The sequence below is a fragment of the Caulobacter sp. BE254 genome, assembly GCF_031457295.1.
Lineage (GTDB): Bacteria > Pseudomonadota > Alphaproteobacteria > Caulobacterales > Caulobacteraceae > Caulobacter.
The window spans coordinates 115343-226741 of sequence record NZ_JAVDWJ010000002.1; the positions used below are offsets into that span (position 1 = coordinate 115343).

Annotated in this window: 107 protein-coding genes, 2 tRNA genes and 1 pseudogene (2 of these 110 only partly in view); 48 read left to right on the forward strand and 62 right to left on the reverse strand. The window is 68.5% G+C overall.

The genetic code is table 11. The features are described from left to right. Nucleotides 1-1329, forward strand: the 3' portion of a protein-coding gene (locus J2X41_RS04625; RefSeq protein ID WP_310079980.1) for a lysine--tRNA ligase. It extends 327 nt beyond the left edge of the window; only the last 1329 of its 1656 coding nucleotides appear in the window; its start codon lies beyond the left edge, outside the window; it ends in the stop codon at nt 1327-1329. 159 nt (nt 1330-1488) lie between these two features. On the opposite strand, the gene J2X41_RS04630 is transcribed toward J2X41_RS04625, so the two are convergent. Then, the gene (locus J2X41_RS04630) at nt 1489-2862 is read right to left on the reverse strand and encodes a right-handed parallel beta-helix repeat-containing protein (RefSeq protein WP_310079981.1); all 1374 of its coding nucleotides are present in this window, start codon (nt 2860-2862) and stop codon (nt 1489-1491) included. A 274-nt stretch (nt 2863-3136) separates the two neighbouring features. Between J2X41_RS04630 and J2X41_RS04635 the strand changes: the two genes are divergently transcribed. Next, entirely contained in the window at nt 3137-4516 is a 1380-nt protein-coding gene (locus J2X41_RS04635) for an O-antigen ligase family protein (RefSeq protein ID WP_310079983.1), read from the forward strand. A 145-nt stretch (nt 4517-4661) separates the two neighbouring features. Here the strand turns inward: J2X41_RS04635 and J2X41_RS04640 are convergent, their stop codons facing one another. The 9 genes from J2X41_RS04640 to rfbC all read right to left on the reverse strand — a co-directional run bounded on the left by J2X41_RS04640 (nt 4662) and on the right by rfbC (nt 13999). After that, a complete protein-coding gene (locus tag J2X41_RS04640; protein ID WP_310079984.1) occupies nt 4662-5900 on the reverse strand; it encodes a polysaccharide pyruvyl transferase family protein in 1239 nt (412 codons plus the stop codon). Between the two features lie 95 nt (nt 5901-5995). Then, nucleotides 5996-7237: an oligosaccharide flippase family protein gene (locus J2X41_RS04645; protein WP_310079986.1), complete on the reverse strand. Its 1242-nt coding sequence runs from the start codon at nt 7235-7237 to the stop codon at nt 5996-5998. Nucleotides 7238-7247: 10 nt separating this feature from the next. Next, nucleotides 7248-8399 carry a glycosyltransferase family 4 protein gene (locus J2X41_RS04650; protein ID WP_310079987.1) on the reverse strand — a complete coding sequence of 384 codons (1152 nt, stop codon included), beginning with the start codon at nt 8397-8399 and terminating at the stop codon, nt 7248-7250. Between the two features lies 1 nt (nt 8400). Further along, nucleotides 8401-9444, reverse strand: a complete 1044-nt coding sequence (locus J2X41_RS04655; RefSeq protein WP_310079989.1) for a glycosyltransferase family 2 protein — start codon at nt 9442-9444, stop codon at nt 8401-8403. Nucleotides 9445-9448: 4 nt separating this feature from the next. Further along, complete coding sequence (locus J2X41_RS04660) at nt 9449-10573, reverse strand: DUF1972 domain-containing protein (protein WP_310079991.1); 1125 nt, start codon at nt 10571-10573, stop codon at nt 9449-9451. After that, entirely contained in the window at nt 10573-11454 is an 882-nt protein-coding gene (gene rfbA, locus J2X41_RS04665) for a glucose-1-phosphate thymidylyltransferase RfbA (RefSeq protein ID WP_310079992.1), read from the reverse strand. Before rfbA ends, J2X41_RS04660 begins: the two co-directional genes overlap by 1 nt. Continuing rightward, entirely contained in the window at nt 11451-12353 is a 903-nt protein-coding gene (rfbD, locus tag J2X41_RS04670; RefSeq protein WP_310079994.1) for a dTDP-4-dehydrorhamnose reductase, read from the reverse strand. The genes rfbA and rfbD overlap by 4 nt, the downstream gene beginning before the upstream one ends. Next, on the reverse strand, nt 12346-13398 hold the full coding sequence (rfbB, locus tag J2X41_RS04675; RefSeq protein WP_310079996.1) for a dTDP-glucose 4,6-dehydratase: 1053 nt from the start codon (nt 13396-13398) through the stop codon (nt 12346-12348). The genes rfbD and rfbB overlap by 8 nt, the downstream gene beginning before the upstream one ends. 31 nt (nt 13399-13429) lie before the next feature. Next, nucleotides 13430-13999: a dTDP-4-dehydrorhamnose 3,5-epimerase gene (rfbC, locus tag J2X41_RS04680; RefSeq protein ID WP_310079998.1), complete on the reverse strand. Its 570-nt coding sequence runs from the start codon at nt 13997-13999 to the stop codon at nt 13430-13432. A 365-nt stretch (nt 14000-14364) separates the two neighbouring features. Here rfbC and galE point away from each other — a divergent pair, with 365 nt between their 5' ends. From galE to J2X41_RS04695, 3 genes are all read left to right on the forward strand, one after another. After that, nucleotides 14365-15354, forward strand: a complete 990-nt coding sequence (gene galE / locus J2X41_RS04685) for a UDP-glucose 4-epimerase GalE (RefSeq protein WP_310080000.1) — start codon at nt 14365-14367, stop codon at nt 15352-15354. A 141-nt stretch (nt 15355-15495) separates the two neighbouring features. Continuing rightward, nucleotides 15496-17133 carry a phosphoglucomutase (alpha-D-glucose-1,6-bisphosphate-dependent) gene (pgm, locus tag J2X41_RS04690; RefSeq protein WP_310080001.1) on the forward strand — a complete coding sequence of 546 codons (1638 nt, stop codon included), beginning with the start codon at nt 15496-15498 and terminating at the stop codon, nt 17131-17133. A gap of 112 nt (nt 17134-17245) precedes the next feature. After that, complete coding sequence (locus J2X41_RS04695) at nt 17246-17455, forward strand: hypothetical protein (protein ID WP_028038955.1); 210 nt, start codon at nt 17246-17248, stop codon at nt 17453-17455. A gap of 11 nt (nt 17456-17466) precedes the next feature. Here J2X41_RS04695 and J2X41_RS04700 read toward each other — a convergent pair whose 3' ends face one another. After that, nucleotides 17467-18102 carry a helix-turn-helix transcriptional regulator gene (locus tag J2X41_RS04700; protein WP_310080003.1) on the reverse strand — a complete coding sequence of 212 codons (636 nt, stop codon included), beginning with the start codon at nt 18100-18102 and terminating at the stop codon, nt 17467-17469. Between the two features lie 188 nt (nt 18103-18290). Between J2X41_RS04700 and J2X41_RS04705 the strand changes: the two genes are divergently transcribed. The 5 genes from J2X41_RS04705 to J2X41_RS04725 all read left to right on the forward strand — a co-directional run bounded on the left by J2X41_RS04705 (nt 18291) and on the right by J2X41_RS04725 (nt 22565). Further along, nucleotides 18291-18770 carry a MerR family DNA-binding transcriptional regulator gene (locus tag J2X41_RS04705; RefSeq protein WP_310080718.1) on the forward strand — a complete coding sequence of 160 codons (480 nt, stop codon included), beginning with the start codon at nt 18291-18293 and terminating at the stop codon, nt 18768-18770. A gap of 90 nt (nt 18771-18860) precedes the next feature. Further along, nucleotides 18861-20651: an acyl-CoA dehydrogenase C-terminal domain-containing protein gene (locus J2X41_RS04710; RefSeq protein ID WP_310080005.1), complete on the forward strand. Its 1791-nt coding sequence runs from the start codon at nt 18861-18863 to the stop codon at nt 20649-20651. 2 nt (nt 20652-20653) lie between these two features. Further along, nucleotides 20654-21817: an acyl-CoA dehydrogenase family protein gene (locus tag J2X41_RS04715; protein WP_310080007.1), complete on the forward strand. Its 1164-nt coding sequence runs from the start codon at nt 20654-20656 to the stop codon at nt 21815-21817. A gap of 2 nt (nt 21818-21819) precedes the next feature. Beyond that, nucleotides 21820-22203: a hypothetical protein gene (locus J2X41_RS04720; RefSeq protein ID WP_310080009.1), complete on the forward strand. Its 384-nt coding sequence runs from the start codon at nt 21820-21822 to the stop codon at nt 22201-22203. Next, entirely contained in the window at nt 22203-22565 is a 363-nt protein-coding gene (locus tag J2X41_RS04725) for a hypothetical protein (RefSeq protein ID WP_310080011.1), read from the forward strand. The genes J2X41_RS04720 and J2X41_RS04725 overlap by 1 nt, the downstream gene beginning before the upstream one ends. Nucleotides 22566-22573: 8 nt before the next feature. On the opposite strand, the gene J2X41_RS04730 is transcribed toward J2X41_RS04725, so the two are convergent. After that, nucleotides 22574-23521 (reverse strand): phytanoyl-CoA dioxygenase family protein, encoded by a 948-nt coding sequence (locus J2X41_RS04730; RefSeq protein ID WP_310080014.1) that lies wholly within the window; start codon nt 23519-23521, stop codon nt 22574-22576. Nucleotides 23522-23602: 81 nt separating this feature from the next. On the opposite strand from J2X41_RS04730, the gene J2X41_RS04735 reads away from it, so the two are divergent. The 5 genes from J2X41_RS04735 (at nt 23603) to J2X41_RS04755 (ending at nt 31803) form a co-directional block, all read left to right on the forward strand. Next, entirely contained in the window at nt 23603-24808 is a 1206-nt protein-coding gene (locus tag J2X41_RS04735) for an acetyl-CoA C-acetyltransferase (RefSeq protein WP_310080016.1), read from the forward strand. A 19-nt stretch (nt 24809-24827) separates the two neighbouring features. After that, nucleotides 24828-27014: a 3-hydroxyacyl-CoA dehydrogenase NAD-binding domain-containing protein gene (locus J2X41_RS04740; protein WP_310080018.1), complete on the forward strand. Its 2187-nt coding sequence runs from the start codon at nt 24828-24830 to the stop codon at nt 27012-27014. A 726-nt stretch (nt 27015-27740) separates the two neighbouring features. Further along, on the forward strand, nt 27741-30206 hold the full coding sequence (locus J2X41_RS04745; RefSeq protein ID WP_310080020.1) for a GH12 family glycosyl hydrolase domain-containing protein: 2466 nt from the start codon (nt 27741-27743) through the stop codon (nt 30204-30206). Between the two features lie 288 nt (nt 30207-30494). Then, nucleotides 30495-30638 carry a hypothetical protein gene (locus tag J2X41_RS04750; protein WP_310080022.1) on the forward strand — a complete coding sequence of 48 codons (144 nt, stop codon included), beginning with the start codon at nt 30495-30497 and terminating at the stop codon, nt 30636-30638. Nucleotides 30639-31143: 505 nt separating this feature from the next. Next, complete coding sequence (locus J2X41_RS04755) at nt 31144-31803, forward strand: hypothetical protein (RefSeq protein ID WP_310080024.1); 660 nt, start codon at nt 31144-31146, stop codon at nt 31801-31803. A gap of 48 nt (nt 31804-31851) precedes the next feature. Here the strand turns inward: J2X41_RS04755 and J2X41_RS04760 are convergent. The 5 genes from J2X41_RS04760 to hemC form a co-directional block, all read right to left on the reverse strand. Continuing rightward, a tRNA-Thr gene (locus J2X41_RS04760) sits at nt 31852-31927 on the reverse strand. 87 nt (nt 31928-32014) lie between these two features. Next, nucleotides 32015-33562 (reverse strand): heme biosynthesis HemY N-terminal domain-containing protein, encoded by a 1548-nt coding sequence (locus J2X41_RS04765; protein ID WP_310080026.1) that lies wholly within the window; start codon nt 33560-33562, stop codon nt 32015-32017. After that, nucleotides 33559-34491 carry a hypothetical protein gene (locus J2X41_RS04770; protein ID WP_310080028.1) on the reverse strand — a complete coding sequence of 311 codons (933 nt, stop codon included), beginning with the start codon at nt 34489-34491 and terminating at the stop codon, nt 33559-33561. The genes J2X41_RS04765 and J2X41_RS04770 overlap by 4 nt, the downstream gene beginning before the upstream one ends. Nucleotides 34492-34533: 42 nt before the next feature. Further along, entirely contained in the window at nt 34534-35241 is a 708-nt protein-coding gene (locus J2X41_RS04775) for a uroporphyrinogen-III synthase (protein WP_310080030.1), read from the reverse strand. A 3-nt stretch (nt 35242-35244) separates the two neighbouring features. Continuing rightward, nucleotides 35245-36201, reverse strand: coding sequence for a hydroxymethylbilane synthase (hemC, locus tag J2X41_RS04780; RefSeq protein WP_310080032.1), 957 nt, complete (start codon nt 36199-36201; stop codon nt 35245-35247). Nucleotides 36202-36272: 71 nt separating this feature from the next. On the opposite strand from hemC, the gene tsaD reads away from it, so the two are divergent. From tsaD to J2X41_RS04805, 5 genes are read left to right on the forward strand one after another with little or no spacing between them, the layout of a single operon-like run. Next, entirely contained in the window at nt 36273-37376 is a 1104-nt protein-coding gene (gene tsaD, locus J2X41_RS04785) for a tRNA (adenosine(37)-N6)-threonylcarbamoyltransferase complex transferase subunit TsaD (RefSeq protein WP_310080034.1), read from the forward strand. Then, on the forward strand, nt 37373-38368 hold the full coding sequence (locus J2X41_RS04790; RefSeq protein WP_310080036.1) for an NAD(P)H-dependent glycerol-3-phosphate dehydrogenase: 996 nt from the start codon (nt 37373-37375) through the stop codon (nt 38366-38368). Before tsaD ends, J2X41_RS04790 begins: the two co-directional genes overlap by 4 nt. 59 nt (nt 38369-38427) lie before the next feature. Further along, nucleotides 38428-38709 carry a YciI family protein gene (locus tag J2X41_RS04795; RefSeq protein WP_310080038.1) on the forward strand — a complete coding sequence of 94 codons (282 nt, stop codon included), beginning with the start codon at nt 38428-38430 and terminating at the stop codon, nt 38707-38709. Nucleotides 38710-38748: 39 nt separating this feature from the next. Next, the gene (locus J2X41_RS04800; RefSeq protein WP_310080040.1) at nt 38749-39117 is read left to right on the forward strand and encodes a Rieske (2Fe-2S) protein; all 369 of its coding nucleotides are present in this window, start codon (nt 38749-38751) and stop codon (nt 39115-39117) included. Nucleotides 39118-39177: 60 nt separating this feature from the next. After that, the gene (locus tag J2X41_RS04805) at nt 39178-39960 is read left to right on the forward strand and encodes a class I SAM-dependent methyltransferase (protein ID WP_310080042.1); all 783 of its coding nucleotides are present in this window, start codon (nt 39178-39180) and stop codon (nt 39958-39960) included. A gap of 3 nt (nt 39961-39963) precedes the next feature. Here the strand turns inward: J2X41_RS04805 and J2X41_RS04810 are convergent, their stop codons facing one another. Together J2X41_RS04810 and J2X41_RS04815 are read right to left on the reverse strand one after the other, a co-directional pair. Next, on the reverse strand, nt 39964-40596 hold the full coding sequence (locus J2X41_RS04810; RefSeq protein WP_310080044.1) for a hypothetical protein: 633 nt from the start codon (nt 40594-40596) through the stop codon (nt 39964-39966). A gap of 91 nt (nt 40597-40687) precedes the next feature. Continuing rightward, a complete protein-coding gene (locus tag J2X41_RS04815) occupies nt 40688-41437 on the reverse strand; it encodes a creatininase family protein (protein WP_310080046.1) in 750 nt (249 codons plus the stop codon). Between the two features lie 123 nt (nt 41438-41560). On the opposite strand from J2X41_RS04815, the gene J2X41_RS04820 reads away from it, so the two are divergent. The 9 genes from J2X41_RS04820 (at nt 41561) to J2X41_RS04860 (ending at nt 52889) form a co-directional block, all read left to right on the forward strand. Next, on the forward strand, nt 41561-42193 hold the full coding sequence (locus tag J2X41_RS04820) for a peroxiredoxin (RefSeq protein WP_310080048.1): 633 nt from the start codon (nt 41561-41563) through the stop codon (nt 42191-42193). Nucleotides 42194-42263: 70 nt separating this feature from the next. After that, nucleotides 42264-43049, forward strand: coding sequence for a hypothetical protein (locus J2X41_RS04825; RefSeq protein WP_310080049.1), 786 nt, complete (start codon nt 42264-42266; stop codon nt 43047-43049). Nucleotides 43050-43130: 81 nt separating this feature from the next. Further along, nucleotides 43131-45086 (forward strand): acetate--CoA ligase, encoded by a 1956-nt coding sequence (gene acs / locus J2X41_RS04830; protein ID WP_310080051.1) that lies wholly within the window; start codon nt 43131-43133, stop codon nt 45084-45086. Between the two features lie 35 nt (nt 45087-45121). After that, on the forward strand, nt 45122-45712 hold the full coding sequence (locus tag J2X41_RS04835; RefSeq protein ID WP_310080053.1) for an SRPBCC family protein: 591 nt from the start codon (nt 45122-45124) through the stop codon (nt 45710-45712). Further along, nucleotides 45709-46143, forward strand: coding sequence for a DCC1-like thiol-disulfide oxidoreductase family protein (locus J2X41_RS04840; protein WP_310080054.1), 435 nt, complete (start codon nt 45709-45711; stop codon nt 46141-46143). The genes J2X41_RS04835 and J2X41_RS04840 overlap by 4 nt, the downstream gene beginning before the upstream one ends. After that, the gene (locus J2X41_RS04845; RefSeq protein ID WP_310080056.1) at nt 46140-47807 is read left to right on the forward strand and encodes a DUF4166 domain-containing protein; all 1668 of its coding nucleotides are present in this window, start codon (nt 46140-46142) and stop codon (nt 47805-47807) included. The genes J2X41_RS04840 and J2X41_RS04845 overlap by 4 nt, the downstream gene beginning before the upstream one ends. 72 nt (nt 47808-47879) lie before the next feature. Next, entirely contained in the window at nt 47880-50744 is a 2865-nt protein-coding gene (locus J2X41_RS04850) for a pitrilysin family protein (protein ID WP_310080058.1), read from the forward strand. An 83-nt stretch (nt 50745-50827) separates the two neighbouring features. Further along, nucleotides 50828-51646 (forward strand): TIGR00730 family Rossman fold protein, encoded by an 819-nt coding sequence (locus J2X41_RS04855; protein ID WP_310080060.1) that lies wholly within the window; start codon nt 50828-50830, stop codon nt 51644-51646. A gap of 10 nt (nt 51647-51656) precedes the next feature. Further along, nucleotides 51657-52889 (forward strand): NAD(P)/FAD-dependent oxidoreductase, encoded by a 1233-nt coding sequence (locus J2X41_RS04860; RefSeq protein ID WP_310080062.1) that lies wholly within the window; start codon nt 51657-51659, stop codon nt 52887-52889. A gap of 159 nt (nt 52890-53048) precedes the next feature. Here the strand turns inward: J2X41_RS04860 and mscL are convergent. From mscL to aroA, 6 genes and pseudogenes are all read right to left on the reverse strand, one after another. Continuing rightward, nucleotides 53049-53450 (reverse strand): annotated as a pseudogene (gene mscL, locus J2X41_RS04865) (large-conductance mechanosensitive channel protein MscL); the annotation flags it as partial. 68 nt (nt 53451-53518) lie between these two features. Further along, nucleotides 53519-53803, reverse strand: a complete 285-nt coding sequence (locus J2X41_RS04870) for an integration host factor subunit beta (RefSeq protein WP_007676040.1) — start codon at nt 53801-53803, stop codon at nt 53519-53521. Nucleotides 53804-53947: 144 nt separating this feature from the next. Next, nucleotides 53948-55918, reverse strand: coding sequence for a DUF3857 domain-containing protein (locus J2X41_RS04875; RefSeq protein WP_310080065.1), 1971 nt, complete (start codon nt 55916-55918; stop codon nt 53948-53950). A gap of 137 nt (nt 55919-56055) precedes the next feature. Further along, on the reverse strand, nt 56056-57765 hold the full coding sequence (gene rpsA / locus J2X41_RS04880) for a 30S ribosomal protein S1 (RefSeq protein WP_310080067.1): 1710 nt from the start codon (nt 57763-57765) through the stop codon (nt 56056-56058). A 132-nt stretch (nt 57766-57897) separates the two neighbouring features. Beyond that, nucleotides 57898-58548, reverse strand: coding sequence for a (d)CMP kinase (gene cmk, locus J2X41_RS04885; protein WP_310080069.1), 651 nt, complete (start codon nt 58546-58548; stop codon nt 57898-57900). A gap of 2 nt (nt 58549-58550) precedes the next feature. Continuing rightward, nucleotides 58551-59873 carry a 3-phosphoshikimate 1-carboxyvinyltransferase gene (aroA, locus tag J2X41_RS04890; RefSeq protein WP_310080071.1) on the reverse strand — a complete coding sequence of 441 codons (1323 nt, stop codon included), beginning with the start codon at nt 59871-59873 and terminating at the stop codon, nt 58551-58553. Between the two features lie 115 nt (nt 59874-59988). On the opposite strand from aroA, the gene J2X41_RS04895 reads away from it, so the two are divergent. Together J2X41_RS04895 and J2X41_RS04900 are read left to right on the forward strand one after the other, a co-directional pair. Continuing rightward, nucleotides 59989-60456 (forward strand): TIGR02300 family protein, encoded by a 468-nt coding sequence (locus J2X41_RS04895; RefSeq protein WP_310080073.1) that lies wholly within the window; start codon nt 59989-59991, stop codon nt 60454-60456. 203 nt (nt 60457-60659) lie between these two features. After that, a tRNA-Ala gene (locus J2X41_RS04900) sits at nt 60660-60735 on the forward strand. A 70-nt stretch (nt 60736-60805) separates the two neighbouring features. Here J2X41_RS04900 and J2X41_RS04905 read toward each other — a convergent pair. Further along, complete coding sequence (locus J2X41_RS04905) at nt 60806-61777, reverse strand: alpha/beta hydrolase (protein ID WP_310080075.1); 972 nt, start codon at nt 61775-61777, stop codon at nt 60806-60808. A gap of 120 nt (nt 61778-61897) precedes the next feature. Here J2X41_RS04905 and J2X41_RS04910 point away from each other — a divergent pair, with 120 nt between their 5' ends. Continuing rightward, a complete protein-coding gene (locus tag J2X41_RS04910; protein ID WP_310080077.1) occupies nt 61898-62728 on the forward strand; it encodes a helix-turn-helix transcriptional regulator in 831 nt (276 codons plus the stop codon). Nucleotides 62729-62774: 46 nt separating this feature from the next. Next, entirely contained in the window at nt 62775-63713 is a 939-nt protein-coding gene (locus J2X41_RS04915; RefSeq protein WP_310080081.1) for an EF-hand domain-containing protein, read from the forward strand. Here the strand turns inward: J2X41_RS04915 and cysQ are convergent. Both cysQ and J2X41_RS04925 read right to left on the reverse strand, forming a co-directional pair. Further along, nucleotides 63710-64486, reverse strand: coding sequence for a 3'(2'),5'-bisphosphate nucleotidase CysQ (gene cysQ, locus J2X41_RS04920; protein WP_310080083.1), 777 nt, complete (start codon nt 64484-64486; stop codon nt 63710-63712). The two genes, J2X41_RS04915 and cysQ, sit on opposite strands and share 4 nt — an antisense overlap. Then, nucleotides 64487-64672 (reverse strand): DUF3553 domain-containing protein, encoded by a 186-nt coding sequence (locus J2X41_RS04925; RefSeq protein ID WP_310080085.1) that lies wholly within the window; start codon nt 64670-64672, stop codon nt 64487-64489. It lies immediately after the preceding gene. A gap of 65 nt (nt 64673-64737) precedes the next feature. Between J2X41_RS04925 and chpT the strand changes: the two genes are divergently transcribed. The 3 genes from chpT to J2X41_RS04940 all read left to right on the forward strand — a co-directional run bounded on the left by chpT (nt 64738) and on the right by J2X41_RS04940 (nt 66699). After that, a complete protein-coding gene (gene chpT / locus J2X41_RS04930) occupies nt 64738-65430 on the forward strand; it encodes a histidine phosphotransferase ChpT (RefSeq protein WP_310080086.1) in 693 nt (230 codons plus the stop codon). An 82-nt stretch (nt 65431-65512) separates the two neighbouring features. Next, a complete protein-coding gene (locus tag J2X41_RS04935) occupies nt 65513-65890 on the forward strand; it encodes a response regulator (protein ID WP_165916747.1) in 378 nt (125 codons plus the stop codon). Next, nucleotides 65887-66699, forward strand: a complete 813-nt coding sequence (locus tag J2X41_RS04940; RefSeq protein ID WP_310080089.1) for a protein-glutamate O-methyltransferase CheR — start codon at nt 65887-65889, stop codon at nt 66697-66699. The genes J2X41_RS04935 and J2X41_RS04940 overlap by 4 nt, the downstream gene beginning before the upstream one ends. Nucleotides 66700-66714: 15 nt before the next feature. Here J2X41_RS04940 and J2X41_RS04945 read toward each other — a convergent pair whose 3' ends face one another. From J2X41_RS04945 to J2X41_RS04965, 5 genes are all read right to left on the reverse strand, one after another. Further along, a complete protein-coding gene (locus tag J2X41_RS04945; RefSeq protein WP_310080090.1) occupies nt 66715-67776 on the reverse strand; it encodes a hypothetical protein in 1062 nt (353 codons plus the stop codon). Nucleotides 67777-68065: 289 nt separating this feature from the next. Then, nucleotides 68066-68200 (reverse strand): entericidin A/B family lipoprotein, encoded by a 135-nt coding sequence (locus J2X41_RS04950; RefSeq protein ID WP_056757999.1) that lies wholly within the window; start codon nt 68198-68200, stop codon nt 68066-68068. Nucleotides 68201-68268: 68 nt separating this feature from the next. After that, nucleotides 68269-69981, reverse strand: coding sequence for a sensor histidine kinase (locus tag J2X41_RS04955; protein WP_310080092.1), 1713 nt, complete (start codon nt 69979-69981; stop codon nt 68269-68271). Next, nucleotides 69978-70583, reverse strand: a complete 606-nt coding sequence (locus J2X41_RS04960; RefSeq protein WP_310080094.1) for a sigma-70 family RNA polymerase sigma factor — start codon at nt 70581-70583, stop codon at nt 69978-69980. The genes J2X41_RS04955 and J2X41_RS04960 overlap by 4 nt, the downstream gene beginning before the upstream one ends. 2 nt (nt 70584-70585) lie before the next feature. After that, entirely contained in the window at nt 70586-70771 is a 186-nt protein-coding gene (locus J2X41_RS04965; RefSeq protein WP_310080096.1) for a NepR family anti-sigma factor, read from the reverse strand. A 245-nt stretch (nt 70772-71016) separates the two neighbouring features. Here J2X41_RS04965 and J2X41_RS04970 point away from each other — a divergent pair, with 245 nt between their 5' ends. Continuing rightward, nucleotides 71017-71817 carry a response regulator gene (locus tag J2X41_RS04970; RefSeq protein ID WP_310080098.1) on the forward strand — a complete coding sequence of 267 codons (801 nt, stop codon included), beginning with the start codon at nt 71017-71019 and terminating at the stop codon, nt 71815-71817. A 110-nt stretch (nt 71818-71927) separates the two neighbouring features. Here J2X41_RS04970 and J2X41_RS04975 read toward each other — a convergent pair whose 3' ends face one another. The 4 genes from J2X41_RS04975 to J2X41_RS04990 all read right to left on the reverse strand — a co-directional run bounded on the left by J2X41_RS04975 (nt 71928) and on the right by J2X41_RS04990 (nt 73594). Then, nucleotides 71928-72179, reverse strand: a complete 252-nt coding sequence (locus tag J2X41_RS04975; RefSeq protein WP_310080100.1) for a hypothetical protein — start codon at nt 72177-72179, stop codon at nt 71928-71930. An 11-nt stretch (nt 72180-72190) separates the two neighbouring features. Next, the gene (locus tag J2X41_RS04980) at nt 72191-72400 is read right to left on the reverse strand and encodes a hypothetical protein (protein WP_310080102.1); all 210 of its coding nucleotides are present in this window, start codon (nt 72398-72400) and stop codon (nt 72191-72193) included. Nucleotides 72401-72706: 306 nt separating this feature from the next. After that, on the reverse strand, nt 72707-73171 hold the full coding sequence (locus tag J2X41_RS04985) for an OmpA family protein (RefSeq protein WP_310080104.1): 465 nt from the start codon (nt 73169-73171) through the stop codon (nt 72707-72709). Nucleotides 73172-73252: 81 nt separating this feature from the next. Beyond that, the gene (locus J2X41_RS04990) at nt 73253-73594 is read right to left on the reverse strand and encodes a glycine zipper domain-containing protein (protein WP_028040099.1); all 342 of its coding nucleotides are present in this window, start codon (nt 73592-73594) and stop codon (nt 73253-73255) included. A gap of 151 nt (nt 73595-73745) precedes the next feature. Here J2X41_RS04990 and J2X41_RS04995 point away from each other — a divergent pair, with 151 nt between their 5' ends. Continuing rightward, on the forward strand, nt 73746-74594 hold the full coding sequence (locus tag J2X41_RS04995) for a diacylglycerol kinase family protein (protein ID WP_310080106.1): 849 nt from the start codon (nt 73746-73748) through the stop codon (nt 74592-74594). After that, a complete protein-coding gene (locus J2X41_RS05000) occupies nt 74591-75442 on the forward strand; it encodes a metallophosphoesterase (protein ID WP_310080107.1) in 852 nt (283 codons plus the stop codon). The genes J2X41_RS04995 and J2X41_RS05000 overlap by 4 nt, the downstream gene beginning before the upstream one ends. Nucleotides 75443-75456: 14 nt before the next feature. Here the strand turns inward: J2X41_RS05000 and J2X41_RS05005 are convergent, their stop codons facing one another. From J2X41_RS05005 to J2X41_RS05015, 3 genes are all read right to left on the reverse strand, one after another. Then, nucleotides 75457-76074, reverse strand: a complete 618-nt coding sequence (locus J2X41_RS05005; RefSeq protein WP_310080109.1) for a superoxide dismutase — start codon at nt 76072-76074, stop codon at nt 75457-75459. A gap of 191 nt (nt 76075-76265) precedes the next feature. Continuing rightward, nucleotides 76266-76661, reverse strand: coding sequence for a hypothetical protein (locus J2X41_RS05010; RefSeq protein ID WP_028040095.1), 396 nt, complete (start codon nt 76659-76661; stop codon nt 76266-76268). Beyond that, a complete protein-coding gene (locus tag J2X41_RS05015; RefSeq protein ID WP_310080112.1) occupies nt 76658-77044 on the reverse strand; it encodes a hypothetical protein in 387 nt (128 codons plus the stop codon). Before J2X41_RS05015 ends, J2X41_RS05010 begins: the two co-directional genes overlap by 4 nt. A 197-nt stretch (nt 77045-77241) precedes the next feature. Here J2X41_RS05015 and J2X41_RS05020 point away from each other — a divergent pair, with 197 nt between their 5' ends. Then, the gene (locus J2X41_RS05020; RefSeq protein WP_310080114.1) at nt 77242-79155 is read left to right on the forward strand and encodes an HWE histidine kinase domain-containing protein; all 1914 of its coding nucleotides are present in this window, start codon (nt 77242-77244) and stop codon (nt 79153-79155) included. A gap of 749 nt (nt 79156-79904) precedes the next feature. Here J2X41_RS05020 and J2X41_RS05025 read toward each other — a convergent pair. Continuing rightward, on the reverse strand, nt 79905-80315 hold the full coding sequence (locus tag J2X41_RS05025) for a GFA family protein (RefSeq protein ID WP_310080116.1): 411 nt from the start codon (nt 80313-80315) through the stop codon (nt 79905-79907). Further along, on the reverse strand, nt 80315-81511 hold the full coding sequence (locus J2X41_RS05030; protein WP_310080117.1) for a CaiB/BaiF CoA-transferase family protein: 1197 nt from the start codon (nt 81509-81511) through the stop codon (nt 80315-80317). Before J2X41_RS05030 ends, J2X41_RS05025 begins: the two co-directional genes overlap by 1 nt. Nucleotides 81512-81634: 123 nt before the next feature. Here J2X41_RS05030 and J2X41_RS05035 point away from each other — a divergent pair, with 123 nt between their 5' ends. Continuing rightward, nucleotides 81635-82234 (forward strand): DUF4142 domain-containing protein, encoded by a 600-nt coding sequence (locus J2X41_RS05035; RefSeq protein WP_310080118.1) that lies wholly within the window; start codon nt 81635-81637, stop codon nt 82232-82234. Between the two features lie 42 nt (nt 82235-82276). On the opposite strand, the gene J2X41_RS05040 is transcribed toward J2X41_RS05035, so the two are convergent. From J2X41_RS05040 to J2X41_RS05050, 3 genes are read right to left on the reverse strand one after another with little or no spacing between them, the layout of a single operon-like run. After that, a complete protein-coding gene (locus J2X41_RS05040) occupies nt 82277-82711 on the reverse strand; it encodes a PaaI family thioesterase (RefSeq protein WP_056758043.1) in 435 nt (144 codons plus the stop codon). Beyond that, nucleotides 82708-86325, reverse strand: a complete 3618-nt coding sequence (locus J2X41_RS05045) for a M1 family aminopeptidase (protein WP_310080121.1) — start codon at nt 86323-86325, stop codon at nt 82708-82710. Before J2X41_RS05045 ends, J2X41_RS05040 begins: the two co-directional genes overlap by 4 nt. Nucleotides 86326-86351: 26 nt before the next feature. Beyond that, nucleotides 86352-87230 carry an ABC transporter ATP-binding protein gene (locus tag J2X41_RS05050; RefSeq protein ID WP_310080123.1) on the reverse strand — a complete coding sequence of 293 codons (879 nt, stop codon included), beginning with the start codon at nt 87228-87230 and terminating at the stop codon, nt 86352-86354. Between the two features lie 190 nt (nt 87231-87420). Here J2X41_RS05050 and J2X41_RS05055 point away from each other — a divergent pair, with 190 nt between their 5' ends. From J2X41_RS05055 to J2X41_RS05070, 4 genes are read left to right on the forward strand one after another with little or no spacing between them, the layout of a single operon-like run. Continuing rightward, nucleotides 87421-88098: a fumarylacetoacetate hydrolase family protein gene (locus J2X41_RS05055; RefSeq protein ID WP_310080125.1), complete on the forward strand. Its 678-nt coding sequence runs from the start codon at nt 87421-87423 to the stop codon at nt 88096-88098. Nucleotides 88099-88106: 8 nt separating this feature from the next. Next, a complete protein-coding gene (maiA, locus tag J2X41_RS05060; protein WP_310080127.1) occupies nt 88107-88748 on the forward strand; it encodes a maleylacetoacetate isomerase in 642 nt (213 codons plus the stop codon). Beyond that, nucleotides 88741-89367, forward strand: a complete 627-nt coding sequence (locus J2X41_RS05065; RefSeq protein WP_028040084.1) for a carbonic anhydrase — start codon at nt 88741-88743, stop codon at nt 89365-89367. The genes maiA and J2X41_RS05065 overlap by 8 nt, the downstream gene beginning before the upstream one ends. A gap of 4 nt (nt 89368-89371) precedes the next feature. Next, complete coding sequence (locus tag J2X41_RS05070; protein WP_310080130.1) at nt 89372-89782, forward strand: hypothetical protein; 411 nt, start codon at nt 89372-89374, stop codon at nt 89780-89782. A 30-nt stretch (nt 89783-89812) separates the two neighbouring features. Here J2X41_RS05070 and J2X41_RS05075 read toward each other — a convergent pair whose 3' ends face one another. The 8 genes from J2X41_RS05075 to J2X41_RS05110 all read right to left on the reverse strand — a co-directional run bounded on the left by J2X41_RS05075 (nt 89813) and on the right by J2X41_RS05110 (nt 100594). Further along, nucleotides 89813-90322 (reverse strand): hypothetical protein, encoded by a 510-nt coding sequence (locus J2X41_RS05075; RefSeq protein WP_310080132.1) that lies wholly within the window; start codon nt 90320-90322, stop codon nt 89813-89815. A 31-nt stretch (nt 90323-90353) separates the two neighbouring features. Beyond that, the gene (locus J2X41_RS05080; protein ID WP_310080134.1) at nt 90354-91112 is read right to left on the reverse strand and encodes an RES family NAD+ phosphorylase; all 759 of its coding nucleotides are present in this window, start codon (nt 91110-91112) and stop codon (nt 90354-90356) included. After that, complete coding sequence (locus J2X41_RS05085; RefSeq protein WP_310080137.1) at nt 91109-91522, reverse strand: MbcA/ParS/Xre antitoxin family protein; 414 nt, start codon at nt 91520-91522, stop codon at nt 91109-91111. Before J2X41_RS05085 ends, J2X41_RS05080 begins: the two co-directional genes overlap by 4 nt. Nucleotides 91523-91591: 69 nt before the next feature. Further along, nucleotides 91592-91831, reverse strand: coding sequence for a hypothetical protein (locus J2X41_RS05090; RefSeq protein WP_310080138.1), 240 nt, complete (start codon nt 91829-91831; stop codon nt 91592-91594). A 4-nt stretch (nt 91832-91835) separates the two neighbouring features. Beyond that, nucleotides 91836-93899, reverse strand: a complete 2064-nt coding sequence (pbpC, locus tag J2X41_RS05095; protein ID WP_310080720.1) for a penicillin-binding protein 1C — start codon at nt 93897-93899, stop codon at nt 91836-91838. Between the two features lie 139 nt (nt 93900-94038). After that, a complete protein-coding gene (locus J2X41_RS05100) occupies nt 94039-99072 on the reverse strand; it encodes an alpha-2-macroglobulin (protein ID WP_310080140.1) in 5034 nt (1677 codons plus the stop codon). Nucleotides 99073-99208: 136 nt separating this feature from the next. Further along, nucleotides 99209-100039, reverse strand: coding sequence for a carbonic anhydrase (locus tag J2X41_RS05105; protein ID WP_310080142.1), 831 nt, complete (start codon nt 100037-100039; stop codon nt 99209-99211). 81 nt (nt 100040-100120) lie between these two features. Next, complete coding sequence (locus tag J2X41_RS05110; protein WP_056758081.1) at nt 100121-100594, reverse strand: Lrp/AsnC family transcriptional regulator; 474 nt, start codon at nt 100592-100594, stop codon at nt 100121-100123. A gap of 120 nt (nt 100595-100714) precedes the next feature. Between J2X41_RS05110 and ald the strand changes: the two genes are divergently transcribed. Next, nucleotides 100715-101827, forward strand: a complete 1113-nt coding sequence (gene ald, locus J2X41_RS05115; protein ID WP_310080146.1) for an alanine dehydrogenase — start codon at nt 100715-100717, stop codon at nt 101825-101827. Nucleotides 101828-101980: 153 nt separating this feature from the next. Here ald and J2X41_RS05120 read toward each other — a convergent pair whose 3' ends face one another. Together J2X41_RS05120 and J2X41_RS05125 are read right to left on the reverse strand one after the other, a co-directional pair. Beyond that, nucleotides 101981-102685 carry a glycosyltransferase family protein gene (locus J2X41_RS05120; RefSeq protein ID WP_310080148.1) on the reverse strand — a complete coding sequence of 235 codons (705 nt, stop codon included), beginning with the start codon at nt 102683-102685 and terminating at the stop codon, nt 101981-101983. Nucleotides 102686-102751: 66 nt separating this feature from the next. Continuing rightward, complete coding sequence (locus tag J2X41_RS05125; protein ID WP_057186028.1) at nt 102752-103627, reverse strand: bifunctional regulator KidO; 876 nt, start codon at nt 103625-103627, stop codon at nt 102752-102754. Nucleotides 103628-103727: 100 nt separating this feature from the next. On the opposite strand from J2X41_RS05125, the gene J2X41_RS05130 reads away from it, so the two are divergent. Further along, nucleotides 103728-104780, forward strand: a complete 1053-nt coding sequence (locus J2X41_RS05130) for an XdhC family protein (protein ID WP_310080152.1) — start codon at nt 103728-103730, stop codon at nt 104778-104780. A gap of 1516 nt (nt 104781-106296) precedes the next feature. On the opposite strand, the gene J2X41_RS05140 is transcribed toward J2X41_RS05130, so the two are convergent. The 6 genes from J2X41_RS05140 to moaA form a co-directional block, all read right to left on the reverse strand. Then, nucleotides 106297-107742 carry a hypothetical protein gene (locus tag J2X41_RS05140; protein ID WP_310080155.1) on the reverse strand — a complete coding sequence of 482 codons (1446 nt, stop codon included), beginning with the start codon at nt 107740-107742 and terminating at the stop codon, nt 106297-106299. 171 nt (nt 107743-107913) lie between these two features. Next, nucleotides 107914-108384, reverse strand: coding sequence for a cyclic pyranopterin monophosphate synthase MoaC (moaC, locus tag J2X41_RS05145; protein WP_089929622.1), 471 nt, complete (start codon nt 108382-108384; stop codon nt 107914-107916). A gap of 13 nt (nt 108385-108397) precedes the next feature. Beyond that, the gene (gene moaB, locus J2X41_RS05150; RefSeq protein ID WP_310080157.1) at nt 108398-108949 is read right to left on the reverse strand and encodes a molybdenum cofactor biosynthesis protein B; all 552 of its coding nucleotides are present in this window, start codon (nt 108947-108949) and stop codon (nt 108398-108400) included. A gap of 11 nt (nt 108950-108960) precedes the next feature. Beyond that, on the reverse strand, nt 108961-109416 hold the full coding sequence (locus J2X41_RS05155) for a molybdenum cofactor biosynthesis protein MoaE (protein ID WP_310080159.1): 456 nt from the start codon (nt 109414-109416) through the stop codon (nt 108961-108963). After that, entirely contained in the window at nt 109413-109652 is a 240-nt protein-coding gene (locus tag J2X41_RS05160) for a MoaD/ThiS family protein (RefSeq protein WP_310080161.1), read from the reverse strand. Before J2X41_RS05160 ends, J2X41_RS05155 begins: the two co-directional genes overlap by 4 nt. A gap of 1 nt (nt 109653) precedes the next feature. Next, on the reverse strand, nt 109654-110700 hold the full coding sequence (gene moaA / locus J2X41_RS05165; RefSeq protein ID WP_310080162.1) for a GTP 3',8-cyclase MoaA: 1047 nt from the start codon (nt 110698-110700) through the stop codon (nt 109654-109656). A 29-nt stretch (nt 110701-110729) separates the two neighbouring features. Between moaA and J2X41_RS05170 the strand changes: the two genes are divergently transcribed. After that, a complete protein-coding gene (locus J2X41_RS05170) occupies nt 110730-111335 on the forward strand; it encodes a nucleotidyltransferase family protein (RefSeq protein ID WP_310080164.1) in 606 nt (201 codons plus the stop codon). Nucleotides 111336-111356: 21 nt separating this feature from the next. Here J2X41_RS05170 and J2X41_RS05175 read toward each other — a convergent pair whose 3' ends face one another. Continuing rightward, nucleotides 111357-111399, reverse strand: partial view of a hypothetical protein gene (locus tag J2X41_RS05175; RefSeq protein ID WP_310080165.1) — the 3' portion only. Its footprint extends 374 nt past the window's final position; only the last 43 of its 417 coding nucleotides appear in the window; its start codon lies off the right edge, out of view — the gene reads right to left on this strand; it ends in the stop codon at nt 111357-111359.

Genomic DNA, 111399 nt, shown 5'->3' on the forward strand with positions numbered 1-111399 from the left:
GACGACATGGACGGCCTGCGCAAGGTTCCCGACAACATCGAGAACAAGCAGCCGCTGATCGAGGACCTGGGCAAGCCGCTGACCGTGGTCCGCGACCCGTTCGGCACCCACGACAGCTTCGGGGCCCACAACAACGCCCGCCTGCGCGCCTTCCTGGACGGCTTTGGCTTCGACTATGAGTTCGTCTCGTCGACCGAATGCTACAAGGGCGGCAAGTTCGACGAAACCCTGCTGACCGCCCTGGCCCGATTCGACGCCATTCAGAAGGTCATGCTGCCGACCCTGGGCGAGGAGCGCCGCGCGTCGTACTCGCCGTTCCTGCCGATCAGCCCCTCGACCGGTAAGGTGCTGCAGGTCCCGACCCTGGAACGCAACGTCGAGAAGGGCACGATCGTCTTCCAGGACGAAGACGGCAAGAGCGTCGAGGTCCCGGTGACCGGCGGCCATGTGAAGATGCAGTGGAAGCCCGACTGGGCCATGCGCTGGACGGCCCTGGGCGTCGATTACGAGATGAGCGGCAAGGACCTGATCGACTCGGTCAAGGCCTCGGCCCAGATCTGCAAGGCGCTGGGCGGCGTTCCGCCCGAGGGCTTCAACTACGAGCTGTTCCTCGACGAGAACTCGCAGAAGATCTCCAAGTCTAAAGGCAACGGCCTGTCGATGGAGGACTGGCTGCGCTACGGCGCGCCGGAGAGCCTGTCGTATTATATGTTCCAGAGCCCGAAGTCGGCCAAGAAGCTGTATTTCGACGTCATTCCCAAGGCGACCGACGAGTACCTGCAGCAGCTGGACGCCTATCCGCGGCAGGAACCAACCAAGCAGCTCGACAATCCCGTCTGGCACGTCCATTCGGGCCGCCCGCCGCAATACGGCTCGCCGGTGTCGTTCAGCCTGATGCTGAACCTGGTCTCGGCCGCCAACGCCTCGGACAAGGCGATCCTGTGGGGCTTCCTGTCCCGCTACATCCCCGGCGCGACGCCGGAGAGCCAGCCGCTGCTGGACCGCCTGGCCGGCTATGCGATCAACTACTACGACGACTTCGTGAAGCCGACGAAGGCGTTCCGCGCCCCCGACGACAAGGAGCGCGCGGCGATCCTCGACCTGCTGGCGCGGCTCAAGGCCCTGCCGTCGGACTGCCAGGACGCCGAACTGATCCAGAACGAGGTGTTCGCGGTCGGCAAGGACCACGGCTTCGACCCGCTGCGCGCCTGGTTCCAGGCGCTGTACGAAGTGCTGCTGGGCCAGAGCCAGGGCCCACGCTTCGGCTCGTTCGCGGCGATCTTCGGCCTGGACAGGACGACGGCGCTGATCGCGGAGAAGCTGGGCTGACTTGTCGCGCCCGTGGAACGCCGCTAGCGCGATCGGTAATGCCGCCGCCAAGGCGCGCTAGAGCAAACTGCGCGATATGGGAATCGCCGGCTTGCCCTAGATTTTTGTTTTCGCATTGCTTTTGCGGAAAACCGGCATCCACTTTTTCCGCACGACGCCCTAGGTGGCCTGGGCCTGCAAAGCCAGCCATGCAGACCCCGACCACCAAACCCAATAGGGTCCGCCTGAGCGCTTCCCCAGCGGGTCCCATGTGACCCGGTCGGCCAGCACGGTCAGGCCCGTCCAGCGCTCGGCAGGTTGCACGGCCTGCGGCGGTGAGCCGAAGCCCGCCGCGAACTCCTGGCGCGCGCCATAATGCTTGGCCGAACGCTGCACGATCTCGCCGTAGCTCGTGGAGCCGCGATAGCTCAGGAAGCCGCTTTGAGCCGAGCGTCCATAGCTGGAGTTCCCTATGATGGTGTGGCGCCCCTCGGTAACATTCGTGGGCAGGAACATGCAGTAGGTCGCGGTGCTGGTCGCATCGCCGTTGTCGCCAAAGACGTTGCCAATGATCGAACCGTTGTCGCCACCATAGTAGACGACTGGCTCGCCCTTGCTCTTCAGAACGTTAGCGTGGAACTGGTTGCCTATGATGTTGACGCCCTGGGGCGGGCTGCTTGGGTTGTCGAGTATGAAGATCGCGGCGTTGCGAGACCGGTCGATCTTGTTGCCGATGATGTTGATGTAACGGGCTCCGGATACGACCCAGATATTGTTGTCGTTGTCCCAGATGTCACAACTGAGAATGGTGGTGGTCCAGTTGTTGATATTGACGCCGCGTCCGCCATTTCCGCCGATCATGCAGCCCATGACGTTGTTGTCGGAACCGAAAAGCGACAGTCCGTGTGCATCGTTGCCGAAGATCCGCGTATTGTCGAACCGGCAACCGCGTCGGGCGGGCGACTGATGGATTCCATCGCCCTTGCAGTAGACGATTCTTGCCTTGTCGAAGTCCCAGCCGGTCTCGACCGACTCTCCGCGTGTCGATGGTTCGAAGAAGACGCCATGGTTCTGGGCCGTCTGAGCCTCCTTGTTGCCGTGAAGCACCATGTTGGTGACGCCGCCCGCCGTCGCGCCCAAGCCGATGGTGAGCAGAGGTTTCGTGGCGCCGGGCGTCTGCTTGAGACCCAATCCCTCGCCATCGAACAGCCGGCCGGCCTGAGGCCCCACGATCTGTACGTCGGGCGCGTCGATCCGGACGCCTGAGACGTTGTACAGCTTCTGAAGCCACACCATTCCACCCGATCCGCTGGCGGCGTCGATCGCCAGCTGCACCGCGGCGGTGTCGTCGGCGTGACTCGAACGCGCATAGCGATCCGGTCGGAAGACCGGCAGGTTGGCGCTGTCGGGATTCCCGCTTTCAGCGGCGGCGGCGGCGGCGGCCTTCTGGGCGCGGGACGCCCCGGACGCCGGATCGTCTCGCGCCTCGGCGCGAGCGGCGATCGGCGCAAGTCCCAGTGAAAGCCCGGCGATAGCTCCGCGACGCGTCGGCATGGGTCAATCCTAATCTGTCCTGCGCTACGCTCGACCTTGAACACCAAGCCGACGAAGGACCTGGCGTCGAACGCGAGCTTCGCACCCGTTCCGCCTGGCTCCAACGCCGTCATCTCAAGCTCGTTGCCAGGATGCGGCCAAAGCATGGAAGGCAAGCGCGGCGCGAACAAGGCATGGGCAGCTGGCGCTAAACTAAAGAAACTCCGCCGGCGACTTGGCGTCTCGTCCCCGAGTGCGGTAGGTCTGGCCGCCACGATTGCAAAGCGGATCTGACATGACACTCGACCAACGAACCCCCGTTCAAGGCCGTGCGCAGACCCCGCAATCGCCCATGTCGAAATTCATGATTCTATGGGGCGTGGCTCTGATCGCGCTGTCGATCATCTGGCCGCGATATGGGTTTTTCGGGTTTGGCCCTCTCAAAGCGACACCGTTCACGTTGTTCGCCACGGCGAGCTGGCTGGTTCTACCGTTCGTCACGATGTTCGATACCCAGCTCAGAAGCCAGCTATTCCGCGAAATATTGCGGCGGCGATTTGTCATCATCGCCATGATCGTTTGGTATCTGTGGCGTGTATTCACCGCATTTGTCGGCGAAGACGTCGTCGGATCTCTGACCTTTCTCTTGCGGCAGATCGTCTACTTGTTGCCCGTCCTATTTGTAGGCCTGGTCGTTTTCACAGGAACAAAGGGGCGAGATCGGGCAATCGTCACTATCGTCATATCGACGGCCATCGTCGTCGCAGTCGGCGCCGTTGAACTCGCGACCAGCAAGACGTTCGCGCAGCTGACCGGATTAAAATTCGCTGGCGATGCTCAATTGCTGAGCCTTCTCAGCGCTTCGACGACGCGCGGAGGTTCCATCCGACTGCAGTCCGTCTTTTACCACCCCATCGTCTTTGCGCAGTGCCTGGCCTGGGCCTCGCCCTTTCTCGTCTATGCGATGACAACACGTCGAAACGTAATGATCCGAGCGATAGCCGCCGTCACGCTTCTCGTTATTCCCTATTTCGTTCTCAAGACTGACGCCCGATCTGGCTTGATCGCGCTCGCCATGACTTTGGCGATGTACGCCGGTCTACTGGTGGTGCGGCGGACCGGCCTATTCTCTCTACAAACTGTCCTGGCCGGTTTGGTGGCGCTCGCCTTGGCGCTCGCCGCAGCCCAATCCGGCCAAGCCATGATGAGCGACCTTATCGGCGGCCGAACCGCTGTCGAGGCCGAGAGCACCAAGTCTCGCTCAGCCATGTTCGATCGGGGTTTTGACGAAATCAAAGCCAGCCCGATCGTGGGTTACGGTGACAATAGATCACCGGAGCATGGTGGCCTTCGCAGCCCCAGAGGAATTCTGACAATTGATTCTGCCTATCTTTCCTCCCTCCTTGATAGCGGTTGGGTGGGCTTGTTTCTGATGGCGGTCGCTTGGTTCTCTGCGCTTATCGGCGCCTTGCGGATCGCGATCCTGCGCGATGCAAGCCGATTGGACGTTGCTGCGGCGGCGAGCCTAGCTGCTGTTCTCACGGTGTTCAGCATCCTGTCCATCATGGACAACATATCGCTGATCTTCATCTCGATCGTGCTGTCCGCGGGCACTTGGCCGCCCACTCTGGGAAGTCACGCCGTCGCTCGACGGGAGCCTCCGGGGAAACTCTGAGCGATCGAAATCCCAATCCGTTGGCGGGCGTCGCACGTAAAAAAGGGCGACGCCCCCGGACGTCGCCCCTTCCTCATCGAACTCTGTCGCCTTGGCCGAAGCGGCCGGACGGTGCGGTCGCCGTCGGGCCGTCTTTCCGGCGAGACTAGGCTCGCTTCGCCAATGCATCCTTGACTGACGCGAAGTTCAGCTTCGCCTTATCGACCAGCGCCGGCATCGACTTTTGAACCGTCGCAGCCGCCATTTCCATCCGACCAAACAGGTCGTTCGCGCGCTCCAGGAAGCTGTCCTTCGAGAAGTCGTCGATCTTGAGGACGTATTCCGACAACCCGATGCTTTCCATATAGTCATTCAGCTTGAAGCTGTACGACAACGCCATCGATGGGCGCCCGGCGGTGGCGGCGATGATGACCGGGTGCATGTTGGTGCTGATCATCATGTCTACGCCCTGGCACTCCGAGATGAATTCATCGTTCAGCAGCGTCCGTGGCGGCGTCATCTCTATCCCGCCGATCTCCGTCAGCGCTTCATAGACCTTCAGGCAGTTTTTCAGGTCCCAGGACGTGCTCGCGATGAACCGCAGGCTGACGGCCTTATCCTTTGCGAACTCGGCCAAGCCGGTGACAACGGCGGAGAGATAGTCAGCCTCGCTCTTGATCTGGCCGGACGCCGATCGTCCATGGGGCCCGTCATGGCCGCGGAACATTTGGATCATGACGCCGACGATCTGCTTTTGTCCCGCCGCGACCGGACGCGGCTCGGGCTTTGGCAGGAGGTTGACGACGTCAGCGGTCTTGACAGCCAAATCGGGCCTGTCGGACAGGGAACGGACGAGACTGAACGAACCATCGTCTCGGCACCCGGCGCCGGTCACCTTCTTCAGAGCTTCGCGCAGTAGCTGTTGGGGCTCACCGGCAGAGAACGGGCCTATGGTTTGACCGCAAATGAACACCGGCTTGTTCAACCGATGCGCCATTTCGATCGTCTGGAACTGCGCCCTCATCATCCCGGTCCAGGCCGAATTAAAGTATCCGCCTCCCGAAAGAACGACGACATCGGCGGACGAAATCAGTTGAAGGTGCTTCTTCATCGCCGGCAGAAATGCGACGTTCAGCCTCTTCCATAGCTTGTAGTCCAGAATATTTGGAATATTCCAGAAGCGACGCCGAATTCGCGAGAAGGTGCGCACGCTGAATTGGCTATGAATGGAATCTTCAGCCTCTAGCCGGTGATGAACTCGAAGCTCACCCTTGTCGTAAGACGTCACAATGATCTCATCTGGACTTGCAATCGTCAGAAGTTGATCATAAGTGCACTTGAGAATGGCGTTGTCACCAATGTTGCCATAGCCCCAACCGCCAGACAGATAGATTTTTTTGGGCATGTCTTTTCCGATTTCCGCATCACGGTCGATTAAGGTTTACTTCATACTTGATACAAGCGGCCGACGAGGATCCGACGAGCCTCGTGACGCGGCGCTCATATTTTATCGTCCATCGCGACGGCCATATTGGTCGGCTTTCCCAGCAGACCGCGGGCCACGAGGATGCGGGACGTCATGTTCGCGATCAGCGTTGTCACGGCGCCGGCGCACATGAGCCAGGGCAACGCCTCAAGGCCGGCCTTGGGCAGGAACGCCAAGTAGCCAAGCCCCAGCACCACCAGCGCCGCGATCTGGCCTCCAACGCGAGACAGGGCCATGCCCCGAGCGGAGAGCGCCGCACCGATCGAGGCGGCCGCATACCGGATCGCGACAAAGACCGCCAAACCCGGCCAAAGCACATTCACTTCCTTATAGGCGGGGCCGAGCAGGAACTTCGTGATCAAGCCGCCGCCAAGCCAAAAGCCGAGCCCCATCACGACGCCAACCCCGGTGAACTCGAGCATCATACGTCTCTCGTTTACCGTCAGATGTCGCGAGATGCTGGCCTCTCTCGCCATTCTCGGGATGTGGATCGAGGCGAGAATGGTGACGAGCCCAAGCGCTGCCTGAATGAACCGCGCGCCAGATTGATAGATGCCAGCAGCTTGCAGGCCAAATGCCGAGGCGACGATCAAGCCATCGATTTGGCCCGTCAGGTAACCGAGCCCGCTATCAGCGGCCCAGCCGAAGGCGCCCCGTATCGAAACCCAGACCGTTCCAATCGGCTGGAGCCGCAGGCGACAGCCCGTAAATAGCCGTTCCGCACCGATGATCGCCAGAGCCGTATAGATTGTACGCGATAGTACAAAGGCGATCGCCAGGGCAAGCAGCCCCCAGTGCGCCAGTGAAATCCATCCGACCAGGACGAGGTGGAAAGTGGACGTCCAGACCGTAAGCCAGGTTTCACCCGAATAGCGACCGATGGCCCGGTAGGCCATCAAGGCCAGATCGCCGATGGCTCCCACCAGAATCGCGAGGCCCAAAAGTCCAGCCGACAGCCGCGTGACATTGTCGCCAGGTAAAAAGAAGATCGCTACGGCGCCTCCGGCCGCAACGGCGATCGTAAGATACAGTTTCACGCTAAGGCTGGCGTTCAACACATTCCCGCCGTTCGCGGGATCTGCCCCGATATCGCGCAAGGTTTTCGAGACGAAACCGAAATCGGTCAGCAAAGAGCCGAGGGTGGCGTAGGCGAATATGGTGGTCACAAGGCCGAAGGCTGCCGGCCCCAGGCCCCGCGCCATGAGCACGAACACCAACAGCGCAACCCCCATGCGGATCAGCACGGAGGCGGCCATGAACAATCTATCACGCACGCGGCGACCTCGGTCTCAGCACGGCTTGGTAAGCGACGACGGTCTGCTGTGCGATCAGGGGCCAGCCGCGCGTCTCTTCCACGCGAGCCTTGCCGACCTGACCCAACCGGTCGGCGGTCGACGGGTCGGCGAGAGCCTCCCGTAGGCGGGCGGCCAGGTCGGCGGAGTCCTCGGACCTGAACGACAGGCCCGCTTCGCCGACCGAAGCCGTCAAGGGAGGCAGGTCGCTGTAAACGACGCCGCGAGCAAAGCTCATGGCCATGATCGCCACGCCGCTCTCGTAGATGCGGCGATAGGGAATGACGATCAGGTCGGCGGCGCGGTAGTAGCGCTCGGCGTCGGCGTCGGAAACATGACCGGCGTCCACGCGGAGCCGCCCAGCCAAGGCCCCGCCTTCCATCGCACGCAGCTCTTGCAGTTGCTCGTCCCGCACCTTGCCGGCGGCGACCACGAACAGGCGCGGATCGTCGATCTCACGGAGAGCCTCGAGCAGGAGGTCCAGGCCTTTTTCCGTACGCGGATTGCCGAAGAACAGAGCGATGAGTTTGTCGCTCGGCAGCTTCAGGTCGGTCCGCGCGGCCTCGCGGCTGGGCTGGTCGGGGTAGTTCTCGATATAGTGGCCGTGGGCGACGACCGCCGACACCTTGCCCGCCGCCAGTTCGCCCGACGCCTTCAATGCTTCGAAAGAGAAGGCGTTGTGCACGATGACGCCGTCGGCGAGCCGCAGGATCAGGCGGCGCCCGCGACGGCCATGGCTTTTTCCAAAGCTGTCGATGTCATGCAACGTGACCACCAGGCGAAAGCCGAACACCTTGACCGCTGCCGCCGCCATCACCTCGCGTATGTCGTAGTGGAAGCAATGGATGTGCACGACCTGCACGCGATGCGCGCGTGCATCCTTGAGCGACGAAAGGAGACCGCGCACGTAACGAAGACCGCGGCGCCAGGCCGGGTCCCCGCCGTACAGCCCGGCATAGGCGTTGACCGATCGGAAGGCGGCGCCTTCGATCTCCGCAACCTCGAAGCCATAGACGGTGGCGTCCACACCGGCGCGCGCCAGTCCCTCCGCCAAGCCCTCGGTATAGTAGTGGAACCCAGCGTGGTGGCCGAGCGGATCCAGAATCCCGATCTTCAGTCGCTCCATGTCAGGCCGCTTTCCTGGCTAGTGTGTCTGGCCCGATGGGCCCCTGACGCCGCCGCCCCGAGAGCCAATCGGAGAAGGCCAAGCGGATCAGCGCCGCGCCGCGCGCATCCTTCTGCCGGACGGCCCGCAACGAGCGCGCGCCCAACCGGAGCATGGCCGCCGCCAACGATGCGGGACGACGCCGCGCAGAAAACCGCAGCAAGTTGACGGCCAGATAGTAGATCGCCGTGTCGCTTGGCCGTGCATCCGCGTTGGTGCCGATACTGCCGCCTTCCTTGTGATAGACGACTGACGCCGGGGCCCAGGCGAGGCGATGAACGCCCCGGGCCCTCACCGCCCAGTCAAGCTCTTCAAAATACAGGAAATAACTCTCCTCCATCGGACCGACCGTCTCGAAGAAAGCTCGGCTGACCAGCATCGAGGCGCCCACGACATAGGTCATGCGCTGCTCCACCTGCGACCGCTCGGGCAGGGCATAGGCCGACCCGCCGCGATGGATCTCGACCCCGCGATGGCTGTTCAGGTCGTAGTGGACGCCCAAGGCCTGAACCTGGTCGGGCCGATAGTAGAAACACAAGGTCGAGCCCACCAGGCCAGGCTGATCCGTCTCGCTTGCTCGAGCCAGCAATTCAGACAGGGAGTCTGGCGCGGCGATCGTATCGCTGTTGAGCAGCCAAGCGAATTCAGCGCCATCATCTTCGAACGCGAAACGTAGGCCGTGGTTGTTGGCGGCCGCGAACCCGGCGTTGCGCCCCAGCGGGAGCCAATAGATCGCGTGCCGTTCGCGCGGCGCGGCCGTACCGGCGTCCAGAATCAGCCGGGGCTGGCGCAGCCGGGGACCTGGAACCTGTCGCCATGCCTCGGTCGAAACGTCCACGTCCAATCGGCCAGCAGCCCATTCGGACAGTTTGTCCAGAGAGCTGTCGCTCGAACCGTTGTCACAGACCAGAACGCAATGATTGTCGTCTTTCAGGCGAAGAATAGACTCCAGACACTCAAGTAGATCGCGCGCGCCATTCCAGTTGACGAGGATGATATAATTCACCCGGTCACCCCTTCCCGGTCGATACGCTCGAGGTTTCGCACAGACGCTGATAATCTTGCAGAATGGGCGGCCATTGAAGAGCGTCCATGAAGCGCGCGTTGGCTCTAGCCTTCGCCTTAGCAAGAGCTTCGCCCTTCTGTGCGACCTGATCGAAGATCACGCTGCATTCCCGGGCGTCTTTGAAATAGAATTGCCCTTCGCCCGCTACCCAACGATTATAGACGTTATCGTGGGCGATGATCGCGTTGCCCGCGCCCAAAGCTTCGACCAGCGATGGATTGGTGCCGCCGACACTGTGGCCATGGCAATAGGCGGCGGCGTGGAACCGCAGGGCTTGAACGATCTGTGGATCGTAGATCGCCCCCGGGAAGATCACCCGATCGCCCCCGGCCGCCAGGACCTGGTCGTGATAGGCGTTTTTGCCGGGCTCCAGCTTGCCCAGACAGATGAACGCCAGGTCGCGCGGCTTTTCGGCGAAGGCCTGGATCATCGGCAGGATATTGTTCTCGGGTTCGATACGTCCGATCGAGATGACGTAGTTCCCCGGCGTCAGGCCGCGCGCGACGACCGGCTCGGTCGGGGCTTCGGTGACGGCGTCGGCTCCGTAGGGGATCATGACGATATCCCGCTCGGAGCGGCGGCGCTTGAGGTGCCGCGCGATCTCCGGGTGGTCGGCGATCAGCTTGGTCGAGGTCAGGGCGCCGACCCACTCGTTCAGATACAGCCACAGCCGGCCGTGCCAGGGCCACTTGGCGCGCTTCCACTCGATGCCGTCCATGTTGGTCAGGACGGGGTTGCCCGTCAGTCGCAGGAAGGCGCTGAAGACGGCCGTGTTGTAGCCGAGCACCAGCATCACGCCGCGCTCGTTCATCGCGTGGCGCACGCAGGCCCAGTCGAACTTCATCGTCCCGACGGCGCCCGAATTGGCCGCCATCGTGACGCGACGGACGCCCTGCCACTCGTCGATGACCGGCTCGGAGGGGCCTTCGTCGACCTGACAATAGACGGTCACCCGCCAGCCTTGATCGCGCATATGAAGCGCGAAGCGTTGAGCAAACGTCTCGAAGCCGCCATGAGCCGCCGGGACGCCGCGCGTTCCCAGGATATAGAGTGACCGTTCGTTGTTCATCATTTTCCGCCAAGGCGGTTCAGCACCACGGTCCGCAGATAGACGCCATAGGCGCTCTTACCCAAGGCGGTCGCCAGCTTCTCGAGCTGGTTGGCGTCGATGAAGCCGCCTTGGTAGGCGATTTCCTCGGGGCAGGCGATCTTGAAGCCTTGCCGCTTTTCCAGGACGCGCACGAATTCCGCCGCTTCGATCAGGCTGTCGGGGGTGCCGGTGTCAAGCCAGGCGTAGCCGCGGCCCATGATTTCGACCGACAGCTTGCCGCGCTCGAGATAAACGCGGTTGACGTCGGTGATCTCCAATTCGCCGCGCGGCGAGGGCTTCAGATCGGCCGCGATGTCCACCACGTCCGAATCGTAGAAGTAGAGCCCCGTCACCGCCCAGTTCGACTTGGCTTGGGGGGGCTTTTCCTCGATCGAAAGGGCCTTCATCGTCTCGTCGAACTCGACCACGCCGTAACGCTCGGGATCGTTGACGTGATAGGCGAACACCGTCGCGCCGGTCGGACGATTGATGGCGCTGACGAACAGGTCGGTGATGCCATGCCCGTAATAGATGTTGTCGCCCAGGATCAGGGCCGACGGTGAACTGCCGACGAAGTCCGCGCCGATGATATAGGCCTGCGCCAGGCCGTCCGGCGACGGCTGCACGGCGTACTCGATCGACATGCCCCATTGCGAGCCGTCGCCGAGCAGAGCCTGGAAGCTGGGGATGTCCCGCGGGGTCGAGATGATCAGCACCTCGCGGATGCCGGCCAGCATCAGCGTCGACAACGGATAGTAGATCATCGGCTTGTCGTAGACCGGCATCAGCTGCTTGGACGTCACCAACGTCATGGGATGCAGGCGCGTGCCCGACCCGCCTGCGAGGATTATGCCTTTCATGGCGCGGTGTTCCTGTTCGAAAGCTCGTCGATGATCTCGGCCACGGCGTCGCGCCAGGGACGAGGCGCGATGTCGTAGTCGGCGGTGATTTTGGCGGTCGAAAGGCGCGAATTGGCCGGACGGCGCGCCGGAGTGGGGTATTCGGCCGTCGTGATCGGCGTCACCTCCGCGAAATCCCCTCCGCGATCGCGGCTGATCGCGAAGATCTCCTCGGCCAGGCCCGCCCAGCTGGTGTCGCCGGCGTTGACGAAGTGGTAGACGCCGGTCGGCGCCTGCGGATCGGCGATCAGGCGCAGGGTGATGGTCGCCAGCGCCTGGGCGATGTCGCGCGCCGAGGTCGGGCAGCCGAACTGGTCGGCCACAACGGAGACCCGGTCGCGGTCGCCCGCCAGGCGCAGCATGGTCTTGAGGAAGTTGGCGCGATGCGGGCTCAGGACCCACGCCGTGCGAACGACCACCGAGCGCGGATTGCCCGAACGCACGGCCAGTTCGCCCGCCAGCTTGCTGGCCCCATAGACGCCGAGCGGCGCCAAGGTCCCGTCCTCGGCATAGGAACCTGGGCCTGAGCCGTCGAACACGTAGTCCGTCGACACGTGGACCAATGGCGCGCCCGCGGCCTTGCTGGCCTCGGCCAGCAAGGCCGGCGCCAGGGCGTTGGCGGCGAACGCGGCGCCGACCTCGGTTTCCGCACGGTCGACGGCGGTATAGGCGGCGGGGTTGATCACCGCCGCCACCTTGTGGGCGGCGAACCAGGCCGAGACGCTGGCCCCGTCGGTCAGGTCCAGCTCGGCCCGGCTGGGCGCCAGGATCGTCACGCCCGACGGCCAGGCGTGCGCGATCAGCTCGGCGCCGACCTGGCCGGCGCCGCCGGTGACCAGGATCGTGATCGGATCAGCCATGGCCGCGCCGGGCCGTGGCGTCGCGCTTGTCCAGGATCGCCTGCCACCAGGGCTGGTTGGTCAGATACCAGTTCACCGTCCGCTCGATGCCCTGCTCGAAAGTCACCGACGGGGTCCAGCCCAGCTCGGTGCGGATCTTCGTCGCGTCGATGGCGTAGCGCTGGTCGTGGCCAGGGCGATCTTTCACGAACGTGATCTGGTCGGCGTAGGACTTGCCGTCGGCGCGCGGCGACAGACGATCGAGCGTGCTGGTGATGGCCTTGACCACGTCCAGGTTCTTACGCTCGGAATTGCCGCCGATGTTGTAGGTTTCCAGCGGCACGCCGCGCTCGAAGACGGCCTGCAACGCGCTGGCGTGATCCTCGACGAACAGCCAGTCGCGGACATTGGAGCCGTCGCCGTAGACTGGCAGCGGCTGGCCCGAAAGGGCCTTGAGGATCACCAGCGGGATCAGCTTTTCCGGGAAGTGATACGGCCCGTAATTGTTCGAACAGTTGGTCACCAGGACCGGCAGGCCATAGGTGTGCCCCCAGGCGCGCACGAGGTGGTCGGACGCGGCCTTCGACGCCGAATAGGGCGACCGCGGATCATAGGGCGTGGTCTCGGTGAAGTAGCCGTCCTCGCCGAGCGAGCCGAACACTTCGTCGGTGGAAATGTGGTGGAAGCGGAACGCCGCCTTCTCGTCGGCTTCCAGTCCGCTCCAGTAGGCCAACGTCTGATGCAGCAGGTTGAAGGTGCCGACGATGTTGGTCTGGATGAACTCGCCGGGACCATCGATCGAGCGGTCCACGTGGCTCTCGGCGGCCAGGTGAGCGATGATCTGCGGCTTGAAGGTGCGCAGCGCCTCGGCGACGGCCTGCGGGTCGGCGATGTCAGCCTCGACGAAGCTATAACGCGGGCTGTCGGCGACAGGGCTCAGGGAGGCCAGGACACCAGCATAGGTCAGCTTGTCGTAGACCAGAACTTCGTGATCACTCTCGGCGATCAGACGTCGAACCAAGGCGGAACCGATGAAACCGGCGCCGCCGGTGATCAGAATGCGCAATTACCAATCTCCACTTCGAACCCAGACCGAACTAGGCTTCGATCAATTGCAGGGGGTTGCCATCATATTCAAAAGGACTGTCGAACTCCGCTAACAGCGGCAGCGCCTGGTCCTTGGCCGACAGCACCGCGCCGCCGGCCGGCAGAGGCCAGTCGATACCGAGCGTCGGATCACTCCAGAGAATCCCGCCGTCGGACTGGGGCGAGTAGACGTCGGAAACCTTGTACGCAACCTCGACGCCCTCACCGAGCGTCACGAAGGCGTGGCCGAAGCCCACGGGCACGAACAACTGATGGCCGTTTTCCGCGCTCAGTTCCGCAGAAACGTGATGACCATAGGTGGGCGATCCTCGACGCAGATCTATGGCATAGTCTACAATCCGACCCTTGACGCAACGGACGAGCTTTGCTTGGGCGTGAGGCGGCCTTTGAAAATGGATGCCACGTATAGTTCCGGCGTATCTGGAATACGATTGATTATCCTGGACGAACGTACAATCGATACCCAATGAAATCATTTTCGGGGCGTTGTAAGTTTCTGAAAACCACCCTCGATCATCTTCGAACCGACGGGTTTTAACTAAACACACGCCAAGCGTCATAATTTCGTCCTAGATCTTAACGGTGCCGCCGCCGTTCGCCGCACTGCATTGCAACATCGGCGTAATTGGGTCAAGCCGCCGCATGGACGAGTGGATTTCTAAGACTTGAATTGTCTAATCGCGCCTCAGAATCAGTGACAGAACCGCGAAACTTGCGGCATTTGGGGTTATTTTCCTGAAGCTGCGGCTTGTCCGTGGAAATATACGGCGAAACAGGCTGCGGTCGACGTGCTCAGCCTAAGCTTCACCGGGCGCATCGAGGCGCCTCAGGTGGTTATTGCTTTTGATATTTCGCTTAGACGAACGTTGCCCTAGGAGGTTGGCATCCATCGCCCAGGAACCGGGGGCCGACGCGGAGCGCGATCTTGAAGGCATCTATCCTTGTTGCGGGCGGCGCGGGCTACATCGGGTCCCACACCTGTCTTCGACTCGCGCAGGCCGGATACACGCCGGTAGTCTACGACAACCTGTCGAACGGTTGGGAATCGTTCGTCCAGTGGGGTCCACTCGAAATTGGCGACATCCGAGACGCGGCGCGGCTCGACGCCGTCTTCGCCAAGCACAAGCCTGTCGCCGTCATCCATTTCGCCGCCTTCATCGAGGTCGGGTTCTCAATGGCCGAGCCGGGGGCGTTCTACGAGAACAATGTCGGCGGAACCCTGACCCTGGTCGAGGCGGCGCGCCGGGCCGGCGTCGACAAGCTGGTGTTCTCCTCGACGTGCGCGACCTATGGCGCGCCCGTCTATGTGCCGATGGACGAGAAGCATCCGCAGGCCCCGCTGAACCCCTACGGCCGCAGCAAGCTGATGGTCGAGCAGATCCTCGAGGACCTGGCCCGTTACAAAGGCTTCCGCTCGGTGGCGCTGCGCTATTTCAACGCCGCCGGCGCCGACCCGGAGGGCCGGATCGGCGAGCGCCATGAGCCAGAGACCCACGCCATCCCGCTGGCCATCGCCACCGCGCGGGGCGAGCGCGACAAGTTCATGCTGTTCGGCGGCGACTACGAGACCCGCGACGGCACCTGCGTGCGCGACTACATCCACGTTCTGGACCTAGCCGACGCCCACGTGCTGGCGCTGAAGTGGCTGCTGGACGGCAAGCCCAGCGACGTCTTCAATCTCGGCACCGGCACGGGCACCACCGTGCGCGAGCTGGTCGGCGCCATCGAGCGGCGGTCCAACCGGCCGTTCCCGCTGGAGTTGGCCGAGCGCCGAGCCGGCGACGCGCCCAGCCTGGTGGCCGACAACCGCAAGGCGCGCGAGCAGTTGGGCTGGACGCCGCGCCATGATCTGGACGCGATCATCGAGCACGCCTGGGCCTGGCACGCCAACGGCGCGCTGGACCTGAGGCGCTGATCGTTCCCGAGGCAGATGCTTGGTTTCGACGTCGCCGACCATATCAACACTGACGCATTTGGCGGCTACACACCGCCTCCGCGGGTCCATCCCGCGGGGCGACATCGTCGCCGCACCGGGCGAGCAATAAGGGTTTTCGTCATGCATAACCGCGCCGGCCAACAGGCCCGTCCCGAAGATCTGGTCGACCTGACTGCCCTGCTCAAGGCCTATGACGAGATCCGCCCGGACGTCTCCCGGGTGGACCAGCGGGTGGCGTTCGGCACCTCGGGCCACCGCGGCTCCAGCCTGGACGGCGCCTTCAACGAAGCCCACATCCTGGCCATCAGCCAGGCCATCGCCGAGCATCGCGCCAGCGCCGGGATCACCGGCCCGCTGTTCCTCGGTCGCGACACCCACGGCCTATCCGAACCGGCCTGGCGCACGGCGCTGGAGGTGCTGGTCGCCAACGGCGTCACGGTGATGGTCGATTCCCGCGACGGCTTCACGCCGACCCCGGCGGTATCCCACGCCATTCTCAAGCACAACCGCCTGGCGCCCGGATCGGCCGACGGCGTGCTGATCACCCCCTCGCACAACCCCCCGCGCGACGGCGGGTTCAAATACAATCCCCCCTCCGGCGGCCCCGCCGGTTCAGACGCCACCACGCCGATCGCGGCGCGAGCCAACCAGTTGCTGCGGGACGGCCTGACCGAGGTGCGGCGGATCCCGTTCGAACGCGCCCGGGCGGCGGCGGGCGAGTACGATTTCCTCGGCCACTATATCGACGACCTCCCCAGCGTCGTGGACCTGGCGGCGGTGCGGCGGGCCGGCGTGCGGATCGCGGCCGACCCGCTGGGCGGCGCCGCCGTCGCCTATTGGGGCGAGATCGCCGACCGGCACGGGCTGGACCTGACCGTTGTCAACGACAAGGTCGATCCGCGCTGGGCCTTCATGCCGCTCGACACCGACGGCAAGATCCGCATGGACTGCTCGTCGGCCTCGGCCATGGCCAACTTGATCCATATGGTCGACGGCGCGGCCGAGTTCGACGTGGCGATCGGCAACGACGCCGACGCCGACCGTCACGGGATCGTCACGCCCGACGGCGGCCTGATGAACCCCAACCACTACCTGGCCGTGGCCATAGCCTACCTGTTCAGCCACCGGCCGCGATGGGGCGCGGACGTCGCCGTCGGCAAGACCCTGGTCTCCTCCTCGATGATCGACCGGGTGGTCGCCAAGCTGGGTCGCCGCTTGCTCGAGGTGCCGGTCGGCTTCAAGCACTTCGTGCCAGGCCTGGTGGACGGCAGCGTCGGCTTCGGCGGCGAGGAATCGGCCGGCGCGGCCTTCCTGCGCCAGGATGGAACCGTCTGGACCACCGACAAGGACGGTCTGCTGCTGGGCCTGCTGGCCGCCGAGATCCAAGGGGTGACCGGGGCCAGCCCCAGCCAGCTCTATGCCGACCTGACCGTCGAACACGGGGCGCCGGCTTACGCCCGCATCGACGCCCCCGCCTCGCGCGAGGAGAAGGCGCGCTTGGGATCGCTGAGTCCCAGCGATGTCACGGCGAACGAACTGGCCGGCGAATCGATCGAACAGACCCTGACGACGGCGCCCGGCAACGGCGAAGCGATCGGCGGCCTCAAGGTGGTGACCAAGAACGCCTGGTTCGCCGCCCGCCCTTCAGGCACCGAGGATGTCTACAAGATCTACGCGGAATCCTTCCTCGGCCCCGACCACCTGAAGGCGGTCCAGGACGAGGCCAGGAAGGTGGTCGCCGGCGCGCTGGCCGGCTGACCACCGCCTGCGACACCGTGACCCAACAGATGAACGAAGTCTGAACTGCCGGTTAAGGGTCTGTCCGCACTTTGGAGTCTAGTCTGGTTTCATCGGAACCAAGGTTAGTCTCATGGCTTGCTTCACCCTTCGTCCTTCGGACCGCTCGGAATTCGACTCTCTGCTCGGCGAACTGGCCACCCAGTTTCCCGCCGCGCACGTCGAGGCCGCCCACAATGACAACTGGGCGTCCTACCGGGTCGACATCTCGTGCGACGCCCCGTGGGAAGGCGACCTGACCGCCTGGCTGCAAAGCAAGCACGGCAGTTGCCCGCGCACCTGACCTGACGGGATCTACTGGCTGGCCCACAGGATGCGGGCGATCCAGACCACCTCGGTCAGGTCCAGAGTCCGGTCGCGGCCGTCGCGGTTCAGCGAGGCCAGTTCGACGCTGCGGGCCGTGACCCGCGCCAGTTCCTTGACCAGCAGTTCGCCGCCCGTGGTCCGCACCACGACCCGGTCGCCCCGGCGCGGCTCGACCGATGGCGAGACCAGGACGCGATCGCCGTCGCGAAAGACCGGCGCCAAGTCGTCGCCGGCGATTTCCAGGGCGTAGACGCCTTCGTCCTCCACGCCGGGAAGCGCGATCTCGTCCCAGCTCGAGCCGATCGGCGCGCCCGTCTCGTCAAACATGCCTTCAGCCGCGGCCTGGGCGAAGCCGATCAGCGGCGCCGCGCGCGGGTTGGGCCTGGGCGACCGCTCGGTCAGGGCCGCGAACTCCGAAAAGCCCACCCCCGTCGCCTCCAGCACCTTGGCCAGGCTCTCGGTCGATGGCCAGCGCGGACGTGAATCGCCGTCGCCCCGCTTGGAGCGGTTGAAGCTGGTGGGGTCCAGGCCCGCCATCTTGGCCATGGCCGACGGACTCATGTCGAATCGCTTGGCCAGGGCGTCGATCGCGGTCCAGATTTCGGTGTGCGACAGGGACGACATGGCGGGCTGTATCCTGGCCTTGGACCCCGGAAAATATGCCTCGACCCTAGGAAAGTAAACCTAACGCTCCGCGGATAAGTTGACGTTTACGTAAACGTTGACGATCGATCGTCGCGGGCATATGGTGATCGGCGATAACCAACCGGCTCGGCCGCAGAAGTCGGGCCTGCCCAGGGAGGGTTCGAATGTTGGCCGACCTGCGACGCCCAGAGCGCACCTTTACAATTCGCCAGTTGTGCAACGAGTTCAAAGCCACGCCGCGCGCGCTGCGCTTTTATGAGGACAAGGGCCTGCTGACGCCGGCCCGCGAAGGCCTCAACCGCGTCTATTCCCACAAGGACCGCGTCCGCCTGCAGCTGATCCTGCGCGGCAAGCGCGTGGGCCTGTCGCTGTCGGAAATCCGCGAGCTGCTTGATCTCTATGACGAGAACGACGACGGCGCGGCCCAGATGGCCCGATCGCTGAAGAAGTTCCGCGAGAGAGCGACCGCACTGGAACAGCAGCGCGAGGACATCGACGGCGCCCTGATCGAATTGCGCGACGCCTGCGCCCGCCTCGAAAAGCGCCTGGCCGAGATCCGCCCCGACCTGCTGCCCCGCGCCGCCGACTACGACCAGGTGCTGCGCGCCCGGCTGGACGGCCACCAGGACGCGGCCCTGGGCAAGTAGACCCCAGCGCCGCGCATTTCGTTCAAGACCCGAGCGCCGCGCGGTGGACACACCTCCCTCCTCCCCGATCCGACTGACCAGGACCGCTTCATGACCTACCAGCCGCCCGTTCGCGAACACGCCTTCATCCTGCGCGACGTGCTCGACATCGATCAGCACGGCGCCCTGCCGGGCTTCGCCGACGCGCCGTTCGAGACCGTCGAGCAGATTCTCGAGGCCGCCGCCCAGTTCACCGGCGAGGTCCTGGCCCCCCTGAACCCGATCGGCGACAAGCAGGGCTGCGTCTGGAACAAGGACTTCACGGTCAAGACGCCGGACGGCTTCAAGGAAGCCTACAAGCAACTGTGCGAAGGCGGCTGGACGGGCCTGGGCTCGGACCCGACCTATGGCGGCCAGGGCCTGCCCCATGTCGTCAACCTGGCCTTTAGCGAGATGTCGAGCTCGGCCAACATGGCCTTCTCGATGTATCCGGGCCTGGCTCACGGCGCCTATTCGGCCATCCACACCGGCGGCAGCGACGACCAGAAGCAGACCTATCTGCCCAAGATGATCTCGGGCGAATGGACCGGCACCATGAACCTGACCGAGCCGCACTGCGGCACGGACCTGGGCCTGCTGCGCACCAAGGCGGTTCCGGAAGCCGACGGCAGCTATCGCATCACGGGCCAGAAGATCTGGATCAGCGCCGGCGAGCACGACATGGCCGACAACATCGTCCACCTGGTCCTGGCCCGCATCGAGGGCGCCCCCGCCGGCGTGAAGGGCATCAGCCTGTTCATCGTGCCGAAGTTCTTGCCCAAGCCCGACGGCTCGATCGGCGAACGCAACGAGGGCGTCAAGTGCGTCGGTCTCGAAGAGAAGATGGGCATCCACGGCAACGCCACCTGCGTGATGCAGTACGAGGACGCCAAGGGCTGGCTGATCGGCGAGGAGAACAGCGGCCTGAAGCTGATGTTCGTGATGATGAATGAGGCGCGGTTGGGCGTCGGCCTGCAGGGCATCGCCCAGGCCGAGGCCGCCTACCAAGCCGCCGTCGCCTTCGCCAAGGACCGCCTGCAAGGCCGTTCGCTGACCGGCCCGAAGAACCCCGACGGCCCGGCCGATCCGATCATCGTCCATCCGGACGTGCGTCGCATGCTGCTGGAGAGCAAGGCCCTGATCGAAGGCGGTCGCGCCTTCCTGTTCTGGACCGCCCTGCACGGCGACCTGGCCCATCATCACCCGGACGAAGCCGTGCGCGCCAAGGCCGAGGACTATATGGGCCTGATGACGCCGGTGTTGAAAGGCTACCTGACCGACAAGGGCTTCAAGATCTGCTCGGACGCCATGCAGGTGCACGGCGGCAGCGGCTTCACCGAGCACTTCCCGGCCAGCCAGTACCTGCGCGACGTCCGCATCGCCCTGATCTACGAAGGCACCAACGGCATCCAGGCCCTGGACCTGGTCGGCCGCAAGTTGGCCTCCAAGGGCGGCCGCGGCGTGATGACCTTCTTCCAGGAGATCGACCAGTTCGTCGGCGAGAACGACGGCGACGCCGAGCTGAAGCCGTTCGTCGACGCCCTGGCCGGGGTGAAGGCCCAGCTTCAGGACGGCACCATGTGGCTGATGCAGAACGGCCTGCAGAACCCCGACAACGCCGGCGCGGCCTCGACCGACTACATGCACCTGTTCGGCCTGACGGGGCTGGCCTACATGTGGGCGCTGATGGTCAAGGCGGCCAACGCCAAGATCGCCGCCGGTTCGACCGATCCCTTCTTCACCACCAAGATCGTCACGGCGAAGTACTTCATCGAGCGCATCCTGCCTGACGCCGGGGCCCATCTGGCCAAGCTGAAGACGGGCTCGGAAACGCTGATGGCCCTGCCCGCGGAGGCCTTCTGACCATGGGCGTGCTCGACGTCGAAAAGCCGGTCTTCATGGCCGAGGAAGAGATCGCGATCTTCGAGGACGCGGTCGGCAAGTTCTTCGACGAGCACGCCCCCGAAGCCGTGGTGGCGACCTGGCGCAAGAACCACGTCGTCGACCGCGAGATGTGGAACACCGCGGGCCGGGCCGGCCTACTGGGCCTGTCGACCCCCGAGGCGTACGGCGGGGCCGGCGGCGATTACCGCCATGAAGTCGTGCTGATGGAGCAACTGGGGCGCAAGGGCGTCGACGGCTTCGGTATCAGCCTGCACAACGCCATCGTCATGCCCTACGTCCTCGAATACGGGACCGAGGAGCAGAAGCGGCGCTGGCTGCCGCGCCTGTGCACCGGCGAACTGGTCGGCGCCATCGCCATGACCGAGCCGGGCGCGGGATCGGACCTGCAAGGGGTGAAGACCACCGCCAAACAGGTCGGCAACCAGTATGTGATCAATGGCTCCAAGACCTTCATCACCAACGGCCAGACCGCCAACCTGATCATCGTCGTGGCCAAGACCGACCCGAGCGCCGGCGCGCGCGGCACGTCGCTGCTGGTGGTCGAGACCGACGGCGCGGACGGCTTCGAGCGCGGCCGCAACCTCGACAAGCTGGGTCACGAGGCCCAGGACACCTCCGAGCTGTTCTTCAACGACGTCAAGATTCCCACCGAGAATCTGCTCGGCTCGGACGAGGGTCAGGGCTTCTTCCAGCTGATGGGCCAGTTGCCCCAGGAGCGGCTGAACATCGCCGTCCAGGGCATGGCCACCATCGAGCGGGCCCTGGAGCTGACCATCGCCTACGTCAAGGACCGCAAGGCGTTCGGCAAGGCGATCATCGACTTCCAGAACACCCAGTTCGTGCTGGCCGAGTGCAAGACCGAGGCGACGGTCGCCAAGGTGTTCGTCAACCACTGCATCGAGCGACACCTGGCCGGCAAGCTGGACGCCGCCACCGCCTCGATGGCCAAGTACTGGGTGACCGACCTGGAGAACAAGATCGTCGACCGCTGCCTGCAACTGTTCGGCGGCTACGGCTTTATGAACGAGTATCCGATCGCTCGCATGTATCGCGACAGCCGCGTTCAGCGGATCTACGGCGGCACCAACGAGATCATGAAGCTGCTGATCGCGAGGACGCTCTAGCCATGCTGCTGGAAGCTGCCGTCGTCCTGTGCCTGACCAACGCGACCGATACGGCCGCGTTCGGCCTGGTGCGTGACGGTCGCTTCAAGACCACCTCGGCCAAGCTGTCGGGAACCAGCCTCACCTATCGCGAACCCTTGGCCCAGACGCCATTTCCGACCGTGGCGGCCGGCCAGACCGGCTGCGCCGACATCGACGCCCTCGCCCTGGCCAAGCCGCAGATGGTGGTCTGGTCGGGACAACCCGCCGCGGCCGGCGACCTGCCGACCGACCACCACGGCGACGCCCTCTGCCGGCCGATCGCGCCGCCCGTCGCCGGACAGCGCCTGACCTTCGTCTATCGCAAGAGCCTGTTTGGCCGGCTGACCTGCAAGGAGACCCGCTGATGCCGATCCCCGTCGCGCCGCCCCCCGCCCAAGTCGCTTCGGACAGCCGCTCGGCCGTCGTCTGCGTCCTCGCCGCCGGTCCGCGCCCGCTGTTCTTCACTGGCAAGCTGGTGTCCAAGCGTCCGGGTTCCAAGCCGCCGGGCGATTTCGAGCTGCCGCTGAAGGCCAATGTCGACCAGTGCAACAACCTGCTGCGCTCGAAGGTGGCCGACTGGAGCCTGTCGGTGACGACCCCGGGCTTCAAGGCCTGCTATCTGCCGGCGCCGGAGTTCGGCTATCGCGTCACCTACAGCGCCAAGGCCACGGCCCGGGGCCTGGCCTGCGCTCCGATCGCCAAGGCGCCGATCGGAAGCTGGAAGTGATTCAGCCCCTAGGCCTTGTTGACGCTGTTGGCCTTGATCTGGGCCGCGCCGCGCGCGTCCAGGTCCTTGCGCGTGGCCTCAAGGCTCAGCGGACCCAGCAGGGTGGCGTTGACCGCGTCCATGCCCGGCGCCGCGACGCCCGACTTGCGCGCGATCAGGTAGCGCAGGGAGAGACGCTCGTTGTCGGCGGCGTCGGGCTGGGTGCCGTGCAGGGTGCAGGCGTGCCACATGGCCGCGTAGCCGGTCTTGCCGGTCAGCAGGTGCTGCCGGGTCTGGACTTCGTGGCCGCGACCGTCGCGGTACAGCCAACCGGTCTCCCCTTCGCTTGTGGGGTTCTTGGTCAGGTCGTGCGGGAACAGCGTCCCGCCCAGCTTGTGGCTGTCCTCCAGCAGAAACAGCGGGGCGTCGTGCGCCCCCACGTCGTGCAGGTAGACGTACAGGGTGATGAAGTCGGCTTCCCGGTCCTTGTAGTCGATCAGGTCCTGGTGGAAGTCGATGCCGTAGAAATAGGTGATATCGCGGTACGGGGCCTTCACGTAGGCGCCCAGGTTGTTGACCGGATTGCCGGCGATGCGGGCCTTCAGCCAGCCCGGCACGACGCTGGCCGGCACGCCGCAGATCAGCTTCTTGAGCAGGATCTCGTAGCCGTCGCCCAGCAGGGCGGAGACTGCCGCGACAATCGCCGGATCCTGCTCGACGAAAGCCAGGTCGGCCTCGAACCGCTCCAGCAGGTTGCGGCCGGGCGCGGGGTTCACCCCGATATATTGCGGGTCGGCGTCGAACTCGGCTTCCGACAGGAAAAGGTCCGCGTCGAACGTCCGCAGCGCGCGGATCTTGGCCAGCAGGGCGCTCGCCGCCGCCGCGTCCACGCCCCCGCCGAACACATGATAGCCGCGCGCGATGAAGTCGCTCACCACCGGGTGGGCCACGTCCGTCGAGCGCTCCGCTGCCGTCATCGTCCTGATCTCCAAATCCCCGGAATCAGACGCCTCTTTGGTTAACGAACCATCCAAGCCTACGCAGGAAGGAGCCATCAAATGGCCGACGCTTACATCTTCGACGCCGTGCGCACGCCGCGCGGCAAGGGCAAGAAGGACGGGTCTCTGCACGAGATCACCGCCCTGTCCCTGGCCACCCAAGTCCTGGAAAGCCTGCGTGACCGCAATGGCCTGGACACCTCTTATGTCGACGACGTCGTCCTGGGCTGCGTGGCCCCGGTCGGCGAACAGGGCGCCGACATCGCCCGCACCGCCGTGTTGACCGCCGACTACGCCGAGAGCGTGGCCGGCGTGCAGATCAACCGCTTCTGCGCCTCGGGCCTGGAAGCGGTGAACATGGCCGCGGCCAAGGTCGCCTCGGGCGAGGCCCAACTGGCCATCGGCGGCGGCGTCGAGAGCATGAGCCGCGTGCCCATGGGCAGCGACGGCGGCGCCTGGCCCACCGATCCGTCCTCCGCCTTCAAGACCTATTTCGCCCCGCAGGGCGTCAGCGCCGACCTGATCGCCTCGCTGTACGGCTTCAGCCGCGACGACGTCGACGCCTACGCGGTCGAGAGCCAAAAGCGCGCCGCCGCCTCGTGGGCCGACGGCCGCTTCAAGAAGTCGGTGATCGCCGTGAAGGACCAGCTGGGCCTGACGATCCTGGACCATGACGAGACCGTGCGTGGCAACACCACCATGCAGACCCTGGCCTCGCTGAACCCCTCGTTCCAGGGCATGGGCGACATGGCCTTCGACGCCGTGGTCACCCAGCGCTATCCGCAGGTGGAGAAGGTCAACCACGTCCACCACGCCGGCAACAGCTCGGGCATCGTCGACGGCGCGGCCGGCGTGCTGATCGGCACCAAGGAGATGGGCGAGGCCCTGGGCCTGAAAGCTCGCGCCCGCATCAAGGGCGCGGCCTCGATCGGCAGCGAGCCGTCGATCATGCTGACCGGCCCGTCCCTGGTCACCGAGAAGCTGCTCAAGAAGCTGAAGATGGAGGTCAAGGACATCGACCTCTACGAGCTGAACGAAGCCTTCGCCGCCGTCGTCCTGCGCATGATGCAGGCGCTGGACATCCCGCACGATAAGATGAACGTCAATGGCGGCGCCATCGCCATGGGCCACCCGCTGGGCGCCACCGGCGCGATGATCCTGGGGACCATGGTCGACGAGCTGGAGCGCTCGGACAAGGAAACCGCCCTGATCACCCTGTGCGTCGGCGCCGGCATGGGCACCGCCACCGTCATCGAACGCGTCTAAGATCCAAGGACCAACGACAATGGAAAACTTCAAGATCGAGGTCGACGGCGACGGCATCGCCCTGGTCACCTTCGACGTGCCCGGCCGCTCGATGAACACCCTGACCGCCTCGGTGATCCGCGAGATCGGCGAAGTGGTCGAGACCCTCAAGTCCGACGCCGCCATCAAGGGCGCGGTGATCACCTCGGGCAAGACCACCGGCTTCTGCGCCGGCGCCGACCTGGGCGAACTGGGCGGGGCCGAGGGCGGCTTCGGTTCGGACGACCTGAAGGCGGCCTTCGACGCCGGCTTCGCCCTGAACAAGGCCTTCCGCGCGCTCGAAACCGGCGGCAAGCCGGTCGCCGCGGCGATCAACGGCCTGGCGATGGGCGGCGGCCTGGAAATGACCCTGGCCTGCCACTACCGCGTGGTCGCCGACAACCCGAAGATCCAGCTGTCCCTGCCGGAGGCCAAGGTCGGCCTGCTGCCGGGCGGCGGCGGGACCCAGCGCCTGACCCGCCTGATGGGCGTGATGGCCGCCGCGCCCTTCTTGCTGGAAGGCAAGTCGATGAAGCCGGCCGAGGCCCTGGGCTTCAAGGTCGTGCACGAGGTGGTCCCCGCCGGCCAGGAGGTCGAGGCCGCCAAGACCGGGGTCAAGACCAAGGGCGACCCGGTCGCGCCCTGGGACAAGAAGGACTTCAAGATTCCCGGCGGCGGCCCCTACACGGCCAGCGGCAGCCAGGTGTTCATCATGGGCAACGCCATGCTGCGCAAGCAGACCTACGGCAACTATCCCGCCCAGCTGAACATCATGAAGGCCGTCTATGAAGGCCTGCAGGTGCCGTTCGACGCGGCCATCCGCATCGAGACCCGCTACTTCCTCAAGACGCTGATGTCGCCCCAGGCCAAGGGCATGATCCGCACCCTGTTCCTGTCTCTGCAGGAGCTGGGCAAGGGCTCGGGCCGCCCGGCCGACGTGCCGCATTACGACGTCAAGAAGGTGTCCGTGCTAGGCGCCGGCATGATGGGCGCGGGCATCGCCTACGTCCAGGCCATGGCCGGTATCGAGACGGTGCTGATCGATCAGACCCAGGAAGCCGCCGATAAGGGCAAGGGCTACGCCGAGGGTCTGGTCAAGAAGGCGGTCTCGCGTGGGAAGATGACGGCCGAGAAGGGCGAGGCCGTCCTGGCCCTGATCCACCCGACCGCCGACTATGCCAACGTCAAGGGCAGCGACCTGGTGGTCGAGGCCGTGTTCGAGAACCGCGACGTCAAGGCCTCGGTCACCAAGCTGGCGGAAGCCCAGCTGGCCGACACCGCGATCTTCGGCTCCAACACCTCGACCCTGCCGATCACCGGCCTGGCCAAGGCCTCGGTCCGCCCGGCCTCGTTCATCGGCATCCACTTCTTCTCGCCGGTCGACAAGATGGGCTTGGTCGAGCTGATCATGGGCGAGGAGACCAGCCAGGAGGCGCTGGCCAAGTCGATCGACTACGTCCTGAAGATCAAGAAGACCCCGATCGTCGTCAACGACAGCCGCGGCTTCTACACGTCGCGCTGCTTCGGCACCTTCGTACAGGAGGGCATGGAGCTGCTGTCCGACGGCTACGCCCCGGCCATCATCGACAACGTCGGCCGGGCCACCGGCATGCCGCGCGGTCCGCTGGAGATGCACGACGACGTCGCGCTGGACCTCTCCTACAAGATCGCCCAGCAGACCAAGAAGGACCTCGGCGACAAGTACGAGGAGCGCCCCTTCACCGCGATCATCGAGAAGATGGTCGAGGGCGAAGGCCGCTATGGCCGCAAGAACGGCAAGGGCTTCTACGACTATCCGGAGAACGGCCCCAAGACCCTGTGGCCGGGCCTCGCCGACTTGGCGCCGGTCAGGATCGCCGAGGTCGACAAGGTTGGCATCGAGCAAATCCGCACCCGGCTGCTCTACCGCCAGGCCGTGGAAGCCGCCCGTTGCTTCGAGGAAGGCGTGATCACCGATCCGCGCGAGGCTGACGTCGGCGCCATCTTGGGCTGGGGCTTCGCACCTTGGACTGGCGGGCCGGTCAGCCTGATCGACGGTGTGGGCGCGGCCAAATTTGTCGAGGCCTGCGACGCTTTGGCGCAACAGTACGGCGCGCGTTTCTCGCCGCCACAATTGCTGCGCGACATGGCCGCCAAAGGCGAGACCTTCTACAGTCGTTTTGGCGTCAAGGCGCAGGTCGCGGCCTAATCTTCCGACTGATCTCGCCACCACGGAAAGGGCTCGCCTGAGTAAGGCGGGCCCTTTTTCTCAGGAATACATGAAAATCTCTATACTTTTCCGCCCGTTGTCAGTTGTATATAGTTGTATTCTTGATGTATTTTACAAAACAGCTTGTTGGATATATTCACTTTGTGTCATTTTTTAACAATTGAGAATTCACAAAGCCAAGGCGGGTGGCCTTCTAGTCCACGCGATGCTGACGCACTAATTCGTCGCCAGGAAAATCCTTGAGGCGGAGCCCGGCCCGCCTTCTCGCGCCCCGCATCGCGTCTCGAAATCGGCTAGGCGCCGCTGATTCCTCGGTTCAGCCACACCGAGCATAGTCATCGCCAGTGGCCGCCATCGCTCCCCGTTTCGCACCTGCGAGAAAAATGACTGTTTTAGTCTGCGATCGGCCCCAACTCAGTATCGGCTGACGGCGTCTTGACTGAGCTTCTCTGAGCTGGTCGCGCTCAAGAGACAACAAATGATGAGAATAAAAGCATACCAACACCCCAATACTTCGCCAACATAATAGCAACTGTTGATTGTATCACTAAGTAATATGAGGCGTTTTGTCGCATCACATATAGATAAATCGACGTTATCGCAAAATGCCTGTTTTTTATACTTGAAGATACATTAGCTATATAGCTTCACGGTACCTCTCGTTAACTGGCGAATGCTGATCTCTCCCGGTCACGGAGAGGGCATATGACTCGCTACTTTACCGCCAAGGGCGTTGAACTTTTCCTGTCGGCCGCGCCGAACAGCTGGCCGGCCCACAGCTCGGCCAAGGAAACCCAGACGGGAACCGCCAACAACGATGTCTTCCAAGGCTCCGGCGGCGATACGCTGATCGGCGGCGCGGGCGACGACACCTACTATCTGTGGGACAAGAACTCGGTCGCCGTCGAATACGCCAACCAGGGCGTCGACACCGTCGATGCGCGGTTCTGGGGTCCGGTGACCCTGTCGGCCAATGTCGAGAACCTGCTGCTCAACTCCGCGGGATCGACCGCGGGCACGGGCAACGCCCTGAACAACATCATCGTGGCGGGGACCGTCGGCGCGACGCTGAACGGCCTGGCCGGCGACGACGTGCTCGTCGGCGGCGCCCAGGGAGACCTGTTTAAGGTCGCCGCCGGCAACGGCTCCGACGCCATCATGAATTTCAAGCCTAGCAGCGACGTCATCCAGCTGAGCGGCTACGGCGTCACCAGCTTCTCCCAGCTCCTGACCCTGGCGACCCAGAGCGGAACCGACGTCAAGCTCAGCTTCTCGAACGGCGAGAGCCTGGTCATCCGCGACACGGCGCTCTCCAGCCTGACCGCCTACGACTTCGGCCTGAAGCCCGACGCCGCCGCCATTCCCGCCGGTTATTCCCAACTGGTGGGACCCGATAAGGCCTGGACCGGCAACGGCTGGTACGTGCTCAACAACGTCTGGAACCCCGGCAGCCTGGTCTACGGCACCGACTTTACGATCGACAGCGCCTACAGCCGCGCCGACCTGACCTCCAAGACGACCTTCAACTGGTCGTTCCCGGTGACCACGGATTCGGCGCACACCATCCGTGCCTATCCCGAAGTGATCTTTGGGCCGGCCCCGATGAGCGGCGGCCACAAGTCCACGGACATCACCACCGTCCTACCCGCCCAGGTCAGCAGCCTGACCGCGCTGACGGCCGATTACGACGTCAGCTACAAGGGCAACACCGGCGGCTTCAACGTCTCGTTCGACATCTGGCTGACGGACGTGCCCAACGGCGGCGCCTCTAGCGTCACCACCGAGGTCATGGTCTGGGTGCACAAGGGCGACTTCGACGCCTTCGGCACGCAGGTGGGGACCTATTCCAACGGCTCGGTCACTGGCAAGATCTACGCCTCGACGACCGGCGACTGGACCTACACCGCCGTCGTCCTCGACCAGGACACCCCGAAGGGCCAGCTCGACATCGCCGGGATCCTGACCACGCTCAAGGGCCTGAATCTCGTCTCCTCGAGCGACTATGTCGCCTCGGTGGAGCTGGGATCCGAAGTCGTGTCCGGCGCTGGTTCGCTGACCATCAACAACCTCGACCTGAACGTCCAGACCAAGGCCGCCGATGGCATGCTGACCACCATGCACGTCGAAGGGTCCGGTGTGACGACCACCACCTCGCAGCCGGCTACGGAGCAACCCGCGGAGCAACCCGCGGAACAACCCGCGCCGCTGCCCGACACCTCGGGCGATGACAGCGTCGTCTATGACGGGACGGCCTCGACGGTCCAAGGCGGCGACGGCCACGACACGCTGGTGCTGCACGTCGCAGCCACGGTCGATCTGTCCGCCACGGCCGACCAGATGGTCGGCGGCGCGGTCGTCACGGGCTTCGAGGATGTCGACGCCTCGGCCGCGACCGGTGCCGTCTCGCTCACCGGTGCCGCCGATGACAACAGCCTGACCGGCGGCGCCTATGCCGACACCCTGTTCGGCGGCGACGGCGCTGATACGCTGAGCGGCCGTTCGGGCAACGACACTCTCGACGGCGGCAATGGCAACGACATCCTCGACGGCGGCGCGGGCGTGGACAAGATCTACGGCCAGGCCGGCGACGACACGATCGTCTATGACGCCGCCGACTCGGTCATCAATGGCGGCTCGGGACGCGACACGCTGATCCTCAAGGTCGGCGCGACGGTCGACCTCAGCACCTTCACGACCAGCCAGGTCGCCGGGGGTTCGGCCTATGTTTCCGGTTTCGAGAACGTCGACGCCTCGGGGGCCAGCGCGGGGATCGTGGCGACCGGTTCGGAGTTCGCCAACACCCTGGTCGGGAGCGCCTTCGCCGACAAGCTGGCTGGGGGAGCCGCCTCGGACATCCTGACCGGCGGCGCGGGCGCCGACCTGTTCGTCTTCGGTCCCTATAAGGCCGGCGACGCCGACAGGATCACCGATTTCTCGACGAGCCAGGGCGATCACATCGACCTGTCCGCCATCGACGCGGTGGTCGGCGGCGTGGACGACCCGTTCGCCTTCATCGGCCAGGAAGCCTTCCACCACGTCGCCGGCGAGCTCCGCTACGGGGCGGCCACGGGGGGCGTGGTCGTCCAGGCCGACGTCAACGGCGACGGCCTCACGGACTTTTCCATCCTGCTCTCGGTGACGTCGCTGACGAGCAACGACTTCATTCTGTAGCCTCGGGAGCGCCCAGGCAGACTCCAGGGACCGTCAGGCGAAAGCCCGGCGGTCCCTTTCGTTTGGAAGCGGCCATGACGGCCTGATGACACCGGCCTCCGCCAGCCACCCCAAGGTTACCTAACCCGAACTCCCGGTGGTCGAAGCATTCGACAAATGATTTCAGGAAGACGTGTTTAATGGGTTTTAAACCCTAGATGTACGGCGCCCGTTAACGCCGATGTGGGAAAACAGAGTCGCCCTGAACACTGAACGGCCTCAAACCGGATCGCAGTACGGATGACTGACATGACGACTATCACTTCGGGTCGTGACCTGGTCGCGATGTCGCCGCCGCCGAAGAGCCGGGTGAACTGGAGCCGCATCGGCTTCCTCACGCTGAACCTCGCCGCCTGGGCCGGCGTCGTCGCGGCCGTCCGGCTGCTCGTCTGAGCGCGGGCGCATAGGCGACCGACCTTCCCGCGTTCTTAATCCTCACCTTAGCGACGGTCCTCGGCTGGATAGGCCTAAGGCAGGGCCAGGACGACGAATCGATCCATCATCTTGAGACGTCGTTCCGTCGAAAGCTCGCGCGCTGCTGACGCTCGGCCAGCCGCGATGAACCGCGGCGGCCTTCCGCGCTCGCAAATGGCGCCGCCGCTCCAGCCCTCAACGTTCACCTAATACGCTGCCCTATGGCTAGTCGGGCGCAGGCGGCCAACAACGCCCTGGCCTGCGCTGAGTGGCGGAGGTTAACGCGGTTCCGCTGTAAGAAGGCAAGCCCTTCCACGGCCGCATTCGTTTCAAGCCCGACGTCTCGCGGCCATGGTCCCGCCGCACCCCGCCGCTAGAGCTTGGTCGGGTGAGATCGAGCCCATCTTTGACGCACCCCGCCGCCGATCCAGCCAGGCCGACCTCGTCGATCGGGCGGGCTCCGGGAGACGCCAGGGAGACCGCCATGCCCGCGACAAGGCCGCCTCCCCGCCGACGCCCCGCAGGGAGCCAAGCCGCCGGGCGGCGCCGGCTGGCGATCGGCGTCGCCTCGCTGGCCTTCCATGGCTTGCTGGGGTGGGTCCTGCTCAAGGCGGTTCCCGCGCCGCCCGTCCTGGTCGAACCGCGCAGCGTGCTGGTGCAGTTCTTCGCGCCCGACCAGCCCCGTCTGGCGGCCCGGCCGGCCGTGTCGCGCCCGCAGTCCGCGCCCCTCCACGTCCCGACGCCGCGTCAGGCCCCGCCGCCGACCGTGTCGCCGGTCTCCCCCTCGCCGTTCCCCGCGGCGCCCGCCCCGCCCGCGACCATCGTCGCGCCGCCCGGCTTTACCGCCCGGGGAACCCTGACCGGCGGCGGCGAAGCCTTGCGCCAGGCCGCGCGGGGAAGCGGTTGCACCGAGGCCGATATCGTCAAGCTGACCAAGGCCGAGCGCGACGCCTGCGCCGAGGCCCTGGGCGCCAAGCACAAGAACGGCCCGGCGCTGTACGCGGCGATCGACCCGGACAAGAAGGCGGCCTTCGACGGCGACTGCAAGAAGGACGACGACTGGTGCCTCTACCGCACCGGCAAGGGGCCCTATCCGGGCCTGTTCGCCCTGGGCAAGAAGAAGAAGATCAAGGGCTGGGACTGACCGCGGCCTCGCCCGAGAGCGCCGTCCAGAGCCGACAGAAGGGAGAAGTGGTGCCGCTTACAGGACTCGAACCTGTGACCCCCTCATTACGAATGAGGTGCTCTACCAGCTGAGCTAAAGCGGCGCGCTTCGTCTCCGGGGGCCGATCGAGACAGGCCTGGAAGACACTGGTGTTCCTGCCGCCAAATCACCGACCAGCGCGAGGAGCGGCCTATTTAGCGGCGCGAGGGCCGCTTGCCAAGCGTCGGCGTGAACCGGCGTTGCGGCGAGGGCCCGGACCGCCGGTTTCGGGCTCCGGCGGCGGGACCGCGTCGAAGCCGCCGGGACCGATGCCCGGGTCGTCCGGAATGGGCATCAGGACGCCGCCCGCCTCGGCCGCCCGGACAAAAGGCGTGGATTCGACGTAGGCCGAGGGCAGTTGCGGCAGTTCGCTCATCGAGCGTTCGCGACGCTCGAAGCGCGGATGGATCAACTCTCCGGTCTCGGCGTAGCTGACGGTCAGCCGCGCCCAGTCGTCGCGCGCATAGGCGAAGGCGCGGCCCTCGGGGTCGAGATCCGACCAGTCGGGCTCCTGCGGGGCGGCCGCGCCCCGGGCGACCCAGGCGCGCGCCTCGTCGGCCTCGCCGTTGGCGTAGGCGACCCGGGCCATCAGGCCGGCGATCCGGGCGGTCAGCGGCTCCTCCGGAAGAAGCCGGGCGGCGGCGCGGGCGGCGACCGGGTCGCCGCTGATCAGCGCGCTCTCCACCTTCAGCAGCCGGCTCTCGCGGGCCTCGGGCTTCAGGTTGGCCAGGCCCGCCAGACGGGCGGCGCGCAGCTTGGGAGTCTCGCTGGTCTTCAGGTCGCGATAGGCTAGCCACAGGGCCGGGTGCGGGGCCTGCTTCCAGGCGCCCTCGATCAGCGTCCCCGCCTTGGCGATCTTGCCGTCGGCCGCCTGCAGTCGCGCGGCCATCACCACGCCCGGCGCGAACTCGGGCTTGAGCTTGGCGGCCTGGGTCGCGAAGTCCACGGCCTGGGCCTGGGCCTTGGGATCGTCGGACTCCTCCAAGCCGGCGGCGGACGCGGCCAGCAGCGCGGCCCGCGCCCGCTCGGCGACCAGGGGCGGGACGATCTTGCGCTCCAGGGCGCCTTGGACCAGGGCTAGGGCGGCCTTCCAGTCGCCCGCCTCCAGCCGGGCTTCGAGCAGGGCGCGCCAGGCCCAACGGGCGGTGCGGGCCAGGCCGTAGGCGGTTTCGGCGTGGCGAAGGGCCAGCGCCTTGTCGCCCTCGGCCAGGGCGGTCTGCATCAGGCCGCGCAAGCCCGCCAGCCGCATCTCCGGAAAGCCCAGCATGGCGTTGTAGGCCTGGCGTGCGGCGACATGATCGCCGGCCGCCTCGGCGGCCTGGGCGGCCAGGACACGGACCAGGGCCGGGGCGTCCTCGGCCAGTTCCGACGCCTTCTGGGCCAGGCGGCGGGCCTCGGAGCCGTCGCCGGCCGCCACGGCCAGGAAGCCGCGCGAAAGGGCCTCGACGCCCTGCTTGCGCTTGGCTTCGGCCCGGGCCCGGGCGGCGCGCTTGGGGGCCTCGATCACCCACAGCAGGGCGCGCCACAGGACCGTGGCCAGCAGGGCGGTGAACAGGGTCAGCAGGGCGGCCGCGGCGGCTGTCATCTCGACCCGCCAGCCCACCCAGTCGAGGTTGGCCGCGCCGGGTTCGCCGGTCAGGGCGACTACCGCCACGGCGAGGGCCGCGACCAGGAAGAAGACGATCGCCGCGCGGATCATGGGGCCACCGGGGCGGCGGGCGAGACGGCGGGCGAGACGGCGGGCGAAGCGCTTGTCGCTCGGGGCCGCGTCACCTGGACCAGCCCCGCCAGCGCGTCGGCGCGGATGGCGGCGACGTGGCGATCGACCTCGACCCGACGCTCGGCGGCGGCGCGCCAGGGGGACAGCACGGCCTGGGCCGCGGGCGGCAGGCGCTCGGTGGTGGCCACCGCCCCCTCGATATCGCCCTCGTTCAACAGTTTCTGCGCCCGGCCCAGCACTGCGTCGGGGCTCTGGCCCTGGGTCGAGCCCACCTGCCGGATGGAGACGATGCTGGACAGGGCGTGGCGCAGGCGCGCCAGGAAATCGGCGTTGCGGCCAGGGTCGCGGGCGGCGACGGCGGCGCGACCGGCCAGGGTCTCGAACTCGTCGGCCAAGCCGGCCCGGGTCGGCGCGCCGTCCTGGGCCAGGCGCGCCAAAGCCCGCAGGTCGGACGACAGAGGCAGCACCCGCTCCAGGCTGGCCAACTCCTCGGCGAAGGGCTGAGCAGTGCGGGCGGCGTCAGCCAGGGTGGCGGCGGCCAAGGCGGCGCCGGCGGCGTCCAAGGTCTGTTGCTGGCCCGTCTCCAGAATGGCGACGCGACCTTCCAGTTGGGCCACGTCCTCCGACGCCGGCGGCGAGACGGCGGCGAGGCTGGGCGCGCCACGGAGCGGCTGGCTGGCGGCTGATGGCGACGGGATCGGGTCGTTGGCGGGCTGCTGGATGGCGGGCGGCGCCTTGGCCTGCGAGAACCAGGTCGGGCCGAATCGCGCCAGGGCCGCGCCGGCCGCGACGCAGACGATCCCAAAGGCGATCAGCGCCCAGAAGCCGGGCCCCAGCAGACGGCGACGACGGTACAGCGTCGGGTCGCGCGGCGCGTCGGAGTCAACGGGATCGGGAGCGAGCGTCATGCGCCATTCGTGCCCCACACGGCCGCGCCGCGCAATGTTCAGCTAGGGGATGAGCAGGGCCAGCAGCGCTGTTTCGGTCGGGTGCGGCGCGGACGTCACGCAGTCCAGCCGCCCCGCTTGAACCAGATCCTCCAAAGGCCGCGCCACCGTCGGGGACAGACACAGCGCCCGCAGGCGCGGCGCGGGTCGCTCCGTGAGCCAAGAGGCTAGAACCCGGGCCGCCCGCGGCGAATGCAGCAGCACCGCCTCCAGGTCGACCAGCTCGGCCAGGGTCGCGGGCGAAGGGTCGCGGTCAACGGTTTCGTAGACCGCCAGGCGCCGGGCGCCGACGCCAGCCGCGGCCAGGCGCGAGACCAGGTCGCCCGCCGGTTCCAGGGCCGAGGGATGCAGCACCGCACCGTCCAGCCGCGTGGCGTCTCGCAGGATCAGGGCCGCCAGGGCTTCGACGTCGCCATCCGCAGAGGCGACCGCCGCGAAGCCCGCCTCGCGAGCGGCCCGCGCCGTCCGGTCGCCAACCGCGAAGACCGGCCGATCCCGGTCGCCGTGCAGGCGGGCGAAGGCGGCGACGCCGTTGACGCTGGTGAAGGCCAGGGCCGCGACGCCGTCCAGGTCGACCTCAGGCGAAAGGTCGCGAACCTGCAGCAGCGGGTCGACCAGCGGCGTCAGCCCCATCGCCGCCAGGCGGGCGGCGGTGGCCTCCGCGCCCGGCGACGCCCGGGTGACCCAGATCCGCCGCGCGCTGGCCGTCATCGCCTAGTCCGTCAGGATCAGGGCCGGACCGCCCTCGGCGCGGACGGCGGCGCCGAGCTCCAGCCCCAGGGCCCGGGCCTCGTCGGCGGCGTCCGGGCTGGACAAGGTGATCGAGCCCTCTCGGCGGAAGCGCTGGGCGCCGTGGGGGGTCAGGGCCTCGACGATCATCGTCAGGGCCAGGCCGTCCAGGCGGGCATGGGCGCCGACCGCCGTGCGGCACGAGCCCTCCAGGGCGTAGAGCGCGCCCCGCTCGGCGGCGACGGCCAGGGTGGTCGCCTGGCAGCGCACGGCTTGCAGCCAGGGCAGGTCGACGTCCTCGGCGCGGGTCTCGATGACCAGGGCGCCCTGGCCCGGCGCGGGCGGGGCGGCCAGCGGGTCGAGCCAGCTGCGGGTCAGGTGGCCCAGGCTCAGGCGGTTGAGGCCCGACTGCGCCAGCAGGATGGCGTCGGCCTCGCCGCGCTCCAGCTTGGCCAGGCGTGTGTCGACATTGCCCCGCAGCATGACGATCTGGAGATCGGGCCGCACGTGCAGCGCCTGGGCCTGCCGGCGCAGAGAGGCGGTACCTAGGCGGGCGCCTTTGGGGAGGTCCTCCAGGCGCTCGGCCACGTGGCTGATGAAGGCGTCGCGCGGATCCTCTCGTTCGGGCGTGGCCGCCAGCACCAGGCCGGGTGGCAATTCGGCGGGCATGTCCTTCAGCGAATGGACCGCGCAGTCGATGCGGCCGTCCAGCAGGGCCTCCTCGATCTCCTTGGTGAACAGGCCCTTGCCGCCGATCTCCATCAGCCGGCGGTCCTGGATGCGGTCGCCGCTGGTGACGATCGGGATCAGCTGGGCGAAGGCGTCAATCTCCTCGCCGGGCGCCCAGCCGAGTGCGGTCGCGATGCGAGCCTGCATCAGGCCGGACTGGGCCAGCGACAGCTTCGAGCCGCGCGCGCCGATGCGGATGGGTTGCCGGGACACGGTGGGGGCGTTACCTGCAGAGCGAATAAGAGCCTTCGCTGCTACAGGAGCGGCGGGACCCCGGCAACCGAATGACGCCCCTTACGGAATCGACGCTCACCATCCTCGGCCTGGAGACCAGCTGCGACGAGACCGCCGCGTCCGTCGTGCGCCGGGACGGCGACGGCCGTGTCGAGGTGCTGTCGTCGATCGTCGGCACCCAGTTCGAGCAGCACGCGCCATTCGGCGGCGTGGTGCCCGAGATCGCCGCCCGCGCCCATGTGGAAGCCATCGACTCCGTCGTCGCCGAGGCGATGCGCGCGGCCGGGATCGGCTTCGACGCCCTGGACGGGGTGGCCGCCACCGCCGGGCCGGGCCTGGTGGGCGGGGTGATGGTCGGCCTGGCGTTCGGCAAGGCGGTGGCCCTGGCCCGCGACCTGCCGCTGGTGGCGGTCAACCACCTGGAGGGCCATGCGGTCTCGGCCCGGCTGGGGGCGCGGGTGGACTATCCATTCCTGCTGCTGCTGGTGTCCGGCGGTCACTGCCAGCTGCTGGAAGTGGCCGGGGTCGGGGCCTGCACCCGTCTGGGCACCACGATCGACGACGCGGCCGGCGAGGCCTTCGACAAGATCGCCAAGAGCCTGGGCCTGCCCTATCCCGGCGGTCCGGCCCTGGAAAAGCTGGCGGCGTCCGGCGACCCGACCCAGTTCGACCTGCCCCGCGCCCTGCTGGGCCGCAAGGACTGCGACTTCTCGTTCTCCGGCCTGAAGACCGCCGCCGCCCGCCTGGCCGAGAAGCTCACCTCCGAACAAGAGCGCGCCGACCTGGCCGCCGCGGTGCAGTTCGCCATCGCTCGCCAGCTGTCCGAGCGCACCGACCGGGCGATGAAGCTCTACGCCGCCAGCCATCCCGGCCAGGCTCTGCGCTTCGTCGTGGCGGGCGGGGTCGCGGCCAATGGCGCGGTGAAGGCGGCGCTGCGCAAGAACTGCGACGACAACGGCTTTTCGTTCGACGCCCCGCCGCTGGCCTATTGCACCGACAACGCCGCCATGATCGCCCTGGCCGGGGCCGAGCGGCTGGCGCTCGGGATTTCCGACGACCTGGACGCCGTGGCGCGTCCGCGCTGGCCCCTGGACGAGGCGGCGGCGTTGTCCCATCCAAGCAACAGTTTCGGCCGCAAGGGAGCCAAGGCATGACCTTCCAGCACGCGGGCGTCATCGGCGCGGGGGCCTGGGGCACGGCCTTGGCCCAGGTCGCGGCCAGGGCTGGCCTGCGGGTCACCCTGCAAGCGCGGGAATCCGAGGTAGTCGCCTCTATCGCCACCGACCGCGAGAACACGATGTTCCTGACCGGGGTAAAGCTGGAGGACGCGATTACCACCTCGGCCGACATGGCCGCCCTGGCCGCCTGCGACCTGATCCTGGCCGTGCCGCCGGCCCAGCACCTGCGCTCGGCCCTGGCCGCCCTGAAGCCGCACCTGAAGGCCGGCGTCCCCGTGGTGCTGTGCTCCAAGGGCGTCGAGCAAGGCACGCTGAAGCTGATGAGCGAGGTGGCCGCCGAGGTGCTGCCCGGCGCGCCGATCGCCGTTTTGTCGGGCCCCAGCTTCGCCGGCGAGGTGGCCCGCGGCCTGCCCACCGCGGTCACCCTGGCCTGCGAGGACGAGGGCCTGGGCCGCCGCATCGGCGAGGCCATCGCCATCCCGGCCTTCCGTCCCTACTGGGCCGCCGACGTGATCGGGGCCGAGGCCGGCGGGGCGGTGAAGAACGTCCTGGCCATCGCCTGCGGCATCTCCGAGGGCAAGGGCCTGGGCCGCAGCGCCCACGCCGCCCTGATCACCCGCGGCTTCGCCGAACTGACCCGCCTGGCCGTGGCCCTGGGCGGCAAGGCCGAGACGGTCGCCGGCCTGTGCGGCCTGGGCGACCTGGTGCTGACCTGTTCCAGCCCGCAGTCGCGCAACATGAGCGTCGGCCTGGCCCTGGGCGGCGGCCAGACCCTGGACCAGGCCCTGGCCGGCAAGGTCTCGGTGGCCGAGGGCGTCGCCTCGGCGCCCGCCGTCCGCGCCCTGGCCCGATCGCTGGGCGTCGAGACCCCGATCTGCGAGGCCGTCGCCGCCATCCTGGCCGGCGAGGTCGACGTCGACAGCGCCGTCTTGGGCCTGCTCTCGCGGCCTCTCAAGGCCGAGGTCTGACTACGATTGGGGACAGGCGCATGCGCCTGTCCCCGTCCGCATCCTGAAAGGAACCGCCCATGCCGCTCTACGCCATCGTCTGCAAGGACAAGCCCGGCGCGCTCGAGACCCGTCTGGCCACCCGCCCCCAGCACCTGGCCTATCTGGCCGAATCGAAGATCCTGAAGCTGGCCGGGGCCTTGCTGGATGACGCCGGCAATCCGGTGGGCTCGATCCTGATCGTCGAGACCGAAGACAAGGCCGCCGCCCACGCCCAGGCCGACAACGACCCCTATACGGCCGCGGGCGTCTTCGAGAGCGTGGAAATCCACGCCTGGCGGCTGGCGGTGGGCTCGGCCTAGCGGCGCGGTCGTCCCGGCTGACCGCCCGCGCTGAGCCCCATGTCCCGCACCGACCCTTCCAACCCCGCTCGGCCCGCCACCGGCACGATCCTGTGCCCGCTGGACGAGGTCGCCTCGCCCGGCGCGCGGGGTTTTCGCTTCCGAGTCGAGGACGCGGTGTTCGCCGGCTTCGTCGTCCGGCGGGGCGAGGCCGTGGTCGGCTATGTCGACAGTTGCCCGCACGCCGGCTGGCCGCTGGCCGGGCCGAACGGCCGGTTCCTGACCCGCGAGAACGACCTGATCCTCTGCGCCGGCCACGCGGCCCTATTCCGGATCGAGGACGGCGCGATGGTCGCGGGTCCTTGCCAGGAGGTCGCCCTGACGCCATGGCCGGTGCGGGTCGAAGGTTCGGATATCGTCGTCGCCTAGAACCTCGTCTTAACCCGTTCGACCTAGGCTTGCGCTCGACACAAACCGGGAAACCGCGCCATGGCCGACGGGTCCACGACCAATTTCGACGCCGAACTGACCGACGCCCAGGATGCGCGCGGCCTGGGGGCCAAGCTGCGCTCGTTCGCCAAGGTCAATCCGCGCTTCGCCCCCGACCTAGCCCGCACCATGCTGGCCAAGCGCGACCATTCGGTGGTCGACGCCTTCAACGCCCATAGCGAGAAGACCGGCTACGAGTTCACCTCGGGCTGGGCCTCGAACAACATCCCGTTCGTCACCCCGCTGCTGCGCGACTTCGCCCAGAAGCGCGGCGACGCGCCGATCCGCTATCTGGAAATCGGGGCCTATGAAGGCCGCAACCTGGCGTTCATGGACTGGCTGATGCCGGACCGCCTGGACGTCACCGTCATCGACCCCTGGTTCGACGAGGCCCTGAACCCGGAAGAGAAGTACCACGCGGTCGAGCCGCGCTTTCACCGCAACATGGCTCGCACCTCGTTCCGATCGATGACCGCCCGCAAGGGCTTCTCGACCTATGAGCTGCCCAAGATGCTGGCGGCCGGCGAGCAGTTCGACCTGATCTATGTCGACGGCAGCCATACGGCCCTGGCCGTGCTGATCGACCTGTGCTTCTGCGCCAGCCTGCTCAGCGTGGGCGGCATGATGGTGTTGGACGACTACTGGCACGACATCAGCGAGATCGGCGGACCCGGCGTGAAACAGGCCACCGACCAGTTCTTCGGCGCGTTTGGGCGCTATTTCGAGATCACGGCCGTGTACCGCCAGGTGGCGCTGACCAAGATCGCCGAGATCCCGCGGTAGGGCCTAGTCGGCGACCAGCGGCTTCTGGCCGAAGCATCTCTGGAATGACCAGAATGCGTCCTTGTCCGCGGCGCAGGCAGGTCGGGTGGTAAGCGCTAAACGGGCTACGGTCTCGCCATAGGCCAAGGTGGGGCTTGCCCCGCCGCAAGCGCTGGCCGACGTCGTGCGCGCTCCCGCCCGGCCGGTCGCGCCCATGAACACGGCCCAACCATGGCAGATGGGCGGCAGCGGCGGTCGAGGCATGCCGAACGCTGGCTCCGGCCGGGGCTTGAAGCGGCGCGGCTTGAAGATCCCGCCTTCCGTCTTCGCCAGGATCGACCAGCTCTCGCGCGGCAGGTCGACTACCCGTTCGGATCCGCCACGATCCTTGAAGGTCAGGCTGACCGCGCCCTTGCGCGAGCGTTCGACCTGCAGGCTGGGCATGGGCAGTATGCCATATGGATCGCTGTAGACCACCTGCCGCACCTGGCGCCGCGTGGCCTGGATTCCGGCCAACGGCGTCAGACCAGCCGCGACCAGCCTTTCCTGTTCGAAGTCCCGTTGAACCTTCTGGCTCCGGTCGAAGCGTTCGCGCTGACTGTCCCGCGCATGGGCGGCGCCGGACAGACCGAAACTCAACGCAATAGCGGCCAGCATCCATGCAACTCGCGCCATCATTCCAACCCTCAGCCAGAAACAACTTCCAGGCGAGATTAGACGAGCTTCGACGACGCGCAAATCATGACCGCTAAACCCTCTTCTCCGCCGAGAACTCCGCCAGGTCCTCGATCAGCGACCTGGCCGCCTGGGCGACCAGCGCCCCGCCCTTTTCCGGCGTGGCCTGGGCTGGGTCCGACCCCATGCGGCCGTCGGCGTAGCGGGCGCGGAAGTCCAACGCCTCGCGGATCGGGCCGGTCGGGGCGATCTTCGGCTCGTAGGCGGCGGTCTTTATGCTGTCGGGATAGCCCCACTGGGTCACGGCGATCTCGGACGGGGTGGCATGGCTGCCGTGGCCGACCGGGAACTGCTGGTTGGCCAGGTTCATCACGCCCTTCAGGTCCCACCAGTTCTTCAGCTTCAGGGCGAACGGCGCGCGTTCCTTGCGGAAGCTGTACTCGGCGTAGATCTCCGAAAAGGCCGCCTCGATCGAGGCGACGTTGCCGCCGTGGCCGTTGAGAAAATAGATCCTCTCGAAGCCATGGGCGCCCAGCGAGCGCACCCAGTCGCCGATCGCGGCAATGAAGGTCGAGGGCCGCAGGAAGATGGTCCCCGGAAAGGCCAGGTGGTGCTGGGCCATGCCGACATTGAAGGTGGGAGCTACCAGCACCGTGTCCGACTGCTTGGAAGCCTCGTGCGAGATGATCTCCGGGCACAGCCAGTCGGTGCCCAGCAGGCCCGTCGGCCCGTGCTGCTCGTTCGAGCCGATCGGCACCACCACCGTCTTCGACGTCGCCAGATAGGCCTCGATCTCGGGCCAGGTCGAAAGGGCGAGCAGCATGGCTGGAAACTCCGCGAGAAATCCTGGGCGGCGCGCCGAACGCCCCGCGCCTACAACTTGGGCACGGCTTTACGCCCATCCCAGGGTCAAGCCGACCCCATTTTGGCGACGGGAGAGACATCCATGACGTTGCAGCTCGGCGACATCGTTCCGGACTTCACCCAGGCCTCGACCGAAGGGCCGATCCACTTCCACGACTGGGCCCAGGGCGCGTGGGTGGTGCTGTTCTCGCATCCCAAGGACTACACCCCGGTGTGCACCACCGAGCTGGGAACCGTGGCCAAGCTGAAACCGGAATTCGACAAGCGCAACGTCAAGGTCATCGGCCTGTCGGTCGACGGCCTGGAGAACCACGGCGGCTGGGCGGTCGACATCGAAGAGACCCAGGGCGCGAAGTTGAACTTCCCGCTGATCGCCGACACCGACCGCTCGGTCTCCAACCTCTACGGCATGATCCACCCCAACGCCTCGGACACCCTGACCGTGCGCTCGGTGTTCATCATCGACCCGAACAAGAAGCTGCGGCTGTCCCTGACCTATCCGGCCTCGACGGGACGGAACTTCGACGAGATCCTGCGGGTGATCGACAGCCTGCAGCTGACCGACGGCCACAAGGTGGCCACCCCGGCCAACTGGACCCAGGGCGGCGACGTGATCATCGTCCCGTCGGTCGACAACGAGACGGCGAAAACGCTGTTCCCGAACGGCTGGGACGAACAGAAGCCCTATCTGCGAGTCGTCAAACAGCCGGCCTGATCCGCGAGCCTTGGACGGCGCACGCCAAACGCGTTAGGCGAGGCCTGCGCCGTTCAAAGCCGAGGCTTCCATGACATCGATCCTGCTCGCCCTCGTCCTTGGGGCGGCGACCATGGCGCCACCGGCCCAGGACCAGGCTGGCAACCGCCTTGAGGCCTTCGCCGCGACGCCGCCGCAAGGGCCCGAAGGTGCGCCGCCGCTGCATTGCACCGCCGACCGCGGCTGGTGCGCGGAGATCAGTCGCGACGTCGACCAGAACACCTCGGCGTTGCACGTGTTCGCCGGAACGCCGACAGGCCAGCCGCCGGCCGCGACCCTGGACCTGGGCAGTGATGACAATGACGACCTGGCGTTGTGGCCGTCGATCGTCCGCATCGCTGGACCCGATCCGGGCGTGATCGTCGGGGTCCAGCGCCATGTCAGCACCAGCTATTCCGGCGGCGGCGGCGCGGCCACCCAGCTCCAGCTTATCCGCGTGCGGGGCGACACGGCCAAGCCGGTGCTGAGCGCGCCGATCTTCGGTTCACTGCTGATCCGCGCCTGTTTCGGCGAACGCGACTTCTGGCTGCGACGCGGCGCCTGCCACGACGAGTATGATTTCGCCGGCGACCTGACGCTGGATCCGACCACCGCCGCAGGTCCGCCGCGCCTGGTGTTCGCGACCAAGGCCACCACCTTCCCCGCCGGAGCCCTGCGGGCCGGGGACGCCGCGCGGGGCCGGCTGCGGGCCCGCGACCTGATCACCGTTCCCGATCCCGCCTGCAGCTACAGGCGGATCTTCGCCGTCGACCCGGCTTCGGACGTCTACGCGCCCGACAGGCCCCTGCCCGGGTGCGAAGCCTACACCGTGCCCTGAACGGACAATCGTTTCGGAGAAATCGCAGTGGTCTTCTTGCGCGGGGCATCCCACCGCGCATAACTCCGCCGCAACGAGATCATGGGAGTATGCGGCGTGAGCGACGGACAGGTTTTTCCGGTTCCCGACGACTGGGCGGGCAAGGCCCATATCGACGCCGCCGGCTACGAGGCCGCGGTGGCGCGGGTCGAGTCCGATCCCGAGGGCTACTGGCGCGACCTGGCCGGCCGGTTGGACTGGATCCAGGCGCCGACCAAGATCAAGGACGTCTCGTTCGCCAAGGACGACTTCCACATCCACTGGTACGCCGACGGCGTGCTGAACGCCTCGGCCAACTGCCTGGACCGCCACCTGCCGCACCGCAAGGACGAGGCGGCCCTGGTCTTCGAGGGCGACGAGCCGGGCCATTCCTACACCGTGACCTATGGCGAGCTGCACGAGCAGGTCTGCCGGATGGCCAATGTCCTCAAGGACCTGGGGGCCAAGAAGGGCGATCGGGTCACCATCTACCTGCCGATGATCCCGCTGGCGGCCGTGGCCATGCTGGCCTGCGCGCGGATTGGCGCCATCCATTCGGTGGTGTTCGGCGGCTTCTCGCCGGACTCGATCGCCGGCCGTATCCAGGACTGCGAGAGCCGCCTGGTGATCACCGCCGACCAGGGCTGTCGAGGCGGCAAGCGCGTGCCGCTGAAGGCCAATGTCGACAAGGCGCTGGAGCAGTGCCCGCAGGTCGACAAGGTGCTGCTGATCCGCTGGACCGGCGCCGAGGTTCCCGTGGTCGAAGGCCGCGACGTGGTCTGGGACGACGTCAAGGACGCCGCCTCGGCGACCTGCGCGCCCGAGCCGATGAACGCCGAGGACCCGCTGTTCATCCTCTACACCTCCGGCTCGACCGGGAAGCCCAAGGGGGTGATGCACACCACCGGCGGCTATCTGGCCTGGGCCAGCTGGACCCACGAGGCGGTGTTCGACTACCGACCGGGGGAAGTATTCTGGTGCACGGCCGACGTCGGCTGGGTGACCGGCCACAGCTATGTCGTCTACGGCCCGCTGGCCAACGGCGGGACCAGCCTGATCTTCGAGGGCGTGCCCAACTATCCGACCCCGGCCCGGTTCTGGGAGGTGGTCGACAAGCACAAGGTCGAGATCTTCTACACCGCCCCCACGGCCCTGCGCGCCCTGATGCGCGAGGGCGACGACCACGTGACCAGGAACGACCTGTCGTCCCTGCGTCTGCTGGGCAGCGTGGGCGAGCCGATCAATCCGGAAGCCTGGCTCTGGTACCACCGCGTGGTCGGCAAGGAGCGCCTGCCGATCGTCGACACCTGGTGGCAGACCGAGACCGGCGGGATCCTGGTCTCGCCCTTGCCCGGCGCCACAGCCCTGAAGCCCGGTTCGGCCACCAAGCCCCTGCCCGGGATCAAGCTGCAGCTGGTCGACGCCGACGGCAAGGTCCTGGAGGGCGCCACCGAGGGCAACCTGGTGATCACCGACAGCTGGCCGGGCCAGATGCGCGGCGTCTACGGCGACCACGACCGGTTCTTCGCCACCTACTTCTCGGCCTATCCGGGCAAGTATTTCACCGGCGACGGCTGTCGGCGCGACGAGGACGGCTATTACTGGATCACCGGCCGGGTCGACGACGTGATCAACGTTTCCGGCCACCGCCTGGGCACGGCCGAGATCGAGAGCGCCCTGGTCGCCCACGACACGGTCGCCGAGGCCGCCGTGGTCGGGTATCCGCACGACATCAAGGGCCAGGGCGTCTACGCCTATGTGACGCTGAAGTCGGGGGTCGAGGCCACCGACCAACTGCGCAAGGACCTGATCCTCTGGGTGCGCCGGGAGATCGGCCCGTTCGCCGCGCCGGACCTGCTGCAGTGGGCGCCGGGCCTGCCCAAGACCCGCTCAGGCAAGATCATGCGTCGCATCCTGCGCAAGATCGCCGAGAACGAACTGGGCAGTCTCGGCGACACCTCGACCCTGGCCGACCCGTCGGTGGTCGACGACCTGGTGAAAAATCGCGCCAACACCTGATGCGCCGTGGACGGAAACTCGGCTAGGCTTGGCCCATGCGTGGCCAGGCCCTTGTCGTTGCGTTCGTGATGCTGGCGACCTCGCCGGTCGCCAGCGCGCGGGAGGCGAGGCCCGACTGGCTTCGCCGGATCGAAAGCGGCGACGTCGCGCTGGAAGCCCATACCGATTCCAGCGGTCGCGGCGGCCAGGTGCGGGCGATGATCGACATCGCCGCGCCGCCCCAGGTGGTCTGGGCAGCGATCCTCGATTGCGAGCGGGCCGCGCGGATGACGCCCAGCGTCAAGCGCTGCACCGTGCTGTCGCGCGACCCATCAGGCCGGACGGAGCTGCGCGAGCACGTGGTCAAGTGGAGCTTCCTGCTGCCGGCCCTGCACTCGACCTCGCGCCTGACCTTGGAACCGTATCGGCGCATCGGCTTCCGTTGCGAGGCCGGCGACATCAAGGACTGCGAAGGCCAGTGGCTTCTGGAGCCGCTCGGCGGCGGCCGGGCGACCCGCGTCACCTACGAGAACCGCGCCACCGCGCCATTCGGCCTGCCCAACGGCGTGACGACCATGGCCATGCGCCGCGACGTCCCCGCCGCCCTGCGGGCCCTGCGCCGCGAAAGCGTGGCGGCGGCCCGATGAACGCCGCCACGCCTCCCGAGCTGGACGGGCTGTGGTTGTTCGACGGGGTCTGCAACCTGTGCTCCGGCTCGGTCCGGGCGGTGCTGGCCATCGACCGCAAGGGCCTGATCCGCTTCACCCCGATCCAGTCGACCTATGGACGGCGGTTGTCCCTGGACCATGGGATCGATCCGGACCAGCCGACCAGCTTCCTGTTCCTCCACGGCGGCCAGGCGCTGGAGAAGAGCGCGGCGATCCTCGCCTTGTTGCGGCGGCTGGGCGCGCCCTGGTCGTGGCTGGCCGTGATCGGCGTCCTGCCCCGCGCCTGGCTGGACGGCGCCTATGACGGGCTGGCCGCCAACCGCTACCGGCTGATGGGCAGGCGCGCGACCTGCATGCTGCCGACGCCCGAGCAGCGGGCCCGCTTCGTCCTGGAGCCGCCGATTTCATGAGCGGCGACCGCAAGCGCATCGTCCTGGTCGGGGCCAGCGGCGTGTTCGGCCGCAGGCTGGCGGCGATGATCGCCCGCTGGCCCGATGTCGTGCTGGTGCTGGCGGCTCGCGACCTCGTCCGCCTGGAAGCCGTCGCCGCCGACCTGGCCAAGACCAGACCCGCCGCGAAGATCGAGGTCGCCCGGCTCGACCGCCTGGACCCCAAGGGCTTGGCGGCCCTGGGCGCCTGGGCCGTGGTCGACGCGGCCGGACCTTTCCAGGGCCAGGACCACGCCTTCCCGCGCGCGGTGCTGGCGGCCCGCGCCCACTATGTCGACCTGGCCGACGCTCGCGACTTCGTGGCCGGCTTCGAGGCGGCGCTCGACGGGCCCGCCCGGGCCGCCGGCCGCTGGGCGATCACCGGCGCCAGCTCGACCCCGGCGCTCAGCCACGCCGCCCTCGACGCGATGACCGCCGGCTGGACCCGGATCGACCGGATCGAGGCGGCGATCTCCCCAGGCGCGCGGGCGCCCCGCGGCCTTTCGGTGATCCGCGCCATCCTGGGCTGGGCGGGCGCGCCGGTCCGCGTGTTCGCCCAGGGCCATTGGACGACCCGCCCCGGCTGGAGCGATCCGCGCCGCACGGCCATGCCCGGCCTTGGCCGCCGCTGGACCAGCCTGGCCGAGACGCCCGATCTCGACCTGCTGCCCGTCCGTTTCCACGTCCGCCGCGACGCGGTCTTCCGCGCCGGGCTCGAACTGCCGATCCTGCACCTGGGGCTATGGGCGCTGAGCCTGTTTCGACGCGCCCGGCTGGTCCCGACCCTGGAGCCGCTGGCCGTGCTGCTGGGCGAGGCGGCGGGCCTGGCGGCGCCGCTGGGCTCGGATCGCGGCGGCATGGTCGTCGGCGCCGAGGGCCTGGACGCCGACGGCGGGCGGCGCCTGGTGCGCTGGAGCCTGTGCGCCGAGGCCGGCGCCGGTCCCCACACCCCGGCCGCCCCGGCGGCGGCCACCCTGCGCGCCCTGCTCGACGGCCGTCTGGGCCAACCCCGCGCCACGCCCTGCGTCGGCCTCGTCGGCCTCGACGCGATCCTGGACCAATTGAGCGACCTGCCGATCCGGACCCAGGTCGAAAGTCAGGACCCGGACACGCCCGGCCTGTTTCCCCGCCTGCTGGGCGAGCGGTGGGCGACGCAGCCCGATCTCGTCCGCCACGCCCACGGCGGGACCGTCTCGGTCACCCTGACAGGACGAGCCCGGGCGCGCGGCGCGTCCGGCCTTGCCGCTCTGGTCCGCCGCCTGCAGGGCCTGCCGCCGACAGGCCTTTACCCGACCACGGTGACGATCACCCCGACGGCCGGCGGTGAACGCTGGGTCCGCCGGTTCGGGACCCGGACCTTCGGCTCGAGGATCGCGCCGGCCCGCGACGATCCCTGGACGTTCGAGGAGACGGCCGGCCTGCTGACCTTCCGCTTCTCGGTCGCGCCCTATCCCGGCGGCTTTTCCTGGATCTTCGAGGGCTGGCGGCTGGGGCCCGTTCCCCTGCCCCGCGCCTGGGCGCCGCGCATCCGGGCCAGGACCTTCGCCCCCTCAAGCCAGAATGGCGACGGCGCCTACCGCTTTCGCGTCCTGGTCGCCCATTCCTGGCTGGGCGTGATCTTCGGCTATGCCGGCCGGCTTTCATGACAAGACGGTAATCTTGGCGCCCTCGGCCCGGGTGCTAGGGTCGCGCCCTCAAGCTTTCGGAGCGCCGTCCTCATGATCCGTCCCGCCGCCAAGGCCGCCCTCGTCGCGCTGGCCCTTTCGACCACCGCGCTTTCGCCGCTGCTTGGGGGAGGACCGGCCCTGGCTCAGACGAAGGCGGTTCCGGCGGCGGCCGGCGTGGTGGTGCCCCCGATCGTCTACAAGGAGCGGACCCTGCCCAACGGCCTGAAGGTCTACGCCTCGCGCGACACCAGCACGCCCAACGTGACGGTGCAGGTCTGGTACGGCGTCGGCAGCAAGGACGACCCGGAGGGCCGCTCGGGCTTCGCCCACCTGTTCGAACACCTGATGTTCAAGTCGACGCGCAACATGCCCAACGAGTTCTTCGATCGGCTGACTGAGGACGTCGGCGGGTTCAACAACGCCTCCACCTACGACGACTTCACCAACTATTACGAAGTGGTGCCGGCCAACCACCTGCAGCGGCTGCTATGGGCCGAGGCCGAGCGCCTGGGCTCGCTGGTCATCGACGACGCGGTGTTCAAGTCCGAGCGCGACGTCGTCAAGGAAGAGCTGCGCCAGCGGGTGCTGGCCAATCCCTACGGCCGGTTCTTCGCCCTCAACATCACCAAGGCCTCGTTCGCCGACCACCCCTACAAGCGCCCCGGCATCGGCTCGATCGAGGAGCTGGACGCCGCCACGGTCGACGACGTGCGGGCCTTCCACCAGGCCTATTACCGCCCCGACAACGCCGCCCTGATCGTGGTCGGCAATTTCGACGAGGCCCAGCTCGACGCCTGGATCGACCAGTATTTCGGCCCGCTGAAGGCCCCCGCCGCGCCGATCAAGCAGGTGACCACGGTCGAGCCGGCCCGCACCGGCCCCAAGGTGGTCACCACCTACGGCCCCAACGTGCCGTTGCCGGCCGTGGCCATGACCTGGCTGGCCCCGGCCGCCGCCGATCCGGACGTCCCGGCCCTGGCGGTGCTGGACGCCATCCTGTCGGCCGGCAAGTCGTCGCGCCTCTATGACAGCCTGGTCTATGACCAGAAGATCGCCCAGCAGATCTTCTCCGCCGCCCCCAACAACGCCCAGCCCGGGCTGTTCTACGTCGGGGCGATCATGGCCGGCGGCAAGACGGTCGAGCAGGGCGAGGCCTCGCTGAGCGCCCAGGTCGCCAGGCTGCGCACGACCCCGCCCACCGCCGCCGAACTGGCCGAGGCCAAGGCCGGCCTGCTGGCCGACGCCGTCCGCGGACGCGAGACCATCGACGGTCGCGCCTTCGCCATCGGCTACGCCCTGCGCACCGAAGGCGACGCCCAGCGCGCCAACACCGACCTGGCCGCCCTGCAAGCGGTCACCGCCGCCGACGTCCAGCGCGTCGCCGCCAAGTATCTGGCCGACGATCGCAAGGTGACGGTCCGCTACCTGCCCGAATCGGCCAAGCCGGCCGGCGCCAAGGACCCGTTCGAGGCCCCCAAGACGGTCCCTTCGGTGACCTATAGCGGCCCGGTCACAGCCCTGGCCCCGGAAGCCGAGCGCGTCGCCCCGCCCGCGCCCAGCGCCCCGGTGTCTCCGGTCCTGCCCGCGCCGGTGGAGAAGACCCTGGCCAACGGCCTGCGGGTGATCGTCGCCAAGAGCAGCGACCTGCCGCTGATCACCGCCGACCTGACGGTGCGCGGCGGGTCGGGCGCGGACCCGGCGGGCCTGGCCGGCGTCTCCAGCCTGACCGCTGAACTGCTGACCGAAGGCACCAAGACCCGAACCGCCACCCAGGTGGCCGCCGCCACCGAGGCCCTCGGCGCCAATCTGGAGGCCGGTTCGGGCTGGGAAGCCACGTCCCTGACCCTCAGCGTCACCGCCGACAAGGCCGCGCAGGGCCTGTCGATCATGGCCGATGTCGCCCAGAACCCGACCTTCAAGGCCGAGGAGCTGGAACGGGTCAAGACCGAGACCCTCGACGGCCTGTCGGTCAGCCTCCAGCAGCCCGGCTCGGTGGCCAGCTTCGTCGTACCGACCGTGATCTATGCCGGCTCGGGCTACGGCCACGTGGCGGGCGGCACCCCCGGCTCGCTGCCGAAAATCCAGCGCGACGCCCTGGTCAAGACCCACGCCGCCAACTGGCGCCCCGACAACGCCATCCTGGTGCTGACGGGCGACCTGACTCCCGAGCAAGGCTTCGCCCTGGCGGAAAGGGCGTTCGGCGGCTGGACTAAGCCGGCCGGCCCGCCGCCGGCCCCGGTCAAGGGCCCGACCGGCTACGCCGCCCGAAACGTGGTCGTCGACCTTCCCGGCACAGGCCAGGCCGCCGTCGTGGTGACCAAGCCGGCGATCCTGCGCGCCGACCCGCGCTACTATGCCGGCCTGGTCGCCAACGGCGTGCTGGGCGGCGGCTATTCGTCCCGCCTGAACCAGGAGATCCGCATCAAGCGCGGCCTGTCCTACGGCGCCAGCTCCAGCCTCTCGCCCCGCGCGGCCATCGGCGGCTTCTCGGCCAGCGTCCAGACCAAGAACGAGTCCGCCGCCCAGGTGGTGGGGCTGATCAAGGACGAGCTGACCCGGCTGGCCGCCGAGCCGGCCTCGGCCGCCGAACTGGCGGCCCGCAAATCGGTGCTGGTCGGCGGCTTCGGCCGCGACCTGGGCACCTCGGAGGGCCTGGCCGACATCCTGGGCAACCTGGCGATCTATGGCGTGCCGCTGAACGAGATCCAGGCCTATACTGGCAAGGTCGAAGCGGTCAGCGCAGCCGACGTCCAGGCCTTCTCCAAGGCCGTGCTCGATCCGGCCCAGGCCAGCGTCATCGTGGTCGGCGACGCCAAGGCGATGGGCGAGGGCGTCAAGGCGGCCCTGCCGGCCGCCGTGCAGATCCCGATCGATCAGCTGGACCTGGACAGTCCGACGCTGCGCAAGGGCAACTAGCAAGCCGCGCAGGGGTTGGGGACATGTCCATGGGCATGTCCCCGTCAGCTGCGTTCGGCCGCTGTATTGAGTGGAGCTTTGAAATGTCCGAGCCGCCGCCCGCATCGCCGAGCGCCGCCCAGCTCGCCTCGCCGTCCTATCGGCTGGCGGCGCTGGACCAGGATTTCCTGCTGGGCGAATCGATGCGGGGCGTGCGGTTCCTGCTGGAGTTCGCCAAGGCCGACGAGGCCCTGCGGGCCTGGGGCGTGCGCTCGACCATCGTGGTGTTCGGCAGCGCCCGGGTGCGTGAGGACGGCCCTGGGCGGCAGGCCCACTGGTACGTCGAGGCCCGGCGTTTCGGCCGCCTGGCTTCCGAGCGCGGCGGGGCGATCCACGCCACGGACGGGATCCGCGACAACGTCATCGCCACCGGCGGCGGCCCCGGGGTGATGGAAGCCGCCAACCGCGGGGCCTGGGACGCCGGCGCCCCTTCGGTGGGGTTCAACATCACCCTGCCGCACGAGCAGTCGCCCAATCCGTACGCCACGCCCGACCTGTCGTTCCGCTTCCACTACTTCGCCATGCGCAAGATGCACCTGGCGATGCGGGCCAACGCCCTGGTGGTGTTCCCCGGCGGCTTCGGCACGTTCGACGAGCTGTTCGAGATCCTGACCCTGCGCCAGACCGACAAGGCCCCGCGCATCCCCATCGTGCTGTTCGACGAGGCCTATTGGCGCTCGGTCGTGAATTTCGACGCCCTGGTCGAGCACGGCATGATCAACGCCGCGGACCTGGAGCTCTTCCGCTTCGCCGAGAGCGCCGAGACGGTGTGGTCCACCCTGCTGGCCTGCGGCCTCAAGCCCGGCGAGTCGATCGAGCTGGAGCCCGAGCAGGCGCCACCGACCGAGCCAGCCGTCCCATGACCCTCGCCCGATGACCGAAGTCGACGTCGCCATCATCGGGGCCGGGGTCGCCGGCCTGGCCGCGGCCGCGACCCTGGCGACCGCGCCGCTGAGCACGGTGGTGCTGGAAGCCCAGGGCCGGATCGGCGGACGGGCGCACACCGTCTCGCTGGCCGGCCTGCCGCTGGACCTTGGCTGCGAGTGGCTGCATTCGGCCGACCGCAACCCGCTGGTCGCGCCGATCACCGGCTCGGGCCTGACCATCGACAAGACCCCGCCGCCCTGGGCCAATCCGGAAGCCACGGTCAATTTCAGCGCCGCCGAGCGAGAGGCCTATGGTCAGGCCTTCGCGGCGTTCGACGAACGGGTCGAGGCGGCGGCCCGCGAACCGGCCGACCGGCCCGCCTCGGACCTGCTGGAGCCCGGCGGCCGTTGGAATCCGCTGCTGAACGCCTTCAGCGCCTATTACAACGGCGCGGCGTTCGACCAGGTCTCGGTCATGGACTACGCCGCCTATGACGACAGCGAGGTCAACTGGCGGGTCGCGGAAGGCTATGGCGCGGCGATCACCGGTCTGGCCCCAGCCGGCGTCCGGATCGTTAGCGACTGTCCGGTCTCGCTCCTGCGCCACGACGGGCCGCGCCTGGCGCTGGAGACGCCCCGAGGCGTGGTCCAGGCCCGGGCGGCCATCGTCTGCGTGCCCACGGCGGTGCTGGTCGCCGGCGCCCTGCGGATCCTGCCCGACCTGCCCGCCAAGCTGGCCGCCGCCGAGGGCCTGCCGCTGGGCCTGGCCGACAAGGTGTTCCTCAGGCTCGACGAACCCGAGGCCTTCGCGGTGGAGGCGATGGTCTACGGCGCCGCCGACCGGACGGCGACGGGCTCCTATCACCTGCGCCCGCTCGGTCGCCCGATCATCGAGGCGTTCTTCGGCGGGGCGCACGCCCGCGCCCTGGAGGCCGAGGGCCCTGGCGCGGCGGCGGCGTTCGCCGTCGACGAACTGGCGGGGATCTATGGAACGGGGCTCCGGCGACGGGTCTCGGTGCTCGGGGAAACCGCCTGGGCCACCGATCCCTGGGCTCGGGGATCCTATTCCCACGCCCTGCCCGGCCGAGCCGGCGAGCGCGCCGTGCTGGCCGCGCCCGTGGACGGCCGGCTGTTCTTCGCCGGCGAGGCCTGCTCGCCCCATGCCTTCTCGACCGCGCATGGGGCTTGGGAGACAGGGGAGCGGGCGGCGCGCGAAGTGTTGGCGGCTCTGGGGATTTAAGCCCTCGAATTCCGCTCGTCCCGACATTCGCCGGGATGAGCGGAAATAGGGTTAGGCCTTGGGCTTTGGCTTGGCCGGGGCCTTCGCGGTGGACTTGGTCGCCGGTTTCGCCACGACATCGACCGCAGGCGCGACCGCCGCCTTGGGCGCAGTCGCCGGCTTGGCCAGCAAATCCCGGATCTCGGTCAGCAGCTTTTCCTCGGGCGTCGGGGCGGCCGGGGCTGGTTCGTCGGCGTCGGCGCGGCGAACCTTGTTGACCAGCTTGACCAGCAGGAACACCACGACGGCCACGATCAGGAATTGGATGACGGTGTTGATGAAGGCGCCGTACTGGACCGCCACCAACTCGACCGCCGGCGTCGTCGGGTCCTCGGGTTTGAGCACCCACTGCAGCTTGGAGAAGTCGAGCCCGCCCATCAGCAGACCGACCGGCGGCATGATCACCTGATCGACCAGGCTCTTGACGATCGAGTTGAAGGCCGCGCCGATGATGACGCCGACCGCCAGATCGATGACGTTGCCGCGCGCGATGAACTCGCGGAATTCCTTGACGATGCTCATGCTGAACCTCTTCCGACTGGCGCGAAAGGCTGAGCGCGTTCGCCTCCCTGGGTCAAGCGGCCGGCGGTCTACTCGTCGGCGTTCAGGCGACCGCGCAGTTCCTTGCCGCTCTTGAAGAACGGCACGTGCTTGGCGCGCACATCGACCGTCTCGCCGGTGCGGGGGTTGCGGCCGGCGCGGGCCGGGCGCGAGCGCACCGACAGGGCGCCGAAGCCGCGGAGCTCCACGCGACCGCCCTCTTCGAGCGCTCCGATCATGCGTTCGAGAATGACGCCGACGACCCGCTCGACGTCCTTCTGGGTCAGGTGCGGATTTTCGTTCGCGAGCCTGGCGATGAGTTCGGACTTGATCATCGATATCCCCGACGCGGCAAGGCGGTCCTGGGGAGGCAGGACCCGACGCGCGTGCGACCTTTGCCCAAGCAAGCCTGAGTCTTCAAGGGGAAAGCTTGCCTAACCAAGGCTTTTGAGTCGACCGGACGACCGCGCATGGCTCTCTCAAAGCCCCTTCGGCGCCCGGACGATCTTGGCTTCCGCGGCGGCGCTGCGCAGTTGTCGGTTGGTCTCCTCGGCCGCCGCGTACGGGATTTCGCGGACCTGGCTGACGGCCGTCCGCTCGAAGCGTGCGACGCCGCCGGACAGCACGCTGGTCTGGACGTTCCTGGCGCCGCCGATCATCGCCTCGCCGTTCGGCCCCTTGACGCTGAACCCCGCCCCGGCCTTGGGCAGGACGATTTCGAACACGCCCCGGGAGGCGGTCGGATAGGCTACGGCGTAGGGCGCGTCGCTGTCCGGCCCTGGCTCGCGACGCGGCAGGGCCTTGACCTGGCCCTCCCCCGTGCCGGGAACATGGAACTCGCGCACGCCCAGATCGTCATTGGGTCGCCAGTCCAGGGTCGCCTCCCCCGTCAGGGTCACGGTCATCGACCCGTCGTCGGCGCGCGCCCAGTCCACGGTCTTGAAATCGATCCAGCTGAGGCTGGTGGAGAAGCCTTGCTTGAGCGCGCGCTCGACATCGGCGCGGCTGGCCGTCTCGGTCATCCGTCCGATCGCCCGCGCGGGATCGCCTCGCAAGGTCGTGGTCATTCGCGTGGGGGCAGGCGCATCCAGCCCAGCCGATGCGTCGATGTGAAGGACAACGTCGCTGTCAGGGATCGTCAGCGGCGGCTGCTCGATTTCGACCAAGCTGGCGCCGCCCGCCCGGATCGGCAGGCCCCAGCGATAGCCTGGCGGGCGCAGGGTCTGGAGCCCGCCCCGATCCCCGGTGCGCGTGCCGTCCAGCCAGTAGTCGGCGCCGTCGATGCGGGCACGCACCAGGACGTGGTTGAACTGGGCGGCGCTGGGCACGCGGAGGTTCAGGCCGTCGCCCCCCGCCATGGCCACCAGCACCGGCTCGGCCTGGACGCCCAGCTCGCGCAGCAAAGCCAACAGCAGGGCCGTCTTGGCCTTGCAGTCGCCAAATCGTCGCGACCAGGTCTGGTCGGCCGACGTCGGGCGATAGCCGCCGTCGCCCATGCCCATGAACAGGTAGCGGGTCTTTTCCTCGACCAGCTGGAGGGCGGCGAAGGCCCGGACCTTGGGATCCGGGCTGGCGGCGGCGATCGTCGCCGCCTCGGCCTTCAACGGCGAGGCCGCCGTCAGGGTCGAGGCCTCGGTGAACAGCGGCGCCATGCGCGCCGAGATCTCGTTCCAGTCGCGGAAGGTCGAGGCTTCCAACTGGCCCACGCGCTGGAAGCGGGCCGGCGCGCCGATCGGCGGCTTCGGCGCGGTGACGTTGGAGACATCGACCAGCAGCTGGTGGGTTTTTCCAATCGTCGAGACCTTGGGCTCCGGAAAGCCCGCGGTCGCCTTCCACGTCATGGCGACGCCATCGGGCCACAGCAGCCGCACACGATAACGCGACGCGACGCCCGCCCAGCCCATGCGCTCGGAATCGTTGCTGCGGCCGCCGAACAGGGGCTCGTTGTGCTGCAGGCTGTAGGACCAGTCGACGACGTCGCCGACCTGCAGATCGTTGAGCTGGATGCTGGCGGTCATGCGCCCGTCCAACATGGCCCGCTCCATGTTCTTCTCGCGCCGCAGGACCAGGACGTCCTTGCCGCCCTTGAGCAGATCGATCGTCTGGCCGTTCCGGACGATGGCCAGAGCGTGCAGGACAAGCCGCTCGCGCACCGGATCCCAGGTCATGGACCGCGAACCCGAACCCGCCAGGCCCTCGGGCTTGGCGATCCGAACGACCCTTCGGTTGTAGTAGGTGATGCCTTCGGCGTCGGCGAAGGCCTGGTTGTCGTTCAGCAGGGTCTGGACGGCGGGGGGCGGCTGGCCGTCGTCAGGCGCGGCGGGGATCGGCGCGGGCTGCACCCACGCGGCGGGCGGCGCGTAGGTCGGCTTGTCGTCGGCCCAGGCCAGGCTCGCGCCGAACGCGCTCCACGCCAGGATCGCGATCGCGACCTTCCAGGATTTCAGCACGAGACGCCCCCAAAGCCACATGGCGCACGCGCGCCAAACACAACCTCAGGCAGTCGTAGCAAGCTTCCAGGCAAAAGAAAACGGCGGCCGGATCGCTCCGGCCGCCGCTCTTTTCGTCTTCGCGATCAGGCGAAGGCTTAGTCCTTGGTGGCCCGCTCGCGCAGGGCCGCGCCCAGGATGTCGCCCAGCGAAGCGCCGGAGTCCGACGAGCCGAACTGCTCGATGGCTTCCTTCTCTTCGGCCATTTCCAGCGACTTGATCGACATCGAGACGCGGCGAGCCGCCTTGTCGATGTTGGTGATCTGAGCGTCGACGCGGTCACCCACGGCGAAGCGCTCGGGGCGCTGTTCCTGGCGATCGCGCGACAGGTCCGACTTGCGGATGAACGCGGTCATCAGGGCGTCGTCCTCGCCGAAGCGCACTTCGATGCCGCCGGTGGTGACCTCGGTCACGGTGACCGTCACCGTCTGGCCCTTGCGATAGGTGTCGCCCGACATCGGATCGCCGCCCAGCTGCTTGATGCCCAGCGAGATGCGTTCCTTCTCGACGTCGACGTCCAGGACCTTGGCCTTGACGATGTCGCCCTTCTTGTAGCGCGACATGGCTTCTTCGCCCGAGGCGCTCCAGTCGATGTCCGACAGGTGGACCATGCCGTCGATGTCGTTGTCGAGGCCGATGAACAGACCAAATTCGGTCGCGTTCTTGACTTCGCCCTCGACGGTCGAGCCGACCGGGTGGGTTTCCAGGAAGGAATCCCACGGATTGGCCAGGGCCTGCTTCAGGCCCAGCGACACGCGGCGCTTGGACGGATCGACATCCAGCACGACCACGTCGACTTCTTGCGAGGTCGAGACGATCTTGCCGGGGTGGACGTTCTTCTTGGTCCAGGACATTTCCGAGACGTGGACCAGGCCTTCAACGCCGGCTTCCAGCTCCACGAAGGCGCCGTAGTCGGTGATGTTGGTGATGCGGCCGGTGAACTTGGCGCCGACCGGGTACTTGGCTTCGACGCCGTCCCAGGGATCGCTCTGCAGCTGCTTCATGCCGAGGCTGATGCGCTGGGTGTCCGGGTTAATCTTGACGATCTGGACCTTCACGGTGTCGCCCACGGCGAGCACTTGGCTCGGGTGGTTGACGCGCTTCCAGCTCATGTCGGTGACGTGCAGCAGGCCGTCGATGCCGCCCAGGTCCACGAACGCGCCGTAGTCGGTGATGTTCTTGACCACGCCTTCGCGGATTTCACCCTCTTGCAGCTGCGACACCAGTTCGGTGCGCTGCTCGGCGCGGGCTTCTTCCAGGATGGCGCGACGCGAGACGACGATGTTGCCGCGCGGACGGTCCATCTTCAGGATGGCGAAGGGCTGTTCCTTGCCCATCAGCGGGCCGACGTCGCGCACCGGGCGGATGTCGACCTGCGAGCCGGGCAGGAAGGCCGAGGCGCCGCCCAGGTCGACGGTGAAGCCGCCCTTGACGCGACCGACGATGGCGCCGAGCACGGGTTCGTTCTTGGCGTAGACGCCTTCCAGACGGGTCCAGGCTTCTTCGCGCTTGGCCTTTTCGCGGCTGATGACCGCTTCGCCGAGGGCGTTTTCCAGGCGTTCCAGGAAGACTTCGACCGAGTCGCCGACCTTGATGGTGGCTTTGCCGGTCTCGTCGACGCCGAATTCCTTCTGCGGAACCCGGCCTTCGGTCTTCAGACCGACGTCGATGATCGCGAAATCCTTCTCGATCCCGACAACGATGCCCTTGACGACGGTGCCTTCCTGGAAGTCGCGGCCGCCCATGGAATCGTTCAGCAGCGCTTCGAAATCGTCGCGCGTCGGGTTGAAGCTCATATCGTCAGCCATGCTGATGTTTAGTCTCGTGTTGAGGGAAGCCCTGCGATGAGCGCCGCCGAATGACGGTTCTCGGGATTCCGGGTGATGTGGGTTTTTGATGCGATCCACCGCGTCCTGAGCGGCGGCGAGGCGGGCGGTGGATTAGCCCTTGGGGTTTCCCCACCGGGCGCGCGCCGTCTCGACGATGCGGCAGGCCGCATCGAAGGCCTGGTCTATAGTCATTTCCGACGTATCAAGCAAGACCGCGTCTGGCGCCTGGGTCATCGGCGCGCTGGCTCGGCCGCCGTCCCGTTCGTCGCGCTTGCGGATGTCGGCGAGGATTTCCTCGAAGGTCACGGCCTCGCCCTGGCCCAGCAGCTGCTTCCAGCGGCGGTCGGCGCGGACCTCCGGGCTGGCGGTGACGAACAGCTTGGCCGGCGCTTCGGGGGCGATCACCGTGCCGATGTCGCGACCGTCGATGACGCTGCCGGGCTCGCGCAGGGCGAAATCGCGTTGCAGGTCGAACAGAGCCGCGCGGACGCCAGGGTGCACCGCCACGCGGCTGGCGGCCTCGCCCGCCTGGCGCGTGCGGACCTCGACCTTTTCCAGTTCGGCCAGGTCGAGCCCGCGTGCCGCGTCCTCGGCCGCGGTCGCGTCGTCCAGGTCGCCGGCGGCGTCCAGCAGACGCACGCCCACGGCTCTGTAGAGCAGGCCGGTGTCGAGCATCGGATAGCCATAGAGTCTAGCCAGCCGGCTGGCCACCGTGCCCTTGCCCGAGGCGGCGGGGCCGTCGACGGCGATGATGAAGGCCATGCTCAGGCCTCCTCGACCGTCCCGCCAAGGCCACGCATCATCTCGGCGAAGCCGGGAAAGCTGGTGGCGATCATGCCGGGCTCGTCGATTGACACCGCCGACTGGGCGGCCATGCCAAGGATCAGGTGGCTCATGGCGATCCGGTGATCGCCATGGGTCTCGACCATGGCCCCGCCACGCGGCGGCTGGCCGGTCCCGCGGACGATGAAGCCCTCCGGCTCCTCCTCGACGTCGACGCCGCAGGCTTCCAGGCCGGCGGCGGTCAGGGCGATGCGGTCGCTTTCCTTGACCCGCATCTCGCCGACGCCGCGCATGATCGTCTCGCCTGTGGCGAAGGCGGCGGCGATCGCCAGGATCGGATATTCGTCGATCATCGCCGGGGCGCGCTCGGGCGGCACGACGACGCCCTTCATGTTCGGCGAGTAGCGGGCGGTGATGTCGCCGACCTGCTCACCGCTCGACTCGCGAACATTCGAGACGACGAGATCCGCCCCCATCTCCTGCAGCGTCGTGAACAGGCCGGTGCGCAATTCGTTGAGCATCACGCCCTCGACCGTCACTTCCGAGCCGGGGACGATCAGGCCGGCCACCAGCGGGAAGGCCGCCGACGATGGGTCGCCAGGCACGGCGACGTGGGTTCCGGTCAACTTCTGGCCGGCCGGCAGGCGGATATGACGCACCCCGGCCCTGTCTTCGACGATCACCTCAGCCCCGAAGGCCCGCAGCATGCGCTCGGTGTGGTCGCGGGTGGCTTCTGGCTCGATCACCTCGACCCCGCCCTCGGCGTGCAGACCGGCCAGCAACACGGCCGACTTCACCTGGGCCGAGGCCATCGGCAGCCTGTAGGACAGGCCGCGCAGGTTGCCGCCCTTCAGGGTCAGCGGCAGGCGGCCTTTGTCGCGGCCCAGCCAGGTGGCGCCCATCCGGGCCAGCGGGTCCAGCACCCGGCCCATCGGTCGGCCGCGCAGCGAGCTGTCGCCGGTGAAGGTGGCGCACAGGGCGAAGCCGGCCGCCGCTCCCATGATCAGCCGCACGCCGGTGCCGGCGTTGCCGCAGTCGACCACGTCCGACGGCTCGGCGAAGCCGCCATGGCCCTCGATCCGCCAGCGGCCGACGCCCTCCTGTTCGACCCGGGCGCCGAAGCTGCGCATGGCCTGGGCGGTCGCCAGCACGTCGGCGCCCTCCAGCAGGCCCTCGACCGTGGTGGTCCCCGAAGCCAGGGCGCCGAGGATCATCGAGCGGTGCGAAATCGACTTGTCGCCAGGGGCCCGGACGGTTCCCCGCAAGGCCCCGCCGGGCGTGCTCTTCAGTCCAGCCGCCGCCATGCCGTCACCGGCCTCCGTATCATGTGCTTTTCGCGAGGGGATTGCTTTTGACAGCGGCCCCTCGTCATGGCAAGTGACCGGCCGCTTTTCCCATCTGGATCAAAGGGTCGCCAACTTGGCCAATCCCGAATTGGGCGCAAAACAAATTTGCCCCAACTGCCAATCGAAATTCTATGACCTGGGCCGCCGCCCGGCCGCTTGCCCCAAGTGCGGGGAGACGTTTGATCCGGAAGAGGCGCTGAAGTCGCGCCGCGTCCGGGCTCGCGCCGTCACGCCGGACTACGACGCCGAGGACGAGAAGCCCGCCCCCGCTCCCAAGGAGGAGGATGGCTTCGAGGACGAGGTCGATGAGACCCCGGAAATCGACGAGGTCGCCGAGGAAGTCGTCGAAGCCGACGACGACGACACCGACCCGACCGTCGCCCCGGCCCCGGCCGCCGACGACCTGGGTGTCGACTTCTCGGAAGACGAAGACCTGGCCGAGGACGAAGCCGACGACGTTCCGTTCCTCGAGGACGAAGACGACGAGGACGTCCTGGACGACGAAATCGAAGGCCTGCCGGGCGCGGACGACGACGACTAAGCTCGTCCGCACCCGTCTCGTTTCCTTGGGGAAATTCTGAAGAACAACGGTTCGAAAAATTTTCCGAAAAAAGTTCGCCGGGAGGGTTGATCCAAAAATCCTCCCGGCATAGGTTCCGCGCCTCTTCGGGGGCCACCCACTCGGAACCACTGGAGAGACTAGGGAATACCAACGCTTCCCACCGGGAAACTTGGGAAAACCTTGGGGCTATAGCTCAGCTGGTAGAGCGCTTGAATGGCATTCAAGAGGTCAGCGGTTCGACTCCGCTTAGCTCCACCAAGACGGCCGCTTCCCTAAAGGGAGCGGCCGTTTCCATGTCCAGCGCCCGGCTCGGCGGCGCCGCTCCCCCTCACACGCCCCACAGCTTGCGCGCCTCGTCGGCGACGACCTCCGGATACTCCTCGGGCCAGAACAGCTTTGCTTTGGGCAGGCGACGAACGCCCCGTGAGTTCGGCAGCAGGCGGTCCAGATAGTCCGGGCTCTCCTTGGCGAAGATGTCGTCGGCCATGCCCCAGACGATGCGGACGGGCACCTTGCACCGGCGCAGCGCCGTCTCGATCCCGGCTAGGGGATTGGGGTCCAGGCCGAGGGTGTAAGCGTTGACCAGGGCCTTGCTGGCCGGGGTGGCGACCAGCGGACCGAAATACATCGCGATCGCCGCGTCGGTGGGCTGGCTGGGGTCGGAGAAGCACATGCCGCCAAAGCCCTGCGGCGAACGCGCCAGCTTGGGGTCCCTGAACCAGGGGACCAGCCACTGGTCGGGATAGGTCCCGTCGCGGGCCAGGGCCAGCACCGGCTGCAGGGCCGGCGGCGGGCTGTCGGGCTCGACGTCGCAATTGGTCAGCAGCAGGGTGCGCACCCTTTCCGGAAAGCGGGTGACGAAGATCTGGGCCACCGCCCCGCCACTGTCGTTGGCGACCAGGTCGACCGAGGCGATCCCCAGCTTGTCGAGGAACGCCGCCAGCATGTCGGCCTGGTCGGACGGGGTCACGCCCTGGCCGGCCGCCACCCGGGTGAAGCCCAGGCCCAGGGAGTCCGGGGCGATGCAGCGTCGGTGCGACGCCAGGCGGTCGAACGCCCCACGCCACTGGAAGCCGTTGAGCGGGAAACCGTGCAGGAACAGGGCGACCGGGCCGGCGCCGCGCTCGACATAGGCGATGTCGCCGAACCGGGTCGACTGGTAGCGGCGGGCCGCGTTCCACGCGCGCGCGGCGCTCGCGTCGTGCTCGGCGCGGGGCAAGCCTCCGTCGGCCCGGGCCGCGCCGGCGGCGGCCAGGGTCGCCAACCCCGCGGAAGCGGTCAGGAACTGTCGTCTTTGCATGGATCCGGTCCTCATGGGGGGCGGAAGCCCCGATGAGCCGGAGGAGTAGGATCGCCGGATCACCGGCTCCATGACCTGCAAGGTTATGGCGATCATGCTCGACGCGGTTAGTGTCACGCCATGAACACGATGACCTCGCCGCCGCCTCGGGGCGTTCCCGCCGTCGCCGACCATCCGTTGGGCGACCTGCTGCGCCAGTGGCGCAGCGCCCGCCGCATGAGCCAGATGGACCTGGCGCTGGAGGCCGGGATCTCGACCCGCCACCTCAGCTATGTCGAGACCGGCAAGGCGCGGCCCAGCCGCGAGCTGGTCGCTCTGCTGGCCGGGGCGTTGGACATGCCGATGCGCGACCGCAACGCCCTGCTGGTCGTGGCCGGTTATGCGCCGGGCTACCGCGAGACCGCCCTGAGCGATCCGCAGATGGCCCTGATGCGGCGGGCCATCGAGTTCATCCTGGCCCAGCAGGAGCCCTATCCCGCCTTCGTGGTGAACCGCCACTGGGACGTGCTGATGGCCAACAAGGGCCTGCTCAGGGTGTTCGACTGGCTGCGCGACGGGGTCCAGCCGCACGGCAATATCATGCGCCAGGTCTTCGACCCCGCCGACATGCGGCCTTTCGTCGAAAACTGGGAAGAGGTGGCCGGCGACCTGATCCGCCACCTGCATCACGAGGCCGCCACCGACAGGACCTCCCGCGCCCTGCTGGACGAGGTGCTGGCCTATCCGGACGTGCCAGCCCGCTGGGAGCGACGCGAGCTGGGCGCCACGCCCCTGCCGCTGATGACCGTCACCTTCCGCAAGGGCGACCAGCGCCTGACCTTCTTCTCGACCCTGACCACCTTCGGCACCTCGCGGGACATCACGCTGGAGGAGCTGCGGGTGGAGTGCATGTTCCCCGCCGACGACGAGACAGCGGCCTTCTGCAAGGGGTTGGCGGAAAAGATCGCCTGACCGCAATACAACCTCTGGCGCCAAACTTGCTGCGGGGACCGCGAGCATGAAGGGCGACACCATGGGCATCGGCGCGAGCGGCATCCAACGCGAAGGCGGCATTCCGGCTCCTAGATTCCTGAATTTGGGCGGGATGGCGATGCTGTCGGCGGTCAAGGACCAGGTGTTCAAGACGTTCGACGCCGATCAGGACGGCAAGGTCTCGGCCCAGGAGATCGCCAAGCTCGGCAATAACGACCCGGACAAGCTTGCCGACAAGCAGGCCCTGGTCTCGGCCTTCGACCGCAATGGCGACGGCGCGCTCGATTCCGGCGAGTTCGGCGCCTCCAGGCTTCTTGACAGCAAGAACCTCAAGACCCTGCTCGGCGTGCAGGACGAAGCGGGGGTCGCCAAGTGGCTGGTCTCGCGCGCGGACACCGACGGCGACGGTGCGCTGTCCGCGGCGGAATATGCGGGCGTCGCGTCGCCCAGCTCCGGCCGGATCGACGCGGAGGGCGCGAGCGCCGGGGACTCGCCCGAGCAGGTCAACGCCGAGGTGTTCAGCGGGACCGACGCGGACCAGAACGGCCGGCTGTCGACGGAGGAACTGACGGCCACGCTCGAAGCCGCCCCCCACATCTTTCGGTTCGGCGACAGCAGCCAGACGGCCGGCGTCCTGGCCGCGCGCTACGACGGGGACGGGGACGGCGTTCTTTCGGCCGACGAACTGATGGCAGCGGCCAAGGCTCGAAACCTCGACCCGACCGCCGTCGGCGACCTGATCAAGTCGGCCGATCGCGACGGCGACATGAAGCTTTCCGGCGACGAGTTGCGTGCCGCCAGTCAACGGCGCTCGCCAGCGTTCCAGCCGATCCAGGTCGGTCACCTGCCCGCTCCACCCTCGAACGGCGAAGCGCTGCTGGCGCGGCTGCTGGGCTCGACCCTGCGGAGCCTGAGCGACCAGACGGCCTCGGAACTGGGCGGCGCCCTGAACCGCAAGGCCTAAGCGCCCCGGGCCACGAACCAGCCGTTGCGGAAGCCCTGGTCGGCCTTGCCGTAGGTGAAGGCCTCGCCCTCGGGCGTCGTGAAGCGGCCGCCCGCGGCGACCAGGATGGCGTGGCCGGCGGCGGTGTCCCATTCCATGGTCGGCCCGTGGCGCGGATAGATGTCGGCCGCGCCCTCGGCGATGCGCACCAGCTTGATCGAGCTGTCCATCGGGGCGCGCAGGGAAAAGCCGTACTGGGCCGCCAGTTCGGCCGCCCTTTCTTCCTTCATCGTATGGCTGACCAGGGCCAGGGCCTGACCTTCGGGCCAGGTCCGCGCCTGGACCCGGGCCTCGGCGCCGCCGGAACCCTCGCGCTTGAGCACGCCTTCGGCGCTGGTGAACCAGACCTCGCCTGTCGCCGGGGCGCAGATGGCGCCGGCCACCGGAACGCCGTCGTCGATCAGGCCGATATTGACCGTGAAGTTGGGATCGCCGCGCACGAAGGCCTTGGTCCCGTCGACCGGGTCGACCAGGAAGAAGCGCGGGCCGATGGCGTCGGGCGTCCCGAACTCGCAGGCGTGCTCCTCGGAGATCGCCGGGATCTCCGGGAAACGTTCGGCCAGCCGGGCCAGGATCAGGCGCTCCCCAGCCCGGTCGGCCTCGGTGACCGGGCTCTCGTCGGCCTTACGGACCACGTCCAACTCGGTGCGCCAGTACGGCAGGATGACCTCGGCGGCCGCCTCGACGATCGTCGCCAGCTCGCGGCCGTAGTCCGCCAGGTTCGTATGGGCCATTCAGCTTCCTCGGGGGTCGTCGCCGACGAACACCAGGGCGACGCGCGTGGCGTCGACCGTCTGCTTGCCGACGTCTTCGAAATTGACGGTCACGCGATGGCCGATCACCGACTGCACCTGGCCCAGGCCCCAGTCGGGCTGGTCGGGATGGCGCACGAGGACGCCCGGCTCGAGAAACGGATCCATGACGCGCTTCTGATAGGCCGCCAGCAGCGTTTGCCAAAGTCCCAAATCACGCCAAAGATCGCGCCATGACCGATGAAGCCGCATCCGCGCCGCAGGCCGCCGCGCCCGAATTGAACGCCCCAAAGGTGGATATAGGAGGCCCCGACTTCGCCGCCCTCCTGGCCGCGCGCCTCTGCCACGACTTCATCAGCCCGGCCAGCGCCATCGTCTCGGGCCTGGACCTGCTGGAGGATCCCTCGGCGCAGGACATGCGCGAGGACGCCATGAGCCTGATCTCGTCCAGCGCCCGCAAGCTGGCCGACCTGCTGCAGTTCACCCGGGTGGCGTTCGGCGCCTCCGCCTCGGCCGAGAACTTCGATTCCCGCGAGCTGGAAAAGCTGGCCCAGGGCGTGTTCGCCCACGTGCGCCCCACCCTGGACTGGGCGATCCCGCCCTCGACCATGAACAAGGCCACCGCCCGCGCCATCCTCAACATCGCCCAGATCGCCGCCAGCGCCCTGCCGGCCGGCGGCAAGGCGACGCTGCGGGCCGTGGTCGCGGACGACCGGGTGGCGATCACCGCCCACGCCGCGGGCCCCCGCGCCCGCCTGCGGCCGGAAGTGCTGGCGGGCCTGAAGGGCGAGGCCCTGGCCGAGGGCCTGGGCGGCCCTTGGGTGCAGGCGGCCTATCTGAACGCCCTGGTCCGCGCGGCCGGCGGCCAGGTCGGGGTCGAACTGGGCGAGGACCAGGTCACCCTCGCCGCCTGGGTCCCCGCCTGAGCCCGTCCGAGCGATAAAACCTAAGATCGCCATCGCCGTCACCGGTCCTTAACACCCTCGGCCGCAAGCTGAGGGGATTGGATTGGAGCGTGCCGTGAAGACCTGTCTCGTCGTCGACGACAGCCGGGTGATCCGCAAAGTCGCCCGGCGCGTCCTGGAAGACATAGGCTTCGAGATCGCCGAAGCCGCCGACGGCGTGGAAGCCCTGGCCTGGTGCCGAGCGGCGATGCCCGACGCCGTGCTCCTGGACTGGAACATGCCGGTCATGAACGGGATCGAGTTCCTGCGCCATCTGCGCCAGGAGCCGGGCGGCCAGGGGCCGACCGTGGTCTTCTGCACCGTCGAGAACCGGATCGAGGCCATCCGCGAGGCGCTGGACGCCGGGGCGGACGAGTACATCATGAAGCCGTTCGACGGCGACATCATCGCGGCGAAGTTCGCCGAGGCGGGCCTGCTGTGACGCCCGAGGACATGGACCTGCTGGCCGCGCTGGCCCGGCAGCGCGCCGGTCTGCGGATCGAGAGCGACAAGGCCTATCTGGTCGAGAGCCGGCTCAACCCGCTGGCCCGCCGCGAAGGCTTTGAGTCGATCGAGGTGATGATCGCCGCCCTGCGCGCCGATCGCGACGACCGGTTGATCTGGGCCGTGGTCGAGGCCTTGACCCAGAACGAGACCGCCTTCTTTCGCGATCGCGAGGTCTTCGCCCACCTGCGCGACGACCTGCTGCCGGGCCTGTCCAGGCAAGGGCGCGACCGGCCGATCCGCATCTGGAGCGCGGCTTGCTCGACCGGCCAGGAGGTCTATTCCCTGGCGATGACCGCCGCCGAGGCGCGCGACATCGCGCCGGGCGCCCGGTTCGAATTCTTCGGTTCGGACCTGTCGGACCGCTGCCTGGAAAAGGCCCAGAGCGGCCTCTACACCCAGTTCGAGGTCCAGCGCGGACTGCCGATCCGCCTGCTCGTCAAGCACTTCGAGAACCAGGACGAGATGTGGGCGATCACCCCGCGCATCCGCCAGGCGGTGCGCTGGCGGCGGATCAACCTGCTGGCCGACCTGTCCTCGATGGGCAAGTTCGACGTCATCCTGCTGCGCAACGTCCTGCCAGGCCTGGATCCGGCCGTGCACGGCCGGGTGATCGAGAGCCTCGCCGCCCGCCTGGAAGACGACGGCGTGCTGCTGGTCGGCAGCGGGGAATCGCTGGAGGGCGTCACCAACGCCGTGCAAGCGATCGCCGGACCCTCGGGCCTTTTCGCCCGCGCCGCGGCCTGACCCGGCGAGATCGCCTCAGGCCTCGACCGCGCCCGGCTTCAGGCCATGCTCGCGCCAGAAGGCCAGCATCCGCGCCCAGGGCGTCGCGGGCTCGCGCCCGGGGAGCGCCTTGACCAGCTTGCGATAGAGGGTCTGGACCGATCCGGGCGCCGTCAGCGTCGCCGAAAGGTCCAGCGCCTCGATCATCGCCACGGCTTCCTTGCGGTAGTCGACGGGCAGCCTGCCGGCATGCGGCGGGGGCGTGCGGCAGTCGCTGAAGTCCAGCTTCACGCCGGTCAGCACCTGGATCGCCGTGGCCATGGTCCGGGCGTATTCGGGGTCGCCGCCCAGACGGTCGACATCGATGACTAGGTCGGCGCGCGGCAGGGCCGCCACGTAGGACAGCACATAGACCGCCAGAAAGGCGGCGAACGACACCCGCGCCGGCGCACGCTTCAGTCGCTTGCGGACCGCCTGGATGCGATCGGCGAGTTCGCCCTTCCCTGCCGTGAGGCCCAGCCGCCGGGCGCCCGCCTCGCCGCACGCCGCCTCGGACAGGATCACGTATTGGCTGAGCTCGAAATAGGTCGGCCGGGGCCGCTTGCGCAGCGAATAGAACGATCGCCATTGCTGCACCGGATCGCGGATCAGCACGATATGGGTGCCGCCGAACCGCCGCCGCAGCCAGCCGATCCGGCCCAGCGTGCGGCAGCAGGCCAGCACCGGAGTGCGGTCCTGACGTCGCGCCGCCGCGATCAACGTCTCGACATAGGCGGCCTGGCCGGAATCCTCCTGCTCGGGCGGCAGGAAATAGCCGTCCAGCGCCAGGCGAGCTTCGAAACGGTCGACGCCGCCGTCCGGCCGCAGCAGGTCGGCGAACTCCGACAGGTAGGGCAGGCCCTCGTTCGGGTGGCGCAGGCCGCTGGTGGCCGGCCGTTCGTGCTCGATCCGCTCGGGCGTCAGCCAGGCCAGCTGTTCGTGCCAGGGCTCGTAATAGGCCATCACCTCGGGGACGGCGCGGAAGCGGTGCCAGACATAGGTGCTGGAGCATCGCCAGCCACTATGTACGAAGATCGGCGCGGAAGAAGGACGCGGCAATTGAGGATCACACCCGTGGAACAGACGACCACAGGCTGAAGCGCCAGCTTGGCTGGCGGATATCGGTGAGGATTGAACTGAAACCGGATTTGTAACCGGCTCGTCATGGGCGAGGGTGATTGTCACGAAACGCGACCGAGCGTTGCCGTCTGGACTTTGAATTGCGCCTTGGAAATGTCGCCCCAGAGGGATCCGAGGAACGTGACCTGTCGAAAAAAAGCCCGCCGATTCATGACCGGCGGGCTCGTTCCAGGCCCGGTCGCCCAGGCTTCGGATTTCCGGTCGAGGACTACTTGGCGTCCTTGGCGGTGTCGCTGACGGCGGCGCCCGCCGACGAGACGTCCTTGCCGGCGCCTTCGACGGTGTTGCAGGCCGCGACGGTGAGGCTGGCGGCGATCGCGGCCAGAATGATGAGCTTACGCATGGGTCTTCTCCGGTGATCGCCCGTGTGGGCGTCCAAGATGTTGCCCCAGTTGAACGTGGGCCTCCCGGCTAGGTTCCGGTATTGGCAGGCTCGGCCGGCGGCGCTTCCGGGGTCGGGAACACCAGGCGCACCAACAGACCGCCGGCCGGCGAGGTGTCGAACAGCAGCTTGCCGCGCAGCTGCCGGGCGAAGGCGGTCATCAGGGTTCGGCCCACGCCCTCGACCGGCCCCATGGGCGCGCCGGGACCGTCGTCGCCGATCGCCAGCTCGGCCTCTTCGCCCCGTACGAAGAAGTCCACCGTCAGCGTGCCGCCGCGTTCGGCCAGGGCGTGCTTCTGGGCGTTGGTGATGGCCTCGACCGCGAACAGGGCCAGGGGCGCCAGGCGGTCCGGGTCGATGACCAGCGGGTCGGCATGGACCTCGGTGCGGATCGCGCCGCCGGTCGACATGTCGCCGGCCAACAGCAGGGCCGTCAGCTCCTCCAGGAACGGCCGCAGGTCCACCCGCTTGAGGTCGGGACCCTGGTAGAGCGCCCGGTAGATCTGAGCCAGGGCGGTGATCCGCTGGCGGGTGTCGTTCAGGGCGGTGCGGGCGGCGGGGTCGGTCAGCGCCCGCTGCTGCATGTTCAGCAGGCTCGAGATGATCTGCAGGTTGTTCTTCACCCGGTGATGGATCTCGCGCATCAGCGCGTCCTTCTCGTCCAGGCTGTCGCGCAGCGAGGCGTCGCGGGCGACGATGCCGGCCGCCATGTCGTCGAGGGTGGCGGCCAGTTCGCGGATCTCCGGCGGCGCGCGCTCGGCCTGCAGGGGACGCACCGTGAACCGGCCCCGGGCGTAGATGGCCGCGACCCGCCGCAGATAGACGATCCAGCGGATCACCGCCTGTTCGGTGGCGTAGAGCACGGCCGCCAGGGCCAGGACGAAGGCCAGCAGCGGCGCCAGCAGACGCAGCATCGGGTTCAGCCAGGCCCACGAGGCCAGGCCCGGCGCCTTGGCCGACAGGATGACGAACACCTCCTGCCCGACCAGCGGCGCGGCCGAGAAGTCCCGCGGCCGGTCGTCGGCGTCGCGCCCCGACCACAGGGCCGAGCCGCTCTTGAGGGTCTGGTCCCGCCAGGCGGTGGACGGACTTCCGAACGCCCGCGGGTTGGTGGCGGCGAAGACATGGCCTTCGGAGTCGGCCAGGGCCACCTCGGCCCCGCCCGGCAGGTAGCGGTTGGCGGTCTCCGGCTGGATCGTCGACAGGGTCAGCACGGCGGCCATGGCCCCGTCGAACCGGCCGTCGCGCTTCTCGGCCCGGACGGCGGTCAGCACGGCGGGCTCGTCGGCGTAGGAGACGCCCGGAATGCTGGCCACCACCATGTGCGATCCGGTGGCCAGGCGCTGGAACCACCGCCGGTTGGCGCGGGTGGCGTCCGGCGGCGTGGTGGCGGCGGCGCACGACACGCGACCGTAGGCGTCGAAGCGGATCAGGTTGGCGTAGCCCGGCAGGCGCTGCTTCACCGTGTCCAGGCGCTGGGTGCATTCCAGCCCGACCGACCCAGGCCCGAGGGTCTGGAGGAGGACGCCGGCGGCTTCGATGCGGGCCCGGGCGATCGCGGCGCTGCGGCCGGCCGCCAGCTCCAGGCTCTGGCGGCGCGAATCGGCCTCGGCCTTGAAGGCGAAGACCGATTGCAGCACGCCGAGGATCAGGACCGGCAAGAGCGCGAGGAACAACGCGCCGGCCAGCCGGACCCGGATGGATCCGACCGTTCCGGCTCCTCGCCTGAGGAGGGGCTTCACCGCAGGGTGCTCAGTCTCTCCGCGTCGGCCAGGATGGCGTACATGGCGTCGCCGGCGGCGGCGCCGTCGCGGTCATAGGCGCCGGCCTCGAGAATCGCCTGCAGGGCTCGCCGCGCCCGGCTGACCCGGCTCTTCACCGTGCCTACCGCGCAGCCGCAGATCTCGGCGGCTTCCTCATAGGCGAAGCCGCCCGCCCCGACCAGGATCAGGGCCTCGCGCTGTTCCGGCGGCAGCATCGCCAGGCTGAGCCGCAGCTCGTCCAGGGCTACCGGCGCCTCGGGATCGTCGACCGCCACCAGAGTGCGTTCGGCCGCCTCCTGGTCGAGCTGACTCTGGCGCCAGGACCGGCGCTTCTCGGAATAGAACTGGTTGCGCAGGATCATGAAGGTCCAGGCCTTCATGTTGGTGCCCAGCTGGAAGCTGGCGCGGGCGTCCCAGGCCTTCATCATGGCGTCCTGCGCCAGATCGTCAGCCGCGGTGGGGTCGCCGGTCAGGGTGCGGGCGAAGGCGCGCAGATGCGGAATGAGCGTGACGAGTTCCTTCTTGAAGGCCCCGTCACGGGCCGGATCGAAGGGGGACCGGCCGACTTGCGCTTCGCTCATGCTCAACGCTCTCCCGAAGGCGTCTCGGCCTTGCGCAGGATGTCCAGAAACTCGTCGGGCACAGGCTCGTTGACGACCTCGTCGAACATCTGGCGAAGCTTGACGCCGATAGCCTGCTGACGGAGCCGCGCTTCGTCGAGCGCGGCCGTCCCTTTGCGGTGATCTTCCATGGGTACGTGTTCGATCATGTCCTCGACGCCGACGAGACGCGGCGCCCGCCCCCTTTGGCCGAATGAGTGTACGCCGGATGACAACGTCGGATTCCCTATGGGGTTCCACAAGCTTGAGCATATGATGGCAAAATTGTCGTCGCTTCGAAACCCGCCATGGAACCGGTGTCTGAGGGTTGCGTTTATGTTCGGATGGCCGAACGGCGTAGCTTCACCACACCGCAGGCTTTTTTGTATCCGAAGACACTCACACGGGAGGGGTCATGAGTCTTCTTGCCCGGCTGGCGCCGCACTTGCCTTACGTTCGTCGCTATGCCCGCGCCCTGACCGGCGACCAGACCACTGGCGACCACTATGTGCGCGTCGCGCTCGAGGCCCTGGCGGCCGGCGAGCGGTCGCTGGACGCCAATCTGTCGCCCCGGGTCGCGCTCTATCGCGTGTTCCACGCCATCTGGCTGTCCTCGGGCGCCCAGCTGGAAGCGCGCCGTGACGACCTGACCGGCGCGGCCGACGACGCCTCGCAGCGGCTGTTGCGGATCGCGCCGCGTTCGCGCCAGGCGTTCCTGCTCACCGCCCTGGAAGGCTTCACCCCCACCGAGGCCTCGCAGATCCTGGATTGCGACTTCGCCGAGGTCGAACGGCTGATCGCCGAGGCCCAGAGCGAGATCGACGCCGAACTGGCCACCGAGGTCCTGATCATCGAGGACGAACCGGTGATCGCCGCCGACATCGAGGCCCTGGTCAAGGAACTGGGCCACGACGTGATCGACATCGCCGCCACGCGCGGCGAGGCCGTCGACGCTGTCACCCGGCGCACGCCCGGCCTGGTGCTGGCCGACATCCAGTTGGCCGACGGCTCGTCGGGCATCGATGCGGTCAAGGACATCCTGGCCCGCCTGGACGTGCCGGTGATCTTCATCACGGCCTTCCCCGAACGCCTGCTGACCGGCGAACGCCCGGAGCCGACCTTCCTGATCACCAAGCCCTTCCAGCCGGAGACGGTGAAGGCGGCGATCGGCCAGGCGCTGTTCTTCCACCCGCGCCGGACGCAAAAGGCGGCCTGATACCGGCCGCGCGTCCGGGTCGGACCCCGAAACGATCAAGGCCCCGGTTTTCGCCGGGGCCTTTTTCATGGGCTAAGCTTCGCGGTCACGAGCCAGATTAGCTGGCCAGATTAGCTGGAAGGTGTCTGCCTGACCGGCGCCTGTTCGCCGGAATAGCGCTCGGCTTCCTGGGTGGTGGTCGCGCCCTTGGTATGCTCGACCCCGGCCAGGTCCCCCGAGCGCAGGCCCCAGGCGCCGAACAACGCCGCAGCGGCCAGTACGGTCGAGATGATCAGCACCCAGAAGACGTGCTTGCCCCAGCGCCCCTGGCGGACCCGGGTCGCGTTGACGGCGGGATGGTGGTGTTCAAGGTCGGCGGGCATCTTGGGCCTCCTTATCGGGCGGCGGAATAGGCTCCCGTACCGGGCGTCGCCGGGCCGCTGGGAGCGAGGTTGTCGCTAAAGTGCTGGAGAACGCCCGCCGACGCCGCCACCGTGACGATCACCGCCAAGGCCATGATGCGGTTGCGCCTGGTCCGTTGCCGACGCGACATCGGGCCGTCGAAGGTCAGTCCACCCTGTTCGGCTTGATAGGTGCGGATCACGAACGTTGCTCCCCTGTGCGAGGCCATTCGGCCTTCGGGACATCAACGTGTCGTCCCTTGCGACGTTCCCTGCCGGCTGCCCCGACGAATGGCGGCCGAACGGCGGCGCGAAAAAATATCGCGGAAAAGGCGAAAAAGTTTCGCTGGGCGGGAACCCCCCGGTGGGAGCGGCGTTTTTGAATTGCGGAGGCGGCGACGCCCCCCCGACTTGAGGCTGGTGAAAGCCAGCCTGCCGCCTCCGCACCCTACCCTTCAAAACGCATGCCGGCGGATCCCTTCGGATCCGCCTTTTTCGTGCGCGGCGCGCTAGCGCAGCCTTCCGTCCAGATCGAACTGGATATCGGCCTGGCGCCTCAGGGGGCGGTTCTCGCCGTCGTTGGTCATGGCCCCGGCGTCGCCGGCCGCGCCGACGTCAAGCGTCACGTTGCTGTAGCCCATCTTGTCCAGCGCCCGGGTCACCACGTCGGCGCGCTGCCTGGACAGCGCCAGGTTGGCGTCCGGCGCCCCCGCGGCGTCGGCCAGGCCCACGACCCGCACCGAGGCGACCTTGCAACCCGTGGCCAGGGCGTCGGCCCCCTTCAGCACGGAGCGCGCCTCGTTGGTCAGCTGGGCCGATCGGCTCTCGAAATAGATCTGGACCGAAAAGTCTTCGCAACTGGGGGCCATCTGCACGACCTGCGACCGCGACTTGGGCCTGGGATGGCTCGCGCATCCCGCCACCAGGCCGCCCAGGACCGCCACGCCGATTATCGCCCGTCCGATCGTCTTCATCTTGCCCTCTCTGACGCCACGGCGCGCAAAAGGCGGCCGACACGAGCCGGCCGCCTTTACGAGGGTTCGGCCTGGCCCGACTTAACGCGGGCTGCCGTCTTCCCAGTAGTAACGACCGCTCCGCGAGTCGTAGTAGTAATACCGTCCGGCGCGCTCGTCATAGTACTGACGGCGATTGACGTTGGTGGCGCCGCAACCCCCGTCTTCGCGGCAGCCCTTCACGGCGCCGACGGTGCCCCCCAGCGCCGCGCCGACCGCGGCGCCCGTGGTGGCGCTGCCGCCGCCGACGTTGTTGCCGACGATCGCGCCCGCCAGGGCGCCCAGGGCCGCGCCGCCCGCGGCGTTGCGTTCGGTGTTGCCGGTGGCGGTGCAAGCGCTGGCCAGCACGCCGACGCCCAAGAGGGCGATCAAGGTCTTGTTCATCGTGGCTCTCCGTTCGAGCTTGTCCCAGGCAGCAAACGGGCCGCGCCGGCAACGGTTCCGGGAACCCCAGCCAAGCGCCGCCGTTTCTGGTCTCGATCCCTCTTGCGCATCCGCGCCCCGGCCCCGCGCCCCGTGCGCCCTGGAACTTCGCATGCGTGTGGAAGTCGTCACCAACATCGCTTCCGGCTCGGTGGGCCGGGACGCGCCCGCCCAGGCCGAGGCCATCCTGGCTGAGCACGGGGTCACCGGGCGGGTCCACGCGCCCAGCGAGGGCGAGCTGATCGTCTGCCTGCGCGACGCCCTCGACTCCCGGCCCGACGCCCTGCTGGTGGTGGCCGGGGACGGCACCGCCCGGGCTGCCGCCGAGATGGCCGGTCCCGACGGTCCCCTGATCGCGCCCCTGCCCGGCGGCACCATGAACATGCTGCCCCACGCGCTGTACGGCGTCGTTCCCTGGCCCGAGGCCATGGCCAACTGCCTGAAGGGCGGCCAGGAACGGATGATCTCCGGCGGCGAGATCAACGGCCGGCTGTTCTTCGTCGCCGCCATCCTCGGCAGCCCCGCCCTGTGGGCCGAGGCGCGCGAGGCGGCGCGGGCGGGCCGGGCCGACCTGGCGCTGCTGCGCGCCCGCCGGGCCATGCGCCGCGCCTTCTCCAGCCGCCTGCGCTACGTGCTGGACGGCCGCCCCAAGGGCAAGACCGAGGCCCTGAGCCTGCTCTGCCCTCTGGTCTCGGCCGACCTGGACGCCGACGAGCAGGCCCTGGAGGCCGCCGCCCTCGACCCCGCCGGCGCGCTCGACATCTTCCGCCTGGGGGTCAACACCGTGACCGGCAACTGGCGCAACGACCCGTCGGTGGTCGTCGGCCGCTGCCGGATCGGCAAGGTTTGGGCCGGGGGCCGGATCCCCGCCATCCTCGACGGCGAACCGGTGCGGCTGGACGACACCGTCGCCATCCGCTTCCGCCCCAAGGCCTTTCGCGCCCTGGTTCCCGCTTCATGAGGCCGCTCAAGCTGGTCCAGGTGTCCGACATCCATTTCGGCGGCGAGCACAAGGCCGCCGTCGAGGCGGCGGTCGAGCGCATCCACGCCGAACGGCCCGACCTGGTGATCGCCGCCGGCGACCTGACCAAGGACGGCAAGGTCGAGGAGTTCGACGCCGCTCAAGCCTGGCTCGACCGGCTGCCCCGGCCGCGCCTGGTCACGCCGGGCAATCACGACGTCCCGTTCGCCGGTCCACGCGAGATTCTGGCCCGCCTGGTCGCGCCGTGGCGGCGGTACGAGACCCGGTTCGGCGAGCGGATGAACAGCGACTGGGACGATCCGCGGGCCACGGTGGTCACCCTCAACTCGGCCCGCGCCTTCCAGCTGCGGCTGAACTGGTCGAAGGGCGCGGTCTCGCGCCGCCAGGTCCGCGAGGTCTGCGCCGACCTGAAGGGCGCCGCGCCCGGAGCCCTGAAGATCGTGGTCTGCCACCACCCGCTGATCGAGATGCTGGGCGGGCCGATGACCGCCCGGGTGCATGGCGGCACCGCGGCGGCCCAGGCCTTCTCGCACGCCGGGGTCGACCTGGTCCTGACCGGCCACATCCATGCGCCGTTCGTGCATCCCTATCCGTTCTCCGACGGCTGCACCCAGGCGGTCGGCTCGGGGACGTTGTCGGTGCGCGAGCGCGGCGTGCCGCCCAGCTTCAATGTGATCGAGGTCGACGACGTCGACATCCGCATCACGGCCCTGGCCTTCGAACGCACCCGGTTCACGACCTTCCGGACCTGGTCGGTTCCTCGCCGCTGCGTTCCCAAGACTTCAAACGAAAACGGCGCGACCGAGGTCGCGCCGCTCAAGATCTAGAGACCGAAAGCCGGTCAGGCCGGTTCGGGATAGGTCCAGGCCGCGCCCTGACCCTTGGCCGCGGCGAACTGGGCGTCGGCGAACGGCCAGTTGGGCAGGACGTCGAACCAGGCTTCCAGGAAGCCCTTCCGGTTGTTCTGGTGGTCCAGATAGTAGGCATGCTCCCACAGGTCGCAGACCAGCAGCGGCGTGACGCCCGGCTTGGTCAGGGTATCGTCGGCGTCGTGGGTCGAGAGCACCACCAACTTGCCCTCCTGCACGGCCAGCCAGACCCAGCCCGAGCCGAAGTGGCCGACGCCCTCGGCGACGAACTTTTCCTTCAGGCCGGCCAGGCCGCCGAACGCCTCGTCGATGGCGGCGGTCAGCTCGGCCGACGGGGCGGCCTTGTCGGCGCTCATGCAGTCCCAGAAGAAGGCGTGGTTCCAGGCCTGGGCGGCGTTGTTGAACACCTTGCCGGGGCCGGCCTCGCGGATCACCGCTTCCAGCGGCCGCTTGTCGCCCTCCGGCAGCAGGCCGTTCAGCGCGTTCACATAGGCCGCGTGGTGCTTGTCATGGTGAAAATGAAGCGTGTTGGCCGAGATGGTCGGCTCCAGGGCTTCATAGGCGTAGGGAAGGTCGGGGAGTTTGAACATGATCGCTCCAGGGCAAAACGCCCCCGGAAGATGGGCGGGGAGGCCCAGAAAACCAGAGGCGGGAAAAGCTCGTCTTGTCGATTCTCGCTGGAGCCTGCCCGTTTCCGTTGGAAACGGAGAAGCAGGCTCCAGATTAAACATTCAGAGCGTGACGGACGCCGAAACCGGCATCCACTTTCGGCTGTCACGCTCTAGCGCGGCGGCGGTTTCTGCGAATCCAGCAGCGCCTTGGCGACGATCGCGGCCAGGGCGGGGTTGCGAAAGGCGATGATCCCCGCCGCCAGACCCGCGCCGACGGTCAGGATCGGCCGATCCTTGACCATCTCGATGGCCTTCTCGGCGAAAGCGAAGGCGTCCGGCGCCGGCGCGGGCCGGGCCTTTTCCTCGGCCTTGAGCGCGGCCAGCAGGCCGGCCAGCCCGACGATCGCGGCGGCCACCGCGGCGACCACCGCCGCCGCTCCGGCGGCGCCGAGATGGGGCTGCAGCACCGCGAACAGCGCGAAGGCCGCGGCGAACACGCTCACGGCAGCGGCCGCGGCGATCGCCGCGGCCGCTGCCAGGGTCGTCAGGGTCTTGCCGAAGATCACTTGTCGCGGCCGCCGCGGTTTCCGGCCAGCAGGAGGCCCAGCAGCACGCCGACGCCGAGGCCGGCCAGGGTGGCGGTGATCGGCCGCTCGCGAACGCGCTCGCTGACATAGCGGCTGGCTTCGTCGACCGACTGGCCGGCGGTGTCGGTATAGGTGCGGGTCTGGGCGCGCAGGGTTTCCAGGCCTTGGGTCAGGGAGGCTTCGATGCGCTTGGCGGCGTCGGCCAGGTTGGCCTTGGCGGCGGCGGCGGCCTCGCCGAGGTTGCCGCGGGCGGCGGTGGTCGCCTCGCCGAAGCTGCGCTCGGCGTGGTCGAGAGCCGCGCCGGCGTTCGACGACGCCTTGCTGGCTTCCTTCAGGGCGGGGTTGAGGGCGTTGTCGGGCATGATGATCTCCAGTTCGCGGCTCGGCTTGTGGGGGGCGGGCAGCTGCGAAGCTGCGCCCGCTCAACGCAAAGCCGAAGCGACGAGTTCCATTGTAGCCACAAGGTTTGAGCTTCACCACAGGCGATCTTCGCCGGCGATCGCGGAGGGCCGCCTTTATCGATCTCGCGCCTCGCGCGAACCCGGTCTATGGTCGAATCATGGACGATGCGAGCGCAACGCTGGCGGATGATCAGGAGGCGCGACGACTGCGCGCCCTCAATGCTCTCCGCGCCTTTGGCGGCGACCCGGCCGACCCCCGGTTCGATCGCATCGTGCGCCTGGCCTCGCGCCTGTTCGGCGCCCCACGGGCGGCGATCCGCCTGATCGGCAAGGACAGCGTCTGGCTGAAGGCCAAGGTCGGGTTCGACCATGTCGAGGAACCTCGCCCCCCTGGCCTGGCCGAACGGATGCGCGAGAACGGCGTGGTGGCCCATCCCGACCTCGCCGCCGATCCGGACCAGGCCCTGCGCCCCTGGTGCGCCGACAGTCGCTTCTTCGCCTGCGCGCCGCTGAAGACCGCCTCGGGCGAGATTGTCGGCCTGCTGACCGTCGAGGACCCCGCGCCCCGGGAGGCCGTCGATCCCGGCCTGACCGACGCCCTGGCCGACCTGGCCGCCCTGGCGATGGAGGAGCTGCTGCACGACGCCGAGACGGCCCGCAACGTCGCCGAGCGCACCCTGGACAGCGAGCGGATCGCCCTGGCCCTGCACGCCGCCAACCTCGGCGAGTTCGTCTGGGACATGACGACCGACACCGTGCGGGTCAGCGCCCGGATGGCGTCGATCACCGAAGTTCCCGAAGGGGTGGCGCCGGCCGAACGCGGCGAGGCCCTGTACGGCTTCATCCATCCCGACGACCGCGAGGCGGTTCGCGCCGAGGTCGAGGCCCAGCTGAAGGCCCAGGGCCGCTACGAGGTCGAGTTCCGGCGCGTGTCGTCCGATCCGCACCGGGTGGTCTGGAACCGGGTGGCCGGCCTGCTGGTCCGGGACGCCGACGGCAAGCCGTTGCGGCTGATCGGGGTGGTCCAGGACGTCACCGCCCGCAAGGACGCCGACGACCAGCGCGAGAACCTGCTCACCGAGCTGGACCACCGGATCAAGAACATCCTGGCCGCCGTGCAGTCGGTGGCCGGCCAGTCGGCCCGCAAGGCCTCGTCCCTGGACGGCTTCCTGAAGGCCTTCAACGGCCGGCTCAAGGCGATGAGCTCGGCCCACGACCTGCTCAGCGCCGCCCGCTGGCGCGGCGCCACCCTGGCGCGGATCGCGGCGGCCGAGCTGGGCGGCCTGGCCCCCAACCAGACCCGCTGGGACGGGCCCGAGCTGTTCCTGACGCCGCGCGCCGCGGCGGCCCTGTCGCTGACCCTGCACGAGCTGGCCGTCAACGCCGTCAAGTACGGGTCGCTGTCGGTCGAGAGCGGCCGGGTCGAGGTGGTCTGGCGCGTGGCCCCCGGCGGCGGTTTCAATCTGGAATGGCTGGAGACCGGCGGGCCGATGACCTCGCCGCCCGACGTCCGCGGCTTCGGCATGACCCTGATCGAGGACGTGGTCGGCCGGGAGCTCGGCGGGCGGGCGACCGTCGAATACAAGCGCAGCGGCGTCACGGCGATGATCCACGCCGCCGCCGACGCCTTGGTCGACGAGCCCGAGCCCGAACCGGTCGAGGTCCCCGACACCCGTATCGTCGAGACGGTCGGCGGCGGCGACGACAGCTTCCGGACCGGCGACATCGCGGGCCTGAAGGTGCTGATCGTCGAGGACTCGCTGCTGCTGGCCATGGAGCTGGAGGCGGGGCTGGAGGATTCCGGCGTCGAGGTCGTGGGCTGCGCGGCCGAGCTGGCCGAGGCGCTGTCGATGCTGGAGCTGACGTTCGACGCCGCCGTGCTGGACGCCGACCTCAACGGCCAGTCGGTGGCCCCGGTCGCCGAGGTGCTGCGCCGCGAGGGCCGGCCGTTCGTCTTCGCCACCGGCTACGCCGACAAGGCCGCCCCGATGGGCTTCGACGCCCCGATCGTCCGCAAGCCCTACAACGTCCACCAAATCGCCCGAGCCCTGGCGTCGGTGACGGGGCGGTAGGAGCTCCATCACTTGCCCGGACCGGCTCATCCAGATCCTCCCCCCGTGGGGGAGGCGATCGCGCAGCGATCGGTGGGGGGAGTTTTGGGGGTGTCGATCCGGGTTGTGGCCGCCTGCCGATCACTCCCCCCACCGTCGGCTTCGCCGACACCTCCCCCACAGGGGGAGGATCTGACTGGCGCGGCTTCGCCGCCTCACGCGGCTAGCCGCTGAGCTATCGGAAAGGGACGCGGAGCGCCGGACATCGTCCGGAGTTCTTTAAGTTGTTACCGTTTCGACGAAGCCGATCGCTCCGCGCGCTCGTTTTCCGCCAGCGTCCGGTGGGCAGCCCTGTTGAGGCTTAGCCGGACCCGGTCTCGATCCCTTTCGGGAGAAACCGGACGCCGGGGGCGCGGGCCTATGGGCATACTCGCGCTTTATCCCCGTTCGACGCCGACGGCGGGCGGGCTCCCCAACGATGGAAGGCCCCGGACACGCTGGAGTAACCCCCTCCAGCCCAGTCCCGCTCGATCGCCCCCCGCCGCCGCATCGGTCGCTGGCCATGCGCCCTTTCCATGCAACGAGGTGGGGTCAGGATAAGGGCGGTCTGGAAGGGTGGGGACCAAATCGGGTCGAGAAAGTTCAGGGCGTTGAAATCCTGAAACTTTATTAGCCGAACGCTGAGCGCAAGCCGGGGACGTGCTCTCACGGCAGAGCGCCGGACAGGTCCGCGCCGAGCCCAGGGTGAGTGCACGTCCCCGGTTGTCCGCCTAGTCCGGCAAGCCCTCGAACACCTCAAGCCCCTCCGGGATCACCGCCCAGTCGGGCCGGCCCTTGGCGAAGATCGCCATGGTGGGGCGGAACAGTGAGGGATCGTCCAGAGAGCCGGCGTAGATCGTGTGCGAGTCGGTCTGGCCCACCGGCCCGCCGAACACCAGGCTGGCGCAGGTCGGGCAGCTGTTGCGCACCGCGTCGCTCCCCCGCGCCGAGACGCAGGTGAAGGTCCGGCTCGGGGCGCTGAAGGTCAGGTCGGCGGCTGCGAAGGCCATGAACGGGATGAAGCCCGAGCCCGAGGCCTTGCGACAGTCGGCGCAGTAGCAATGGCCCACGTACAGCGGCTGGCCGCGGGCCTCGTAGCGCAGGGCGCCGCACAGGCAGCCGCCGGTGTAGGGCGCGTCCATCAGACCACCCCCTTGGCCCGCAGGCCGGCGATCGCCTCGGCCGACAGGCCGGCCACCGCGCCCAGCACCGCGTCGGTGTGCTCGCCCAAAGCCGGCCCCGGCCAACGGACCCCGCCGGGAGTTTCGGACAGCCGGGGAAAGGCGTTCTGCATCTTCACCGTGCCGAACACGGGATGGGCGACCTCGACGATCGACTGGCGGGCGGCGAACTGCGGGTCCTTCAGCATGTCGGGCGCGCGGTAGACCCGGCCGACGGCGAGGCCGGCCTCCTCCAGCAGGGGCAGCAGGTCGTCGATGTCGCGCTCGACGGTCCAGCCGGCGATGGTGGCGTCCAGCTGCAGCTGATTGACGCCGCGCGCGGCATGATCGCGATAGCGGGCGTCGGTCGCCAGCTCGGGCCGGCCCATGGCGTCGCACAGGCGCTTGAACAGGGTGTCCTGGTTGGCGCCGATCAGGATCAGCTCGCCGGTGCGGGTGGGATAGACGTTGGACGGGGCGATGCCGGGCAGGATCGCGCCCGAGCGCTCGCGCACATAGCCCGACAGGTCGTATTCGGTGATCAGGTTCTCCATCACCGTCAGCACGCTTTCGTAGATCGCCGCGTCGACCACTTGGCCCCGGCCGCTGCTCTGGCGGGCGTGCAGGGCCATCATCACCCCCAGGGCGGCGTTGAGGCCGGCCAGGCTGTCGCCGATCGAGATCCCCGCCCGGGCCGGCGGCCGGTCGGCCTCGCCGGTGATGTGGCGCAGCCCGCCCATGGCCTCGCCGATCAGGGCGTAGCCGGCGCGGTGCGCATAGGGGCCGGTCTGGCCGAAGCCCGACACCCGGGCCATGACCAAGCCGGGATTGGTCCTGGCCAGGTCGTCATAGCCCATGCCCCATTTTTCCAGCGTGCCGGGACGGAAGTTCTCGACCACCACGTCGGCGGTGTCGATCAGGGCGCGGGCGACGTCGCGACCTTCCGAGGCGCGCAGGTCCAGGGTCACCGAGGTCTTGTTGCGGCCGATCACCGGCCACCAGGGCGAGTGGCCCTTGGGCTTGGTGCGGCCCCACTGGCGCATCGGGTCGCCGGCCTTGGGGTCCTCCAGCTTGATCACCTCGGCGCCGAAATCGCCCAGCACCTGGCCGCAGAACGGACCGGCGATCAGCGAGCCCATCTCGATGACCCGCAGGCCCTTCAGCGGCGCGTCGGCCATGCCGTTCCCTTCCCAGCGATCACGGAACCGATCACGGCTCCGTGAAGTTCTTATGCCACGTCGGCGCAAGCGCGGCGCCCCGAACCATCAACGTTCTAGAAAAACGCGCAGGGAAAGAAAGCCATGACCCGTAAGCTTCTCATCGTCGGCGCCGCCATCGCCGCCCTCAGCGTCGCCGCCTGCGGCCAGAAGTCCGACGAGACCAAGGGCGCCGCCACCCCGGCCGAACAGGCCGCCACCCCGGACGCCAACCCGTCGGCCACGGTCCCGACCCCGTCCGACGAGACCAAGGCCGCCACCTTCGTCGAGAAGGCCGCCGCCACCGACATGTACGAAATCGAAGCCGCCAAGGTCGCGGCCAAGCGCTCGACCAACGCCGAGGTGAAGAAGTTCGCCGCGATGATGGAAAAGGCCCACACCAAGACCACCGAGGACCTGAAGGCCGCCATCGCCGCCTCGGGCGCGGCCCTGACCCCGCCGACCGCCCTGCCGGCCGACCTGCAGGACAAGCTGGACGACCTGAACAAGGCCAGCAACGAGGACTTCGACAAGACCTATGCGGATGACCAGGTCGACGTCCACCAGGCGGCCCTGAACCTGATGCAGCGCTACGCCCAGGACGGCGACACCGCGGCGATCAAGGCTTTCGCCGCCGCCACGGCGCCGGCCGTGCAGGAACACCTGAACGAAGCCGAAGGCCTGAAGAAGGGCTTCGTGCATTAGTCAGGACCGGAGCGGAGCGCGCCTCGGCGCGCTCCATCTGTCTCACGGAATCGCGTAGGCGACCGTCGCCTTGGCGGCGGCTCGCTCGCGCGATTCCGACCAGACCAGCACCTCGACCGTCGCGATCCGCCGGCCGAGCTTCAGCAGGGTCCCCTCGGCATGGAGGTCGCCCGGCTTGGCGCCGCGCAGGAAGTGGATGGTCAGGGACGAGGTCACCGCCATGGCCACTTCGCCGATATGGGCCAGGACCAGGGCGTAGGCCGCCACGTCGGCGACGCCCATCTGGGCCGGCCCGGAGATCAGCCCGCCCGGCCGAAGCGTCCGGCTGGCGAAGGCCTGGCGCACCAGCACCCGGCCCGGCTCGGCCTCGACCACCTCGGGACGGTGCGTCTCGGCCTCGGGAAAGGCCTTGGCCAGGAAGGCGTTGAGCGCCGCCGCGTCGAGCTTCAGCGTCGCGGGATCGGGCGCGGCGCTCACCGCAGTTCGACCTTGGCGGTGTTGTCGTCGCCATTGCGGTCGATGACCATGTTGTAGGGATCCACCCCCGCCGCCTTGGGCGGAACCTTGGTGACGAAGGTCAGGGTCTGGGTTCCCGAGCGGATGGTCCGGCGCTCGAAGGCCACGATCTTGTCGGCGCCGAAGCCCTTCTTGCCGGGCTCCAGGGTGAACAGGCCGACGTCCATGGGCTCGCTCATCGGCGCTTCCTGCTCCTGGCCGCGACCCTGGGCGTAGAGCTTGCGGGCCTGCACCGTCAGCGTCACGTCATAGCGGCCGTCGGGCCGCTTGCGGGCCGTGGCCATGGTGGTCTTCAGGTCATAGAGGGTGATCTTCTCGAACAGGTCGGTGATCAGCGCCTGCTTGTCGGCCGGGGCGTGGCGGCGCAGGGCGGCGACCAGCTCCAGGGCGGTCGGATAGGGCGGGCCCTTGAAGGCGTAGGTCGCCAGCAGGTCGCGCAGGGCGGCGTTGACCTTGTCCTCGCCGATCTCGTCGGCCAGGCGGTACATCACCAGCGAACCCTTGTTGTAGTAGATGTAGGGCTGGCTTTCGACCTGGCGCAGCGGCAGTTCCTCGATCACCTCGCCGCCCCGGGCCCGCAGGTAGCGGTCCAGCTCGTACTTGAGGAACTTGCGGATCATCGGCTCGCCGTAGGTCTTCTTCATCACCATCAGGGCCGAGTACTGGGCCAGGGTTTCGGACAGGGCCGCGCCGCCCTGCTGGTCGGCGCCGATCAGCTGGTGGGCCCACCACTGGTGGGCGATCTCGTGGGCCCCGACATAGGTGACCATGTCGATCTTGGTCGGGTCTTCGTACTTGGACACGAAGCCCAGGTTTTCCGACCACGGGATGGTGTTGGCGAACGACTGGGCGAAGTTCTCGTAGGCCGGGAACTCCAGATAGCGCAGCTGGCGGAACTGGTAGGGGCTGAAGTTGGCCTGGTCATAGTCCAGCGATCGCTTCATCGAGCTGATCATCCGCTCGACGTTCCAGGCGTGGGCCGGATGGTAGTAGACCGCCAGCTGCACGCCCTTGTACGGCTCGGTCCGCACGGCGTAGCGGGCCGACTGGATCGAGAAGAAGTGCAGGATCGGGGCCTCGGTCACGAAACGCGCCGTGCGCCGGTCGCCGGCCTTGCCGACCGGGCCGCTCATCTCGGCCGACTCGCGCCAGGTGCGCTCCGAGACCTTGTAGCCGGGGGCCATCGGCGTCTGGTCGGCGTCGGTGGTGACGGTGATGTCGGCGGTCACCCAGTCGCTGTCGCGGCGCAGGCCGTTGAACTGGCGCGAGGGAACGTCGCCCAGCTTGGCCGGCCGCAGCTCGGGCGGCAGGCCGTACTTGCGCCGCTTGGTGCGGTCGGTCAGCAGGCCGTTGCGGTCCATGCCCAGCGACGGGGCCAGCTGCTGGTCGTTGATGAAGGTCCCGTTGTCGACCATCCGGGTGTCGGGGTTGCTGTTGGGAAAGCCCATGGCCAGGCGCGCGGTGCTGAACGACATCGAGCGGCGCTCGCCCGGCTGCATCGGGGTGTCGAAGGCGAAGATCCGGTAGTTGAAGCGCTCGAAGGTCCGCTTAGGCCGGGCGCCCTCGATCGACAGGGCCAGCACCTTCAGGTCGCGGTCGAAGCGGACGTGGATCTCGCGCAGCGGCTTGTCGGTGCGGTTCTCGATCTCGTAGACGCCCTTGGTGTCGATGCGTGGGCAGCCCGGATGGATGTCGACGTCCAGCTTGACCGCCGCGATCTTGGGCTGGGGCGTGTTCTCGAACGGCAGCAGGGCCTTCTCGTAGTCCGCCGTCCAGCGCTCGTTGCTGATCGTGGTGCGGTACGCGTTCCAGACGTTGGTGTTCATGTAGATGAAGGCGCCGACGCCGGCGAAGGTCAGCAGGGCGCCCGCGGCGATCACGCCGGGCGCACCGGCCAGCCGGCGCGGCAGGGCGGCCAGACGCGGCCACAGCCGACTCTCGGTCCCCCGCCGCCACAGGACGTGGCACAGCACCAGCAGCAGCACCGCGAACGCCGCCCAGTAGAGCCGAAACCACCAGGCCCCGATCCAGAAGCGGCTCAGGCCGTTGAAATCCGAGATCGGCACGCCGGGCGCGCCGTCAAAGAGGTAGAGGTTGTGCTCCAGCCCCCAGCTGGAGGCGACGATCGTGCCGATGATGTAGAGCACCATCAGGCCCCAGCCGACGAACTTGTGCGGCGACAGCACCTGCAGGAACACCGCCAGCACGGCCAGCAGCAGGCAATCGACGGTCTGCGGCAGCACCCACCAGACCAGGTAGTTCACCAGCTCCAGGTGGGTGTAGCCCTTGACCAGCTGCATGGCGATCGACACCGCCACGCTGATCAGGAAGGTCGAGGCCAGGACCAGGGCGATCGCCAGGGTCTTGGGGACGACGAACGCCCAGTCGGGAATGGGCGTGGCGTCGATCAGCTCGTGGGTCTTGCGGTCCTGCTCGCGCCAGACCAGCTCGCCGGCGTAGAACGCGGCGATGATCATCGTCATGAACGGGAAAATGCCGCTCATCGCGGCGACCATCGTCCGGGTGACCGGATAGACCGCGCCGCCGTAGAGGCTGTCGTCGGTCGCGTACCAGAGATTGACCAGGGCCAGCACGGCCGCCAGGCCGACCAGCACCAGATAGGCCGGGCTGAGGAACACCTGCTGGGCGTCCAGGCGGGCGCGCACCCAAAGCTGGGTCCAGCGTGAAACCCTGTCGAAGCGAGGTTGGGACCGGACGGTCGTCATCGCGGGCGCCGGCGTTTTCGCCCCGCCCTTGTCGCGTCGCCCAACCGCCCCGTCGGCCTTGCGGGGATCGAACAGCCCGTAGCCGGCGGCCAGGATCGCGAGGGCCAGGCCCGTCCACAACAGGCGATTGGCCAGCAGATAGCCCGCGAGGGGCGGCGTCAGCGTATTGCGCTCGGCCGCCGTCCAGTAGAGCGTCGCCAGGCGGAACGCGCCGCCGCCGAAGGGCTCGATCAGCGCGGCGACCCGTTCCAGGCCCGGCTGGCGCAGAAACACGCCGCCCAGGAACTGCAGGGCCATGAAGACGATGACGCCGACATAGGTCCACATCATCGACCGGGTCACGGTGGTCAGGGTGAAGAAGATCGCCGAGGTCAGCAGGATGGCCGGCAGGGCCAGGACCAGGTAGGCGAAGACGTAGTGGCCCGGCACGAAGCGGCCGATGGTCTCGGGATCGACCCACGGCATCAGCGTCCCCAGGAGCATGCCGGCGGGCACGGCCAGGAAGGCCAGGGCCGCGGCGGCGAACGCCCCGACGAACCGGCCATACAGATAGTCGAATTTCGACAGACGGGTGGACCGCAGGATGCCGCCGAACCCGGTGTCGTCGTCTCGCACCACGATATTGGCCACGAAGGCCGTCGTGACGAACATGGAAATCATGGCGAAGAACAGGTGGACGCCCGCGATCGCCGTGGCCGCGTTCTTGTGGACGTTCGCCGACGAGCCGATGTTGATGTTGCTGGACGCCACGGTCCCGAAGGCCATCAGGAAGAAGACGACCACCCCGACCCAGAGGACGGGCTGGCGCGCCTGGTAGCGGAACTCGAAGGCGGCGACTTTTCCGAACATGCCCGCGCGCCCCGTTTCCATGGCCATCAGGCCGCGCACCGGGTGTTGGACAGGGTCGAAAAATAGACATCCTCCAACCCGCCCTCGACCAGGCCGAAGCCGTCGCCGGGATCCTGGTCGGCCAGGACGTGGATCACCGTGCGGCCGGCCAGCAGGCGGGTGGAGATGACCTGATGCTCCTTCTTGGCCGCCTCGAGCTCGGCCTTGTCGATGACCTTCTTCCAGATTCGGCCCGACAGCTGGCGGACCAGATCGGCGGGCGCGCCTTCCTTGACGATGCGGCCGTCGCAGATGATCGCCATGGCCGGGCACAGGTCGGAGACGTCCTCGACGATGTGGGTCGACAGGATCACCACGACGTTCTCGCCGATCTCGGCCAGCAGGTTCAGGAAGCGGTTGCGCTCCTCCGGGTCGAGGCCGGCGGTGGGCTCGTCGACGATGATCAGTCGCGGATCGCCGATCAGGGCCTGGGCGATGCCGAACCGCTGGCGCATGCCGCCCGAGAAGCCGGCGATGGCCTTCTTGCGGACGTTCCACAGATTGACCTGGTTGAGCAGGCTCTCGACGACGTCCTTACGCTCCCTGGCCCCGGCGATCCCCTTCAGCACCGCCATGTGGTCCAGCATGTCGTAGGCCGACACCCGCGGATAGACGCCAAAGTCCTGCGGCAGGTAGCCCAGGGTGCGGCGCAGCAGGTCGGGCGACTTCAGCACGTCGATGTCGCCGAAGCGGATGTGGCCCGAGGTCGGCGACTGCAGGGTGGCGACGGTGCGCATCAGGGTCGACTTGCCCGCGCCGTTCGGACCCAGCAGGCCGTACATGCCGCGCGGTATGGTCAGGCTGACCTCGTCGAGGGCCTTCACGCCATTGGCGTAGACGTGAGTCAGGTTCTCGATGATCAGCATCGTCGGTCCAAAGCCCCTTCGACGTCGGCATGGCGGATTTTCGCCACAATTGCCCACCCGTCATGCCTCGCCGCCACAGGTGGGGGCAAGTGAAAGAACGTTTAGACACGCGTGATCGCCAGCGTGTTGCACGATCATGTCCTCACGAAGGTGACTTTTGGCGGAGCGGGTTTGGGTCTAATCAGGCGCCATGACGACCTTCGCCTTTCCCCCGCCCGCCCAATCCACGGTTCCGGTCGAAGGCGGCGACTCCGTCTTTCCGGTGCGCCGCATCCTCTGCGTCGGCCGCAACTACGCCGCCCACGCCCGCGAAATGGGCGCCGACCAGCGCGATCCGCCGTTCTTCTTCGCCAAGCCCGCCGACGCCGTCGTCCTGGGCGACAAGGTCCCCTACCCGGTCGCCACCCACGAGCTGCATCACGAGGTCGAGCTGGTGGTCGCCCTGAAGTCGGGCGGCGCCAACATCGCGGTGGAAGAGGCCATGGGCCACGTGTTCGGCTACGCCGTAGGCGTGGACCTGACCCGGCGCGACCTGCAGGCCGCCGCCAAGACCAAGAGCCACCCATGGGACGCCGCCAAGGGCTTCGACGCCAGCGCGCCGATCAGCGCCATCGTCCCCGCCGACCGGGCCCGGCCCGACGGGGCGATCACCTTGTCGGTCAACGGCCAGCCGCGCCAGAGCGGTCAGGTCGCCGCCATGATCTGGACCATCCCCGAGATCATCGCCGAGGCCTCCAAGCTGTGGACCCTGGCGGCCGGCGACCTGATCTTCACCGGCACCCCCGAGGGCGTGGGCGCCCTGGGCCGGGGCGACCGGGTCGAGGGCGCGGTCGAGGGCGTCGGCAAGCTCGCCTTCACCGTCGTCTGAACCGCGCCATGCAGCTCACCCTCCACAGCGCCTGGCGGTCCAGCGCCGCCTACCGGGTGCGGATCGGCCTGAACCTCAAGGGCCTGGCCTACGACATCGCGCCGGTGAACCTGGTCGCCAACCAGCACCAGGCGCCGGCCTTCGCCGCCCTGAACCCGCAACGGCTGCTACCGGCCCTTGAGGTCGACGGCCGGGTGCTGACCCAGAGCCTGGCGATCCTGGAGTGGCTGGACGAGACCGTCCCGCAGCCCGCCCTGTTGCCGGCCGATCCGTTCGATCGCGCCCAGGTGCGGGCCATGGCCCAGATCGTCGCCAGCGACATCCATCCGGTGAACAACCTGCGGATCCTGCGCGCGCTCACCGACCTCGGCGTCGACGAGCCGGGCCGCGAGGCCTGGATCGGGCGCTGGATCACCGACGGCTTCACCGCCCTGGAGGCCATGGTCGCCCGCCACGGCGCGGGCTACGCCTTCGGCGAGACCCCGACCCTGGCCGACTGCTGCCTGGTCCCGCAGGTCTACAACGCCGAGCGCTTCAAGACCGACCTGACCCCGTTCCCAGCCCTCCGCGCGGTCGCCGCGCGCTGCGCCGAACACCCGGCCTTCGCCGCCGCCCATCCCAACCAACAGCCGGACGCCATCCATGCTTGAAGACCTCAAGAGCAACAACCTGGCCTGGTCGCTGCGCAAGACCGAGGCCGACCCCCAGTTCTTCAAGCGCCTGGAGGGCCAGCAGAGCCCGGAATATCTGTGGATCGGCTGCAGCGACAGCCGGGTGCCGGCCAACGAGATCGTCGGCCTGGACCCGGGCGAGCTGTTCGTCCACCGCAACGTCGCCAACCTGGCCCCGCCGCAGGACGCCAACTACCTGTCGGTGCTGCAGTTCGCGGTCGACGTGATCAAGGTCAAGCATGTGATGGTCGTGGGCCACTACGGCTGCGGCGGCGTGGCGGCGGCCATCGACGGCCAGCGGCGCGGCCTGGTCGACCACTGGCTGCACCCGATCCGCGAGGTCCATGCCGAGCACCGCCACGAGCTGGACGCCTTGCCAACCCAGAAGGACAAGCTCAACCGGCTATGCGAGCTGAACGTCATCCGCCAGGTGCGCAACGTCGCCTCCGACGTCTTCGTCCAGGACGCCTGGGCGCGCGGCCAGCAACTGTCCGTCCACGGCTGGGTCTATTCGCTGGGCAACGGCCTGGTCACCGACCTGAACGTCGGGATCTCGAGTCTGGAAGATTATGAGCGGGTGGCCAGCGGGGCGGGGTGAGGACGTGGCCAACGCCCCTTCCGCGCTTGAACAGCTGGAGGCCCTTGAAGCCCTTGAGGATCACGTCGCGCGCAACGACCTGGCGCTCGAACTGGGCGACGCCCGCACGCCGGGCTTGGCCGAGGTGCTGGTTAGCCTGATCCAGCGCCCGGACCTGCGCGATCATCGCGGCACCCTGGTCCACGTGCTCGGGTTCTACGACTGCACTGACCATCTGCCGCTGCTGGCCAGCCTGGTCGCCAGCGGCGGCTGGGAGGTCGCCCACGAGGCCTTCGAAATCTTGGACACGCTCGATTCAGCGGACGATCAGGATATCGAGGTCGCCCTGGCCCTGGCCCGAAATGCCCTCGCGGCCGGCGCGCCCGAAGACTGGCGGCGCGAACTTCTCGGCGATCTGGTCAACATCCTCGAATAGGCGCCGAAGCGTTCCGCAGGGGACCCGGGCCTACTCGGTTCGGCGGATCACCGCGTTCATGCGCGCAGCGATCGTTTCGGCGGTCTCCTCGACAAGGGCGGTGCGCATCGTCAGATCGGCCTGACCCCGCCGCCGTAACGTCAGTTGCGGCAGAATGATCGGCGGCGGCTGATAGCCCGCGCCCGCTCGAAAGGGCGTGTCGTTTACGTATCGCGTCGCCAGGGCTTCCTCGGCGTCGTCCCTTAAAACTCGACAGCGTGAAAACAGAAAGTTGAAGACGAAGGCGTCTTCGACGACCACGATGGCGACCCCGCCCGTAAGCGCCGTGCCCAGGGCGACGACAGCGGCCGCCGCCAAGCAAAACAGAGCCAAGCCCGTCGCGATCGCGTAGTCCGAGGCACGGCGTTCAGGAAGACCGTACGCGACTGAAACGGCCACATAAGCCCAAAGACAGGCGCCCAATCCCAGAACGACGCCGACCCAGGCAGAGACCTTGGCGAGGGAATATCGGGCGATGACGGTGTCGGGGCGCGGCCTCATGCGGGAAGGGAGGGGCGGCGCCCAGCCAAGGTCAAGGTCTGAACGCCTCGTCCGGAAGACTTTCGGACGCTGCTGGACTGGGAGCCTCCACTCGGAACACCCGTCCCGTCGCCGGCTCGCGGATCAGGTCCACGCGGGCGCCGTCCCAGTGGTAGTCCAGGTGCCGGCCCTGGACGGCGTTCGAGGCCAGGTCCGGATAGAACAGGCCCACGCACGTCCCGCCGGTATGGCGGACGCTGGGATAGACGACCCCGTCCGAACCGGCGCTCTTCAGCCGACCGCCCAGGGCCTGGCCAGCGCCATAGTCGTCCAGAGCCAGGACCGCATCGGCAGCCCCGCCGCGCAGGTCGTGCAGCGCGCCCCGCACGTCCAGCACGATCTCGCGGAACTGCGAGGTCCAGCCCGGCGCCTGGGCGGTGGCGGCCATGAACAGGGCGTGGTGGTGGATGGTCTCCGACAGGGCGACCTCGAAGCGGTCGGCGACATACAGCACCCCGAACGCTCCGGCGCTGAACCGGCTGGGTCGGTCGGGACTGACATGGGTGAACGGCGCCATCAGATAGCTGGCCCCCGCCCCGGCCACCCACCGATCCTGAGGCACCAGGTCGAGGTTGCCGATCGTCTCCATCAGGCGCGGATTGGTCTTCTGCTCGGCGGCGATCAGCAGCGGCCAGTCGGCGGGGTCGGCGATGTCCTCGAACAGGTCGATCGGCGGCCAGGCGCTGCGGATGATCCGGACCGCGCCGCGCCAGACGATCGGCGCGCGCGGGATCGCGGCGATGTCGATCACCAGGCCCCGCGCTCGGCGTCCAGGTAGCGGCGCACCCGCATCAGGTCGGTCAGCTCGCCGCCCAGCATCACCTGCAGGGCCGAGCGCCCGCTGAACGCGGTGTTGGCCGCCTTGATCCAGGCGTAGCCGCGCTGGGGCTCCTGGAAGATCAGCCGCAGGGCCTTGTGAATCCCCATCAGGTTCGACAGCCGCGCCTTGCCGTCGCGGTCGACCCGCCCGATCTCGCCGGCCTTCCAGCGGCGATAGGACCGGACCGGCATGTCCAGCAGCACGGCGGCCTCCTCGTCGGTCACGCCCCACAGCTTCAGCAGGTTGACCGCGGCGCGGAACATGGCGGCGGCTTCGGCGTCTGAAACCGGCTCGGGCGCGAAGACTTTCGGTTCGGTGTCGATCAGGGTGACGAAGGTCACGGCAACACTCCTATATGGCCTAATATAGGACATATAGTGCCAAATGGCAACTGATCGAATTTTATAGACTTAGCCGCCGACTGGCGCCCGGATCCTGGGAACCCGCTTCTTGCCGTAGAGCAGTCGGCCCAGCCCGGTGGGCTGGCACGTTGAGGTCACCATCAGGGCATCCACGCCCTCGGGTGAGGTTTCATGTCCTGTCGCCCCACTGACGCGCCGTTCACCGAGGCGGCAATGGTTCGCCGAAGCACAGGACGCCGCGCAGAAACCGACGGCGAGCAGCACCGCTCGCAAGGCGATGGTCTTCATCGTTTCACCCTTCTTCGCCGCCGGTGCTTGGCGCCTTGATCCGCACCCGGGCCGAGGCCGCCCGGCCCTGGGTGTCCACGACCTTCAATCGGTAGAAGCCCGGTGCGGCCGGACGCCAGATCACCTTGCCACTGACTGGGTCGGCCGACAGGGGCGCGCCGGCCACGTACCAGGTCAGGTCTTCGCCGCCGGCCGCCATGACCAGGCCGCGCGAGCCGGGGCCGACGCTGTCGACCTGCACCGTCGCCCCGTCGGGCGGAAAGATCAGGCGCGGGCCTTCGGACGCCTGCCGCAGCCGTTGCAGCGCGCCCGGCGCCGCCTTGGGGGCGATGGCGCGCGGGGCGAGGGTCGGGGCGTCGATCACGTCGGCGACGTCGAACAGCAACGGCAGGGCCGCGTCGCGCCCGGTCAGGCCGCCGCGCGCGCCGCCGTCCGCCCGGCCAGTCCAGACGATGATCGCATAGCCGCCGACCACCCCGGCCGCCACCGCGTCGCGAAAGCCGTAGGAGGTGCCGGTCTTGAAGGCCATGGCCGGCCCGCCGCGGGTGAGGGCCGAGGGGGCGCGGCCGCGTGGGGCCGGCGCCTCGCGCAGGATGTCCAGCACCTGGGCGGCGGCCTCGGTCCGGACGATCCGGGTTCCGCCCATGCGCTCGCGCTGTTTCGCCTGCGCTTCGGTGAAGGCCAGGGGCTTGGCCACGCCGCCGTCGCCGAGGGCGGCGTAGAGCACGGCCATGTCGCGCGGCGTGATCCCCGCCCCGCCCAGGGCCAACGCAAGCCCAGAAGCCTTGATCGCCGTCTTGGGCCGCACCAGCCGCACGCCGGCGCTCTCCAGCCGCGCGGCGAAGGCGTCGGGGCCGATCTTCTCCAGGGTGGCGACGGCCGGCACGTTCAGCGAATAGGCCAGGGCCTCGCGGGCCGTGACCTTGTCGTGGAACACGTGGTCGAAGTTCTCGGGCTGGTAGTCGGCGAAGCGGGTGGCGGCGTCGTCGATCTGGGTGTCGGGCGCCAGGGCCCCGTCGTCGAAGGCGAAGGCGTAGATGAACGGCTTCAGGGCCGAGCCGGGCGAGCGGATGGCGCGGGTCAGGTCGATCCAGCCGCCGGGCCGCTCGCGCCCGGCCGAGCCGACCAGGGCCCGCACGGCGCGGCCCTTGATCTGGACCACCAGGATGGCGGCGGTGACGTCCGGGCCCTGGGCGGCGGCGACGGCGGCGGCCATCGGCTCCAGCCGGGTCTGCAGGTCGGCGTCGATCGTCGAGACCACGCTGGGCTGGCCGGGCGGCGCGGCCAGGGCCAGCTCGCCGGCGGCGTGCCAGGCCAGGGTCGGGAACGGAGCCCGGCGGGGGATCGGCTCGGCGTCGGCCTCGGACGCGGCGGCCTCGGTCAGCACCCGCGCTCTCACCATCTTGTCCAGCACGGCGCGGCGGGCGGCGCGGGCGGCCTCGGGATGGCGGTCCGGACGACGGGCCTCGGGCGACTGCGGCAGGGCGATCAGCAGGGCCTGCTCGCCGTCGGTCAGGCTGGTCGGCTCGTGGCCGAAATAGGCCAGGCTGGCGGCCCGCACCCCCTCCAGGTTGCCGCCATAGGGGGCCAGGGTCAGGTAGAGGGCCAGGATCTCGCGCTTGGTCAGCCGCGCCTCCAGCTGGGCGGCGCGGACCATCTCGACCAGCTTCGAGCCGAGATTGCGCGGCCGGGGCTCCAGCAGGCGGGCGGTCTGCATGGTCAGGGTCGAGGCGCCCGAGGTGGCCCGGCCATGGACCGCCGCCGAGCCGACCGCCCGGACCAGGGCCAGCGGGTCGACGCCCAGATGGCCGTAGAACCGCGCGTCCTCGACCGCGATCAGCCGCTTCTGAAAGGTCGGGTCCGTGCGCTGGAGATCCGCCCGCACCCGCCAGCGCCCGTCCTCGACAGGCAGGGCCCGCAGCCAGGCGCCACGATGGTCCAGCACCACGGGCGACGAGCGTTTCGCCCGCGCCATGTCCGGCGGGAAGGCGGCGCTGAGGGCGTAGAGCGCCACCTGGACGGCGACGAAGGCGACGAGGAGGCGGGTGAGGCGGGGGATGGTGATCATCATGTTCGCTACGGCCGACTCACCTTGCCCCCTACGGGTCGCTTCGCGACCGTCTTCCCCCGGAGGGGGAAGAGCGCTCCGCCCCCTATGGGGGCGGACAGACCGCGAAGCGGTCAGGTGGGGGCAAGTCAGAACGCCCCTACTGCCCCGCCGCCACCGTGATCCGTCCCGCTTCCGACCGCGCGTTCAGGCTCGGCCGGTACATGTCCTTGGCGATCGCCCCGGGCAGGAAGAACTCGCCCGGCGTCACGGCCCGCGCCACATAGGCCATGGCGAACGGCTTCTCGCCGCCCAGGTCCAGCGCGGCGATGTAGCGGTCGTCGCGGCTTTCCTGGACGTCGGGATTGGTCAGCTCGCCCAGGAACTTGAACGGCCCGTTCTGGGCGTCGTCGGCGCCCAGGGTGGTCTCGATCTCGAAGCCGGCCGGCAGGGCGTCGTCGACCACCAGGGCGGTCGAGCGGGCCTGCATCGAGCGGCCGGACACCAGCACGATCACCCGGTCGCCCTGGTGGATCTGGGCCGGATCGATCGCCCCGCCGTTCATCGAGAACAGGCGCTTGGACACCGAGATCCCGTTGGCCTCGGCCCCCGGGGCTGCGATCGGCGTACCGCGCACGCTGACCGTCCGCCACAGGGCGCCCTTGCCCTTGTTGACGAAGCGGGCGTCGGCCAGACGGCCCACGGCCCAGCGCGGCGCGCCGCCGGCCGGCGGGAGGGCGGTCACGCCCTGGGCGTCGATGGTCATCGGCCCGGCCGCCTTCAGCAGCTGGTAGGCCGCCGACAGCACCGCCGCCTGCTCCTGGGTGTTGAGGGCGTCGGGATCCTTGACCACGTTCTCCAGGCGGCCCTGCAGCTGGCGGGCGACGTCGCCCTGGCCGGCCTGAACCGCCAGGGCGGTGACCGCGGCGACGTCGCGCAGCGGGCTCTGGTACCAGTCGGCGTCGTCGCGCCAGCCCAGCGAGCGGACCGCCTGGCGCATGGCCGAGCGGGCCCGGGCCTGGTCGCCCATCAGGGCCAGGCCCGCCGCCACCTGGGCCTTGGCCAAGGGCTGGTCCTCGTCCTTCATCTGCACGTCGTGCCACCAGCGCAGGCGGGCGAGATCCCCGCGCCCGGCCTTGGCCATCACATAGAGGGCGTAGGCGCTGGCCCGGCGGCGCATGCGTTCGGTGGCCTTCTTGGAGTCGTCGGGCGTGCGGCCCCACCATTCGGGATATTCCAGGCGGTAGGACACCGAACTCCAGCCGTCGGGGCGGCTGATCTGGCGCATGGCGTTCAGCGCCTTGTCCATCGCCTCGTCCGGCACGGCGATCCCCTGGGCCTTGGCGTCGACCAGGAAGTCGGTGGCGTAGGCGCCCAGCCAGGCGTCGGCCTCGCCATCGCCCACCCGCCACAGGCCGAAGGCGCCGTCCAGGGTCTGGCGATCCAGCAGCTTGCCCACCGCCCCGGCCAGGATGGCCGGATTGCGCTTGAGCTTGGGATCGCTGGAGACGCCCTGAGCGTACAGCAGCGGATAGGCGGTCGAGACCAGCTGCTCGGTGCAGCCATAGGGGTAGCGCTGCAGGGCCACGGCGATCGCCGAGGGGTCGAAGCCCCGGAACGGCGAGTAGCTGACCTGCAGGGTGATGTCGCCGGCCGCCAGGCCCGACAGCAGCTGGGCGCTGGGGGTGTAGCTCATGCCCGGCTGCTGCAGCTCGGTGGTGGTGCGCACCACGTCGCCCCAGCCCAGGCGGGTCTGGATCGGATAGTCCTTGGCCGTCTGGAAGCCGGGGCCGGACACCTTGAAGCCCACCTTGCCGATCCCGGTGACGGTCGGGGCCAGGAACTGGATCTTCTCGGCGATCCGCTGGCCCAGGACCAGGGTGATCACCTTCCTGAAGGCCACGGCGATGCCATTGGTGGCGTTGGCCTCGACCGTATAGGCCCCGGCCTTGCCCTCGACATTGTGCAGCTCCAGCGTCGCCATCGGCTTGTCGCCAGGGGCCAGGAAGCGCGGCAGGTTGAGGTCGGCCACCACCGGCTGGCGCACGGTCATAGCCTTGGAGCCCGAGCCGACGGCGTTTTCGGTCCAGGCCACGGCCATGATCCTAAGCTCACCGTTGAAGTCGGCGGCCGGGAGCTTGACCACCGCCTTGCCGTCCATGCCGGTCTCGACGATGCCAGACCACAGGGCCACGGTCTTGATCGGCGTCACCGTCAGACCCTCGCCGCCCAGCTCGTCGGCGCCGAAATTGACGTTGGCCGGCGCGCCCATGTTCGGATCCAGCAGGCGGCCGTAGTCGTCGCGGTAGTTCAGGGTCAGGGCCCGCTTGCCGAAGTACCACTTGGCCGGATCGGGGCTGTCCTGGCGGGTCAGGCGCAGGATGCCCTCGTCGACCGCGGCGATGGTGACCTTGGCCTTCTGGCCGAAGCCCAGGCCCTGGACCTTGATCGGCACGTCGACCGGGGCCTTGGAGTCCAGCTTCACCGGTGTGCCGATGTCCACCGTCAGCCGGCGGCCCTTGGGCTCCAGCGGCACATAGATCAGGCCCAGGGCCCGCTTGGGCTTGGGCGAGCTGACCGGGTCGCGCGGCTGGATCACCGTGACCATCACATAGGCCCCGCCGCCCCAGGCGGCCGAGGTCTTCAGCCGCACGGTCGTGCCGTTCTCGCCGACGCTCAGGGTCTTGAAGTCGATCAGCCGGTCGGTGGCCACCGCCACCTGCACCTGGCCGGCATAGGGCGACTTCAGGGTCAGTTCGACCGTGTCGCCCTGATTGTAGGCCTTGGTCCCCGCGCTGACCCGCACGAAGTCGGGCGCCTCGCCTTCCTTGGCGGGCGAGCCCCAGCCCGACGAGAATTTGGTCACCGTCCTGGACCCGTCCGGGCCCTCGACCACCAGCCGGTAGTCGCCCCAGCCCAGGCGGCGGTTGAAGCGCGCGGGCTGACCGGCGCCGATATTGACCGTGGCCTTGGCCACCACCGCGTCGCGGCTGGTGCGCCGCCACTGCCAGCGGCCGTCCTGCTGGAACCAGTCGTAGTTCCAGTTCTCGCTGATCAGGGTATAGGTCGCCGTCGACGCAATGCGCGCCCCGGCGGCGTTGACCGCGATCATTTCCAGGCTGACCGGCGGATCGCCGTTCCCCGCGTCGCCCTGCTCGACCTTGACGCCGTAGTAGACGGGCTTGCCGCGCACCTTCAGCTCCAGGCCCTCGCGCACGGGACGGCCGCCGGGCTCGAACACGGAAGCCGTCACCGCCGCCACCAGCGGCTGGGCGGTGTCGCCGGCCTCGCCAGTTCCCAGATTCAGCATGGCGTGGCCGTCGCCGTCGGTGACGGTCGTGCCCAGCTCGATGAACTTCTCGTCGAAGGGCGCCAGGTCGTCGCCCCACTCATAGCCCTTGTATTGCGGGAAGGGGTCGGTGTCGGTGCGCAGCCGCGCCTCGCCCTGGGTCTGCAGGCCCGCGCCCGGCGCGCCGTAGAGGAAGCGGGCCGAGACGTCGATCTTGCGCTCCTGGCCGGCCGCGACGGGGACGGACTCCTGGCCCGTGGCGGTGACCGCCAGCCGTTGCGGGGCGAAATCCTCGACGCTGAAGCTGAGCGACCCGGCTTCGGCGTCGGACCCTTCCATCTTCAGCACCGCCGTCCAGCGGCCGCGCGGAGCACTTCGGGGGAGTGCGATGTCGGCCAGCACGGCGCCGGCGTCGGCGCGGCTGAAATTGTAGCGCTTGAACTCCACGCCCGAGGGCCGCTTGACCAGAATGTAGCCCTTGCGGTCGTTGACCGCCTTGGCCAGCCGGTCGCGGACCATGGCCGTCAGGTGCACGGTCTCGCCGGGACGATAGATGCCGCGGTCGGCGTAGAGATAACCGTCGATGTCGCTGGAAAGCGCCCGGCCGCCGTCGGACTCGGTGCGGCCGCCGACGCCCTGCTTGGACAGGTCGACCGGCGAGCGGTCCAGGTCCAGCACCGCCAGGTCGCCCTGGTCGCCATAGGCCATGACCATCTTGGCCCGCGCCGCGCCGTCGCCCTCGAGCAGGGCGTGGGCGAAGCGCGCCCGGCCGTCGGCGTCGGTCTTGGCCACCGCCAGGTCCTCGCCGTCCTTGGCCACCAGGGCCACGCGCACGCCGGCCACGGTCTTGGCGCTCTTCAACGAGCGGACCACCACGTCCAGGGATTCGGCCCCGTCGTAGCCGATCAGCGCCATGTCGGTGAACATGATCCAGCGGCGGGCCTGGGCCGGGGTCGGGTCGCCCTCGCCGTCCGGATCGCGACCGCCCGAGGCGTCGCGCGCCTTGATCACATAGCCGCCGGGCTTCATCTCCTTGAGCACCGCGCCCAGCGGGAAGACGGTCGTGGCCTTCTGGCCCGCCGCGCCCTGCACGTCGATCACGCCCTTCCAGACCTGGCGGCCCTCGTCGTCGGGGCTGTCGTCGCCATAGTCGCTGGCGTAGTCGCCCTCGCCGGTCGGGTCGGGCGCGCCGATCGACTTGCGCACCAGGTTGCGGTCCGACACCCGCCAGACCTCGATGGCCAGCTTGGAGACGTTCATGGTCTCCAGCGCCACGCCGTCGGATTCCTCGCGCGGCAGGATGACGCCGTCGCCGGCGAAGCCGACATAGGGCGGCTTCTCGCCAAAGGTGAAGTCGACGTCGGCGTTGGCGGCCAGGGTCTCGCCGCCCTTGCCGGGCAGGCCCTTGAGCAGGGTGACGCGATGGTCGGTGAAGCCGACGCCGCCGATGCACAGCTCGTCGTCCTTGACCCGTACGGCCGGCTGGCGGCCCAGGTCCGGCGAGATCAGCACGAAGTCGGCATAGGCCTTGGACGGGTCCAGCGGCTTGCTCATCTGCACGCAGGCCATCGGCTCGGCGCCGGTGCTGTCGATGCGGCTGCGCCAGACGGCGAAGCCTTCCGGCTTGGGGATTCCGCGACGCGGGGCGCCAGCCGAGCGGGGCCTGCCGAACAGCGACCAGGCCTGGCCCTTCGGGGCCTCGGCCGTCGCCGCCTTGTGGCCGAACCAGCCGAAGTCGGCGACCTTGCCGACCGCGAAACCGCCGCCGAAGCCGGCCACCAGGGCGGCGGCGCCGACCGCGACCAGCGGCGACTTCAGCCCGGACGGAATCCTGGCCTTGAAAGCCGCCCAGCGGGACGTCTTGGGCCCACGGCCGCCTTCCGGCGGCGTCTCGTCCGTCGACATCCCAGGCCTCCCCCAACTTTAGCGTGTCAGGGGGGACTTGAACCTAAGCCGGGCAAGGGGTCAACGGATCTGCGTTGCTTGGCTGGGGACAGGCGCATGCGCCTGTCCCCGACCGTAGCTAGGGGTTGAAGGATTTCTACGCGTCGAACGCCACCACGCCGCTGGCTAGGTCGTAGGTGGCCGAGACGATCTTCAGGCGGCCCTCGGCCTGCTTCTCGGCCAGGGTCCCGTCGGCCACCTTCAGGCGGGCGGCGACGTCGCGGACGTTCTGGTGGATGGCCGCGTCCTGCAGGTCGGCCGGATGCTTCTCCTGGGCCTCCAGCACCGCGGGGATGATCGGCAGTACCATGTTCAGCAGCGAACCGTGCAGCTCACTGTGCTTGGTAGCCACGTCCACCGCCGCGCCGACCGCGCCGCACTTGCTGTGGCCCAGGACGACGACCAGCGGGGCGCCCAGGTGCTCGACCGCGTAGACGATCGAGCCCAGGCCCTCCTGGCTGACGGTGGAGCCGGCGACGCGGACCACGAACAGCTCGCCCAGATTGCAGTCGAAGACCAGCTCGGGGCCGACGCGGCTGTCGCTGCAGCCGACGATCACCGCGAACGGCTTCTGGCCCTTGGACAGCTCGGCGATGCGGATCATGGTCGGCAGGACGATGCTGGCCCCGCCGCGGGCGAAGATGGCGTTGCCCTGCTTGAGGCGGCCCAGCGCCTCGTCCGGGCTGACCAGCTGGGGCGGGTGCACCTCGGCCGGCTCGACCGCGTCGGGCTCTTCCAGCGGCTTGACCTGGGCCAGGGCCTTGTCCAGCGCGGCCTTGTCGGTGGCTTGGGTCGCCAGCGCCCGGCGCGTGCGGCGGCCCTTGCGGGTCAGCACCGACGGCGCGGCGCCGTCGCCCTCGGCCCAGGCCAGGGCGGGCGCGGCGAGGCCGGACGCCAGGGCGCCCAGCAGCAAACGTCTCGAAACCATCTCATCCCCCGACGAGCGCGACGACTGTGGCCTACAGTCCTGGCAGGGGAAGGTTAACCTCGCCGCAACGGCGGGCTCGCCTCAAAGCGGCAATTCGACACGCTTGACCACCGTGCGCAGGGCGATCGACGAGCTGACCCGCACCACGCCCGGGATCCGCGTCAGCTCCTGGGCGTGCACCCGCTCCAGGTCGTCGACGTCGGCCACCACCAGCCGCAGCAGATAGTCCGAGCCGCCGGTCATCAGGTAGCATTCGGCCACCTCGCGGACATTGGCGATGGCCTTCTCGAAGACGCTGAGCGTCGCCTCGGCCTGGGACGACAGGGTGACTGTGACGAAGACGCTGAGCGGCAGGCCCACCGCCCGCTCGTCGATCACCGCGGCATAGCGGCCGATCACCCCCGTCTCCTCCAGCGCCTTGACCCGGCGCAGGCAGGCGGATTCGGAAAGATTCACCGCCTCGGCCATTTCCACATAGCTGGCTCGGCCCCGCCGCTGGAGCAGGTTCAGCAGCTTGCGATCGAAGGCGTCGAGATTGGCCGCAGGTTTCTTCACCGCAAGGGCTCCATAGTGACAGAATCCTGCATATCACGGTTATGGGCGCATGAAACTCCCCAGGAACCTGCATAGACTCAGGCGTAAACCAGCGTGAAAAGCCATTTGGAGGAGACTATCATGCGCGTTGGCGTGCCTTCCGAGATCAAGCCGGGCGAACACCGGGTGGGCCTGACCCCCACCGCCGTGCGCGAGTATGTGGGCCATGGCCACGCGGTGCTGGTCCAGGCCGGCGCGGGCCTGGGGGCCGGCTACGGCGACGACCTCTACGTCAAGGCCGGCGCGACCATCGCGCCCGACGCCGACGCGGTGTTCGCGGGCGCCGAGCTGATCATCAAGGTCAAGGAGCCGCAGAAGGTCGAGTGGGAGCGCCTGACGCCCCGCCACATCCTGTTCACCTATCTCCACCTGGCGCCCGATCCGGCCCAGACCGAAGGCCTGCTGGCCTCGGGCTGCGCGGCCATCGCCTACGAGACCGTCACCGACGCGCGCGGCGGCCTGCCGCTGCTGGCCCCGATGTCGGAGGTGGCCGGCCGCATCGCGGTGTTCAGCGCCGCCGAGACCCTGCTCAAGCACAATGGCGGCATGGGCCTGCTGCTCTGCGGCGTACCCGGCGTGCCCCCGGCCCGGGTGGCGGTGCTGGGCGGCGGCGTGGTCGGCTCCAACGCCGCGCGGATGGCCGCCGGCCTCGGCGCCGAGGTGGTGGTGCTGGAGCGCTCGATCCCCCGGATGCGCGAGCTGGACGACCTCTACCAGGGCCGCATTCTCACGCGCTATTCGACCATGGCCGCGGTCGAGGACGAGATCCTCAAGGCCGACGTGATCATCGGCGCGGTGCTGACCGCCGGGGCCGCCGCGCCCAAGCTGGTCAAGCGCGAGCACCTGTCGAAGATGAAGCCGGGCTCGGTGCTGGTCGACGTGTCGATCGACCAGGGCGGCTGCTTTGAGACCAGCCACCCGACCACCCACGCCGAGCCGACCTACACGGTCGACGGCGTCGTCCACTATTGCGTGGCCAACATGCCGGGCGCGGCGCCGCGCACCTCGTCCGAAGCCCTGGGCAACGCCACCCTGCCCTTCGGCCTGGCCCTTGCCGACCACGGCCTGGACGCGCTGAAGAGCAACATCCACCTGGCCAAGGGCCTCAACGTCCTGGCCGGCCAACTGACCCACCCGGCCGTGGCCGAGGCGCTGGGGAAGACGTCGGTGGATCCGTATGGGGCTTGGAAGTAAGCGGCGGGCGAACACTTGCCCCCACCTGACCGCTGCGCGGTCTGTCCGCCCCCATAGGGGGCGGAGCCTATGGCGCGAGGCTCTTCCCCCTCTGGGGGAGGAGCGCCGCAGGCGCGGAGGGGGCAAGTGGCGCGCACGGCGCCAAAAGTCCGCCTAGGCCGCGAACCGGCCCAAATCCTGGCGGCTTTCCACCAGGTCCAGCACGTCGTGCATCGAGAAGCCCGGATCGGCGGCGTACAGGGCGTCGTAGATCGAGCGGGCGAAGGCCAGGTCGGCCGGGGTCTTGACCCGCCAGTCGTAGCGCGACCAGTCGCGGTGGGCTTTCAGGTGGGCCTGGCGGAAGCGGTCGGGGCGGGCGCGGATGGCGGCGGTCGGCGAGATCATGGCCAGGGGGTCGCGGACCTCGGCGGCGGCGACGCGCAGCGCCTCGACGGTGATCACCTCGACCTCCAAGCCAGCCGGAAAGGTGCGCTCCACGCGGTTGGAGGTGTAGGCCGCGCCAGTGACCTGGGCCAGGCGGACGGCCTCGTCGATCACGGCCGGGTCGACGAACGGGGCGTCGCCCTTGATGCGGACGATGTGGCTGACCGGGCCGGCGGCCTCGGCGCAGCGGGCGATGCGGTCGAGGATGTCGCTGCCCGCGCCCCGGTGCACGGCGTAGCCGCGCGAGACCACCAGGCCGGCCAGGCCGTCGTCGGCCGGGTCGCTGCTGGTGGCGACGATGATCTTGGTCAGGCGCCGGGCGCCGCGCAGCCGCTCCAGCTGGCGCAGGATCATCGGCTGGCCCTGGAGGGTGGCGACGGCCTTGCCGGGCAGGCGCTTGGAGCCCATGCGGGCCTGGACGACGGCGAGGATCATGGCGTTCGGCTCCCTCTTCGGCTTCTCAGCGCCGTCTTCGAGGCTGAGCCTTTATTCGCTCCGGCGTCAGGCGACCCAACGTCGCGGGTCCAGGGCCACCGGATCGTCGATGGCCATGTCGTCCCAGTCGAGATCGGGCGGCGGGCTGGAGGCGGCGGCGACCACGGCCGACAGCTCGGCGGCCGAGGTGACGCCCACGAGGACGGCGCTGGCCTCGACGCGCGACAGGGCGAAGCCCAGAGCGGCCTGCAGCGGGTCGGACCGGCCCTCGGCGATCATCCGGCGCACCTTCGACAGGCGTCCCGAGGCCCCCTTCAGCTGGGCGGGAACGCGGTCGGGCGGCAGGAACAGCAGGCCGTTCAGGAAGATCGAGCGCAGCTGCACCTCGATGCCCATGCCGGCGATGCGCTGCAGCGAGCCATCGGCCAGCAGGCGCTGGTCCAGCAGGCTGGCCGGGGCTTGCAGGATGTCGGGCTTGAAGCGGCGGGCCACGCCGACCGGATCGTCGCTGGCGTGGGCGGCGACGCCGACCTTGGCGAACAGCCCCTCGTCGCGCAGCCGGGCCAGGCGGTCCCAGACGGCCGCGCCGTGCGGGCCGAACAGTTCGGCGGGCGAGGGGACGATGATGGCGTCGGCGCGTTCCACGGCCAGGCGGCGCAGGGAGGCGCGGGCCTCGGCCTCGACGAAGTCCGGGCCGCGGTCGGCGCGGGCGGCCGACAGGGTGACGCGGAACGGCACGGGACGCGGGATCAGGTCGCCCAGCACCTGCTCGGCGCGGCCATGGTTGCCCGACACGTCCAGCACCGACAGGCGGGCGCGGGCGGCGATGGCGAGAATGTCACGGGCTTCGGTTTCGGGCGAACGGGCGCGCGGCGACGCGCTCATGCCGTCCAGTCCGAACTGGGCGGCGGCGAGACCGAGCTTGGAAACCGAGAGCGACATGGAAATCCGTGCGGATGGAACACCAGTATCGACGAGCCTAGGCCCAAAGGACTGAAGAAGGCGTTTCTGGAAACTTGCCGAGGGGTTAACATCGCCGGCGATGAAGCTTCCCGATCCCCCGCTCGACCAGGCCTCCGAAATCGCCGGGGACTGGCCGCTGCACGGCCTGGCCGAGGACATGCGCCCCGCCCTGGCCCAGGCCCTGGCGCGCGGCGCGGCGGGCCTGGCGACGATCATTTCCCTGGGCGAGGGCGGTCCGCGTCCGGTCGGCGCCCAGATGGTGTTCGGCATGGAAAGCCGCGCCGGGTTCCTGTCGGGCGGCTGCATCGAGGCCGATGTCGAGGCCCACGCCCGGGCCTGCATGGCCGACGGGCGGCCCCGGCGCCTGGTCTATGGCGAGGGCAGCCCCTGGCCCGACATCCGCCTGCTGTGCGGCGCGCGGATCGAGATCCTGGTCGAGCGCCTCGCCCCCGACGACGCCGCGGCCCAGGCGCTGCTGGCCCTGGCCGCCGCCCGCGTCCCGGCCTCCTGGATCAGCGACGGCGAGCGGCGGCATTGCGGCCCGGCGTCGGACGCCGTCCAGCCCTGGCCTGGCGCCTTTTCGCGGCGATTCGACCCGCCGCCCCGGCTGGTGGTGTTCGGCGGCGACCCCACCGCCCTGGCCGTGGCCAGCCTCGGGGCCCAGTCGGGCTTTTCGACCACCCTGGTCCGCCCCAAGGGCCCGATCGCGCCGCCGCCCCTGGCCGGCGTGGCCTATCGCCGCGACGACGTGGCGAGCGCCGCGGCGGCGGTCGGGCTGGACGCCTGGACGGCGGTGGCGGTCTGCGGCCACGACGAAGAGGTCGACCACCAGGCCCTGCTGGCCGCCCTGCCCTCGGCCGCGCCCTATGTCGGCCTGCTGGGCGCGCGGCGGCGGCTGGGCGGGCGGCTGGATCGCCTGCAGGCGGCCGGCGTCGCCGAGGCCGACCTTGAGAAGCTGCGCGCCCCGATCGGCCTCGACCTGGGCGGCAAGGCGCCGTTCGAGGTGGCCGTGGCGATCATCGGCGAGATCATGGCCAGCCGCCACGGCCAGCCGGCCCTGGCGCGGCGGCCGTCCTCCGCCCCCGATGGGGGCGGGCAGGCGGCGAAGCCGCCAGGTGGGGGCAAGTCTTAGCGGGCATGGTGTTGCAGGCACGGCTTCTCGACCTCGGGCTTGCGCGGCGAGTGGGTGGGGAGGCGCGGAGCGGTCCGGGTCCAACCCGGATGACCGTGGGTGTAGTGTGTGCGTTTCGGCTAGACCTGACCGCTCCGCGAAACCGTTCTTCTCAAGGGACGGCGATTGAGGGCTTGTTTCATCCCGATCGACGTTTCCCCTCAGGCGGGCAGGATCAAAGTCGCCCGGAAGGGGCCGTCGGCGACTCCGACTGATCCTCGAACAGGCCGGTTTGAACTCCCAGCCCCGTCAACCCGCGCAAGTCCCGGCGAGGTTTCGGTGAGTCCCGGATCTATCCAACGAACAGACCCACACCTGCCTCGCGCAAGGCCTGCGCGGCCCCGCTCGGTTCCATCCCCATCGCCTGCTCGGGCCGGTACCAAGAGCCCTCCCCGTGATGGAGACGGGATTATTGTGCAACGGGTTTGAATACGGCGGCGATTGTGACGCTGATTTTCTTTCAGGACATTGAGATTGCTGGACTTCTTTTCAGCGATCGCGGGGATAGACGCCGCCCGATCCCCCCAACGGTCGTCATCTCCGCCCTTGCGGCACGGCTGTCCGGTTCGCAACCTGGATGGGATCAGGTTGAAATCGTTTGGACAGTGACGCAGCGATGACCGGCGCCCCAGAGGCGTCCTCGTCCTTCGACAGGCTCAGGATGAGGACGAATTCAACGACGGTTCAGTAGAAATCCTCATCCTGAGCTTGTCGAAGGACGAGGATTTATCCACACCGCCGTTTGAAGGGCCGCCCTCAAGTCTTCCCAACCGGACAACCGTACCCTTGTGGCGGGAATGACGGTTGTAAAAAGCGAAAGCTCCTTGCCCCTGCCGCCCTCCGCCAGCGGCGAGGCCACGCCTTGAAACCTTGATGGCGAGCCTGCTCTGGCGTCTGACCGAGTCAAGGACGACGCGCCGCGTCGCCGCGACGCGGCCGCCGGAGGCGGTCCTTGACTCGGTCAGACGCCAGAGCTCCGATCCACCAAGGCTTTAAGGCGCGGCCCCATCCGGGACGATGGGCGGCATGCGCTAGGGTGGTGAGCGGACTTTGGCCAAATTACCCATCGATAGACGTCGGCAGGATCACGCCCTGACGATAAGCGACCTTTGCTCGTCCCCACTGCCCGCTAGGGCGCGTCGCTTCCAGACTGATCTGATCGCGTATGATTTCGCACATCAGCAGCCCGAGGCACTCATGACGGCCGAGACCTATGTCGCGGTCGCTTTCGACGTGGAGCAAGAGGCGGTTTGGGTCTGGCCCCCAGTTCCGCACGATAGCGTCGTCGCCGTAGTATGCTCGGATGGTCTTCAAAATATACCGCTCCTCCTCTGGGGTCAGAGGCGCGGGTTGTTTGAGCGGAAGAGGAAGCTGAGCCTGCGGCATGACCTAAGATTGGCTAAGTTCTCTCCGTCGGCAACGGGTGGTTTTCAGACGCTTGCCTATCACTGGACCAGCATAAAGACCGCGGCCATCCCTAGTCGTCAGCTTCGTTCGGTCGGGGAGTCAGCCAAACGCCCTGGCTCAATTCGCGCCAATTCCATGAGATCGAGACGGTTCCACCCTTAGTCGGTAAATCAAGCATCGTCTCTGGAACGCGCATGAGCGGTACGGAACTGTCGATGGCTGCAGCAACATGCTCGTCCATCACTCCCTTCGATCGGCATCGCACGAGATCGCCCTTGGGCCCGACCCGGCAGGTGGTCTCGGTTACGCCCTCGACGCGGCCAGCCAGAGAGATGAACTTTGTTGCCTGGGCCCGATCTGGAAAAGCGGTCCACCTGGCGAATTTTGCTGTGCAAACTCCTCCACCCAACGAACATGGAAAACCTTTGGAGCCAGACGGAAGCCTGATCTCGATCACGGCGGAGTAGCCGAAGGGGTGCCCGACCTCTGGCGAGGTTTGAGCGCCCGTCGCCTTAGTTACTATGGACCTGCTCTGGCTAGATTCTGGAGCGACGTTCGGAACCTGAGGTGGCGTAATCGGTCGGCTTGCATTGATGTTCAGGTCACCGCACGGCAACTTGTTGGCCGTTTTGACAACGCCATGGGGGCGGCAAAGGGCCTGGAGGCTACACATAGCAGGGACATAGGTGCCAAGCATTCTGCTCTGCTTGAGCCGGATACTTTCGTTCGGACCGTCGAAATCTCCGAGCTCGGATGCCGGTGTAAGCGCGCTGACCAACAGGTGGCGCATCCGGTCGATCGTTGACCTTCCCCTTGCTTTGTCGCGCTCAGCCAAGATGTAGAACCGCAGGTAGCGACCGTTGGTGTCGGTCGGTTCGGCAAGCTGGCTGTCAGACAAGGAAACCAACGAGTTATAGATCGAACCGCCGGGAAACTGTTCGCGGTCGTATTCCTGAACGTCGCCCACACGGTCGCCCCCATTATGCGCGTAACTGATCCTGTCGCGGTTGTCCCATTGGGTCACCCGGCGGAAGGCCGCACAGATTTGCTTTTCCGTCGAGCCGACAGGAATCCATTCAGAGGTCTCAAAGAGCTCCTCGGGCAAGGGTTTGGTGCCTTTGCAGGAGGCTGCGACCAAGGAGGCGTCGATAGTTTTGGGCGCGCTGGTCAATTCTTCGGGCAGGCCGAAGGCCGTATAGGGTAGATTCCAACCCCGACTCGTCCCCGTCCACATGCGTTCGGTGCAGTTCTTTTTGCAGACTGCCCACGCTTCCGGTCGCAGCGGGAACCGTCGTCCGGCGACCTCCAGCACAACCGGGCCGCCATTGGGGCCGCTGTTAAAAGGCCAGTCTCCCCGGATACACACGGCTCCATTGGAGGTGTTTTCGTATTTGAGGGAAAGACCGCCGTCGTCCGGCCGGTCAATGAATTGGTAGGGCAGCGTAGCCGGCGTTGGCCCTGATGAAGCCAGCGCGAAGGCCGCCACTACGATCCCCGCCATCTTCAGTCGCCGCATTGTGCCCCCCGGGAATATGCAAAACCCCACTAGCCTGCCGCCAGGCATTCTGTTGCCAGCCTTGCCTAGTGATTGTTGAAAAAGCTCAACCGTTGATATCCGGCGGTAGAGCCAACATCCGCAACGGGTCGAACGCCGCCGCTAGCGGACGCTCGAGGCTGGTCGGAGTCCCTACTCCGCTCGCCAGTCGCCCGACTTGCCGCCGGTCTTCTCGACCAGGCGGACGGCCTCGATGACCATGCCCTTCTCGGCGGCCTTGAGCATGTCGTAGATCGTCAGGCAGGCCACCGAGACGGCGGTCAGGGCCTCCATCTCCACGCCCGTCTGGCCCTTCAGCTTGACCCGGGCCATCACCGCCAGCCCGCCCTCGGCCGGCTCGACCGACACTTCGACCTTGGACAGGGCCAGGGGGTGGCACAGCGGGATCAGGTCGGAGGTTTTCTTGGCGGCCATCACCCCGGCGATCTCGGCCACGGCCCGAACGTCGCCCTTGCGGCCGGTTCCGGAGATGGCCAGCTCACGGGTCGAGGGCCGCATCCGTACGAAGCCGACGGCGATCGCCTCGCGGACGGTCTCGGCCTTGTCCGAGACGTCGACCATGCGGGCGCGGCCCTGGTCGTCGATGTGGGTCAGGCGGGTCACTGTTCCAGCAGTCCTATTGCTCTAGGAGTCGGGGCATCAGTTCGACCATGTTGCAGGGCTTGTGGCGGCTGTCGAGCTGGGCCGAGATGACCTTGTCCCAGCCGTCGCGCACCGCCCCGTTGCTGCCCGGCAGGCAGAACACGAACACCCCGCCGATCAGGCCGGCCGTGGCGCGGCTCTGCAGGGTGGACAGGCCGACCGTGGCGTAGCTGACCAGGTGGAACACCACCGCAAAGCCGTCGATCTTCTTGTCGAACAGCGGCTCCAGGGCCTCGACCGTGACGTCGCGGCCGGTCAGGCCGGTGCCGCCGGTGGAGACGATGGCGTCGACCTGGCCGCCGGCGATCCAGTCGCGCACGGTCTGGCGGATCTTCTCGATATCGTCGCGGACCACCACACGGCCCGCCAGCTCATGGCCCGCCGCCTTGATCCGGTCGACCAGCAGCTGGCCGGAGGTGTCGGTGGATTCGTCGCGGGTGTCCGAGACGGTGAGGACCGCCACCCGCACCGGCTTGAACGGTAGCTCGGGCTTGATCCCGCCGCCCGGGGTGAGGCCTGCCGACATCGATCGTTCTCCTAGTCCCAGCGTTCCGCGTCGGTCCTATCCCGAGCCGTCGGCTCGATCCAGCGCTCGCCGTCCGGGCCGTGCTCCTTCTTCCAGAACGGCGCGCGGCTCTTCAGATAGTCCATCAGGAAGTCGCAGGCCTCGAAGGCGGCGCGGCGGTGGCTGGCCGCCGTGGCCACGAAGACGATCGCCTCGCCCGGCGCGATGCGGCCGATGCGATGGACGATGCGGTAGTCGTGAAGGTCGAACCGGGTCTTGGCGGCCTCGGCGAAGGCGGCGATCGCCGCGTCGGTGAAGCCGGGATAGGCCTCCAGCTCCAGGGTCGTGGCCTGGCCTCGCTCGGCCCGCGCCAGGCCGACGAAGCTGGCCACCGCCCCGGTCTCGTCGCGGCCGGCGCAGAACGTCGTCAGCAAGGCCCCCGGCTCGAACGCCTGGGCGGTCAGGCTGATGGACGGCAGGGTGGTCATCCGCCGCTCATCGGCGGCAGGAAGGCCACCTCCGTCGCGGTCGCCAGGCTGGCTTCGCCGCGGACCAGGACCTTGTCGACCGCCACCTGCACGCCAGGCCCGGACAAGGCCTCGGCCAGGTCCGGATCGTCGGCGGCCAGGGCCTCGCGCAGGGCGGCCAGGGAGCCGGCCTCGACGGCCCGGTCGCGCCAGCCGGCCTGGTCGGCCAGGCGTCCGAACAGCAGCACCCGGGCCATGTCAGCCCCCGGTCGTCGACATGTGGCGGGCCACGGCCGGCCGCGCGCCGTCGATCTGGAAGTCGTGGCCCTGAGGCTTGGCGCCGATGGCCGCGAAGATCGCCCGCTCCAGCTCCGCCTCGTCGGCGCCGCGGCGGATCACCGCCCGCAGGTCGCTGGCGTCGTCGCGGCCCAGGCAGGTGTGCAGGGTGCCGGTGCAGGTCAGGCGCACCCGGTTGCAGGCCTCGCAAAAATTGTGGCTCAGCGGGGTGATCAGGCCCAGCCGCCCGCCGGTCTCCTCGACCCGCACATAGCGGGCCGGACCGCCCGTGGCGTAGGTCAGGTCGGTCAGGGTCCAGAAGGAGGCGAGGTCGCGGCGGACGTCCTTTAGCGACAGGTACTGGTCGGTGCGGTCCTCGTCGATCTCGCCCAGCGGCATGGTCTCGATCAGGGTCATGTCGGCGCCCAGGCCATGCGCCCACTGGATCAGGGCCGGCAGTTCCTCGGCGTTATCGTGCTTCAGCGCCACGGCGTTGACCTTGACCTGGATCCCGGCCGCCAGGGCCGCGTCGATCCCGGCCAGCACCTTGGACAGGTCCCCGCCCCGGGTCAGCTTGCGGAAAAGGTCGGGCTTGAGGGTGTCGAGCGAGACATTGACCCGCCGCACCCCCAGGCGGGCCAGGTCGGCCGCGTGACCGGCCAGCTGGGTGCCGTTGGTGGTCATCGTCAGTTCGTCCAGGGTGCCGGACCGCAGGTGACGGGACAGGCTCTCGACCAGGGTCATGATCCCTTTGCGGACCAGGGGCTCGCCGCCGGTCAGCCGCAGCTTGCGCACGCCCAGGCCCACGAAGGTCGAGGCCAGGCGGTCCAGCTCCTCCAGCGACAGGACCTCCGCCTTGGGCAGGAAGGTCATGTGCTCGGCCATGCAATAGGTGCAACGCAGGTCGCAGCGGTCGGTGACCGAGACGCGCAGATAGGTCACCGCGCGGCCGAAGCCGTCGATCAGGCGGCTGGGCGCGCGCGGGGAACGGGTTGCCGCTTGCGCGGGGCTGGCGTCATAGGGCGTCATGTCGGTTCATAAGATAGGCGCGCGACGGCATGGCGGAAAGTAAAAGCACGCGGTGCGACGCCGTGGTCCTGGCGGCGGGAGCGGGACGCCGGTTCGGCGGGCGCAAGCTGCTCGCGCCGTTCGAGGGCCGGCCCCTGGCGGCGGGGGCCCTGGACGCGGCGTTCGCGGCCCCGGTCCGGCGGGTCCTGCTGGTCACCGACGGCGACCGAGAGCTGGCCGCCTTCGCGCGTGAGCACGCCCGGGCGCTGGGCCGGGACGACGATCTCCAGGTCGTGGTGGCCGCCGACGCCGCGGAGGGCATGGGCGCCTCGCTGCGGGCCGGGATCGAGGCCGTGCCGCCGGACGCCGACGGCGTCTTCGTGTTCCTGGGCGACATGCCCTGCGTCCCGCCCGGCCTCGCCCGGGACCTGGTCCGGGCGCTGGTCCCCGGCGTCGACGCGGTCGCGCCGCGCCTCGCGGGACGGCGGGGGCATCCGGTGCTGTTCGGGCGCGACTGTTTTCGCGCGCTGCGAGCCCTGGGCGGCGATGTCGGGGCGCGGGAGGTGCTGGCCGTCCTGGGCGACCGCCTGGCGTGGGTCGACACCTTCCACGCCGGTGTCCTGTTCGATGTCGACCGGCCCGAGGACCTGGCCTGAGGGCCGGCGGACTCCGATGGATCAGGACCGCGCGTGGCCCTGGCCGCGGCGGGCGGCCCAGGTC

Excerpts from the sequence above, each read along its gene's own strand:
- J2X41_RS04630 (WP_310079981.1), bottom strand. The coding sequence starts at position 2,862 with ATGCCGACGCGTCGCGGAGCTATCGCCGGGCTTTCACTGGGACTTGCG.
- J2X41_RS04635 (WP_310079983.1), top strand. The coding sequence starts at position 3,137 with ATGACACTCGACCAACGAACCCCCGTTCAAGGCCGTGCGCAGACCCCG.
- J2X41_RS04640 (WP_310079984.1), bottom strand. The coding sequence starts at position 5,900 with ATGCCCAAAAAAATCTATCTGTCTGGCGGTTGGGGCTATGGCAACATT.
- J2X41_RS04645 (WP_310079986.1), bottom strand. The coding sequence starts at position 7,237 with ATGGCCGCCTCCGTGCTGATCCGCATGGGGGTTGCGCTGTTGGTGTTC.
- J2X41_RS04650 (WP_310079987.1), bottom strand. The coding sequence starts at position 8,399 with ATGGAGCGACTGAAGATCGGGATTCTGGATCCGCTCGGCCACCACGCT.
- J2X41_RS04660 (WP_310079991.1), bottom strand. The coding sequence starts at position 10,573 with ATGAACAACGAACGGTCACTCTATATCCTGGGAACGCGCGGCGTCCCG.
- rfbA (WP_310079992.1), bottom strand. The coding sequence starts at position 11,454 with ATGAAAGGCATAATCCTCGCAGGCGGGTCGGGCACGCGCCTGCATCCC.
- rfbD (WP_310079994.1), bottom strand. The coding sequence starts at position 12,353 with ATGGCTGATCCGATCACGATCCTGGTCACCGGCGGCGCCGGCCAGGTC.
- rfbC (WP_310079998.1), bottom strand. The coding sequence starts at position 13,999 with ATGACGCTTGGCGTGTGTTTAGTTAAAACCCGTCGGTTCGAAGATGAT.
- pgm (WP_310080001.1), top strand. The coding sequence starts at position 15,496 with ATGCATAACCGCGCCGGCCAACAGGCCCGTCCCGAAGATCTGGTCGAC.
- J2X41_RS04695 (WP_028038955.1), top strand. The coding sequence starts at position 17,246 with ATGGCTTGCTTCACCCTTCGTCCTTCGGACCGCTCGGAATTCGACTCT.
- J2X41_RS04700 (WP_310080003.1), bottom strand. The coding sequence starts at position 18,102 with ATGTCGTCCCTGTCGCACACCGAAATCTGGACCGCGATCGACGCCCTG.
- J2X41_RS04710 (WP_310080005.1), top strand. The coding sequence starts at position 18,861 with ATGACCTACCAGCCGCCCGTTCGCGAACACGCCTTCATCCTGCGCGAC.
- J2X41_RS04715 (WP_310080007.1), top strand. The coding sequence starts at position 20,654 with ATGGGCGTGCTCGACGTCGAAAAGCCGGTCTTCATGGCCGAGGAAGAG.
- J2X41_RS04720 (WP_310080009.1), top strand. The coding sequence starts at position 21,820 with ATGCTGCTGGAAGCTGCCGTCGTCCTGTGCCTGACCAACGCGACCGAT.
- J2X41_RS04725 (WP_310080011.1), top strand. The coding sequence starts at position 22,203 with ATGCCGATCCCCGTCGCGCCGCCCCCCGCCCAAGTCGCTTCGGACAGC.
- J2X41_RS04730 (WP_310080014.1), bottom strand. The coding sequence starts at position 23,521 with ATGACGGCAGCGGAGCGCTCGACGGACGTGGCCCACCCGGTGGTGAGC.
- J2X41_RS04735 (WP_310080016.1), top strand. The coding sequence starts at position 23,603 with ATGGCCGACGCTTACATCTTCGACGCCGTGCGCACGCCGCGCGGCAAG.
- J2X41_RS04740 (WP_310080018.1), top strand. The coding sequence starts at position 24,828 with ATGGAAAACTTCAAGATCGAGGTCGACGGCGACGGCATCGCCCTGGTC.
- J2X41_RS04745 (WP_310080020.1), top strand. The coding sequence starts at position 27,741 with ATGACTCGCTACTTTACCGCCAAGGGCGTTGAACTTTTCCTGTCGGCC.
- J2X41_RS04750 (WP_310080022.1), top strand. The coding sequence starts at position 30,495 with ATGACGACTATCACTTCGGGTCGTGACCTGGTCGCGATGTCGCCGCCG.
- J2X41_RS04755 (WP_310080024.1), top strand. The coding sequence starts at position 31,144 with ATGCCCGCGACAAGGCCGCCTCCCCGCCGACGCCCCGCAGGGAGCCAA.
- J2X41_RS04765 (WP_310080026.1), bottom strand. The coding sequence starts at position 33,562 with ATGATCCGCGCGGCGATCGTCTTCTTCCTGGTCGCGGCCCTCGCCGTG.
- J2X41_RS04770 (WP_310080028.1), bottom strand. The coding sequence starts at position 34,491 with ATGACGCTCGCTCCCGATCCCGTTGACTCCGACGCGCCGCGCGACCCG.
- J2X41_RS04775 (WP_310080030.1), bottom strand. The coding sequence starts at position 35,241 with ATGACGGCCAGCGCGCGGCGGATCTGGGTCACCCGGGCGTCGCCGGGC.
- tsaD (WP_310080034.1), top strand. The coding sequence starts at position 36,273 with ATGACGCCCCTTACGGAATCGACGCTCACCATCCTCGGCCTGGAGACC.
- J2X41_RS04790 (WP_310080036.1), top strand. The coding sequence starts at position 37,373 with ATGACCTTCCAGCACGCGGGCGTCATCGGCGCGGGGGCCTGGGGCACG.
- J2X41_RS04795 (WP_310080038.1), top strand. The coding sequence starts at position 38,428 with ATGCCGCTCTACGCCATCGTCTGCAAGGACAAGCCCGGCGCGCTCGAG.
- J2X41_RS04800 (WP_310080040.1), top strand. The coding sequence starts at position 38,749 with ATGTCCCGCACCGACCCTTCCAACCCCGCTCGGCCCGCCACCGGCACG.
- J2X41_RS04805 (WP_310080042.1), top strand. The coding sequence starts at position 39,178 with ATGGCCGACGGGTCCACGACCAATTTCGACGCCGAACTGACCGACGCC.
- J2X41_RS04810 (WP_310080044.1), bottom strand. The coding sequence starts at position 40,596 with ATGCTGGCCGCTATTGCGTTGAGTTTCGGTCTGTCCGGCGCCGCCCAT.
- J2X41_RS04815 (WP_310080046.1), bottom strand. The coding sequence starts at position 41,437 with ATGCTGCTCGCCCTTTCGACCTGGCCCGAGATCGAGGCCTATCTGGCG.
- J2X41_RS04820 (WP_310080048.1), top strand. The coding sequence starts at position 41,561 with ATGACGTTGCAGCTCGGCGACATCGTTCCGGACTTCACCCAGGCCTCG.
- J2X41_RS04825 (WP_310080049.1), top strand. The coding sequence starts at position 42,264 with ATGACATCGATCCTGCTCGCCCTCGTCCTTGGGGCGGCGACCATGGCG.
- acs (WP_310080051.1), top strand. The coding sequence starts at position 43,131 with ATGGGAGTATGCGGCGTGAGCGACGGACAGGTTTTTCCGGTTCCCGAC.
- J2X41_RS04835 (WP_310080053.1), top strand. The coding sequence starts at position 45,122 with ATGCGTGGCCAGGCCCTTGTCGTTGCGTTCGTGATGCTGGCGACCTCG.
- J2X41_RS04840 (WP_310080054.1), top strand. The coding sequence starts at position 45,709 with ATGAACGCCGCCACGCCTCCCGAGCTGGACGGGCTGTGGTTGTTCGAC.
- J2X41_RS04845 (WP_310080056.1), top strand. The coding sequence starts at position 46,140 with ATGAGCGGCGACCGCAAGCGCATCGTCCTGGTCGGGGCCAGCGGCGTG.
- J2X41_RS04850 (WP_310080058.1), top strand. The coding sequence starts at position 47,880 with ATGATCCGTCCCGCCGCCAAGGCCGCCCTCGTCGCGCTGGCCCTTTCG.
- J2X41_RS04855 (WP_310080060.1), top strand. The coding sequence starts at position 50,828 with ATGTCCGAGCCGCCGCCCGCATCGCCGAGCGCCGCCCAGCTCGCCTCG.
- J2X41_RS04860 (WP_310080062.1), top strand. The coding sequence starts at position 51,657 with ATGACCGAAGTCGACGTCGCCATCATCGGGGCCGGGGTCGCCGGCCTG.
- J2X41_RS04870 (WP_007676040.1), bottom strand. The coding sequence starts at position 53,803 with ATGATCAAGTCCGAACTCATCGCCAGGCTCGCGAACGAAAATCCGCAC.
- rpsA (WP_310080067.1), bottom strand. The coding sequence starts at position 57,765 with ATGGCTGACGATATGAGCTTCAACCCGACGCGCGACGATTTCGAAGCG.
- cmk (WP_310080069.1), bottom strand. The coding sequence starts at position 58,548 with ATGGCCTTCATCATCGCCGTCGACGGCCCCGCCGCCTCGGGCAAGGGC.
- aroA (WP_310080071.1), bottom strand. The coding sequence starts at position 59,873 with ATGGCGGCGGCTGGACTGAAGAGCACGCCCGGCGGGGCCTTGCGGGGA.
- J2X41_RS04905 (WP_310080075.1), bottom strand. The coding sequence starts at position 61,777 with ATGCAAAGACGACAGTTCCTGACCGCTTCCGCGGGGTTGGCGACCCTG.
- J2X41_RS04910 (WP_310080077.1), top strand. The coding sequence starts at position 61,898 with ATGAACACGATGACCTCGCCGCCGCCTCGGGGCGTTCCCGCCGTCGCC.
- J2X41_RS04915 (WP_310080081.1), top strand. The coding sequence starts at position 62,775 with ATGAAGGGCGACACCATGGGCATCGGCGCGAGCGGCATCCAACGCGAA.
- cysQ (WP_310080083.1), bottom strand. The coding sequence starts at position 64,486 with ATGGCCCATACGAACCTGGCGGACTACGGCCGCGAGCTGGCGACGATC.
- J2X41_RS04925 (WP_310080085.1), bottom strand. The coding sequence starts at position 64,672 with ATGGATCCGTTTCTCGAGCCGGGCGTCCTCGTGCGCCATCCCGACCAG.
- chpT (WP_310080086.1), top strand. The coding sequence starts at position 64,738 with ATGACCGATGAAGCCGCATCCGCGCCGCAGGCCGCCGCGCCCGAATTG.
- J2X41_RS04950 (WP_056757999.1), bottom strand. The coding sequence starts at position 68,200 with ATGCGTAAGCTCATCATTCTGGCCGCGATCGCCGCCAGCCTCACCGTC.
- J2X41_RS04960 (WP_310080094.1), bottom strand. The coding sequence starts at position 70,583 with ATGAGCGAAGCGCAAGTCGGCCGGTCCCCCTTCGATCCGGCCCGTGAC.
- J2X41_RS04965 (WP_310080096.1), bottom strand. The coding sequence starts at position 70,771 with ATGATCGAACACGTACCCATGGAAGATCACCGCAAAGGGACGGCCGCG.
- J2X41_RS04970 (WP_310080098.1), top strand. The coding sequence starts at position 71,017 with ATGAGTCTTCTTGCCCGGCTGGCGCCGCACTTGCCTTACGTTCGTCGC.
- J2X41_RS04975 (WP_310080100.1), bottom strand. The coding sequence starts at position 72,179 with ATGCCCGCCGACCTTGAACACCACCATCCCGCCGTCAACGCGACCCGG.
- J2X41_RS04985 (WP_310080104.1), bottom strand. The coding sequence starts at position 73,171 with ATGAAGACGATCGGACGGGCGATAATCGGCGTGGCGGTCCTGGGCGGC.
- J2X41_RS04990 (WP_028040099.1), bottom strand. The coding sequence starts at position 73,594 with ATGAACAAGACCTTGATCGCCCTCTTGGGCGTCGGCGTGCTGGCCAGC.
- J2X41_RS04995 (WP_310080106.1), top strand. The coding sequence starts at position 73,746 with ATGCGTGTGGAAGTCGTCACCAACATCGCTTCCGGCTCGGTGGGCCGG.
- J2X41_RS05000 (WP_310080107.1), top strand. The coding sequence starts at position 74,591 with ATGAGGCCGCTCAAGCTGGTCCAGGTGTCCGACATCCATTTCGGCGGC.
- J2X41_RS05005 (WP_310080109.1), bottom strand. The coding sequence starts at position 76,074 with ATGTTCAAACTCCCCGACCTTCCCTACGCCTATGAAGCCCTGGAGCCG.
- J2X41_RS05015 (WP_310080112.1), bottom strand. The coding sequence starts at position 77,044 with ATGCCCGACAACGCCCTCAACCCCGCCCTGAAGGAAGCCAGCAAGGCG.
- J2X41_RS05020 (WP_310080114.1), top strand. The coding sequence starts at position 77,242 with ATGGACGATGCGAGCGCAACGCTGGCGGATGATCAGGAGGCGCGACGA.
- J2X41_RS05025 (WP_310080116.1), bottom strand. The coding sequence starts at position 80,315 with ATGGACGCGCCCTACACCGGCGGCTGCCTGTGCGGCGCCCTGCGCTAC.
- J2X41_RS05030 (WP_310080117.1), bottom strand. The coding sequence starts at position 81,511 with ATGGCCGACGCGCCGCTGAAGGGCCTGCGGGTCATCGAGATGGGCTCG.
- J2X41_RS05035 (WP_310080118.1), top strand. The coding sequence starts at position 81,635 with ATGACCCGTAAGCTTCTCATCGTCGGCGCCGCCATCGCCGCCCTCAGC.
- J2X41_RS05045 (WP_310080121.1), bottom strand. The coding sequence starts at position 86,325 with ATGTTCGGAAAAGTCGCCGCCTTCGAGTTCCGCTACCAGGCGCGCCAG.
- J2X41_RS05050 (WP_310080123.1), bottom strand. The coding sequence starts at position 87,230 with ATGCTGATCATCGAGAACCTGACTCACGTCTACGCCAATGGCGTGAAG.
- J2X41_RS05055 (WP_310080125.1), top strand. The coding sequence starts at position 87,421 with ATGACGACCTTCGCCTTTCCCCCGCCCGCCCAATCCACGGTTCCGGTC.
- maiA (WP_310080127.1), top strand. The coding sequence starts at position 88,107 with ATGCAGCTCACCCTCCACAGCGCCTGGCGGTCCAGCGCCGCCTACCGG.
- J2X41_RS05065 (WP_028040084.1), top strand. The coding sequence starts at position 88,741 with ATGCTTGAAGACCTCAAGAGCAACAACCTGGCCTGGTCGCTGCGCAAG.
- J2X41_RS05075 (WP_310080132.1), bottom strand. The coding sequence starts at position 90,322 with ATGAGGCCGCGCCCCGACACCGTCATCGCCCGATATTCCCTCGCCAAG.
- J2X41_RS05090 (WP_310080138.1), bottom strand. The coding sequence starts at position 91,831 with ATGAAGACCATCGCCTTGCGAGCGGTGCTGCTCGCCGTCGGTTTCTGC.
- pbpC (WP_310080720.1), bottom strand. The coding sequence starts at position 93,899 with ATGATCACCATCCCCCGCCTCACCCGCCTCCTCGTCGCCTTCGTCGCC.
- J2X41_RS05100 (WP_310080140.1), bottom strand. The coding sequence starts at position 99,072 with ATGTCGACGGACGAGACGCCGCCGGAAGGCGGCCGTGGGCCCAAGACG.
- J2X41_RS05105 (WP_310080142.1), bottom strand. The coding sequence starts at position 100,039 with ATGGTTTCGAGACGTTTGCTGCTGGGCGCCCTGGCGTCCGGCCTCGCC.
- ald (WP_310080146.1), top strand. The coding sequence starts at position 100,715 with ATGCGCGTTGGCGTGCCTTCCGAGATCAAGCCGGGCGAACACCGGGTG.
- J2X41_RS05120 (WP_310080148.1), bottom strand. The coding sequence starts at position 102,685 with ATGATCCTCGCCGTCGTCCAGGCCCGCATGGGCTCCAAGCGCCTGCCC.
- J2X41_RS05125 (WP_057186028.1), bottom strand. The coding sequence starts at position 103,627 with ATGTCGCTCTCGGTTTCCAAGCTCGGTCTCGCCGCCGCCCAGTTCGGA.
- J2X41_RS05130 (WP_310080152.1), top strand. The coding sequence starts at position 103,728 with ATGAAGCTTCCCGATCCCCCGCTCGACCAGGCCTCCGAAATCGCCGGG.
- J2X41_RS05140 (WP_310080155.1), bottom strand. The coding sequence starts at position 107,742 with ATGCGGCGACTGAAGATGGCGGGGATCGTAGTGGCGGCCTTCGCGCTG.
- moaB (WP_310080157.1), bottom strand. The coding sequence starts at position 108,949 with ATGTCGGCAGGCCTCACCCCGGGCGGCGGGATCAAGCCCGAGCTACCG.
- J2X41_RS05155 (WP_310080159.1), bottom strand. The coding sequence starts at position 109,416 with ATGACCACCCTGCCGTCCATCAGCCTGACCGCCCAGGCGTTCGAGCCG.
- J2X41_RS05160 (WP_310080161.1), bottom strand. The coding sequence starts at position 109,652 with ATGGCCCGGGTGCTGCTGTTCGGACGCCTGGCCGACCAGGCCGGCTGG.
- moaA (WP_310080162.1), bottom strand. The coding sequence starts at position 110,700 with ATGACGCCCTATGACGCCAGCCCCGCGCAAGCGGCAACCCGTTCCCCG.
- J2X41_RS05170 (WP_310080164.1), top strand. The coding sequence starts at position 110,730 with ATGGCGGAAAGTAAAAGCACGCGGTGCGACGCCGTGGTCCTGGCGGCG.